The sequence below is a fragment of the Paenibacillus sp. Y5S-9 genome (genome assembly GCF_036894235.1).
Classification (GTDB): domain Bacteria; phylum Bacillota; class Bacilli; order Paenibacillales; family Paenibacillaceae; genus Paenibacillus.
Window position 1 is genome coordinate 5,882,488 of record NZ_CP145887.1, and the last position, 115,343, is coordinate 5,997,830.

The 115,343-nt window shown below is 47.1% G+C and carries 95 protein-coding genes and 1 riboswitch (2 of these 96 only partly in view); of the genes, 26 read left to right on the top strand and 69 right to left on the bottom strand.

The genetic code is table 11. The annotated features are described in order from the left end of the window. From V6669_RS25990 to V6669_RS26050, 13 genes are all read right to left on the bottom strand, one after another. On the bottom strand, nt 1–90 hold the start of the coding sequence (locus V6669_RS25990; protein ID WP_249913253.1) for an ABC transporter substrate-binding protein. It extends 1,596 nt beyond the left edge of the window; only the first 90 of its 1,686 coding nucleotides appear in the window; the start codon lies at nt 88–90; the stop codon falls past the left edge of the window. Nucleotides 91–423: 333 nt separating this feature from the next. Continuing rightward, nucleotides 424–2,127 (bottom strand): ABC transporter substrate-binding protein, encoded by a 1,704-nt coding sequence (locus V6669_RS25995; protein ID WP_124118142.1) that lies wholly within the window; start codon nt 2,125–2,127, stop codon nt 424–426. A 377-nt stretch (nt 2,128–2,504) separates the two neighbouring features. Next, complete coding sequence (locus V6669_RS26000; protein ID WP_249913195.1) at nt 2,505–4,193, bottom strand: ABC transporter substrate-binding protein; 1,689 nt, start codon at nt 4,191–4,193, stop codon at nt 2,505–2,507. A gap of 187 nt (nt 4,194–4,380) precedes the next feature. Next, nucleotides 4,381–5,283, bottom strand: coding sequence for a carbohydrate ABC transporter permease (locus V6669_RS26005; protein WP_036606894.1), 903 nt, complete (start codon nt 5,281–5,283; stop codon nt 4,381–4,383). A 15-nt stretch (nt 5,284–5,298) separates the two neighbouring features. Next, on the bottom strand, nt 5,299–6,282 hold the full coding sequence (locus V6669_RS26010; protein WP_036606891.1) for a sugar ABC transporter permease: 984 nt from the start codon (nt 6,280–6,282) through the stop codon (nt 5,299–5,301). A gap of 278 nt (nt 6,283–6,560) precedes the next feature. Next, nucleotides 6,561–9,470, bottom strand: a complete 2,910-nt coding sequence (locus V6669_RS26015) for a sugar-binding domain-containing protein (RefSeq protein ID WP_338588568.1) — start codon at nt 9,468–9,470, stop codon at nt 6,561–6,563. 175 nt (nt 9,471–9,645) lie between these two features. Continuing rightward, nucleotides 9,646–11,244, bottom strand: coding sequence for a response regulator transcription factor (locus tag V6669_RS26020; protein WP_338588569.1), 1,599 nt, complete (start codon nt 11,242–11,244; stop codon nt 9,646–9,648). After that, the gene (locus tag V6669_RS26025) at nt 11,237–13,027 is read right to left on the bottom strand and encodes a histidine kinase (RefSeq protein WP_338588570.1); all 1,791 of its coding nucleotides are present in this window, start codon (nt 13,025–13,027) and stop codon (nt 11,237–11,239) included. The genes V6669_RS26020 and V6669_RS26025 overlap by 8 nt, the downstream gene beginning before the upstream one ends. Nucleotides 13,028–13,352: 325 nt before the next feature. Beyond that, nucleotides 13,353–13,775 (bottom strand): OsmC family protein, encoded by a 423-nt coding sequence (locus V6669_RS26030; RefSeq protein WP_017692209.1) that lies wholly within the window; start codon nt 13,773–13,775, stop codon nt 13,353–13,355. Between the two features lie 277 nt (nt 13,776–14,052). After that, nucleotides 14,053–14,799 (bottom strand): amino acid ABC transporter ATP-binding protein, encoded by a 747-nt coding sequence (locus tag V6669_RS26035; protein ID WP_338588571.1) that lies wholly within the window; start codon nt 14,797–14,799, stop codon nt 14,053–14,055. Between the two features lie 16 nt (nt 14,800–14,815). Next, on the bottom strand, nt 14,816–15,460 hold the full coding sequence (locus V6669_RS26040; protein WP_017692207.1) for an amino acid ABC transporter permease: 645 nt from the start codon (nt 15,458–15,460) through the stop codon (nt 14,816–14,818). A 32-nt stretch (nt 15,461–15,492) separates the two neighbouring features. Next, a complete protein-coding gene (locus V6669_RS26045; protein WP_338588572.1) occupies nt 15,493–16,344 on the bottom strand; it encodes a transporter substrate-binding domain-containing protein in 852 nt (283 codons plus the stop codon). Between the two features lie 114 nt (nt 16,345–16,458). Continuing rightward, complete coding sequence (locus tag V6669_RS26050) at nt 16,459–17,091, bottom strand: TetR/AcrR family transcriptional regulator (RefSeq protein WP_338588573.1); 633 nt, start codon at nt 17,089–17,091, stop codon at nt 16,459–16,461. A 214-nt stretch (nt 17,092–17,305) separates the two neighbouring features. Between V6669_RS26050 and bacA the strand changes: the two genes are divergently transcribed. Then, nucleotides 17,306–18,118, top strand: coding sequence for an undecaprenyl-diphosphate phosphatase (gene bacA, locus V6669_RS26055; protein WP_338588574.1), 813 nt, complete (start codon nt 17,306–17,308; stop codon nt 18,116–18,118). A 289-nt stretch (nt 18,119–18,407) separates the two neighbouring features. On the opposite strand, the gene V6669_RS26060 is transcribed toward bacA, so the two are convergent. From V6669_RS26060 to V6669_RS26085, 6 genes are all read right to left on the bottom strand, one after another. Next, on the bottom strand, nt 18,408–18,587 hold the full coding sequence (locus V6669_RS26060) for a hypothetical protein (RefSeq protein WP_133387174.1): 180 nt from the start codon (nt 18,585–18,587) through the stop codon (nt 18,408–18,410). 223 nt (nt 18,588–18,810) lie between these two features. Continuing rightward, complete coding sequence (locus tag V6669_RS26065) at nt 18,811–19,137, bottom strand: thioredoxin family protein (protein ID WP_017692202.1); 327 nt, start codon at nt 19,135–19,137, stop codon at nt 18,811–18,813. Nucleotides 19,138–19,222: 85 nt separating this feature from the next. Continuing rightward, complete coding sequence (locus tag V6669_RS26070) at nt 19,223–20,131, bottom strand: aldo/keto reductase (protein WP_338588575.1); 909 nt, start codon at nt 20,129–20,131, stop codon at nt 19,223–19,225. A 186-nt stretch (nt 20,132–20,317) separates the two neighbouring features. Next, nucleotides 20,318–20,488: a hypothetical protein gene (locus V6669_RS26075; RefSeq protein ID WP_338588576.1), complete on the bottom strand. Its 171-nt coding sequence runs from the start codon at nt 20,486–20,488 to the stop codon at nt 20,318–20,320. A gap of 215 nt (nt 20,489–20,703) precedes the next feature. Beyond that, entirely contained in the window at nt 20,704–21,447 is a 744-nt protein-coding gene (gpmA, locus tag V6669_RS26080; protein ID WP_074096492.1) for a 2,3-diphosphoglycerate-dependent phosphoglycerate mutase, read from the bottom strand. A gap of 73 nt (nt 21,448–21,520) precedes the next feature. Next, nucleotides 21,521–22,093 carry a DUF420 domain-containing protein gene (locus tag V6669_RS26085; RefSeq protein ID WP_017692198.1) on the bottom strand — a complete coding sequence of 191 codons (573 nt, stop codon included), beginning with the start codon at nt 22,091–22,093 and terminating at the stop codon, nt 21,521–21,523. Nucleotides 22,094–22,469: 376 nt separating this feature from the next. On the opposite strand from V6669_RS26085, the gene V6669_RS26090 reads away from it, so the two are divergent. Then, nucleotides 22,470–23,660 (top strand): cation:proton antiporter, encoded by a 1,191-nt coding sequence (locus V6669_RS26090; RefSeq protein WP_338588577.1) that lies wholly within the window; start codon nt 22,470–22,472, stop codon nt 23,658–23,660. 203 nt (nt 23,661–23,863) lie between these two features. Here V6669_RS26090 and V6669_RS26095 read toward each other — a convergent pair whose 3' ends face one another. The 10 genes from V6669_RS26095 to V6669_RS26140 form a co-directional block, all read right to left on the bottom strand. Then, nucleotides 23,864–24,349 (bottom strand): DedA family protein, encoded by a 486-nt coding sequence (locus tag V6669_RS26095; RefSeq protein ID WP_036606861.1) that lies wholly within the window; start codon nt 24,347–24,349, stop codon nt 23,864–23,866. Between the two features lie 13 nt (nt 24,350–24,362). Next, nucleotides 24,363–24,908, bottom strand: coding sequence for a CDP-diacylglycerol--serine O-phosphatidyltransferase (gene pssA / locus V6669_RS26100; protein ID WP_282320197.1), 546 nt, complete (start codon nt 24,906–24,908; stop codon nt 24,363–24,365). Between the two features lie 21 nt (nt 24,909–24,929). Continuing rightward, a complete protein-coding gene (locus V6669_RS26105) occupies nt 24,930–26,678 on the bottom strand; it encodes a HAMP domain-containing sensor histidine kinase (protein WP_253503364.1) in 1,749 nt (582 codons plus the stop codon). Then, entirely contained in the window at nt 26,675–27,355 is a 681-nt protein-coding gene (locus V6669_RS26110) for a response regulator transcription factor (protein ID WP_036606855.1), read from the bottom strand. The genes V6669_RS26105 and V6669_RS26110 overlap by 4 nt, the downstream gene beginning before the upstream one ends. 250 nt (nt 27,356–27,605) lie before the next feature. After that, nucleotides 27,606–28,418, bottom strand: a complete 813-nt coding sequence (thiD, locus tag V6669_RS26115; protein ID WP_017692191.1) for a bifunctional hydroxymethylpyrimidine kinase/phosphomethylpyrimidine kinase — start codon at nt 28,416–28,418, stop codon at nt 27,606–27,608. Between the two features lie 105 nt (nt 28,419–28,523). After that, the gene (locus V6669_RS26120) at nt 28,524–29,222 is read right to left on the bottom strand and encodes an ABC transporter permease (protein ID WP_338588578.1); all 699 of its coding nucleotides are present in this window, start codon (nt 29,220–29,222) and stop codon (nt 28,524–28,526) included. Continuing rightward, on the bottom strand, nt 29,215–30,138 hold the full coding sequence (locus V6669_RS26125; RefSeq protein WP_338588579.1) for an ABC transporter ATP-binding protein: 924 nt from the start codon (nt 30,136–30,138) through the stop codon (nt 29,215–29,217). The genes V6669_RS26120 and V6669_RS26125 overlap by 8 nt, the downstream gene beginning before the upstream one ends. Before the next feature lie 127 nt (nt 30,139–30,265). After that, the gene (locus V6669_RS26130; RefSeq protein WP_338588580.1) at nt 30,266–31,198 is read right to left on the bottom strand and encodes a sensor histidine kinase; all 933 of its coding nucleotides are present in this window, start codon (nt 31,196–31,198) and stop codon (nt 30,266–30,268) included. Further along, nucleotides 31,195–31,911: a response regulator transcription factor gene (locus tag V6669_RS26135; RefSeq protein ID WP_338588581.1), complete on the bottom strand. Its 717-nt coding sequence runs from the start codon at nt 31,909–31,911 to the stop codon at nt 31,195–31,197. The genes V6669_RS26130 and V6669_RS26135 overlap by 4 nt, the downstream gene beginning before the upstream one ends. A gap of 153 nt (nt 31,912–32,064) precedes the next feature. Beyond that, nucleotides 32,065–32,916, bottom strand: a complete 852-nt coding sequence (locus V6669_RS26140; RefSeq protein WP_047841614.1) for a DegV family protein — start codon at nt 32,914–32,916, stop codon at nt 32,065–32,067. Between the two features lie 305 nt (nt 32,917–33,221). Here V6669_RS26140 and V6669_RS26145 point away from each other — a divergent pair, with 305 nt between their 5' ends. From V6669_RS26145 to V6669_RS26160, 4 genes are all read left to right on the top strand, one after another. Continuing rightward, nucleotides 33,222–33,998: an ABC-2 family transporter protein gene (locus V6669_RS26145; RefSeq protein WP_036606839.1), complete on the top strand. Its 777-nt coding sequence runs from the start codon at nt 33,222–33,224 to the stop codon at nt 33,996–33,998. Beyond that, the gene (locus V6669_RS26150) at nt 33,995–34,795 is read left to right on the top strand and encodes an ABC-2 family transporter protein (protein ID WP_124118164.1); all 801 of its coding nucleotides are present in this window, start codon (nt 33,995–33,997) and stop codon (nt 34,793–34,795) included. Before V6669_RS26145 ends, V6669_RS26150 begins: the two co-directional genes overlap by 4 nt. A 22-nt stretch (nt 34,796–34,817) precedes the next feature. After that, nucleotides 34,818–35,786: an ATP-binding cassette domain-containing protein gene (locus V6669_RS26155; RefSeq protein WP_338595052.1), complete on the top strand. Its 969-nt coding sequence runs from the start codon at nt 34,818–34,820 to the stop codon at nt 35,784–35,786. Nucleotides 35,787–35,882: 96 nt separating this feature from the next. Beyond that, nucleotides 35,883–36,560, top strand: coding sequence for a succinylglutamate desuccinylase/aspartoacylase family protein (locus V6669_RS26160; protein WP_338588582.1), 678 nt, complete (start codon nt 35,883–35,885; stop codon nt 36,558–36,560). A gap of 82 nt (nt 36,561–36,642) precedes the next feature. Here V6669_RS26160 and V6669_RS26165 read toward each other — a convergent pair whose 3' ends face one another. The 11 genes from V6669_RS26165 to V6669_RS26215 all read right to left on the bottom strand — a co-directional run bounded on the left by V6669_RS26165 (nt 36,643) and on the right by V6669_RS26215 (nt 48,616). After that, on the bottom strand, nt 36,643–37,698 hold the full coding sequence (locus V6669_RS26165) for a serine hydrolase domain-containing protein (protein WP_338588583.1): 1,056 nt from the start codon (nt 37,696–37,698) through the stop codon (nt 36,643–36,645). Nucleotides 37,699–37,864: 166 nt separating this feature from the next. After that, nucleotides 37,865–38,266 carry a MerR family transcriptional regulator gene (locus tag V6669_RS26170; protein WP_338588584.1) on the bottom strand — a complete coding sequence of 134 codons (402 nt, stop codon included), beginning with the start codon at nt 38,264–38,266 and terminating at the stop codon, nt 37,865–37,867. A 26-nt stretch (nt 38,267–38,292) separates the two neighbouring features. Then, nucleotides 38,293–39,780: a lipase gene (locus V6669_RS26175; protein WP_338588585.1), complete on the bottom strand. Its 1,488-nt coding sequence runs from the start codon at nt 39,778–39,780 to the stop codon at nt 38,293–38,295. 84 nt (nt 39,781–39,864) lie between these two features. Continuing rightward, a complete protein-coding gene (locus V6669_RS26180) occupies nt 39,865–41,427 on the bottom strand; it encodes a glycoside hydrolase family 32 protein (protein WP_338588586.1) in 1,563 nt (520 codons plus the stop codon). Between the two features lie 40 nt (nt 41,428–41,467). Then, nucleotides 41,468–42,295 carry a carbohydrate ABC transporter permease gene (locus tag V6669_RS26185; protein WP_026081462.1) on the bottom strand — a complete coding sequence of 276 codons (828 nt, stop codon included), beginning with the start codon at nt 42,293–42,295 and terminating at the stop codon, nt 41,468–41,470. Continuing rightward, nucleotides 42,295–43,179, bottom strand: coding sequence for a sugar ABC transporter permease (locus V6669_RS26190; protein ID WP_338588587.1), 885 nt, complete (start codon nt 43,177–43,179; stop codon nt 42,295–42,297). The genes V6669_RS26185 and V6669_RS26190 overlap by 1 nt, the downstream gene beginning before the upstream one ends. Before the next feature lie 146 nt (nt 43,180–43,325). Further along, a complete protein-coding gene (locus V6669_RS26195) occupies nt 43,326–44,651 on the bottom strand; it encodes an ABC transporter substrate-binding protein (RefSeq protein WP_338588588.1) in 1,326 nt (441 codons plus the stop codon). 161 nt (nt 44,652–44,812) lie between these two features. Beyond that, complete coding sequence (locus tag V6669_RS26200; protein WP_100529867.1) at nt 44,813–45,793, bottom strand: LacI family DNA-binding transcriptional regulator; 981 nt, start codon at nt 45,791–45,793, stop codon at nt 44,813–44,815. 92 nt (nt 45,794–45,885) lie between these two features. Then, nucleotides 45,886–46,329, bottom strand: coding sequence for a FixH family protein (locus V6669_RS26205; RefSeq protein ID WP_338588589.1), 444 nt, complete (start codon nt 46,327–46,329; stop codon nt 45,886–45,888). 19 nt (nt 46,330–46,348) lie between these two features. Beyond that, complete coding sequence (locus V6669_RS26210; protein ID WP_124118173.1) at nt 46,349–46,798, bottom strand: disulfide oxidoreductase; 450 nt, start codon at nt 46,796–46,798, stop codon at nt 46,349–46,351. Between the two features lie 189 nt (nt 46,799–46,987). Further along, on the bottom strand, nt 46,988–48,616 hold the full coding sequence (locus tag V6669_RS26215) for a copper amine oxidase N-terminal domain-containing protein (protein ID WP_338588590.1): 1,629 nt from the start codon (nt 48,614–48,616) through the stop codon (nt 46,988–46,990). 330 nt (nt 48,617–48,946) lie between these two features. Between V6669_RS26215 and V6669_RS26220 the strand changes: the two genes are divergently transcribed. Next, nucleotides 48,947–49,153, top strand: a complete 207-nt coding sequence (locus tag V6669_RS26220) for a hypothetical protein (RefSeq protein WP_017692174.1) — start codon at nt 48,947–48,949, stop codon at nt 49,151–49,153. Between the two features lie 201 nt (nt 49,154–49,354). Further along, nucleotides 49,355–50,464 carry a hypothetical protein gene (locus V6669_RS26225; RefSeq protein WP_338588591.1) on the top strand — a complete coding sequence of 370 codons (1,110 nt, stop codon included), beginning with the start codon at nt 49,355–49,357 and terminating at the stop codon, nt 50,462–50,464. A gap of 75 nt (nt 50,465–50,539) precedes the next feature. On the opposite strand, the gene V6669_RS26230 is transcribed toward V6669_RS26225, so the two are convergent. The 3 genes from V6669_RS26230 to V6669_RS26240 form a co-directional block, all read right to left on the bottom strand. Beyond that, nucleotides 50,540–52,498 carry a hypothetical protein gene (locus tag V6669_RS26230; protein ID WP_338588592.1) on the bottom strand — a complete coding sequence of 653 codons (1,959 nt, stop codon included), beginning with the start codon at nt 52,496–52,498 and terminating at the stop codon, nt 50,540–50,542. A gap of 222 nt (nt 52,499–52,720) precedes the next feature. Then, a complete protein-coding gene (locus V6669_RS26235) occupies nt 52,721–53,773 on the bottom strand; it encodes a hypothetical protein (protein WP_338588593.1) in 1,053 nt (350 codons plus the stop codon). Nucleotides 53,774–53,863: 90 nt separating this feature from the next. Then, on the bottom strand, nt 53,864–55,579 hold the full coding sequence (locus V6669_RS26240; RefSeq protein WP_338588594.1) for a DUF6138 family protein: 1,716 nt from the start codon (nt 55,577–55,579) through the stop codon (nt 53,864–53,866). A gap of 341 nt (nt 55,580–55,920) precedes the next feature. Between V6669_RS26240 and V6669_RS26245 the strand changes: the two genes are divergently transcribed. Further along, a complete protein-coding gene (locus V6669_RS26245) occupies nt 55,921–56,163 on the top strand; it encodes a hypothetical protein (RefSeq protein WP_017692170.1) in 243 nt (80 codons plus the stop codon). Nucleotides 56,164–56,286: 123 nt separating this feature from the next. On the opposite strand, the gene V6669_RS26250 is transcribed toward V6669_RS26245, so the two are convergent. The 3 genes from V6669_RS26250 to V6669_RS26260 form a co-directional block, all read right to left on the bottom strand. After that, nucleotides 56,287–57,939, bottom strand: coding sequence for an extracellular solute-binding protein (locus V6669_RS26250; RefSeq protein ID WP_338588595.1), 1,653 nt, complete (start codon nt 57,937–57,939; stop codon nt 56,287–56,289). Nucleotides 57,940–58,081: 142 nt separating this feature from the next. Beyond that, nucleotides 58,082–59,674: a response regulator gene (locus V6669_RS26255; RefSeq protein WP_338588596.1), complete on the bottom strand. Its 1,593-nt coding sequence runs from the start codon at nt 59,672–59,674 to the stop codon at nt 58,082–58,084. Next, nucleotides 59,649–61,409, bottom strand: a complete 1,761-nt coding sequence (locus V6669_RS26260) for a histidine kinase (protein ID WP_338588597.1) — start codon at nt 61,407–61,409, stop codon at nt 59,649–59,651. Before V6669_RS26260 ends, V6669_RS26255 begins: the two co-directional genes overlap by 26 nt. Nucleotides 61,410–61,571: 162 nt before the next feature. On the opposite strand from V6669_RS26260, the gene V6669_RS26265 reads away from it, so the two are divergent. From V6669_RS26265 to V6669_RS26275, 3 genes are all read left to right on the top strand, one after another. Then, complete coding sequence (locus V6669_RS26265) at nt 61,572–61,850, top strand: hypothetical protein (protein ID WP_074096519.1); 279 nt, start codon at nt 61,572–61,574, stop codon at nt 61,848–61,850. A 305-nt stretch (nt 61,851–62,155) separates the two neighbouring features. After that, nucleotides 62,156–63,076: an ABC transporter permease subunit gene (locus V6669_RS26270; protein ID WP_036668173.1), complete on the top strand. Its 921-nt coding sequence runs from the start codon at nt 62,156–62,158 to the stop codon at nt 63,074–63,076. Between the two features lie 132 nt (nt 63,077–63,208). After that, nucleotides 63,209–64,087 carry a carbohydrate ABC transporter permease gene (locus V6669_RS26275; RefSeq protein ID WP_017692164.1) on the top strand — a complete coding sequence of 293 codons (879 nt, stop codon included), beginning with the start codon at nt 63,209–63,211 and terminating at the stop codon, nt 64,085–64,087. 64 nt (nt 64,088–64,151) lie between these two features. On the opposite strand, the gene V6669_RS26280 is transcribed toward V6669_RS26275, so the two are convergent. Beyond that, nucleotides 64,152–64,340 carry an aspartyl-phosphate phosphatase Spo0E family protein gene (locus tag V6669_RS26280; RefSeq protein ID WP_074096520.1) on the bottom strand — a complete coding sequence of 63 codons (189 nt, stop codon included), beginning with the start codon at nt 64,338–64,340 and terminating at the stop codon, nt 64,152–64,154. 280 nt (nt 64,341–64,620) lie between these two features. After that, nucleotides 64,621–65,331, bottom strand: a complete 711-nt coding sequence (locus V6669_RS26285) for a MarR family transcriptional regulator (RefSeq protein WP_338588598.1) — start codon at nt 65,329–65,331, stop codon at nt 64,621–64,623. Nucleotides 65,332–65,553: 222 nt separating this feature from the next. Here V6669_RS26285 and V6669_RS26290 point away from each other — a divergent pair, with 222 nt between their 5' ends. Beyond that, nucleotides 65,554–67,128 carry an FAD-dependent monooxygenase gene (locus V6669_RS26290; RefSeq protein ID WP_338588599.1) on the top strand — a complete coding sequence of 525 codons (1,575 nt, stop codon included), beginning with the start codon at nt 65,554–65,556 and terminating at the stop codon, nt 67,126–67,128. An 81-nt stretch (nt 67,129–67,209) separates the two neighbouring features. Here V6669_RS26290 and V6669_RS26295 read toward each other — a convergent pair whose 3' ends face one another. The 5 genes from V6669_RS26295 to V6669_RS26315 form a co-directional block, all read right to left on the bottom strand. Next, complete coding sequence (locus V6669_RS26295) at nt 67,210–68,229, bottom strand: hypothetical protein (RefSeq protein WP_338588600.1); 1,020 nt, start codon at nt 68,227–68,229, stop codon at nt 67,210–67,212. A 27-nt stretch (nt 68,230–68,256) separates the two neighbouring features. Continuing rightward, nucleotides 68,257–69,255: a hypothetical protein gene (locus tag V6669_RS26300; protein ID WP_338588601.1), complete on the bottom strand. Its 999-nt coding sequence runs from the start codon at nt 69,253–69,255 to the stop codon at nt 68,257–68,259. Between the two features lie 28 nt (nt 69,256–69,283). Beyond that, complete coding sequence (locus V6669_RS26305) at nt 69,284–70,204, bottom strand: WYL domain-containing protein (protein ID WP_338588602.1); 921 nt, start codon at nt 70,202–70,204, stop codon at nt 69,284–69,286. A gap of 84 nt (nt 70,205–70,288) precedes the next feature. After that, nucleotides 70,289–70,477, bottom strand: a complete 189-nt coding sequence (locus tag V6669_RS26310) for a hypothetical protein (protein WP_338588603.1) — start codon at nt 70,475–70,477, stop codon at nt 70,289–70,291. Between the two features lie 148 nt (nt 70,478–70,625). Beyond that, on the bottom strand, nt 70,626–70,949 hold the full coding sequence (locus V6669_RS26315) for a helix-turn-helix transcriptional regulator (protein WP_338588604.1): 324 nt from the start codon (nt 70,947–70,949) through the stop codon (nt 70,626–70,628). Nucleotides 70,950–71,154: 205 nt separating this feature from the next. On the opposite strand from V6669_RS26315, the gene V6669_RS26320 reads away from it, so the two are divergent. Next, entirely contained in the window at nt 71,155–72,534 is a 1,380-nt protein-coding gene (locus tag V6669_RS26320) for an MFS transporter (protein ID WP_338588605.1), read from the top strand. A gap of 198 nt (nt 72,535–72,732) precedes the next feature. Here V6669_RS26320 and V6669_RS26325 read toward each other — a convergent pair whose 3' ends face one another. From V6669_RS26325 to V6669_RS26335, 3 genes are all read right to left on the bottom strand, one after another. Beyond that, nucleotides 72,733–73,182, bottom strand: coding sequence for a nuclear transport factor 2 family protein (locus V6669_RS26325; protein WP_338588606.1), 450 nt, complete (start codon nt 73,180–73,182; stop codon nt 72,733–72,735). Between the two features lie 165 nt (nt 73,183–73,347). Further along, a complete protein-coding gene (locus V6669_RS26330; RefSeq protein WP_338588607.1) occupies nt 73,348–73,755 on the bottom strand; it encodes an Rrf2 family transcriptional regulator in 408 nt (135 codons plus the stop codon). Nucleotides 73,756–73,861: 106 nt separating this feature from the next. Beyond that, a complete protein-coding gene (locus tag V6669_RS26335) occupies nt 73,862–74,701 on the bottom strand; it encodes a helix-turn-helix transcriptional regulator (RefSeq protein ID WP_338588608.1) in 840 nt (279 codons plus the stop codon). 118 nt (nt 74,702–74,819) lie between these two features. Between V6669_RS26335 and V6669_RS26340 the strand changes: the two genes are divergently transcribed. Both V6669_RS26340 and V6669_RS26345 read left to right on the top strand, forming a co-directional pair. Further along, nucleotides 74,820–75,824, top strand: a complete 1,005-nt coding sequence (locus V6669_RS26340) for a Gfo/Idh/MocA family oxidoreductase (protein WP_338588609.1) — start codon at nt 74,820–74,822, stop codon at nt 75,822–75,824. A gap of 20 nt (nt 75,825–75,844) precedes the next feature. Then, nucleotides 75,845–76,792: an aldo/keto reductase gene (locus V6669_RS26345; protein ID WP_091038430.1), complete on the top strand. Its 948-nt coding sequence runs from the start codon at nt 75,845–75,847 to the stop codon at nt 76,790–76,792. Between the two features lie 271 nt (nt 76,793–77,063). On the opposite strand, the gene V6669_RS26350 is transcribed toward V6669_RS26345, so the two are convergent. Beyond that, complete coding sequence (locus V6669_RS26350) at nt 77,064–78,083, bottom strand: Gfo/Idh/MocA family oxidoreductase (RefSeq protein ID WP_091038428.1); 1,020 nt, start codon at nt 78,081–78,083, stop codon at nt 77,064–77,066. A gap of 55 nt (nt 78,084–78,138) precedes the next feature. Beyond that, entirely contained in the window at nt 78,139–78,915 is a 777-nt protein-coding gene (locus V6669_RS26355) for a sugar phosphate isomerase/epimerase (protein ID WP_036606781.1), read from the bottom strand. Between the two features lie 198 nt (nt 78,916–79,113). Here V6669_RS26355 and V6669_RS26360 point away from each other — a divergent pair, with 198 nt between their 5' ends. From V6669_RS26360 to V6669_RS26385, 6 genes are all read left to right on the top strand, one after another. After that, nucleotides 79,114–79,944, top strand: a complete 831-nt coding sequence (locus V6669_RS26360) for an AraC family transcriptional regulator (protein WP_315939870.1) — start codon at nt 79,114–79,116, stop codon at nt 79,942–79,944. Nucleotides 79,945–80,185: 241 nt separating this feature from the next. Beyond that, the gene (locus tag V6669_RS26365) at nt 80,186–80,887 is read left to right on the top strand and encodes a response regulator transcription factor (RefSeq protein WP_338588610.1); all 702 of its coding nucleotides are present in this window, start codon (nt 80,186–80,188) and stop codon (nt 80,885–80,887) included. Between the two features lie 20 nt (nt 80,888–80,907). Then, entirely contained in the window at nt 80,908–82,356 is a 1,449-nt protein-coding gene (locus V6669_RS26370) for an ATP-binding protein (RefSeq protein ID WP_338588611.1), read from the top strand. Between the two features lie 103 nt (nt 82,357–82,459). Then, nucleotides 82,460–83,218 carry an ABC transporter ATP-binding protein gene (locus tag V6669_RS26375; protein WP_338588612.1) on the top strand — a complete coding sequence of 253 codons (759 nt, stop codon included), beginning with the start codon at nt 82,460–82,462 and terminating at the stop codon, nt 83,216–83,218. 2 nt (nt 83,219–83,220) lie between these two features. Further along, complete coding sequence (locus V6669_RS26380) at nt 83,221–85,050, top strand: ABC transporter permease (RefSeq protein WP_338588613.1); 1,830 nt, start codon at nt 83,221–83,223, stop codon at nt 85,048–85,050. Beyond that, the gene (locus tag V6669_RS26385) at nt 85,014–85,622 is read left to right on the top strand and encodes an FtsX-like permease family protein (protein ID WP_338588614.1); all 609 of its coding nucleotides are present in this window, start codon (nt 85,014–85,016) and stop codon (nt 85,620–85,622) included. The genes V6669_RS26380 and V6669_RS26385 overlap by 37 nt, the downstream gene beginning before the upstream one ends. An 83-nt stretch (nt 85,623–85,705) precedes the next feature. On the opposite strand, the gene mmuM is transcribed toward V6669_RS26385, so the two are convergent. From mmuM to V6669_RS26425, 8 genes are all read right to left on the bottom strand, one after another. Beyond that, nucleotides 85,706–86,773, bottom strand: coding sequence for a homocysteine S-methyltransferase (mmuM, locus tag V6669_RS26390; protein WP_338588615.1), 1,068 nt, complete (start codon nt 86,771–86,773; stop codon nt 85,706–85,708). Beyond that, complete coding sequence (mmuP, locus tag V6669_RS26395) at nt 86,751–88,163, bottom strand: S-methylmethionine permease (protein WP_338588616.1); 1,413 nt, start codon at nt 88,161–88,163, stop codon at nt 86,751–86,753. Before mmuP ends, mmuM begins: the two co-directional genes overlap by 23 nt. 92 nt (nt 88,164–88,255) lie before the next feature. Beyond that, nucleotides 88,256–88,357: riboswitch (SAM riboswitch) on the bottom strand. Between the two features lie 70 nt (nt 88,358–88,427). After that, nucleotides 88,428–89,630 carry a Ger(x)C family spore germination protein gene (locus V6669_RS26400; RefSeq protein ID WP_338588617.1) on the bottom strand — a complete coding sequence of 401 codons (1,203 nt, stop codon included), beginning with the start codon at nt 89,628–89,630 and terminating at the stop codon, nt 88,428–88,430. Next, the gene (locus V6669_RS26405; protein ID WP_338588618.1) at nt 89,627–90,727 is read right to left on the bottom strand and encodes a spore germination protein; all 1,101 of its coding nucleotides are present in this window, start codon (nt 90,725–90,727) and stop codon (nt 89,627–89,629) included. The genes V6669_RS26400 and V6669_RS26405 overlap by 4 nt, the downstream gene beginning before the upstream one ends. 32 nt (nt 90,728–90,759) lie before the next feature. Continuing rightward, the gene (locus tag V6669_RS26410) at nt 90,760–92,472 is read right to left on the bottom strand and encodes a spore germination protein (protein ID WP_338588619.1); all 1,713 of its coding nucleotides are present in this window, start codon (nt 92,470–92,472) and stop codon (nt 90,760–90,762) included. A gap of 147 nt (nt 92,473–92,619) precedes the next feature. Further along, on the bottom strand, nt 92,620–93,540 hold the full coding sequence (locus V6669_RS26415) for a methyl-accepting chemotaxis protein (RefSeq protein ID WP_338588620.1): 921 nt from the start codon (nt 93,538–93,540) through the stop codon (nt 92,620–92,622). Nucleotides 93,541–94,077: 537 nt separating this feature from the next. Then, entirely contained in the window at nt 94,078–94,602 is a 525-nt protein-coding gene (locus V6669_RS26420; RefSeq protein ID WP_338588621.1) for a VOC family protein, read from the bottom strand. A gap of 228 nt (nt 94,603–94,830) precedes the next feature. Beyond that, nucleotides 94,831–95,274 (bottom strand): VOC family protein, encoded by a 444-nt coding sequence (locus tag V6669_RS26425; RefSeq protein ID WP_338588622.1) that lies wholly within the window; start codon nt 95,272–95,274, stop codon nt 94,831–94,833. 87 nt (nt 95,275–95,361) lie between these two features. Between V6669_RS26425 and V6669_RS26430 the strand changes: the two genes are divergently transcribed. Continuing rightward, complete coding sequence (locus V6669_RS26430) at nt 95,362–96,330, top strand: YafY family protein (protein WP_338588623.1); 969 nt, start codon at nt 95,362–95,364, stop codon at nt 96,328–96,330. 28 nt (nt 96,331–96,358) lie between these two features. Here V6669_RS26430 and V6669_RS26435 read toward each other — a convergent pair whose 3' ends face one another. Then, nucleotides 96,359–97,555 (bottom strand): MFS transporter, encoded by a 1,197-nt coding sequence (locus V6669_RS26435; protein ID WP_338588624.1) that lies wholly within the window; start codon nt 97,553–97,555, stop codon nt 96,359–96,361. Nucleotides 97,556–97,723: 168 nt separating this feature from the next. Between V6669_RS26435 and V6669_RS26440 the strand changes: the two genes are divergently transcribed. Together V6669_RS26440 and V6669_RS26445 are read left to right on the top strand one after the other, a co-directional pair. Next, the gene (locus V6669_RS26440; RefSeq protein WP_338588625.1) at nt 97,724–98,605 is read left to right on the top strand and encodes a LysR family transcriptional regulator; all 882 of its coding nucleotides are present in this window, start codon (nt 97,724–97,726) and stop codon (nt 98,603–98,605) included. 21 nt (nt 98,606–98,626) lie between these two features. Next, nucleotides 98,627–99,301: a hypothetical protein gene (locus V6669_RS26445; protein ID WP_338588626.1), complete on the top strand. Its 675-nt coding sequence runs from the start codon at nt 98,627–98,629 to the stop codon at nt 99,299–99,301. 43 nt (nt 99,302–99,344) lie between these two features. On the opposite strand, the gene V6669_RS26450 is transcribed toward V6669_RS26445, so the two are convergent. Then, on the bottom strand, nt 99,345–99,710 hold the full coding sequence (locus V6669_RS26450) for a MerR family transcriptional regulator (RefSeq protein ID WP_338588627.1): 366 nt from the start codon (nt 99,708–99,710) through the stop codon (nt 99,345–99,347). A gap of 129 nt (nt 99,711–99,839) precedes the next feature. Between V6669_RS26450 and V6669_RS26455 the strand changes: the two genes are divergently transcribed. Continuing rightward, the gene (locus V6669_RS26455) at nt 99,840–100,490 is read left to right on the top strand and encodes a nitroreductase family protein (protein ID WP_338588628.1); all 651 of its coding nucleotides are present in this window, start codon (nt 99,840–99,842) and stop codon (nt 100,488–100,490) included. A gap of 365 nt (nt 100,491–100,855) precedes the next feature. Here the strand turns inward: V6669_RS26455 and V6669_RS26460 are convergent, their stop codons facing one another. Beyond that, a protein-coding gene (locus V6669_RS26460; protein WP_338588629.1) for a non-ribosomal peptide synthase/polyketide synthase crosses the window boundary here: on the bottom strand, nt 100,856–115,343 show its 3' portion. The gene runs 4,511 nt beyond the window's last position; only the last 14,488 of its 18,999 coding nucleotides appear in the window; its start codon lies beyond the right edge, outside the window; it ends in the stop codon at nt 100,856–100,858.

Here is a 115,343-nt window from a genome sequence, read left to right on the forward strand (position 1 = left end):
CTTCGTTCCCGAATTCCCGCAGCCAGCTGTGACCAACATTGCACTTGCGAGCATCAACATTGCAAACGTCTTGGGTGTATTGCCTTTCATTTTGCCTCTCATTGTCTAGTTCCCCCTATTATTTATGAAGGTTTTATCTGTATAACAGGCTTTATGCCTGAGGATACCACTTTTTTTGAATGCGCTTTCGGTATCGTTCATTCTAACGTGTTTACTAAAGCTGATGTTTCGATTCTGCAAAAAGAAAGATTCTTCTTCTAACATACGTAAAACGTTTTCGTAAATGGAATAAACCGCTTACTGAAAGTGCTTACATGATAGATTATAGGCTATCCATCACCTCACGTCAACAATAAAAAAAGCCCTTTCTCAAGGGCTTTTTTCGCTATGAAAATCCTTAACTTTAATGCTTGGTTTTCAAGCTTATTTCACATCTTTTCCAGTCCAGAGAGCTACACGTTCCTTGATCCAAACCGTGTATTGTTTCTCCATCTCCACTGCACCCGCTTTATCAAGTTCAGCCAGAAGACCATCGTATACGCTGTCGAAGTTCTCAGGTTTGGCAAGGATCGCCTCTGGAATACGTTTACGTACGATATCCTGTGTTTTCTGGAACGTTACGTTGTAATCCGTGTCAGATGGTACAGGCATGTTGTATGCTGCGCCCCAATCTTTCAGCTTCAGATCATCTTCGGAAGGATAGAAATCTTTCCATGTTGTAATACCATAGGCTTTCAACGTTTCCTTCTCAGCTGCAGTGTAACCTGCTTGAATCTGTTCAGGGAAATTCGTTGTGTAATAGTTATCTGTGGCATCTTTCACACCATCACCGTATCTGGCGCTAAATACGTTATACATGCCTACGCCTGATTCTTTGGTAAAAGCGGAGTTATCATTGGTTTTGCGATCTTGTACGTCAGCCGGAATGATGCGTTTCCCATTCTCGACTTGGTAATGTTGGCCTTCAACGCCCCAGTTTCTCAGGACCTGACCTTCATCGGAAGCAAGCCAATCCATGAATTTGATAATACGTACCGGATCTTTGGCCGAAGTTGTGATTCCGATACCATAACCGTCAAATCCTGTCGGTTGGAACGTATGATCCACAATATCCTTGTTCAGGGATACGGAGAAGTGGGCATATGTTTTGTCGCCACCGTTAGATGATTTCAAAGCATTCTCCGCCTCACCATAGTTCCACTCCTGGTCAATTAGACCAAGTACACGGCCACTGGCAATTTTGGATTTGTATTGGTCATCCTTTTGAACAAATGTATCTTTATCAAGCAGACCCTCATTGTACATTTTGTTCAACCAACGGAAATATTCTTTTTCTTCAGGACGTTTGTAGTGTAGAACGGCTTCATACGTCTCAGGGTTGATATAATACTCACCGTCATCCGGTCCACCCGTAGCTTGGAATGCAGGGTTCGTTACCGTAATCATAATTTTCCAGTCATCTGCATTCAATGTTAACGGAATAGTCGGTTGACCATCAATCGTTGGATGTTTTTCATAATACGTTCTCAGTACGTTCTCGTAGTCCTCAAGCGTTTTTACTTCAGGGTAGCCAAGCTCTTTCAATACTCTTTGTTGAATTTCGAATCCGCCCGTAGCATCAAACGCAACGTTATCTACACCCATATTAGTCGGGATCGTGTAAATGGCTTGATCTTCAAGACTGTATTTTAGACGGTTCATCTGATCACCATAGATTTTTTTCAAATTGGGAGCATGCTCCTCAATCAGATCGGTCAGGTCCAGCATCGCGCCTGCATCCACAAGCTTAGACAAGTTGCCTTTAGGATAGATAATATCAGGGTAATCACCACTGGCAGCCATCAAAGGAATCTTTTGGTCACCACCATTATTCACATCATACTCAGCTTCAATTGTAACTCCCGTTGCCTTCGTAATCTCTTGACCGACAGCATCCTTCATGTTATTCCAGTTCGGACTCGCGTCTGCACCAAAGAATGTAAAGGTCACTGGACTGGTTGTATCTCCGGAATCAACCGGTTTCTCTGAAGCGTTAGTTCCTCCTCCACTGCCGCTGCATCCTGCTGTAATTGCAAGTGCACTGGCTAAAAGAAGCATTGCGAATGTTTTTGGTGTTTTGCCCTTCATGTGTAATCCCCCTTATGGATATTAATGAAGCTGTATATTTGTATAACAGGCTGACCTGCACATACCATGACCAGATGAAACGAATGTAATTTTCTTGTTTTTATAACATTAGAAGCGTTTTCTTAAAAATAAAAAAATGTTCTTTTCTTACCCTTTTCCTCTTCATTCCTGTAAGTGTTAACTTTGAGATTCAGGTATATTCCACGTGGTGTACAAGCGAATGTAAGTGCTTTCATACTTGAATAATAATCGCTCCTATATCCCTTGTCAATAGTGAATTTGTAAAATTGAAAACGTTTTTTAGAAAACGTTTTAGATAAAAAAAGAACCCAGATATTCTGGGTTCTTTTTCGTTTTAGATTTGAATTGCTAAACGTTTATTTAGCCTCTTCACCGCTCCACAATTGAACACGGTTTTGAACGAGTTCTGTATATTGTTTCTCCATATCCTCTGCTCCTGCTTGGTTCACTTCTGCAATCATGCCATCATAGATTGCATCAAACTGTTCAGGAGTACTCAGAATGGCTTCCGGGATACGTTTCCGTATGATATCCTGTGTTTTCTTGAAGATGACGTTGTAGTTGGAGTCACCTGGTGTTGGCAGATTGTATGCTGCTCCCCATGGTTTGATTGGGAACTCGTCTTCACTCGGGAACAGATCTTTCCACGTCGTAGCACCGTAAGCTTTGAGTGTTTCTTTCTCTGCATCGGAATATGCTGCCACGATCTGTTCAGGGAAATTCGTAGTGTAGTAGTTATCCGTTGAATCCTTCACACCGTCTCCATAGTGACCGGACATATTGGTGTACAGTCCAATACCCGTTTCTTTCTGGAATACGGCTGCATTATTGGTTTTCTGATCCAGAATGTCGGCAGGAATGACACGTTTGCCATCCTTCACTTCGTACTGTTTGCCCTCAATTCCCCAGTTCATCAGCACTTGCCCTTCTTCAGAAGCCAGGTAATCGAAGAATTTGATCGTACGAACCGGGTCGGGATTCGATGTTGTAATCCCTACACCCCAACCGGATACAAAACCAGGGTCTTGGTAGGCATGATCCTTGATATCTTCGGACAGGGTTACCGGGAAGTGTGAATACGTTGCTTCATCCTTGCCCGCAGATTTCAGTGCATTTTCTGCATCGGAATAACCCCAATCCTGGTCAATGACACCCAGAACACGTCCACTTGCAATTTTGGATTTGTATTGGTCTGTTTTCTGGATGAAGCTGTCCTGATCAAGCAGTCCCTCATTGTACATATGGTTCAACCAGCGGAAGTACTCTTTTTCCTCTGGACGTTTGTAATGCAGACTTGCTTCATACGTCTCTGGATCGATGTAGTATTCACCATCATCCGGAGCTCCTGTTGCCTGGAAGGCAGGGTTCGTTACGGTAATCATGATTCTCCAATCATCCGCGTCCAGTGTTAACGGGATCGTTGGCTGACCATCAATTGTTGGGTGTTTCTCTTTGTACGCCTTCAGTACATTCTCGTAATCCTCAAGTGTACGCACTTCCGGGTATCCGAGTTCTTTCAGTACACGATGCTGAATCCCAAATCCACCACCTGCATCAAAGTACTTCTGGTCTACCGCATAATACGTCGGCAGCACATAAATAGCCTGATCCTCATTACTGTATTTCAACCGGTCCATGTAATTACCATACAGCTTCTTCAGATTGGGAGCATATTGGTCGATCAGATCTGTCAGATCGAGCATTGCTCCGGCATCCACCAGTTTGCTGAGTTCTCCTTTGGGGGAGACGATATCCGGATAGTCTCCGCTCGCCGCCATTAAGGATATCTTATCTTGACCACCACTAACGGCAAACTCACCGTTAAGGGTTATCCCTGTTTTTTCCGTAAGGACTTTACCTACTTCATCCTTCATGCCATTCCAGTTCGGACTGGGGTCAACGCTAAAGAAGTCAAAAGTAAGTGGAGTTGTCTCTGCGCTTGTATCCTTGAACGACGTATCACCGCCGCTTCCTCCACCGCAACCTGCGAGTAAAGACATTGCAAGCACTGGTGCCAGTGCAATCTTCATTTTGGAACTTGCCATAATGGTAATCCTCCCTGTTTCATATGTCTGTCTTATCCGGGACTTTTTTGTCCCTGTCTATAGCTTCATGAATACCACACCGCAGCCCTATACGGTGAAGCGCAGACCAAATGGCTGCGCTTCGGGTATCCTGATGCTTCATTTGTAGATGTACGGCCGCTCTATGTGGCAGCCTGTACCCACTTGTTTAACCTTTTACTGCGCCCAGTGTCATACCGCCAACAAAGTACTTCTGAAGGAACGGATATACAATGAGGATTGGAACCGTTACAACGATCGTAATCGCCATTTTGATCGATTCCGGTGAAATCTGTGTCATTTGCTGCGCCATATCATTGGCATTTCGTCCAGCACCTGAGCCTTGCTGTGTACTTTGCAATACTTTCATCAGCTCATATTGGAGCGTGGTCAAATGTGCCTTTGAACCATTATACAGGTACGTATCAAACCACGCATTCCATTGACCTACAGCCAGGAACAATGCGATGGTAGCAAGCACTGGTTTACACAGTGGCAAGATGATTCTGTAATAGATCGTAAAGTCATTCGCTCCGTCCAGCTTCGCGGATTCCTGCAATGAGTACGGCAGGCCATCAATGAATGAACGGATGATGAACACGTTAAATGCACTGATCATGCCAGGCAATACATATACCCAGAATGTACCGATCAGGTTCAAGTCACGCATCAGAATGTACACCGGAATCAGACCACCGGAGAAATACATCGTGAGCGCGAGTGTTGTGGAAACAAATTTTCTAAGTCCAAAATCAGGTCTGCTCAGTGTAAAGGCAATCATGGATGAACTGATCAATCCGAGCACGGTACCCACAAGTGTACGCAAAATGGAGATCTGCAAACCTTGTAACAATCCATCATATTGGAAAATCGTTTTGTAGTTCTGTAATGTGAATTCGCGAGGCCACAAGTAAATTCCGCCACGTACTGTATCTGTCGAGTTATTGAGTGAGATAGCTAGTACGTTAAGGAATGGATAAAGTGTTACAACCAGCACCATGGTCATCGCGAGGATGTTGAATATATCGAACAGTTTATCGCCCCGAGTAGCATTGAATGCTTTGTTCGCCATAATGTCGTCCCCTCCCTACATGATGCTTTCTTTAGTGAATTTTTTGAACAAGCCGTTCGCAGTAAACAGAAGGATGATACTGACAACGGAGTTGAATATACCTATGGCTGTACCATATGAGAATCGTCCCATATTCAAACCATAATTGAGCGCATATAGATCAAGTACTTCCGAGTAGTCTGTGACCAGACTGTTGCCAAGCAAGAACTGCTTCTCGAAACCGATACTGATCAGATGCCCAATTGACATGATGAAAAGTACAGAAATTGTGGTCCGTATGCCAGGCAGCGTAATATGCCACATCTGTCTCCAGCGGTTGGCACCATCTACACGGGAAGCTTCATACAACTCATTGTCGATACCTGTAATCGCCGCCAGATAGATGATGGCATTCCAACCGGTTTCCTTCCACATATCTGAAGCGGTTACAATGTACCAGAACAAGTTCCCCTTGGCCATGAATTGGATCGGCTGATCAATAATGTTCAGGCCTACCAAAAGATCATTGATAATCCCTCCATCGGTGGAGAGCATCTTCGTAATGATCCCGGCTACAACAACCCAGGATACAAAGTGAGGCAGATATGATACCGTTTGCACGGCACGCTTGAAGAACATGCCTCTCATTTCATTCAGGAGAATAGCGAAGAATATCGGCACGATAAAACCAACAACCAGTCCCATCAAGCTCATTGCAAGTGTATTTCGAAGTACCAGATAGAAACGATCATCACTGAACAGTTCTACAAAGTGTTTAAAGCCAACCCACTCTTGATCACCAAACGATCTGGCAGGTTTATAATTTTGGAAAGCCATCGTCCATCCCCATAGTGGCAGATAGTTAAATACGAAAACCCAAGCTACGAATGGCAATGACATGAGATAGAGATATTTCTGCTGTTTCATTCTGTCCCAAATTCCGTTCCGCCGATTCTTTAAAGGCGGTTTGGGGTCACTGCTTCTGTTCGCGGAAGCGGATTTTTTTGTTAGCGTTTCCATCTCCGTTCCCCCTCCTCTGTTTTATAAAATAATCATACTCGATAGAGCGTTTTCAAAATACCATCTGGATTTTAGAGAAAATCATATAAAAATTAGATATAGACATATATAATCAGACATTAATTAGTTAAAATCAGTGATAAATTCTACTTTTAAATGATATAAAAGTAATTATAAGGAAAAACACTATTCAAAGTGGTAAATATCGAAAACGTTTTATAGTAATCGTTTACTTCAATTACATGGCATACAAAAAGGACCCTTTCGGGTCCCTCTGATTACAATGTAAATTGAATGGTTTGCAGTTTAACGATGCCGAGTAATTGCGCTACGGATATGGAGGTTGCTGGACGGAATTGATCTCCATTCAGATACGCAAGCATCTCCTGAAATAAGTAGGCGGCTTCCGGACGCTTCATTACAGCCAGATTGGCAAACGGAAGTGAGGATATCAATATCTTGCCCTTCCCTACTTTTGCCTCAAAGGCATAAGCGAGTCGTTTGGCCCGATGGAAATGGTCCACCACTTCGATCAGCGGCTCAACCCCGGGCAACGTATCCAAACATATCGCTGGTGTACCGTTCACCAAGTGATACCAATGCCAGTCCGAAGCCCCATCATGCGGGAAGGAGCCTAGTAGTGCTGGCCGATCTCTCAGATACATGCCCATCGTTGCACCAGGCTGTGTAGCAAACATCAGGTAATTCCAGAATACAGGCAGATACTTGGTCTCCACTGAATCATACAACCCTTCTGCGGTTGACTGTAGCCAAACACTTCCCCCGTTGACCACATAATCAACGACATTGGGTGTTAACGACTGAACGATAACCAAGTCAATCTCCCGATTTTTCAACAACTGAAATCCATCGATACGATCTACGCAATCATCATGCGCTTCACCTAGGAATGGCTTCAACTCTGCCACGGTATTCCAGAACCGATTCGAACCCGGATGAGACTGATAAAAAGGAAACGACCAGCCCTGCCATACATTCGCTACAACTCTTTCCAAATCGCCTGATATCAGCTCCGCTTCGATCCGAAAAGCTGCTGCCCCTTCATGAGGAGCGGTAGCGACGATGCTTCCCAGTGACATGACAGACCCACATTGGATATCTCCGGTCTTCCATTCCCCTTCAGTAAGTATCACATCATCGCTTATTAACCTCCAATGAATAGTTGCGTCCTCAAGCGGATCTTTACCATAGTGAGAGATGCGCACATCGACATGAATAGGTTCTCCGGCGTAAAATGTACGCTCTTTACAACTTAACAACAGTACCATATCCGCATTGAACCGCATGAATTCTTCAGGTGTTGTAATGCCTTTGTCGTCCCAAAATACATCCAGAATGCCCGTCGTAGCATGTCCCTGCCCTGGAAAATCGCGAATGTCCAGAAGCTGTAAACCCGCAGCGTCCGGTGTTCGCCGAATTCGCTCCATCGCTTCTTTTAAGGAACGTACCAGATGGGTACCACTGACCTGTTGAAAATGCTCCAGGTCCTCGATCATGCCTTTGTTTGTTAACGATTCTTCAATCGGCCCTAACCAGCTAGGACGCAATACGCCAGTATACTTGGCTCGCTCTTGGGGCCGCACATACATGGTGTACTGTGCATGTTCGTGCCCAATGATGGGATGCTCCGCAAGCCGGGTGACTGCATGATAGTCCAGCGTGGTATCCGGCACAGCAGAATATGCGGATTCCAACGGGGGATGCCAGTTCAACGACTGAATATAATAATCACCTTCCCGCCCTTGCGCTGGAAGCTGTCCAAAACCTGTATTGTCCGTATATAAGCGAGTCGGGTCTGATTCCCTTGCCCTCGATACCCATGCATTGAGTTCAGGATGGCCATTCGGACCAATAAGCTCATTCCCCATGGAGAACATGACGAATGAAGGATGTCTATGCAGCGACTGAAGCAACCCGTCCAGTTCTTGTGTCAGATAGGACAATACTTCAGCTGGCGCAGACTGATCCGATTGCTCAAAGAAACGAGACCAATGGGGAAGTTCTGCCTGTACCAGCATGCCCGCTTCATCAGCCGCCTCCCAGAAAGGCTCCGGCGCGCTCCACCCATGCAGTCGGACATGATTGAAGCCATACGATCTGGCGACCCTAAATTGCTGAAGATAATGCTCCTTGTCCCAGACGGGATAACCTGTCAGTGGAAAGATACAGCAATCGACGTACCCACGCAGATATACTGGTGTCCCATTCAATTCAAGCTGCTTCCCATTTGTTGCAAAGGATCGTACACCAAATGATTGCTCCAGCCGATCCAGTTCCTGTTCACCGTCATGCAGACGGATCACTGCCTTGTATAATTCAGGGGATTCGTCCGACCATCTTGCGATAGACTTCTCTGTTCCAAGTTCCAATCGCCACTGTTCTATTAAAGCGTTACTTTCAATTAACTCTGCTGAGCTTATATCCACATGTGATGGATCACTCAGATTCACATTACAACTATATCGATCAAGCCATGTGCCGTCCGGATGCTGAATATCCACATGTAATTGCATCGATCTAGCGGAATCATTTGCGGGAGCGCTTACAGTACAATCAACCAGAATGGTTCCGTTCTCAGCATCTGGTTGAATACGTAACGTCTGTAATCGGCATGGGGGCAGACTGTCCAGATAAACACCACCCGTGATTCCACCCCAGGCTGTGGCCGTATGCGATGAATGAATATGGCTACCCGCCAGCGGAAGTTTCATCGTATTATCCACGCGGATCTCCACACGATTCAATTCTCCCTGCTTCACCAGAGAGGTAACATCCCACTTCTGTTGATTCACCAGACTATCCTGCTGCCCGGCATACTGTCCATTGATCCAGAGATTTGTTGTCCATCGGACACCTTCCAATCTGAATACATATTGACATCCAGGATCGTCTGATGGAACATGCACATCCTGAGCATACCAGGCTGAGCCTTCATACTCGCGAACCTTGGTCCAAGTATCGAGCCTTTCATATTCAGGCTCATCTCCGTATCCTTGCTCTTCCCATGAACCGGGAATCTGAATGGTCTCCCATGATGTATTTTCACACTGTGATGGCGGTAATATCTCTTGTTCAACGAGTTCATCGGACTCCCGATTCAAACGAAACTGCCATGTTCCATTTAAGTTCAATGTATGACGTACAGCACTTGTATCAGACAAATTCATATCGTACAACCATCCCTTCATCTGGATTCTTGTAAATCCAGTCTAAGATGTGAAGCATCCCGTGACCATTGCTTATCATGGGAAGTGCATGGACAATATGATGAATCTGGAAATTTCTCAGAAATACCGAAAACGTTTTACACAATAGGCAAGGACAATGCCCAGCGCTCCGTACTTATTCCTCGTTTGTATCCGTAGCCGTTCCTTTCAACGATGATTGGGTTCTGGCCTGTTTGTAAGCGGAAGGGGATTCCCCTACATATTTCTTGAACTTACCGTGGAAGTAGTCCACATTTGCATACCCCACTCTAGCCGCGACCTGATGGACCTTCAGTCCTTCATCCAGCAATTCCTTGGCTTTTTCCATACGAACCTTGTCCAGAAATGCATTGAAATACTCTCCAGTATGATTCTTGAACAACTTGCCCAAGTAACTGCTGTTATAGTTAAACACTTCAGCAAGTACTTCGAGCTTGAGATTTTCGCCAGGGTTACGCTGGATAAATTCAATCATCTGTTTCAATACAGTATCCTTGCTTCCCCCACCCATACGTTGAATAAGTCGATTCAAATGTTCCGATGCCATGACTTTGAGATCAGACATCGTAAATTGATGATAGACTTCATTAATCAGAACCGAATGTTCCTGCATAATGGAGTGCATCTGTTGATTCGTCGCTGCAAGCTTGTTGAACGCCAGGGAAAATACCTGTGAGAACGCCGTCTTGATCGCTTGCTCTGTTCGGTGATATGGAACGAGGCGCTCTTCCATCTCACCCAGTACCCGCATAACGGACTCACTACTGCGGATGTCTAACGCATAATACAGCTTGTCCGCGAGTTCGTCCTCAACTGGCTCATGTGCTCCGTCCACAGCTTGAACTTCTGGCTTAACAACGCTTTCGCCTTCGCTGCCTTCAGTCCACAGCATGATACGTTTCTCCGTGAACAAAAAGCGTTCACCGAGTATACGATTCGCCTGCGTGTATGACCGCACAATTTCAGAAGTGGAATGTACGGGTTCTCCTGCAGCACCATACATGTGAACCTCCCATTCTCCCAGCAGTCCTTCCAGCTCATCATACAGATTTCTTGCAGATGACTCGGATGTGATTGTTTCCTTGCTTAACAAGCCCAGACCGGAATGGAACGAAAATACAATGCCTCGGTCTTTCTGGTCAAATGCTTCAATCAGTTTGCGTTTCATTACACTTCCCCGCTGCAGGTCGGGGGCTACATGCATCTCAAGCAGCACAATTTGATAGTGAGGCCAGTGAAGCCCCAGGCTATCTTCTTCCATGCTACCCGCACCCTCCAGACTGTCAAAGAGCAAAGCCTCGATCTGATGCTCCCGATAGACGGTATCTTCACCAGCATGACGTGCCATTGTCTCCCGTTCACGGGTCAGGATTGTAGCAATACGCTCCAGTTCACCAATAATCTCTTCTTCATCAACCGGTTTGAGCAGATAACCATCCACACCAAAACTGATGGCTTTCTTGGCATAGTCAAAATCCGCGTAACCACTTAATATCAAAAAGTGCGAATCCGGATGATTCCGGCGCACTTCTTCAATCACATCCAGCCCGGTCATACCGGGCATGCGAATATCAATAATCGTCAGATCAGGCTCCAATTCCTCAAACCGGGAGATGGCCTCACGCCCGCTGGCAGCTGTAGCAATGACCTGGAATCCGTATTTTTCCCACTCGATAATGGTTGTCAGTCCCTCACGTATGCTCGGTTCGTCATCCACCAAAAACACTTTATACATGTTGGTCCCCTCCTGCTGGCAAAGTGAAAGAAACCTCTGTTCCTTCCCCATATACACTCTTAATCTGCAATCCATATGGCTCCCCGTACGTCAAGGTTAAGCGTTGATGTACATTACGCATGCCGATCCGGCTCTTCTCCTGTTCCTCTGGTCCACAGATGAACTGCATTACCTCAGCCAGTCGTTCTGGCGTTATGCCTGCACCATTGTCATCCACACGGATCTGCACAATGTTCTCTACTAAACGAATACTTATATGAACATGGACTGTACCCTCTTTGTTCTCCAGACCATGGACAATCGCATTCTCAACCAAAGGTTGAATAATCAAAGGCGGAATGTACATCTTCTCCACCTCGGGATCGATATGGATCTGGAATGCAAGGCGGTCGCCGTAACGAAATTTCTGAATTTCCAAATAGGAACGTACCATTTCAAGTTCAGCCCGGAAGGTTGTTTTTCCACTGCCAATCTCCAGACTCTTGCGCATCAGCTTGCCCAACAGCCGAACGATGTTAGCAATCTCTGCTTCTCCCTTAATATGCGCTTTCATCCGAATGGACTCCAGTGCATTAAACAAGAAATGTGGATTGATCTGGCTCGCCATCATTTTCAGTTTAATCTCTTTTTGGGCGATTTCCAATTGATTGTTCTGTTCGGTCGCTTCTACCACCTGCGTCATGAGTTCATTGATACTTTTCACCATATAGTTGAACTGTCGTGACAGTTGCCCAATCTCATCGTTTCCATCAATCCGCGAAGTCACGTTCAGGTCTCCTAATGCCAGCTTGTTGAGGTGTTTACTCAGCCGGAGCAATCGGTTCGAAGTGAGGAACGAGATGATATATACGAATAATAGGGCGATAACCAGCACAAGGATAATGAAAATCATGCCAATCATGCTGACAGTGTTGGCGTCTTTGACGATATTTTTGGTGGCAAAAACCGAAATCACCTTCAGGCTGTTCATACTCGATCCAGGGCCCAGCTCATCAATAACAATATTAGATGGTTCGCCCCGGAAATCACCCTCTATGGTGCCTTTCGCCTGATTCTGCAGATCAACGCCAAAATCAAGCTCATCCAGCGTTTTACCCACCAGCTCGGTATTCTTGGCTGCAACCACATAACCCTGCTCGTCCGTAATCATCGTCTCGAACTGTTCCTGACGCAACAATCCATTCAGCTCATCCTGATTGATCACAATCATCAACACGCCCTCTGTCCGATACTCGGCAAAAGGTACTTTGCGCACCAGGCTGAGCTTGTGTACAGGATTATCTTCCTTGTCCGGAATGTAGAACCAACCGATGCTGGTTGTTTTCAGTGCCTGTTGGTACCAGTAACTCTCTTCCGTCTGCTTGTCTACCGGGATGAATTCGAGGTTGTTGATCAATGTTGGGTTGGTTGAGTAAAAACGAATGCCCGCTATCTCACGATACAAACGCCTGTACTCCTGAAAGTCTTTGTATGCAAGATACGCTGAGGTAAGCTCCACAACGCTCTTGTACCGCTTATTCACGATCTCCTTGAGATCCGCATTAAACATTAATAGATTGGATATATCGGTTGGTACACGCAGCATGGTTGCCGTCTGGCTCTTGATTTTGTCCACATTGATGATCGTCTGTCCTATCGCATTGTCTAGGGCTTGCTGGCGAAAATAACTGGTCACAGCAAGACCAACAATCAGGACCGGAATCATGACAACCAGTACATAGGAAATGAGCAATTTATGCTTTAATTTGAGATTATTAGTGGTTCGTATCAGCCTTTTAAACATGTCTGCACCTTCCGTCATCTGTATAAGCGCTTACATATAAACAGCAGGATCAGGATGTTCTGTCCTCAGAATTAATCATACCACATAACCGTCAGAATTCGGATTGTCATTGCAATGGGTAATATATTGCCGGGCAACAAGCCAGCCTACCTCTAGTAGAAGAGGTCGCCATTAACATGGCGACCGGGCTTACCGAATTATTTTCTACTGACAGAAGTTTAGTGACTCCTAGATGGGCGAATCCCTGTTGAAGTGTTGGAAAAGCCAAAAAAGGCACTCCCACGATTGGAAGTGCCTTCTCAGTATAGAATCTGTTCGTGTGTTATTAAGGACGAGGTGTACTTACCCCATTGAGGATCAGTTTAGGATGAATATCGGCGTTCAGCGAAGCGGAAACTGCACAATATTTTTCCTCAGCCATCTGGATGGCTTTCCAAATGCGATAATCCGGGATATCCCCATCGACTTTGAAGATCAGATCAATGGATGTGAACCCTTTAGGCATCTCTTCACTGCGTGTGCCTTGTGCTTCAATCTCAATCGACTCAATTTTGTCCAGGAAAGCATCCAGAATCATCGTAATATCGATTCCCATACAGCCGCCGAGACCAGCTAGTAACAATTCCATCGGGGTCGCACCCTTGCTGTCGCCACCATAAGCAGCAGTGGCATCCATGCCAACCGCGTAGCCAGAGGGTCCTTCGGAAGTAAACGCACGTTTGCCTTTCCATACGGTTGTTACATTCATGATGTTATCCTTCTTTCTTACAATAGTTTAAGTTCAAGCGAAAAAGATTTGCACTTGCCACTCCGATGACAGAATAACCTTCCGATCGCTGTTATCCCCAGATTTTTTTGATTCCCTTCTTCAAGGGGAAAATCAGGGGATAAAGGCGCACGCTCCGCTTCTTCAGGTTTCTTCTGTCCTCTCCGTTCTTGTGTAAAAAGTTTAGTTGAACTGATATCGTCACGACCTTAAATACCCGCTCCGGGTACGTTCGTTCTTCCGAACGCTGTTATCTTTATCAAAATTCAGTAATCTGTTGCAAGAAACGACGCGTGCGCTCTTGCTTTGGATGTTCAAAGAAGGCCTGTGGGCTCGCTTCTTCCACAATCGACCCATCTGCCATAAAGACAATTTTGTTCGCCACATTACGGGCAAACTTCAATTCATGCGTCACGACCAGCATGGTCATGCCTTCCTCTGCCAGCTCCTTCATGACGGAAAGCACCTCTCCGACCAATTCAGGATCAAGAGCAGAAGTCGGCTCATCAAACAGCATCACTTCCGGCTCCATTGCAAGTGCACGTGCAATGGCGACCCGCTGCTGTTGTCCACCGGATAATCGGGATGGATACGCATCCTGCTTGTCCGACAAGCCGACCCGATCCAGAAGAATCAGGCCGCGTTCAGCCGCTTCGTCACGCTTGATTTTTTTCACCGTCACGAGACCTTCCATCACATTGCCCAGCACTGTCTTGTGCGGATACAGATTAAACTGCTGGAATACCATGCCGGTCTGGCGACGAATCTCCAGTACCCGGGCACGCTGGACTCGCAACGGATCTGCGCTGTTAACCACAACACCGTTCACTTCAATCTGTCCTCCAGACAACTCTTCCAGTCCATTCAGGCAGCGTAGCAAGGTACTCTTGCCGGAACCACTTGGGCCAAGCAAAACAACAATATCTTTGGCATCGACATGCAGATCGATGTTCGTAAGTACTTCATTTTTCTGAAAACGTTTGGTAAGTCCAGTTGTGGTAATCATCGGTTCTCTCCTCCCATCAGTAAGCCCGGGCCAACCGGCGCTCCACTTGTTCCAGAATGGCCGAGAAGCCGATACTCATAATCCAGTAGATCACACCGATGGCCAGATAAAACGGCATATTCAATGCATATTGTGATACCAGCAGTTGCGCTGACCGTAATAACTCGGTAACACCGATCGCCGCCACAAGTGATGTTTCCTTCAACATGCCAATAAAGGTGTTCCCCATCGGCGGGATGGCAATCCGCACAGCCTGCGGGAAGATAATGCGTCTCATCGCCTGAGCCGGGGTCATTCCCGTTGCATATGCAGCTTCTGTCTGCCCTTTTGGTACAGCCTGAATGGCTCCACGGAACGTCTCCGACAGAAATGCACCTGCATTCAGACTCAGTCCCAGACATGCAGCCGTGAGTGATCCCAAGGTCACTCCATAATCGACCAATCCGTAATAAATAACGAATAATTGCACCAGCAGCGGGGTTCCCCGCATGATGGATACATAAAACCTTGCGATCAACCTAAGCCACATCGGTCCCTTTAGACGAGCAATCGCAACAAGCACCCCGATGATGAATGCAAAAAACATGGAGATCACAGTTACATACAGCGTATAGTAAGCCCCCTTCAGAAAGAAGGGGATATTCTCAAATACCAGTTCCATGGGTCAAATCTTCCCTTCGCCTTGCAGGTTCATTATTGCGCAGGCTCTTCACCAAACCATTTTTTGAAAATGGTATTGTACGTGCCATCATCTTTCATGCCTTTGAGCGCTTCATTCAGTGCTGCTACGAGCTCCGGATTATCTTTGCGAACAGCAATACCTGCCTGGTCACTCTTAATTGCTTCGCCTACAGCTTTGATCTTTAATCCATTGGCATCAACAATCGGTTTCAATGCGTACATGTTGTTGATTGTGGCGTCAATCCGTCCAGCATTCAGGTCTTTCAGTGAAGAGATGACATCGTCATAAGTTTTGATCGTGAAGTCTCCCACTTTTGGCAACACTTCATTACGCAGATATGATTCATCATTTGTACCCAGACCTACGCCAATCGTTTTACCTTTGAAATCTTCCAGCTTGGTAATATCGTTATTGTCTTCTTTTACAATGATTTTAACTTGGTTCGTAATATACGGATCACTGAAATCGAGTACTTTCTTACGATCATCGGTGATCGTCATCTGGCTGATGATTGCGTCCAGCTTTTTGGCTTGCAGACTCGGTGTCAGACCGGAGAACTCCTGGGATACAAATTCAACTTCAACCCCAAGACGCTTCGCAACTTCACGTGCGATATCAGCATCATAGCCGTCCATTTCTTTCTTATCGTTCAGGAAGTTGTATGGTGCGTATGTGCCCATCATGCCTACTTTGATCACGCCAGCAGACTTGATCTGCTCCAGTTCATTACTCGCCTGTGCACCATTCGTGCTTCCATTGTCTGTTGCTTTACTTCCACAAGCACTAAGTACCAGCACGGTCATCAGCAGAATCGCTGTCAGAGACCAGCCTTTACGAGTTTTCGATCCATATGTTTTGTTCATTACGTTAACTTCCTCTCATTCGTGTATTAATCTGGATGTACATTTGGTTACTTTATTGAGACTAAACCGCAGTTGTACCCATTATTCCCTGCTACTTGTTTAATCATGTGAATCTTATGTGCCTAGCAGTCCGTAAAACTCAAAGCTTGCTGCCTCAGCAGCCAGCGAAGAAGCTGTCATGGCTGAGAACTTGCTGTGCAACTCATCGGAGCCGAACAACCAGCGCGATATCATGCCTTCAATCATGCTTACCAACAGCGCTGCTCGAAGCGGTACATCCATGCCCTTAGGCAACATGCCGAGTTCGATGGCACGTTCCATATTGTGACGGAACGCTGTCTCGACAGCATTACGTGTCTCCTCAACCAGGCGTTGTACGGATTCTTCCGTCACGATACCTTTTAGCAACAGCTCCATAAAATAACGATTCTGCGCAGCAAATGAGAACAAGTCAGTGAACAGCCTTTCCGATGCTTTCACCATATCTTCTATCGATCCGGCATCCTTGCGGTACCCTTGTCCGATCGACTCAAGCAACTTCTCCTTGCCCGTTAAGACTATCTCTGAAGCAATAGCTTCTTTACTCTTGAAGTGCCAGTAGAATGTCCCTTGCGCCACACCAGCCTCGCGGACGATATCGGAAATTTTCGTCTGATGGTAACCCTGGGTTGCAAAACGCTCCATCGCTATGCGTATTATTTGGTCCCGGCGTTCCTCACCGGGTTCCAAACCGTTAATTTTGGTCATTCATATAACCCTCCCGATTGATCAGTCAGTCAGTTAAGTTATATCCTATGGGATAACTAGGTTTTTGTCAATATAGTTTTAAACAAATGATTACGAGCATAAGTTGAAGTTGAGTGCATTTGTGATCATAATAGGTGATAGCCTTGTTCAAATGAACAGGCATGGTCAAGCAGGACAGCCTGTGCTGTCACCTGCATTTCAAGGAGGAAGAGAATTGGACATTATATCATCCATTATTATGGGCATCATCGAAGGTTTGACTGAGTTTTTGCCCGTGTCCTCTACTGGACACATGATTCTGACTGCCCACTTGCTGGGTTTATCGGAGGACAACGAGTCAGTCAAAACGTTTGAGGTGGTTGTTCAACTCGGAGCTGTACTTGCTGTTGTTGTACTGTACTGGAACAAATTCATCGATATGTTCCGCTTCACCGGAGGCAGCAGACCGTACTCCCGCCGCCTCAATCTGGGACATATCTTCCTGGCGATGGTTCCTGCCGTAGTCATCGGACTTGTGTTCCGCGACTGGATCAAAGCACATTTGTTTGGTCCGGAAACAGTGCTGTACAGCCTCGTTATAGGTGGTATATTGATGATCGTGGCCGAACGCTGGAGCCGTAAGAGTGACCGAATTACTACCCATGATGTCGATGACATTACCTACAAACAGGCACTCGCGGTAGGTCTATTTCAGATCTTGGCATTATGGCCAGGCTTCTCTCGTTCCGGGTCAACGATCTCAGGCGGTCTCTTTGCAGGGGTAAGCCGTGTAGCCGCTGCCGAGTTCACATTCCTCGTGTCTGTGCCGATTATGATTGGTGCTACGGGATATGACCTGTACAAAAGTATCGATCACCTGAACGGCAGTGATTTTCCAATCTTCGCGATTGGATTCATCGCTGCGTTCATCGTCGCCATGCTTGCGATCAAGACGTTCCTGTCCATTTTGAAAAAATTGAGCCTGACCGTCTTCGCTGTGTATCGCTTCGTCTTGGCAGCCGTGTTCTTTATTATCTTGATGATGTAATCATTACAATTCAAGTAATTAGACAGGCAAAATCAATGGCGGCCTCACGTTCCCTTGGGAAGTGAGGCCGCCATATTTTATATTTTTTGCTATACTTCCGTTACTTCATGATTCTGTTGGTTTATGATTCTTTTTCTGCTCCAGAGACAGGAAAATCCGTAATTAGAAGAAGTCTGATTCTTCATTACTTCCTTCTTTAGTGGGTTGGATCATTGGTGATGCCGACTAGGTTTACTATGTATCATGGACAACCATATTCATGTTCACTTCTAGAAAGCGGTCTGGCTTATTACCACTCTTTCACTTGAATACTCCGGTGTTTCTTACGATATTTTAATCTCTCACGCAGATTATATCTATTCTCCTTTTGTTCCTGCAGCAATTGCTTCACCCCGATCATCAACAATCGGTATCTTCGGTCATCATTGTGACTTAATTGGTGCATTTCTTCAAAAATTTCATTCTTCATACGGATCTTGTTCACTCCAAATATTCAGTTTGTTCTCACAGTATACATGGGAGCACTGAACAAATTCTAAACAAGCGTTGTTTCTCAACTTCAGTTATTCGAATGCATATATGAATGCACATCATGCGTGATGGAATGAAGCAGAAAAACCCCTTCCTGTCGCAAGACAAGAAGAGGCCTCCTTAGCTAAGTTAATTAAGCAAACTGCTGAGCCTTCGTACGCTTAAACTTTGGATTCAAGCGTCTCCAGGTACTCGGAGATTTGAGCAGGTGTTTTAGCCCATTTGCTATGCAGATGTGCGATTTTCTTGCCGTTCTGGAACACGAGCAGGCTTGGAATGCCGCGTACTCCATTCTCTTCGGCAAACGGCTGGAACTTTTCTGCATCCAGGGCATAGAAGGTTTTGTCCGTATGTTGGTCGATAACATCCCCGATAAAACGATCCAGGTTTTTGCAATCCGGACACCAGGTTGTATCAAATTTAATGACGGTAAAACCATCAGAGTTGATTGTATCCAAATATTGCTGTTCACTTTGAATTCTTTCCATATGTCTTCTCTCCCTTATATGTTCCTTTTTTGGCTGATCTTCATTGTACCTTGTATAGTTACAATTGAAAATAGGCTTAATGGAGTTAACGATGCTGCTTGTACAGATTAGCGGGACTGAGTTCTCGTATTTCCTGAATTTCAGCAGCGGTGAGTACAGGCGAATTCGAAGCTGCAATATTGTGCAGCAACTGTTCTCTTGAACTGGCACCAGGGACAACAGCTGCTACGGCAGGATGGGATAACGCGTAGCGAATAGCCGTCTGAGCCATACTGCGTTGGTCTGTAACAAGACGACTTAGCCCTTGCCGGATGGTATATAGTTGCTCTGGCGTGTAGTCCAGATAACCTTTGTCTGCCTTGGCAGATCCGGAATCGGCAAGCACACCGCTAGCTACGGGCCCACGGGCAATTACGCTGATCCCCTTTTGTTCCAATAAAGGTAGCACCTCTTCTTCCGCTCTGCGGTCAGCAATGCTGTACTGGTTCATCACACTGACGATGGATGCCCTCTTTACATACTCACGAATCACATTGGGGCGAATGGAGGAAATACCGTAATATCGGATAAGTCCTTCCTTCTTCAATTCCTCAAACGCTTCGATCGTCTCTTCGATGGGGTCGTCCAAGGTCCCGCCATGCAGCTGATACAGATCGATGTAATCGGTCTGCAACCGCTTCAGACTTTCATGTACAGCCTGCTTAATGTAGGCTTTGGACGGGTCCCAAGACCAGCCCTCCTTGCCTGCAATACGACGATTACCTACTTTGGTCGCCACAACGACTTGGTCACGACGTCCCTTAATAGCTTGTCCTACTATCTCTTCATTACGCCCTTCGTCATACAGATCGGCTGTATCCAGCAGATTGACGCCATGTTCCAGAGCCTCATGAATCAGGCCTATAGCTGGCTCCATTTCAGTTCCAAGTGACATACATCCCAGCCCAATCTCAGACACCATCAGTTCGGATGTACCCAGACGATTTTTCTTCATATGTGCATCTCCCTCCATACGTTCTGCAAGTATCCATTGTATCATTCTTGCTGGCAAAAATCGCATTACACACAAAAGCAAGGGATTGCTTTCGATTTTCGATTGCACAAAAAAACCTGGAACGACTTCATCTCCAGGTTTCTCATAATCATCATTTAATTCAATCGTTAGGTGAACTATCGCAATCTATTTCACTTCCACGCGTGGTCTGGTTTTGCTTGTTCCATTGGACGAACTGGAGCTTTTCATCATACCCGAGACAGTGCTAAACAGCTTATCTCTTGCTTGTTTGTTCCTCATCAGATAAGTCACACCTGCGCCGATAGCCGTCATGAGTATTCCTCTTCTTTTAGACATGTGCTTCTCCTCCTTCAGGATAAATGTACATCGTGTCTTGTTTGACAATTACCCTGTGAGAGCAAAACGAAACGAAGTACAGGCTTGATCGCAGAAAAAAAGATGACCTCCGAATTCAATTCAGCGGTCATCTTTCAATCGTCCTGTTGAAACATCAACCGAACGAGATAAATCATACAAGCTTTCGTACAATCAAGACAAACGTCCATGTCCAATTAATCAGATGGCGTTGCCACATGGGTCATTTCTTCATGTTTGTAGGTCGAACCATCCGCGGTCAGATAAAAGTGTCCGATGGGATGCAGATCTTCATCCAATTCGTAGACAAGCGGAATACCTGTCGGGATATTAAGTGCCATCACGTCTGCTTCGGACAATTGGTCCAGATGCATGACGAGTGAACGGAGCGTGTTCCCATGCGCAGAGATCAGCACTCTTTTGCCAGCCGACACCATCGGTTTAATCTCCGCATTCCAGTACTCCAGTACACGCTTCGAGGTATCCATCAGGTTCTCCGTAAAAGGGATGGTACATCCGAGCCGCTTGTACTTGTCCAGATCCTGCACATATCGGTCATCGGTTTGGTCCAGTGCCGGGGGAGATACGTTCACGGATCGTCTCCATTCCTTTACTTGGTCTTCCCCATACTTCAGAGCAGTCTGCTGTTTGTTCAGTCCTTGCAGCGCACCATAATGACGTTCATTCAGCTTCCAGGTCTTCGTAATGGGAATCCACATGAGGTCCATTTCATCCAGCGCAATATCGAGTGTTCGGATAGAACGTTTCAGCACGGACGCATAGGCGTAATCAAAATCAAATCCCTGTTCCTTCATGATCTTCCCTGCTTTACGAGCTTCTGCATATCCATCCGTCGTCAGATCCACATCTGTCCATCCGGTAAAACGGTTCTCTACATTCCACATACTCTGTCCATGGCGAATCAAAACAACTCTGTACATAAACGCGAACCCTCCTTCCATGGAAACATTACCCGCAACTCAAACTAATTAGCACAGTGAAACGTTCATAACATTAATAATATGGTGCCATCATGAGATATACTACAACACCTGTAGAGCTGACATATAACCAGATTGGCATAGTCCAACGAGCAATTTTGCGGTGTTTCTTCAATTGATTCGTCCAACCCCATACAAGTGTGAACAATGCCAATGGAACAATCAGAGCTGCCAGTATACTATGGGTAATCAGAATGAAGAAATAGATCGAACGAATGATGCCCTCGCCGCCGTATTTGGACGTCTCTGGTGAGAGGTAATGAAACGTCAGATAAGTCACGAGGAATAACAGTGTCGTTGAGAATGCAGCAAGAATAAATCGTTTGTGCAGCTTCACATTCCGCTTGATAATCGCAATAAGCGCTGCGAGCAGGAAGATGAAGGTAAAGCTGTTAAACACGGCATTAAACCGCGGCAACACCGTAATATCAAAGGTTACATCACCTTTGTAACCAATCGACGGTGCGAAGAACAATAATAAAATAATGACATTAGCGAGAATGGAAATCGTGATAATGATGCCTGCGAAATTTTTATTACTCGTCGGGGATGGAATGTTCGGTTCCCCTTTGTTATTTTTGCCCAATGCAAAATCCTCCTCATATCCTAACTTCTATGTTCTATATCATTATATCTCGGCAATTCCGGGCTGTTAAGTGACAACACTCTGAACAAAAACCGCTGCACTCCCCTATAAAATGCCCCTTTACGGCCATTTTCAATCAAATCCAAACCGGCTCCCATTTACCCGAGTCCATATTTGTGGTATAATTAATGCAATTAATCACATACGCGTTGAAAACTGGAGGAGCCTGTCACCAAGGGCCCCTCTTTGTCTTTTTCAGGCACAGAACGGCACTTTCCTAATGCCTTTCTGTGCCTTTTTGTCTTTTTGAAGCTGAGAATGGATAGCCCTTGGGCTGGTTAACCTATAGACGCTACTACTGGAGGGGAGCACACCTATGGAATTTATTTTGGTTCTTGCACTTATTTTAATCTTTACCAAACTTGCTGGTGATCTATCCGTAAGATTGGGTCAACCATCGGTTCTGGGGAAACTGATTGTGGGTGTCATCCTCGGGCCTGCAATTCTTGGTTGGGTTCAGCAAAGTGATTTCGTTCATTATATGGCCGAGATCGGAGTACTACTGTTAATGTTCATTGCCGGACTGGAAACCGATCTGGAGCAGTTGAAGAAAAACTGGAAAGCGGCCTTTGCCGTAGCGGTCGGCGGTATCATATTACCCTTCATTGGAGGTTATGGTTCTGCCATTGCTTTCGGTATGTCGACAACGCATGCTCTGTTCTTTGGACTTTTATTCTGTGCCACTTCCGTCAGTATTTCGGTTCAGACACTGAAAGATATGGATCAACTCAGCTCTCGTGAGGGTACAACAATCCTTGGCGCAGCTGTTGTCGATGATGTCCTGGTCGTTGTCATTCTTGCCGTTATGATGAGCTTGCTGGGTACAGGTGGAGGAGACACTTCAATTTCTCTTCTGATTGGCAAGAAGCTGTTATTCTTTGTTATCATTATCGCTGCCAGCTGGTTCCTTGTTCCACGCATCATGAAGTGGATGGCACCACTGAAGGTAACGGAGACCGTTATTACTGCGGGACTGATTATTTGTTTTGGATTTTCCTACTTTGCAGAGTGGATGGGAGTTGCTGGAATCATTGGAGCATTTGCCGCTGGTATCGCCATCTCTCAGACCAACTTCAAACATGAAGTCGAAACCAAACTGGAACCGATCGCCTACGGAATTTTTGTACCAGTGTTCTTTGTAAGTATTGGCTTAAATGTCACCTTTGATGGTGTGGGTTCACAAATTTGGTTTATTGTTGTTATCAGTCTTATCGCCATTGTTACCAAACTTCTTGGCGGCGGAGCCGGTGCACGTCTTACCGGATTTGATCGTATATCGTCTCTTGCCATTGGCTCAGGAATGATTTCAAGAGGTGAGGTTGCACTCATTATCGCTTCAACTGGACTCGCCTCTGGATTACTTGATCCGGAATACTTTACAAGCGTCGTGATCATGGTCATTGTGACTACACTGGTCACTCCACCACTCCTCAAAATCACCTTTGCACGTAAAAAAGGGGAAAAGCGAGTCGAACGAGGAATTGAAGAATCTCATTTAAGTGGGTAAGGTCAGTTGTGAAGTAAACGCCGCTTTGATCCATTTTTACCTTCAACGCGAAGGTTGGAATGGTCGGAGCGGCTTTTTGTATTTTATAAAGTAATCCTCATTCGTTACTCATTTGATTTCGCTATATAGAAAAACAAAAAAAGACCACCTTACACTCAAGAGGTCTTCCATCCTTGCCTGTTGTTACAAAAGGCTGTCCCATTTTAAGTTAACACGCCAACATAAAAACCAATCGAGATAAAGACAACACACCAGACGAATGCACCAATGCCCGACACAACTACGTACCTGCCAATTGCCATCTTGCTAATCCCGGAGAAACAACACATCAGATGACGAATGCCTGGAATGAAGTAACCCAGGATGATGGACCAATACCCATATTTGAGGAACCACGACTCCACCCTGCTGAATCGTTTGGCATTAACGCCGACCCACTTGCCGTATTTTTCAACCAGCGGCCTGCCCGCTTTTTTGCCAATCATGTAGCTAAGCAGCCCTCCGGTAAATGCGCCACCGAAACTGACGGCGATGGATACGGAGTAATTCAATACCGAGATGGAGGCGAGATAACCGACAAAAGTCATCATCACCTCATCCGGAATCGGCATGCCAATAACGCCAAGAGCCAGTAGTCCGTATATTGCGAAATAACCATATTGACCAATAAATTCTTTTGCAAATTCCATACTGACTCGCTCCTTATTTCGGTTCCACAATATCCTTCTCATGTGAGGCTAACACTTGTTTTAGAGACGGGAATCGGATTTGGCTCACCATGAGACCGGATAATACAATAATGACAAGATAGGCTACACCATGTGTGAAATAAGGACTCCAGAGTGCGAAAAAGGACATCAGACCTCCGGCAAATGTAATCGGCATCCCGACAAAACCACTGCTTGCTGTCTTCTGACAGTTATAACGGGCCAGACGCAAAGCCCCGCAAATCGGAAACAATGCAGTCAGTGCCATCCCCAGCACACTCACTTCAATCATGGAATTCAGGTACAGAATCAGCACGGGCGCTGTTCCGAATGAAACTACATCCGCAAGCGAGTCCAAGGACTTGCCGAATTCACCCTCACAATGCAATTTACGAGCCGCATACCCGTCAAACAGATCAAAGAACATCGCTACCCATATCATCATCACAGCCAGGGCAAATTCACCATGAATAGCCATAATGATTGCCAGTATGCCTGAACTCAGATTCCCCAAGGTTAAAATCGATGGTAAAGACTTCATAATATTTGACTCCCTTTCGTACTAGGCTTTAGGAAAAATAATATAAAAACGGACTCCATCCGGTGTATTCTCCACTCCATAACTGCACCCATGCAGATCAAGAATCTGCTTCGCAATGGCCAGACCAAGCCCGGTCCCCCCCATTTTACGATTACGTGAGCGCTCTACCCGATAGAACCTCTCCCATATATACTGCCGCTCAGCTTCAGCAATGTGCTCACCCTTGTTTTCAATGGAAATATGGACAAAACCTTCACGCCTGCTAATCTCAATAGTTATATCGGTATGTGGTATCGCATGACGTATAGCATTCATCATGATATTGAAAATAACTTGCTCCAGCTTGCTTCGGTCACCCTCAACCGTCTGTTCTGTTGTGGATACAAGCACTACATCCAATCCTTTGTCCTTCAGTTGCGGACCCAGACGGCCAGCGATATCTTCAATCATGTCAGCCAGTGCAACAGCATCCGTATTCAATTGAACCGCTGAGGATTCCAGTCGCACCAGATCCAGCATCTCTTCAACCATCGTTTCCATTTTGATCGTCTCATCGGCAATGATCTCAATGTAACGCTCCCGTTTGCTCTCACTGACGCCATCCTTCAGCCCTTCAGAATATCCCTTAATAATGCTGATTGGAGTCTTAAGTTCATGTGATGCATCGGCAAAAAACTTGCGCTGTCGCTGTTCAATCTCCTGCTTCATTTCCATATCTGTACGCATCTGCGTGTTGGCCTGCCTCAGCTCTTCCAGTGTCTGACCCAAGGTTCCCGATAAGGCATTAAGGCTGTTAGACAGACTGCCGATCTCATCATTACGCCGGATGGGTGATTTCACCGTGAAATCCAGCGTAGACATTTTCTTGGCGACATGGTTCAAGGCCAAGAGCGGCTTCGTTACAATTCGGGACAGGAGTAACGCCAGCAACAGAATCAATATAAATGCCCCTATGCCGAAATACGCATAGAACAAACGTGTTGCCTCATTCGCTTCCCTCATCTCCTGTAGAGAGGTGAGCGAGAAAATCAGTTGCTGCTCGGGTCCGGAACGATGCACTGGAGCAATGGTGATGACATTGCGAACACCGCTCCAGCTATCCATCCATTCTTCATTAAGCATTTTGCCATTCGCCAAGGCCAGTTGGTCTTCGGTGGACAACGGGAACCGACTATCCAGGGCTTGCACCAGCAGTCCCTGCCTCTGACTCCACGTTGCCAGATTGGGAAGAACGACCTCGGTCAATACGCCTGACCATTCCTTTACCGGTTCAATTGATTCCTGAAAGCTTTCTGTTCCCCATGCGGCAGAAGTGGCATCTTGGATTTTGAATGGATAGACCATGGATTCGCTGGCCGGACCTTTCACCGTCAGTTCTTGCCCATATTTCAGATGGGATGTAATCCAGCCAGCATTCTCACTATTGATAAACAAGGACAAGGACACTTTCACGTGACTTCCATCCTCTTGAAGCAACGTAATGTGGAACGGGTCATTAACCAGTCTTCCTTTATTCGTCAGAATGACCAGATGTGACTGATTCTGACGCATGAATTTCCCGGTCTCCTTGGCTAGCTGTAAATCACTCCAATGTCCATTGGAATATTGCTGTTCGAACTTGGACAGCTTTTTCTTCATACTGCTAACCTTTTGATGCTGATAGAAGTCGGGGAACCAGACCAACTGGGCAAAAACCGTCGTCCCATATAGAAGTACCAGACATCCTGCCATAACCAGAAAAAGCTTCATCGTTACGCCATTTCTTCTCATGCTTCTGCCTCGAAACGGTATCCAGTGCCAATCACCGTCCGGATACACTTGGCTTCATCACCCAGTTTGCTGCGCAACTTCTTGATGTGGGTATCCACAACACGTGAGTCCCCTTCAAAATCAAATCCCCAGATCCGATTCAAAATGGCATCCCGGGACAACACAATGCCTGCATTACGTACCAAATAAAGCAACAGATCATATTCCTTTGGTGCAAGTTCCACTTCAATTCCGTCCTTCTCCAGACGTCTGGCCCATGGATCAAGGGTTACCTGTCCGAAGCGAATCACACCCTGCTCTCGTCCAAATGCACCTTCAACACGCTTCATTAATGTCTCTGCACGTGCAACCAGCACACGTGGACTAAACGGCTTGGTAACGTAATCGTCTACGCCCAGCTGAAATCCATGAATTTTATCGTCATCCTCGGACCGTGCAGTCAGCATGATAATAGGTACGGTGGATTGGGATCGAATATGCCCACATAACGTCCATCCATCCATTTCAGGCATCAAAACATCCAGAATAACCAAATCCACCTCATGCAGAGCCAACAGTTCCAGTGCCTGTACTCCATGTTCTGCTTCTATGACGTTCCATTGTTCTTTTATGAAATAATCGGCCACAATCTCACGAATGCGGCTTTCATCTTCCACCAGAAGCACTGTTCTGATCATGGCCGACTCTCCTTTTAGATTTCTGATGATAACATACCTATTCCATGTGTCGTTCATGTGTCCACACATGTTTTGGAATGCTCCCATGATATATACGATTAATATAAGCCAAAAGTTACTAATTTTTATAAAAATTCGCATAAAAAAGAAGCCGTCAACGAGCAAGCTCCAGCTCATTGACAGCTACTTGAATGAAATCGAAGTGTGTTATCCAGAATTGATGCGCTACTGCGCGCTCCCTGGCAACACTTTAACGTTGTTGCTCCAGACGGTGTGCCACATGCAGTGTAGGGCCAACAAAACGGTTTAGCGGGAATCCGCCGGCAATCGCTTTGGTCACGAAGGCTTTACCTTCACGAACAGCCTCTTTCACTGAAAGACCACGAGCCAATCCTGCGGTAATCGCCGCAGACGTTGTGCAGCCCGCACCATGAGTATATCCGGAGCCGACAACATCGGCTTCAAACCATTCGTAGTTGGTTCCATCATAGAGTAGATCCATTGCTTTACCCGGGCTAATGACACCTCTGTCCTTGATCAGAACATGTTTCGAGCCATGGGCATGAATTGCTGCTGCCGCTGCTTCCATTTGTTCCTTGGAGCGAATAGGTCCGCTCTTCGCCAGTTGGGATGCTTCGAACAGATTAGGTGTAACCAGATCAGCACCTGGCAACAGGAATTCGATCATCGCTTCCGTATTTTCCGGTTGCAGTACTTCGTCTGTACCTTTGCAGACCATTACCGGATCGATAACGATCTGTGGCAGACCGCTGCGGCGAATATGTTTTGCTACCAGTTCAATAATATCTACAGAACCGAGCATACCTGTCTTCATTGCATCAAAACCGATGCCGTCCAGAACAGTGCGAAGCTGCGCTTCAACTACATTTAATTCAACAGGAAAGACCTGGTGATCCCATGTTTCGGGCTCCATTGCCACAACCGTAGTCAGTACGGTCATGCCATACACACCCAGCTCCTGAAAAGTTTTCAAATCAGCTTGAATACCTGCACCGCCGCTCGTGTCCGAACCAGCTATTGTTAATGTTTTTGGAATCGTCATGGTAGTTGCATTCTCCTTCGTGTCTCAGTTGACATTATCCTATCCCTTGTACGAGCGGATGTCAATGGCATCTGAAGCCATACAGAGCATGGTTTTCCGAATGATTCAGTTCACATCTTTTGTCTCCAGACGAACCATGGACATCGAAGCAATCCATATCCCTATTGCTCCAAGGGTCAGAGGGATAATAATAAGCGAATGAATGGAAACTTCCGACCCGTTGAATCCGGAGCAGACAATCAAAACCAGCAAAATGGACGAGACCATTGTAGTTGTGACAGAATGCTTACGCATACCGAAGAATAGGGGAATGAGTGCCATACACGCAGCCGATAAAGAACTCATACTGTACTTCACCAGAAGTCCCAATATATCCTGATTTGTCAATGATCCAGGGATGAAGGAGTGGAAATGATTAACAATCAACAGCAGTGAACCCATCAACAGATCGGTAACCATAATCATCACAAATGTAAAACCAAACACGATAATCAATTTGGCAGCAATGATTTTATGACGCTGGATGGGATAGGTGAACATGACGTTCATCGTTTTATTTCTATACTCACTGATCACCAGCTTGGATAATAAAGCCCCTGCAAATATGATAAAGGTCGCTCTCGCAAACGTATCGATAATCATAAAGGCCGTCTGGTAATCGGCATAGGCATAATCTTCTGCCCCCACATCCACGAATCCAATCATGATCAGGAAAAGAAGAATGGCTATACTGGCAATACCTGCTCCTGCAAAATTACGTGCAAAACGGTGCTTCCGCATCTCAAGTCTGATTAGTTTAAGCAACGTCTTCATCCCCTTTCACAAGCTTCATGAAGTGTTCTTCCAGGGAATGAGCCCGTTTGGATATCGATTCGATCTCAATGCCATGCTGAATCAGCTTGGTGTTCAGTTCCGATGGAATGATTCCCGGATCATAGATGCGTAACGTTTGGTCATCAACCAGTTTATAATTACTCAAACCAAGCTGGTGTTCAATGACATAGGTCGCTTTGCGGATATCCACCGCCTGTAACTCGATGTACTCATTTTGACTTCCACGAATGCTCTCCATCGATACTTCCTCCACCAAGCAACCGCCGCGAATGACACCAACTGTGTCAGCAATCTGCTCTATCTCGCCAAGAATGTGACTGGAGACCAGCAGGGTAATGCGATACTCATTGCTAAGGCGCTTGAACAAATCTCGCATTTCCCGGATCCCTACAGGATCCAATCCGTTGATCGGTTCATCCAGAATGAGCAGTTCAGGTGTGGTTATAAGTGCACGAGCCAGTCCCAGCCTCTGCTTCATGCCCAAGGAGAAGTCCTTGACCGGTTTCTTGCCTGTATCCTTCAGCCCTACCATTTCCATCGTATTGTTGATGATTTTTTTGTTGTGAAACCCCATGTATTCACAGTGAAGTTCCAGATTTTCACCAGCAGACAGCCTATCGTAGAAAAAAGGATATTCAATAATGCTGCCCATTCGCTTCAGCACTTCATAGGAGGTCGGCGTTAGCTTCTCCCCAAACAGTTCTATCTCCCCTGTGGTTGGTTTGACGAGATTGGTGAGCATCTTCATGATGGTTGTTTTACCAGCACCATTCGGACCGAGGAATCCATAGATCTCACCTTGCTTGATATTCATATTGACGTTGGATACAACCTCCACCCCTTCATATACTTTGGTCACATCTATTGTTCGTGCGATATAATTCATCGTCCTTGTTCTCCTTTACGTCCCCTGTCCGGGTTCCTATATCTATATTGTAAAGAGAAAAGTCTTCTTTTTTATTAATCAAATCTTACAAAAACCTTAAGTCTGACCGGACACGCCAACGCAGGGTCTACCAAGCCTTTAAGGTAACCGAGAATACAGTCCGTTGATGTGGCACACTATGCAAGTGAATACTTCCACCCATCCGCTCAACTAGGCGTTTCGTAATGGTCAGACCCAGGCCACTGCCTTGATAGAGTCGATTGCGGGAATCCTCCAGTGTATACATGCGTTCAAACACACGGCTATGCTCGCTCTCAGGAATCCCTTTTCCCTGGTCCCAGATCTGTAGCGTCACAGGTGCGCCTATCGCATGATCAAGTGAAAGCCCCAGTACCTTACCCTCTGCTCCATATTTCATTCCATTGGTAATGAGATTATCCAGCACACGGTCCAATGCTTCTTCATTCGCTTGCACGAAGATATCACCCGCAGGTATCTCCAGCTCCACATGCAATCCCAGATTCGTCAACATTTCATAAAAGGAAAGCATCTTCAACCGGCATAATTCGCTTATATTCACTCGACTAAGCACTAGCTCCGTGTCTCCAGATTCCAGCTTCGCCAGATCAAAAAAGGAATGGATCAAACGCAGCACTTCCTGCGCCTTATCTTGTATTTTCTCCGTCATAATATTCCGTTCCTGATCGGTCAATGATGGGCTGTGCAGCAAGGTCTCGCTATAACCCAGCACAACGGTGAGTGGCGTTTTCAGATCATGCGAAATGTTGGAGAGCATATTACGCATCTCCTTCTCCTGGTTTGCATACCCTGCTTTGGCGCGGTGCGCATGATCCAGCAGCTGGTTCATGTCTTTCAGAAGCTGACTGACTTGGTCATCACTATTGAATACAAGCAAACGCTCAAAGGTGCCTTGATCCAAAATATCGGATATTTTCTGATGAATATAGGACAGGTGTTGGGTGCGTTTCCGGAATTTCAACCACAATACAATGAAGGCAATGGCCAAAATAGCTGTTGTACTGGCAAAAATCAGTGTCATCCCTGCTCCGCCTCCAGCTTATACCCGATGCCCCAGAGTGTCTTGATATACTGGGGAGCCGAAGGATCTGCCTCCAGCTTCTCACGCAGACGACGCATATGTACGTTAATGATATTTTCGTCTCCATAATAGTGATCGTTCCAGACGGAAGCGTAGATCTGCGCCTTGGTGAACACTTTGCCAGGATGGGTAACCAATAGCTTCAGAATGCCAAATTCCTTGGATGTCAGTTTGACGGGTGTACCTTCACGCTCCACCTCGTACGTCTCCATGTCAACTACGAGTCCTCCAATGTGAATACGCTGATCTTTAGCCACTTCAGCCACAGGCGGAGTGGTATAATTGGCGCGGCGAATCGCAGCTTTGATGCGGGCAGTCAGTTCGATTAACGAGAAAGGTTTGCTCAAGTAATCATCTGCACCGAACCCCAGACCTAACGCTTTGTCCACCTCCCCATCCTTCGCAGACAGAATGAGCACAGGTACCAGACTGACTGCCCGAATGGTTTGCAGCACATCCATCCCACTTTTGCGGGGCAGCATCAGATCCAGAATAACCAGATCATACCCGGGTTGTGACTGGCTGAACTGATGTTCTGCCTCTAAGCCGTCATATGCATAAGTGACGTCGTAGCCCTCTTTTTCCAAGTATGGCCCGACCATCTCACTAATTGAACGATCATCTTCAACAAGCAACAAGCGGTGACTTAACACATGTTTCCCTCCAACATGAACAGTTTTCTTTATTACCTCACAGTTTGTTTGAATTGGCAATGACATACGAAAAAACCTGACAGGAGCAACACTTTGACATCAAGTGTGTTTCCTGCCAGGTCTATGAGCGTTTATAGATGAGTGCTTATAAGTCTAGTCTCTATATCCGTTCTCGCTGTGTATCCAGCACAGTCCAATGGTTCCTGCACCTGCATGAATACTCACCACAGGGATAAACGGCATGATTTCGGTCTTTAATTTAGGGAGCAGATTGGCAATCTGCTTCTTGATCGTGACGGCTTCTTCCTGATTGTTCGCATGCATAATGCACACATGCTTTACTTTCTCCATATCCAGCTTGAGCATATCCAGCATGCGCTCTTTTGTCCGCTTGAACGTGCGAATCTTCTCATTCACAACTACTTTGCCCTCTTCAAATCGAAGCAGCAGATGGATCTTGAGCAGTTGACTGATGATCAGCTGTGTGCCCGACACTCGTCCACTGCGATGAAGATGTTGAAGACTGGCCGGTATGAGGTAAAAGGACATGTTATCAATCATTTGTTCAATGTTTACTTTGATCTCGGCAGCTGAACATCCCTGCTTCTGCCATTCCAGTCCTTGCATAATCATCTCACGGTGAGGATAGGCACCTGCCTTCGAATCAATTGCGGTCACCGTCACTCCTGCAATCTCTGCAGCCTGCATGGACGTATGCAGCGTTCCGCTAAGCTCTGTAGAGCAATGAATCGTAATAATCTCATCGTACTTGTCTTTGAGCGACTCATACAGTTCAATGAATTCGCCAATGGGTGGCTGCGAACTGCTCGCACGTGAAGCCTCCGCAAGTTTCTCATAGAACATTTCAGATGTAATGTCATCGGTTTCCCGGTAACATTCCTCTCCAAATACGATGCGCAGCGGTACGATGTAGATATGATTTTGCTCCGCAAAAACGGGATCCAGTGTACTGGTACTATCGGTGACCCATGCAATTTTCTTCATGACATCCTTCTCTCTTGCCGGATTGTTCGTTCTGTATCTTCAATCGTCAAGCACAAGCCCGGCGGTTTATTTAAAATTTGAATATTTCACATTGTAAACGTTTGCGATACTACCTCTCAATTATAAATGAACGGACAGACCGTTGTCTTGTGGCGCAATCATGAACACCCCTGTTAATACCATTATTAGCTAAAAAAATGTCTTGCCTGTGAAGGAATAAATTGGTATGCTGTTGTCCTTCTCTCTTTTTCGCCTTGACTGAAGTGAACGGAAACGCCGTTCAATCCACTTATCGGAGGTGTCACATGCTTTATTTCACTCTGGCTTCCAAAGCCTACTCCCGGAATCTGCAATACCGCGGGGCACACATGGTACATAACTTGGCAAGCGCCATGTTTGGTTACATGTATGCCTGCCTCTGGATCGGCATCGGGGCCGACCATACTCTCGGAGAATACGGGACACAGGGGATGATCAGTTACATTGCGTTCACGCAATCCTCTCTCTGGATCTCGGGTTTTCTCACGAACGGATTGGGTATTCCCTTATCCGTCAGGACAGGGCAGATCGCACTGGATCTGATGAGGCCTGTTCATCTGTTCACCCACCTGATGGCACGCGAATGGGGGCAGATTGCCTACCAGTTCGTGTACAAAAGTATTCCGATCTACCTGCTCTTCTCCATTGTCTTTTCCCTACATTGGCCCTCAGACGTTTCAACACTATTCTATGCCGCACTTGGTCTTGCTGGCGCCGCATACTTGTCCATCTGCATGAACTACATCATTGGTGCCACGTCGATGTGGACCACGGAGTCCTCCTGGCTTCACTGGGGCAATCACGCGATGATGAATCTGCTGGCTGGTTTTTTCATTCCGCTGGAGTGGCTACCAAACTGGCTTGAACAACTTGCCTGGATATCACCCTACCCTTTCCTGCTCTATGTACCTACCCGAATCTATCTTGGTTTCGAAGATGGCTCCTTGTTATGGGGAACCTTGCTTTGGTGTGTCTTCATGACGTTGATCTGTCTTGCAATCACTCAAGTGTTACGTCGTAAAGTGGAGGTGCAGGGCGGATGAAACGGACTTCCTGGTTCAATTTATATAAAATGCTCATTCGAACAAGCATCCGCAGTCGGATGCAATACAAGTTCAATTTCATCATGGCGTCCGTACTGGCCGCTTTAATTCAGATCTCCGAGTTTCTGATGGTTGCTCTCGTGCTGCACAAATTCGGAGCAATTAAAGGCTGGTCCCTCCATGAGATCGGTTATCTCTTTGCCATCATGACGTTATCCAAAACACTGTATCGCACATTTGGCAATGAGGTTCACCATCTGGAAAAATACCTGGTTAATGGTGAGCTTGATCAACTGTTAACTCGTCCCATGCCCGTATTGCTGGCACTGCTGCCGCAAAACTTCCGCATCATGGCTGGGGAAGTCCTGCAAGGCGGGTTCATTCTCTGCTGGTCATTGGCAGGCATGATGCATAGCGGACAGATTGGCTGGATAGCCATTCCCTTCTCCCTGTTCATTATCCTGACCGGTGCAGTCATTCTCTTTTCCATCGGACTTGCTACCGCCACATTGGGATTCTGGACCACACGTATCGAGGAATTACAGACGATCACTGAAGATGCCGCTCGAACGGCTGCCCAATATCCGCTAACGTTATATCCCAAATGGATGTCTGGCATTCTGTTAACGGTGATTCCGGTGGGATTCGTCAACTACATTCCGTCACTGTACCTGCTACGGGGTGAAGGAGGAGCGTGGATTCTTGTTGCTGTTGCGGCGGTTGCCGTACTGAGTTTGGCTGCAAGTCTGCGTTTCTGGCAATTCGGCATGACCAAATATCAAAGTACAGGTAGCTAAGGAGGCGTAACGAATCATGAACATGATCACAGCACGGCATCTGCAAAAGGAATTCAAAACTCCTGTTATTCGCGAAGGACGTTTCTCCGGTCTACGTACGTTATTTTCACGTGAGTATGTGTCCAAGGAAGCGGTACGCGATATCAGTTTTGATATCGGCCCAGGGGAATTTGTGGGTTACATCGGTCCGAACGGGGCTGGCAAGTCTACCACGATTAAAATGCTGACAGGTATTCTGCACCCAACCTCGGGTGAGGTAAGGCTTGACGGTATGAACCCGCATCAGGACAGGCGCAGGACCGTTGGTCGACTGGGCGTTGTGTTTGGACAGCGCAGTCAGCTCTGGTGGGATCTGCCCGTGAAAGATTCATATGATATTCTGGCCGAGATGTACGGTGTCCGTGCCGAGGATAAAAAGAAACGGCTGTCCCAGTTCGCCGAGCTGCTGGACCTTGAATCGTTCTGGGCCACGCCTGTCCGCAAGCTCTCGCTTGGACAGCGCATGCGTGCGGATCTCGCAGCTTCCATGCTGCATGATCCCGAACTGCTTTTTCTCGATGAACCAACGATTGGACTGGATGTGAACGCAAAGCGGAACATTCGTCAATTTCTACGTACACTAAATGAAACGTTTGGCAAAACGATTCTGTTGACCACACATGATATGGACGACATTGAGCAGTTATGCAGCCGGGTCATGGTGATTAACCATGGTCAACTGACATATGACGGCACGATCTCGTCGCTTCGGGAAACCATCGGACTGCCTACGCTGATTCGGGTAACGTTCCGAGGAGAGTTCCACATCCCGGATGTTGTGTCGTCCGCGATACATATTACTGGACTGGAAGGACAGATTGTCACCGTCGAAGTGAACCGGAAGGAATGGAGCACAATGGACATTCTGAAACAGTTGGAGCACTGGGGTGAGATTGAAGATGTAGAGATGAAAGAACCCGATTTTGAAGATATCATTCATCGGGTGTATTAGTCGGCCCATTTTGTGAGGAAATAGGATGAAGACCTGTTCTTACGCCGTTACATGAAAGAGGGACATGGCGTACTGTAATAACGGAGGTGAAGCGTCATGCTTGTGACCAAACATGTCCTTCTAGCATCCACCGTACACGCTACTCCCTACTTCATTGTACGTGGCATGATGCCGGGACCCGTGATGTTCATTACATCCGGGGTTCACGGGAATGAAACGGCGAGTATGGCCACTGCTCAAAAACTCGCAGATGATATTGCGACAGGTCGTCACGCCATTCAGCGAGGGCTGTTAATTATCGTGCCACGTGTGAACCAGCAAGCCTACGCAAAGAAAATCAGAGGCAAGCCAGATCTGAATCGTACGTTTCCACGCCGTATGTCAGGCAAGGCCAAGCATCCGCTCGCTGCGGCAGTTTTTCAGCTGGCGCGTGAACATTGGGCCGACTGGTGGCTCGATCTGCATGAAGCCAACGGCCTGTCACAGCTTAGTTCACGGGTGCTTGGACAGACGTTGATCACCAATCCCGGCAGTGGGACGATTCCAGCTTGCAGAAGAGTTATCGAACGGATGAATCGGTCGATTGCCATTCGTGATCGTCATTTTAACCTCAAGCAGCATGAATTGCCGGGATCTGCCCGTACAGCGGCTTCAAGACTATTACAAGCCCGTTCCGTCACAGTGGAGACCTGTTGGAGTCTGAAACGCTCGACCCGTATCAAGTATCAGACGGAGATTGTACACCATTTTCTGCGTGAAGCAGGTATGTCATGACCAAGATCATTAAGATAGAAATAAAAGAAACCTCCAACAGAGAGCGCCCGAAGTACATCCTCAGGTGCTCTCGTTTGTGCATTTACCTCTGCATCATGGCTTCCAGTATTTTATTACCCACAGGGTCTAGCGGCATGAGTGGATAAAGGTCTTTTTTAGTTATGTACTTGAATATCGCATCCAGATACTCATCCACAATGGAGACTGATCCAAAACAATAATTGGACAATAATACAACACCCATACTCTGTTCCTTATGAATAGCCAAATAACTGCTAAAACCAAATGTGCCACCGTTATGCCAGAGAATATTCTGATCTGAGATGTTATCACTAAACCAGGCGTAATGATGGGTTGAATCTCCAATCATCACAGGCATGTGACTTTGTTGTATTGCAGAGGCTGGCGGATGATCTTCATTCAGGTTGGCCTGTACAAATAAACACATATCGTGAAGAGATGACTTGATCGCCCCCGCGCCTTCATGTACACCCGTATCCCAGTGAGGCATCTTTTTCCCCGTTGACGTATGTCCGTCCACAAATCTGCCATTCTGTTCTGCATTCAGCATAGCTGCTGTCTCCGTCATGTTTAATGGACCTGTGATATATTTTTTCAGCAAATCATCATATGTACTGCCTGATACTTTACATAGGATATAACCCAGTAAGCCCACGCCGGTATTGGAATACTCGAATGAACCCATCTGATCCACAAAGTCAGCATCCGATAAAAAAGCAAGTAAATCATCCTCCGTATAATTTGAATACGGATTGTATCGATTTTTCTTCGAGGACAGGTTTGTGGCAACTCCGGGTAATCCAGACGTATGCGTCGCAAGACTTTTTAAGGTAACCTTATTCAAATAATCGTTTTTACCGTTGGATATGTACTTGCCAACCGTGTCATCCGTGGAAAGCTGCTGTTGACGCTCCAATTCTAATAGGAGGATAGATGTAAAAAGTTTGGTTACAGAGCCGATTTCGAACAACCTGTGTTCAGGAGCAGCCACACTCTTCTTTTTGGGATTGCCCAATGAATGATATTCGATATCTCCCTTTGTAATGATGCCAATCTCAAGATGCAGATGTCTCTTTCCTTTGATGTAATCGGATACAAAACCTTGTAAATCCCTCATAGAAAATGTTACTCCTTTTGTGGTGTGAATTTCATTATTGAAATTATTGAAATCACGTTAACCACCATTATGTATTGGCAAACTACACTATGTATTCTTTCTAAATCTCCGATTCCCTGCTCAATAGTCCACGCCTGTTTTCTCCTAAACAGGAAAAGAGCCGCGATTACGGCTCTTTCTTCTGCACCCTGAACGATTGAATATAATTATCGATATCGTCCTCCGGTGTATGCAACAGTCGTGCCAGATGAATCTGCATCTGTTCCAGATGGTCAATATGTTTCTGAATGTCAGCGATGCGTTCGCGTACAAGGGTTTTTAACGTATCCTTTTCCATGTCTTCCTGGCTGAGTAGTTGCAGAGTCTCTTGTATCTCCTTTAAGGAGTAACCCAGCAACTGGGCATCCTTAATGAACTTAATTTTGACCAGATAATCTTCGGTATACACCCGATATCCGTTGGAGGAACGACGGGGAGCAGGCAGAATTCCACTATCTTCGTAATAACGGAGGGTTGCCATACTTACACCGGTACGCTTGGCCAATATTCCTCTTGTCATGGTTTCCATGCCTACGCCTCCATCCTTCTGCGGATTTATTGTGTTTGTTCGTTGCGCATCTTGGTATATGTGGCATCATAGGTGGCCTCGGGAAATTGCACTGAAGATTCTTGCAGCAATGGCTGCTCTTCCCCTTTCAGATAACGGTCAAAGAATGCCAGCGCATAGGATCTTGTTATATCCACATTATGTTCTGGCGTCATGCCTCTGGCAAACATTTTTGGTGAAATTAACGAAATATCCGTAAAGCTTTGATGGAAGAAATTATCCACCGTCAGATAATAGGTATCATTCAGACTACTTGTCATCACTCGATCCAGATCAGGCTTAAACTCTGGATAGGCTACTTTTTCCGTTTCGGTGGCATCCGGTTCCAGACTTTTGGCGGTTCCACCCGACATGATATACATAAACGGCTGTTTCAGGGCTGTCGTGGATACTTTTCCCCAGAATCCTCCCTCCAGGCTAAGTCCTGCCTGGAATCTTCCATCCTGCGCCAGTGCTTCCGCTGTTGTTGCCCCACCATACGAATGTCCCATGATGCCGACGTGATCCAGATCAAGTTTGCCTTGGAGCAGTTGATTCGGATCATGTGAATTCCACTGGGTAAGCATATCGAGAACAAAGCTTGCATCATCTGCACGTATGCCTATACCTTCTACATTATATTGATATAATTCCGCTGACGTTGCAAATTCAGGGTCAGCCTGATAGGAAACTTCACGTCCATCGGGAAATGTCACTTGTGCTGACGTATACGGGTGATCTATCCCCACGACAATGTAACCATGGCTAACCAGTTCCTCAATCATCGTCATGCTCTGAAAACGGGCTGAGCGGACACCCGGCGAGAATAGCAGAACCGGATACTTGCTTTGGACGGTGGACATCTCAGCTCCTTGCACCACATGTGTTGGAATGGTATCCAGATAACTGAACACCTGAGACGGAATGCCAAACACCAGACTGATCGCTTCTCCCAGTTCACTAGGGTAATGCGCCAGCGGCAGCCCTTGGGCGGCCTCCTGATCCACCGGGTACCATACATTAATCATAAGTTCACGCTTGTCCCCCGCGTCGGGTGTTTTGGTCTCTTCACGAGATTCATCCACCAGGTGCTCAGAGAACGTGCCAATGGCATATGTGCCGGTTGGTTCAGGCATTGTAAAAGCAGGTAACAGCCAGGTCAGTATGATTGAGCCTGCACTGAAAGCCAGAACCAGAATCGATACCAGCGTCATCTTAATCCATGAACGACGGTTGGATTTCTGCGCGCTCTGAACATAACGGCCACTACGGTATGATTTCATGAGTTGAATGATTAACGTAATGAATAATACAAGACTAACAAGATAGGTTGGTATCATCTGCACGCGAAATGAATTGATTAAGCCATGCAGAAGCACTGCCAGAATCAGAGCTGTGAGTGTTCCCACTGTCATTGCTGAGCGCTTCGGAAACACCAGCATGAGTACCGTAGCAGCTACGGTTACCAATACCAAAATCCATTCTAAAATTCTCATTATTCAGCCTCCAATATTTCTTGATGAATCAAGAATAAACCTTGAAGTATACTTCAAGGTCAAGGCTGTATTATAGAAAACATTTTATCGAGGAATTCGTATATCCCATTTGCAAAGTTCGGTCAACGTACACGTTCCGGACGAGAAAGCCTTAATACCTGTTGAGTTCGGCCCAGGATATATTCGCCCTGTCATTACCTGCTCTCCCTGCTGAATGAACACCTCAACGGAGCTGACATCCATAAAAATATGAAGTTCCAGTTTCCCGTCAAGCAGTTCCACTGTCGCAGCTCGTTCTCCGCCCTGCCCTTGTCCGGCGTGCTCGCGATTTAAACATAAACGACGCTGCTCTACATCATAGGAAATCACGGTTTCTTCATCCTCACCCGTGCGCAGCTTCAACCCGAAGTGTCGTGCCTGTTCCGCTTCAAATACAGCATACAGTTCGTAACAGTCTCCACTGATTCCAAGATCAAGATCATGTCCGTCACCACTTAAATGTATACCATACTGCTCGGTGCCTTCCGACCTGTACTGTATAAGTTCGGGAAGCGGCTGGAATATCAATTGTTCTCCCCTGCGAATTAGTTGTCTCGGCAACGTCATCGCTCCAGCCCAGGCATGAGACTGTTGTGTCGGGATTTCCGTTTCCCACGTATCCATCCAGGCCACCATGATTCGTCGTCCCTGTGCATCCTCCATCGTCTGGGGCGCGTAAAAGTCGAAGCCACAATCCAGCGGAACGTACTGCTCGTACTTCAGCACACCTTGGTCTTCATCCAACGTTCCCATCATATAAACGGTCGAATGCAAGTTGCGATAGTTATCTCCCTGAGCAGGCATGCGCTGTGGAGACATGATCAGCACATCTCGGCCATCCAGTGTGAACAGATCTGGACATTCCCAATTGTCACCAAGCGTCCCGTCACTCTGGGCCATGATGTTAACATAACTCCAATCCAGCAAGTCCGTTGAACGGTATAACAGAATGACACCTTTGCCCGCAGCATCATTTGAGCCAAGGACGCAATAGTACACACCGTTTCGTTCAAACACTTTTGGATCACGGAAGTCCTTGGGACTGGTATGCGCTGGGATTTGATCCAGCCGAATAACCGGATTCATCGCGCTTTTGACAAAATCAATTCCATTGTCCGAGACAGCGATATTCTGTGTCTGCAAGTAATCGTTATCCTTGTCGGGTCCAGTCACGACATGTCCCGTGTACATCAGCACCAATTTGCCATCCTGCACGATTGCACTTCCGGAGAAACAACCTCCACTGTCGTAGCTCTGATCGGGCGCCAGTGCAACAGGCAGGTAAGACCACGTAACCAAATCACGGCTCACCGCATGGCCCCAGTGCATCGGCCCCCATACCGGTTCGTATGGATAATGCTGATAAAACATATGATACATCCCACCGAAGTATATGAAGCCGTTGGGGTCATTCATCCAGCCTACCTCCGGCATCAAATGATAGGCCATTCGATAGGTTGGATCAACTTGATGTCGATGCTCCTTGATATATGCATTGGCCCGGGCGAGTGTATAACTCTCCTTCGTTTGAGCCGAAGAACTCGTCAGTCCAAGGTCTGTCTCTTGCCTTGTGTCTATTTCCTGCTGCTCGTATCGTTCCTGGTTCATATGCTTCACTCCTGTCTCTCTCTATATCACCCAGCTGAACTTATTTGATAGCCCCTTGCATAACCCCCTGAATAATGTACTTCTGCGCAAACAGATAAACGATCAGTACAGGCAGCAGGGTCAACACCAGACCAGCCATCAATGGGCCGTAATCCACGGTATATGTTCCATAAAAATAAAACGTGGACAGCGGCAGCGTACGCTGCTCGGATGAAGTCAGCACCAGGGAAGGCAGCAGAAAATCATTCCATATCCACAATACATTCAGCACGCTAATGGTTACGGTTGTTGGCAGTAACACCGGCAGTACGATGCGAAAAAAGGTCTGCACTCTTCCACAGCCATCCATTAGAGCCGCTTCTTCAAGCTCCAGGGGAATACTTTTGATAAAGCCATGGTAGATAAATACGGCAAGCGGACTGCCAAAGCCAATATACATGTAGATCAGCGACCACTTGTTATCCAGCAGGCTGAGCGAGCCGTATATTTTAACCAGCGGAATCATAATGGCCTGGAACGGAATAATCATCGCAGCTACCATCAGGAAAAAGAGATACTGATTCAGCTTGCTTTTGTGACGAACAAAGTAATGTGCTGTCATCGCCGCAAAAAGAGCAATCAGTAATACACCTGCAATGGTAATGAGCAACGAATTGCTGAAGGCGGATACATATCCCATTTTGTCAAACGCATTGACGTAATTATCGAATTGAAAGGAGCTTGGCAAGCCCAGCGGATCGGAGGTAATTGCCTGGTTAGCCTTGAACGAATTGACGATTAGAAGCACAAAAGGAAATACAAACAAAATCATCACAATGATTAATGCAATAAACTTCATCCAGTTGAGAATGCGCGATTGTCCAGCCATCATGCCTCGACCTCCAGTTTTTTGCTGAAATAGACCTGGAGCAATGTAATGGCGGCTACAAGGATAAACAGAACAAAGGCTTCTGCCTGACCCAATCCGTAGTCACGAGCAAGAAAGGCCTGCTCATAAACATGCATGGATACCATCTCTGTGCTCTTGAAGGGCCCGCCACTGGTCAGGGAGACGTTCAGATCATACACCATGAATCCCCGTTGCAGTGACAAAAAGATGCAAACAATAAACGAAGGAACCATCAGTGGCAATACAATGCGCGCCAACATTTTGCGATTACTTGCCCCATCAATGCTGGCTGCTTCCATAACATCCTTCGGCACATTCATCAGTCCTGCAATGTAGATAACCATCATATAGCCGGCATACTGCCAAACGGTCACCACAATGAGTGCCCAGAACGCTTTATCAGGGTCAGCCAGCCAGGAGGTGGAAAACAGAGTAAGGTTCATTTTTTGTCCTGCAAAAACGAGTACCTGATTAAAAATAAACTGCCAGATGAAACCAAGCACGATTCCGCCCACCAGATTCGGCAGGAAAAATCCGGCCCGAAACCAGCCCTGTGCCTTCATTCCCCGAGTTACAGCGTAAGCGAGCAGGAAAGCAACCGCATTGGTCAGCACAACGGTAATAAATACGTACTCCAGCGTCATCCCGAATGATTTCCAGAACACCGTGTCCTTGAACACACCGATGTAATTATCCCAGCCAACAAAGTTTTGATCGACTGCAATACCATCCCAGTTCGTAAACGTCAAATAAATACCATACAAAAATGGAATAATCATCACCGTAGCAAACGCAAATAATGTCGGGCCAGTAAAGATCAGGCGAGTGCGCAGACGTGTCCATAATCCTTTTTCGGTCAGCATTGTCATCCTCCACTCTATCCAAATGATTAGCCTGGCGGTTATACCGGAAACAAGTTGAACGGACCTCATGTGGAAGCTGTACATTCATCATCTCCGGCTACCGCAAGTCTCTCTCTATGTGCTGCACAGGGCTATGATTAATTCCTTTATTTCACGTTGCTCCAGTATGCCTGAATTTCACTGGCAAGTCCGGCACGGTCAATGACGTCAGCCAAATATTTCTGCATGGATGCACCCAGTTTGGACCAGTGATCCGCGGGAAGTGTGCTCATTGATTCCTCGATTTTGCCTGCCTTGATGTATTCACTAATGGATTTGCCAAGTGGATCTGTTGGCTCTAGTGTAATGTTGCTGAATGCCGGAATAATACTGGCTTGATTCACCAGGAAATCCTGACCTTTTTCGTTATAAACGATCCATTCCAAAAATTTCTTCGCTGCTTCCTGCTGCGCTGGTGTGCTCTTCTCCTTATCCAGCAATATTCGTTTGGATACGGCAGCAGAGATTTGTGTATTACCGAAATCATCCGGATTATTGCTCACAGGTACCGGGAGGAAGCCATATTTTCCATCTGCTGTATCAAAGCTTGAAATTTGTGGCCATGCCCAGTTGCCCTGGAACCAGATGCCTACCTCACCCTTGCCAAGGACCTCAGGTCCACGCTCATAGGTTCCGGACAGTGGAGAAGCCTTGTCGATATTGTAGGTTTTCATCAGGTCAAATGTATCTAACAAGCCATTAAACACGGCGTTGGAAGCAAGGTCCACTTGACCTGCCTTCAGATCCGTAATGAATTGATCCACCTTCGCACGGTCCGCCGACTGGCCACCATATGCAAGCCCCAGATAGTGCGCACCAAGCGACCAATCCATCGGAGATACAATCAAAGGTGATTTTCCAGTAGCAGCGATCTTTTGGAACAGCTCATCGAGCTGTGCAGTGGTCTGTACAGACTTCGGATCGAATGTCCCACCTACTGCCTGATCCAAAACATTCTGGTTATAAATGAATCCATATCCTTCAATAGAGAACGGGAAGGCATAGTTTTTGCCATCAAACGTTGTAGCCGCTGTGCTGTTCTCCACGGCATCCTTCATCCAAGACTCGGATGTGAGATCCAGAACACGATCCTTGAATTTCTCTACATCCCCTGTATCCAGCATCATCATCGTTGTAGGGCTGCCGGAGGCATACAAAGCAGACGCTTTTTCAAACGGAGACTGTCCACTGCCTACAGGTACAATTTCGAGTGTGATATTTGGATTTTCGGCATGGAAGTCTTTAGCCGCTTGCTCCAGCTGACTGTTAATTTCCGATTTGGAATTGAGCATGGTGATTTTGACACTCTCACTGCTGCTACCCTCTGAGGAGGAGTTGGACTCCGTCGTTGCTTCACCTCCACATGCTGACAATACAAGCATTATAATCAATGACAATACCGATAATTTCATCCATTTCCGTTCTCTTTTCATCTTGTCATGCCCCCTGATCAATAGTATAAAAGGAAACGCTTACAAGACGAATTATAATGTCAAAGGTTTAACATGTCAATCGTTTGACATACTATTTTAAAAAAAATAACGTGCCTTGATTTTTCTGTTGCAAAAGGACGAATAGAAAAAAACGACCTTTATCAGGTCGTCTCTCTCTCCACGATGGTAACCGGCAAAATATGCTCCATTTCGATCTTCTCTTCCGCAAGTTGGCGCCGAATCAGATCAATTGCCAGCTTAGCCATAGCCTCCACCGGCTGCCTGATCGTTGTTATGCCAGGCACCGTATACGCTGCCGCACGACTGTCATCATAACCTATAATAGCGATATCGTCGGGTACCTTGCGCCCACCTAACACGATCTGCTTCAGCGCATGCACCGCCATCAGATCACTCGTTACAAAGAGCCCGTCCACCTCGGGGTGTTGTGCAAGCAGCTTATCCACTAATTCCGTATACTGATGCTGATCAAACACATTCAGATCGGTTTCATGAATCATGACCGGTTTGACTCCATGAGCCTGCAAGGTATCAACGAAACCTGTCGTCCGGCGATTGGACAGCATTTGCAATTCCAAATTACCGCAGATATGTGCCAAATGCCGTCTGTTCTTCGAGAGCAACAATTCAGCAGCCATAACCCCTCCCTGATAGTTATCAGATGAGATAAACGGGATGTCTTCACCGATCTTACGATCAAAGGTCACGATTGGGGAATGCAGATTCATGTACTCATCAACTTCCAGTGTGTGGCTTCCCATAATAATGCCATCCACGCGATTACCCTTGAGCATTTCCACATATTCACGCTCTTTGGAAGGGTCCATGTGGGAATTGCATAACATAATTTTAAATCCATTCTGGTAAGCATGATACTCAACATAGCTAGCCAGTTCTCCAAAAAACGGATGGGATACATCAGGAATAATCAAGCCTATCACATTGGATTGCTTACGCAGAAGAGAACGGGCAATTTCATTGGGTCGATAATTAAGTTCGTCCATGGTTTGATACACTTTGTCCCGAGTCTTCTGACTGATATATCCCCGGTTGTTTAATACACGCGAGACGGTAGTTACAGAAACTCCTGCCCTGAGTGCAACATCATGAATAGTTGCCATAACACCCTCTTTTCCTACAACATTCTTCATACCTTTAACATTATAAACCCATTGCTAACCCTGAACCAAACCCTTGGTACCCGCCCATTGCTTCATTCCGCTACAATTCTCGCTCTCGGCATGCTATGCATAGCTCCGTGCGTAACATGGACCTGTACCACATACGTACCTGGTTCTTCAAAGGTATGCTGGATTTCATACAGCCCTTCCTCTGACTCAGTGGCAGTAATAGCCCCCTGATTCTCCAGTTCGTCCGCTGTCATCATACCTTGTTCCGGAGATACAGAAGGCGGATCATCAAGCTCATTCCAGATCTGGAATTGCACATGATCAGCCTGACTTAACGGTGCATCTCCCTGTGTAAGCTTCACCTGCAACCTTGTTGGTTTATGAAGAGAAGCCTTCTCTGGAACGTCAAGTTTCACTTTAATCATCTCTGGCATCTCGCCTGATTGTGACTGTTCTTCATAAGAGCATCCCACCGTCAGGAGGAGCAGAATAATGAAGGGCATGAACCAACGAGCTTGTCCGCTCATCACCATCTATCCTTTCTTATTAAGAAGATTTTGGTGTTTTGCCGATACCCCACAGCATCACGATGATGATAATAAAGGCGATCAGTGCCAGTAATGGAATCGTGATGAAACCAAACCAGTTCAAATAGTCGGTATAACATGGAACCTTACCGCACGCCACGGCATTACCTGTAGCCGAAAAAATACGCTGGATTGTTACATGATATAACGAAATGCCGCCACCGACGAAACTAAGTGGGAGTACGTATTTGGTGATGCCCACGTCATCCTTAAAGTAGGCAATGCCCAACAAGATGGTTAGTGGATACATGAATATACGCTGGTACCAGCATAGATCACATGGAAGATATCCCTTGATCTCACTGAAATAGAGACTCCCCCCTGTTGCAATAACGGAAACGGCCCAAGCAACAAATAACCGGGTATCCACATTTCTCGCTGGACGCTCCGATTTTGATGATGTACTCATTCCTCTGTCCCCCTCTTCATTTTGCTTATACCAAATTATCATACCTCATTCTGGACTCCATCGGCTATTCAAGCTGTTATGTAGGTCATTACTCGATGATTATACCAAATATTTGGAACTTTTGGGTGAATACAAAAAAGCTGCCGTATGGGGCAGCTCTTTTTGTTTTAATCTTGTTTCACTCTACTATTACATCGATTTCGTCAGCGTAATGGAACCATCTTTTTGTGCCCATTTCACGTCCCAGTTCAGAAGTTCAGCAATGAAGCGCAGAGGTACTTGCGTACGTCCATCTTTGTTTACAAATACCGTTGCACCCACGTTTTTCTTCACGCCGTTCACTTCCATAACGTTGTTGTTCACCCAGAATTCAAGCGTATCATCGCCAGCCATTACCGTTACTTGTTGTGCCTTTTTGTCCCATTTCACCGTTGCACCAATACCTTCACTCAAGAAACGCAGTGGAATGTATGTTGTGTTTTTCCAAAGCACTGGTGTGGTGTCCATGTTGGTTGTTTTGTCGTTAATTTTCAGCATTTTGCTGTTCAGTTGCATCCACACCGTTGTCATTTCTGGCGCTGGTGCAGGTGTTGCTGGCTCTTGGAATTTGTCATTGAATTGAGTCACGATGGCATTACCAAGGGCTTGACCTACACCAAACATCACTTTGAAGCCTTCACGATTTGTTGTGTAAGAAGCATCATAGTTACCTGCTGCATATTGATTCAATACATTTTGTACTTGATTTTCATGCGTTGTCAGCGCTTGTTGTCCTGCTGCTTTTGGCAGATTGCCAGCTGTTGCTGAATCCAGAAATGTAGCGAACTCTGTTGTAAATCCATCAATACGTTTCTCTACTGCCGCACGAGCCGCAGCATCGTTGTTTTTAACAGCTTTTACATAGTCGCTTTGTGCATTAACGTGGTTCGTTACCCAAATTTTCTCGAAAGCATTGGCACCATCGTTACCGTAAACGGAAGCAATCGCTGCTTTGAAGTCAGCTGTGTTTCCAGATTCAGCTGTAATCAGTGCGTTGGAAGCGGCTGTACGTCCATCAAATTCCTCTTGCATTTGCAGAGCCGAAAGCGCAAAGTGTTCGGAAGCCAAGTGGTTGAGTGCAGATCTCAGATCGGCTGCTTTTGTATCCGCTTTGGTATTTTCGAATTTCTCAGGCATTTGTGTAGTAATGGCTGTGGAGAGTGCCTTACTTACGTCGAACATTTCTTTGAAACCTTCACGGTAAGCCTTGTATGCATCAGCGTAATCTCCAGCTACATACTCATCGAATACTTTTTGCACGAGATCTTCATGTACTTTCAGCGCCTGTTTGGCTGCTGCTTTTGGCAGCTTGCCTTCGGTAGCTGTGCTCAGGAATGTGGAGAAATCATCCACGAAACCGTTGATGTTTGCTTGTGCTTGTTTGATTCCAGCCTGGTTGCCCATTTTGGTTGCTTTCACCAGATCATCTGTGTATTTGTTATGAGCACGGAAGATGCGTTCGAATTCTTTGGCACCTGCCTCACCGTATAGGGAAGCGATGGCTGGTTGCATATCCAGTGCATTCTGGTCGAGTGCTTTGTAGGCTGCATCTGCATCTTTTGCTCCGTCATATGCTTTGGCCATTGCTGTTACTGCGAGTGCAAAGTGCTCGGACAGCAGGTGGTCCAGGTTCGCTCTCAGGTCAGCCGCAGGTGTGTTCACGGATGCTTTCATCATTGTCATTGGTGTCTGTGGTGCAGAAGCTGCTCCAGCGATCCCCGGCATCAACAGTGTCAAGCTAAGTACAGGTGCGATAAACTTCTTCATTTTCATTTTCATTACGTGTTCACTCCTCGATTATGTTTTGTGTATAATTTCTTTCCTCGTCGTCGTCTTCATAGGGTGTAACGCAGGGTTCTCTATTCTGGATCACTCTGTGGACAAAAAAAATTCGCAACCTTCAGTGAAGAAAGCTGCGAATGCCTGTTGTATCAAGGTTTTTTAATATTAAAAAATAATAAAATTGTAGTGATCCTTCCTATCCAAGACTACATACATACTGTAAGACAGATACTTCATTTCCCTTATTTTCTCAAATTAATCTTACATCAAAGGTTAACTTGAAGTACAATAAAGACATATCATATTATTCGCGAAGGAGGTCCATTCATGACCTGGTTGCCTTATGTTTTAATTGTGGGTATCGCCCTATTTGGAGGTATTGCTACCATGATCATCGGAAATTCCAAAGCCAATCAAACCAGCAACCCCGAATATGACCGCCGCACAAAGCAAAACCTAAGCAAACTTTCCTATGTATATGTTGGTGCGATTGTACTTGGTTTTGGCGGACTAATCCTCTATCTTTTTAACTAAAATGTTTCGATTCGACAAAGAATACGTTCAAACACACCAAGCAGCTTCAGTTTTCGTTCTACATTCTCCGTAATAGATACACATGTTTACAAGTTGGAGATAATTCAGAATTATTCTGGATATGTTCGGGGTTTAATATAAAGCCATAAGGGACAGCGAGCCCATTAAACAAAACTAAACCCCAACTTGAAGGAGAGATATATGATGAAAAAAAACATGAAGAAATCCGTAGCAACGATGATGGTACTGGGCATGACTTTAACAGGAGCAACGGGCGTATTCGCCGGAACGCAGCTGGAGAAAATCTCTGCATACCTTAATCATGGAATCAGCTTTAATGTTGATGGGGCGGCTTACTCACCAACGGATAGCAATGGCAACAAACTTGCTCCAATTACCTATAACAACTCCACTTATCTGCCTGTACGTGCGCTGGCCGATGCGTTGCATGTACCCGTATCCTATGACGGCAAAAAAGGGCAGGTTATTATCGGCCAAGCTACGAGCAATCCATCAGCTCTGACAAATGTAACGTATAGTGCAGCACAAAAAGAGGCCATTCAAAAGGCTTTTGCACAATTCGATGGGTTTGAGACCGCTTATGCACCTCAGCAGATGATCGCAGGTGACACGTTCAAAAGTGTAGGTGCGGGTGGCGACGGCGTAAGCTTTATTTTTAGCCATATGAAAGTGGATGTATCTCCAAGAGATTATTCGGACGGCTATACGAGCAAAGACGTGAAACTATCCAATGGGGTTACCGCCAAATGGTACACACCCGATCAAACGGGCATGCTCACATTCCAACTGGATGATCGTTACGTTACCCTTAGCTCGCCGGATCATAAGCTGAGTCAAGCTCAGCTGCAACAAGTCGCTGTATCTGTTCAGAAGGCAACTGGCAACAACGATCAAGGGATCACTGCATTTGCAGATGTGAACTATAGCAAGCAACAATTGGATAACATTCGCAAAGCATTTGCGAAGTTAGACGGGTTCACAACAGCCTATGCCCCACAACATATGGTTGCTGGAGATACGTTCAAAAGCGTAGGTGCAGGCGGTGATGGTGTAAACTTTGTTTTCAATCGTATGAATGTCACGGTATCCCCTAAAGACTACTCGTTCAGCTATGATGGCAAAACGGTAAAACTGCCTAATGGCGTATCAGCCAAATGGTACACACCAGACCAAACGGATATGCTCACGTTCAAGCTGGATGATCGTTATGTAACACTCAGCTCGCCAAATAACCAATTGACTCACACTCAACTCGAGCAAATGGCGGTATCCGTACAAAAAGTGAAATAAACAAAAATAAACACACATCATTTTGGTCCCGCTCTATGAGTTGGGGCTGATTTGATGTGTGTTTTTTTTGAATCTTTAGAATTTATTTTTATCAAATGGTTCTGGAAGCTTTAAGGAGTACACCATCGTTGATTTTCCTTCTTTCACGGGAAAAATCATATTAAGCACACCATCTTGTAACATGTTTTCTGGAATCTTGGCTGTGCTAAATCCCCACTTCCTCTCAGGTATGTCCGTTAAAGATACTTTCCCGATCACCGAAGTGTAGTCTGGATTGGTGAACAGCAACTCTGTAATTGAATCTTTAGAGGAAGAAATGGTCAATGTTCGATCAAAATTCAGCACTACACCATCAATTCGGTCTGGCACAGCTGATTCCATCGGCCTAGTATTTACCGGATCTAATTGGTAACTGTCCCCTACCCGATCCATCCATCGTGCACTTGCCTGAAAAGGGAGAATTTTGGGCTCCATGGCTAGATCAGTTCCCTTTTCTTCATCGCTCATGCTTAATTGTTTGTTGTAACCAGTTGCTTTTGTTTCCGACACTTTGAGCCCCAAGTCCTTACTCCACTGACCTAAAGGAATAAAGGTCTGATTGTATAGCGTCAACAATTGTTTTGAAGGTTGATTCACACTGGAAGAACGCTGTCCACGAGTAAAGGTGATCCGATCCTTGCCGAGATTATATTGAATATGAAATGCTTTAGTGAATTCTTCTAAAGGAACATAATGCTGCCCTTCCATATAGAAGGTGGGCTGCCCTTTATACTCCAATACACCCTGATCAGACTTAATAGCTACAGGTTCCATCGGGAAAAAGACATTAGAGAACTGAAAAGAATTCCAGTATTTTTTCCAGTCACTGTACGTACCATAATTCAATTTAAGATGTTTATTTTCTGAAATAACATATAAGGATGGCGGGTAAGAGCCTGGATTGGAAAAATACTGTTCAATAATATACTCATCCTCAGTAATCCACTGGATACTTTCGGTACGAGCACGATAAGGAGAATCATAGGAACGAATCCGCTTAAGGGTCTTCAAATCATAGACTTGTACCTTGGACGACTCCATCTTACTATCCAAGCCATTCTCCGTGACCAAAACCAATGTTTTTCTTTCGGGAGAGATAAATGAATGCACATAGCCCACTCGCTCTTTAATCAGTGTGGTTTTTTTACCATTCTTGGTTACAACCACGGTCCAGTCTGATTTCCGATCCCTCGTGTTACCTTGAGAAACATTTAAATGAACATCTGCACTTACCTGAAAAGCTTTAGTAGACAACCCTGTCTTCTGGTCAGGCTTCATCCACAAGTCGCTTACTTTAGCCTTTTTCCCCTTTATACCGCCATATTCAAGATAGTGGCAATCTAAAGTATCTGTGCAATATACCCCAAAGTTACGGGTTTGTGGAATCGGTGATACCACATATTTGGTATCTGTCAAATCCCTTTCTAGCAAAATATTTCCGCGAGTGTATATTTTTTTTCCTGTGACCATGGAATAGTAGTTGGATTTATGTACGTTTTTCTCGTAAATCGTATAATACATTCCGATTTGAGGTTCCAAGTAGATACGGTTTTCGTCCTCATGGACTTTGCGAAGAGTGTTCGAGCTATAGTCATACTCATACAAAACGTAATAATACTCCTTATCATCCGTGGCATAATAAGTTATGTATCCTTTTAATCCTGCTGGTGTGTCACTAACGATAGGATCATACTGATGGGAAGTTGTCGTCAGACCGGTATGTATCCTAGGAAGGATTGCTGGATCAGTAAAATGGTACTCATTTTCTTTGATTTCCCCAGTATCAAAACTTGTTCGAAGCGTAGTCACGGCCACCTCCGTGCCTCTGACTGCAAAACGAATGTTGTGTTGCACCCGATCTTTGGATGAAATGGATCGCTCTGCGTTCTGTGCGGTTTGAACTATTGAAGTGGACGCTGAGACTGTGAATTCCGACATGCTAAGTATAAAAATTGAAACTAAAATAACGATGAGCCATTTGGATACTCTGGACATACTTAACTCCTTCTCTGTGTAATGGATTTGATTGAGACTCGTTAAGTATAGAACTTTTGATCTAAATATTCATTACTTTTTCTTCCACCTTCTGGTCATAATGGAACACTCCAAAGGACAGAGACGGATGTATTCATTTATCTGTCAACTGCCCTTTAGAATCCACTAAATCTCTTTCTACGTATGGGATGCTACCGCTCACTAGCTGCTTTGATTAATCCATCAAACCTTTAGATCAGCCAAACGAACAACCCTGCGATAGACCATCGCATCCATCAGATCCTCCCAGTCGAGTTCACTGGCATTAATGTCTCGATAATATACCGCAGCAGCAGGCAAGAAACCAACCAGCGGCCCTGTACCACCGCAAATCAGACTTCCGCCGTCTCCGCCTTTGGGCATCACATCCCCAGCCGAATCCAGTGTAAGCTCATACTTGTAGGGATCACCGGCAAATTGCACTCCGAAGAAATTCGGCAGTTCTAGATCATAAGGACGATCATCCTTTTCTTCAACCCGTGAAGAGGCCGTCTCTGCCGATCCATCCACAATCTCATCCACGCCTTCCAGACTTCCAAAATGTTTCAATCTCATCGTATAGTCGAAGCTGTCACCCCAGGGAAATAACGTGCGACAACCGCCGCCATAGATATACTCCCATTCGTCTTCGGTCAGCAAACCAAAACCCGCTGCAGCTTCCTCCCTCACAACGTCTTCCAACTCTATTCCTTCGTTGAACCACAGGATTCGGACTTCATCCTCACTTTGGCGAATCAGACGGAATTGTTGATGCAATTCATATTCACGTATTTCCGATTGCTTAAACTGCTCCAGTGCTGACGGGAAATCAGGATCTTCCTGTGCAAATGCTTCCTCCTCGGACACTTCAATCCAGCCAAGCGAGATCAGTTCGCATTCCACGAGCATCGGCGCAATGTTGACCGTTCTTACAGGTGACATTTGACTCGCCAGAAACGAATCTACGTCCTCAACACCATACTCACTGACCGTTTCATGCAGGTCGGCTGATGTCTCTTCGTTCATACCATGCTGCCAACGATCCCAGCCGAGTGTTACTTGATCTCCAGGCACAAACACAAATCTCAGCCCATCCTCCCTAAATACACCTGTTTCCATCCGCTGACCGAATCGTTCAAATGTCTCGAGACCCTCATATACCATACCGTCTGGTAACTGACGAACGAGCTTACGCATCCAAGCCTCTTTGTCCTGAGCATTCAACCCCTGCCACATGTCTCGTCTCAATGCCTCCATGACTCTCCCCACCTTTCCTTATACACTTTCACTTCTCTAAAATGCTCTACTGACTCGCACATCACAAGCTTATTTGTCTTGTGTACATCTTCATTTCCCTGCGGCTTGCAACAGTTCCAGCAATAATTCCTTCCGTCTTCCCTCCGCTTTGCGAGCGAGCGCTGTGAGCTTCTCCACCTTGCCAAAGATCGGATAGAGTACACGTTCCGCTTCATAATGCTCAAGTTCTTGAATCTGCCTAACCAACTGTTCGAGTATTTCATCATTCTCCAGCACGGACTGAATCTTCAGCTTCAGACTATCGGTCGAACGACGCAAACCGGCGACTAACGCAGGTAGGGATTGAGCCGTTACACCCTGTTGTTCTACAAATGCCGCAATAAACTTGTCCTGAATTAACTGATGCTCATCATCCACTTCACCCATGTAATATTCAACCAGCGGGAAATACCGCTCATCCACGAGCCCCAGTCCAAAGGTTGCATAACTGCCTGGCATACAGCTTTTCTCTCCCTCGGTATCCTCGTAGAACTCAAACTCCTGGATAGCCTCACGCGCATACTCTTCCAGGAGTGGATGCAACTCCGGGTATTCCAGTGCATTCGCAAAGAATCGGTGGGTATCCGACTTCGCGAGTCCCTTGATCGGCAAATACTGCTTTACGGCAGATTTCAGCTTGATCTTATAACCTTTTGGAAATCCCTGTTTCAATAAATGAATGATAAAGGTAAGTGCCTGTTGATAGGCACCCGCCTCCTCCTTACGAATGTGAATGGTCATCAGAGCAAATACATCATTTGCTTTGCATTCTACTTCTTCCGTTTTCACATGAATATCGTCCTTCGCATACGTACCGCTACCTTCTGTCATCATACGTGCCGCACGTTTGCTACCGAGTTGTTTCGCAAGTTCCAAGAAAGTCACACCTTTGGGTTTGCTATAACTCGGCTCAAAACGTAGAATCATGACCGCCGCATATAACAGCAGATCTATTGGTTGAGTCCCAGATGTTTGCGCCTTCCCATGCTTGTCCAAATGTTGGCCTGCCTGTGTTTCAATGTTGGATTGAAGCGTTGCTCCGGGCTTAATCGAATATTCATTGGTACGATAAGCCGAAGACTGTACATCATAATACTGTGGCAAAAACTGATTCTCCGCCCATGCCGTCACCGCACGAGTAATCTCACCCCGATGTTCCGCAAGTGCCTCCGGACGACCCTGATTCAACTCTAGAATCCGGTCATACTGCCTGATGGTCCATGTTACATCCAACTCCGAGAACAGCTTTGGATCGAGCAGATGACTCGTCAAAAAGAAGGATTCCAATGGCTTTGTTGGATATGTACTGTTCTCCAGATTCTTGTCTACATAGGTATGAATACGCTCAAGGAGCAGCTTTCTTTTCTCTTCGTTTATCCATTCCAATAAATTCAGTTGCAGCTTGCCTTCGGTTGTTGGGAATTTCCCACGCAAGGTGAAGCGGTAGTCAATCAACGGAGTATCTGCCAGCTTGTCCAATCTAGCTTGGACAACCTCTACAAGCTTAGGCCCGATCTCATTCCGTACCTGCTCCTCGGTAAAGGCTACTGCCTGCTTTGATTTCACATCATCATCCAAACCCAGATCCAGGCTGTCTACCGTGGTCCGTCCAGGTTTGTAATCCAGCACAATATCATTAACAATACCCATTTGCAGCGTGGTTCGCTTCACAACACTTTCCAAGTCATCCCGCTTTTCCTGTTCATCAAACCATTCATGAATCGTCGTTATCATCTCTTCCATCGCCTGATCATAAAGTGTACTCATCTAATCTCCTGCCTTCCCATGCATCTTATGATGTTCATCAACCACACTTGAACCTCTATGAATCCCGGATCAATCCGGGGCATCTATGTTATAAATACGTATTGATGTTCGTATACTACCTATTATTTTACTCTCTCCAGCACACCCGGAACAATAAGGCAGCAGGGGGAGAAAAGGTGGTGAAAGATGCCCATAAGTGGTATTTAAGACATGCCCTAGTCAAAGAGATCTACGGATACGGATTCCTTTTTTTCATATCTATGTACACTCTCGGCTTGCCCTCGCTATCATCATCCCTACGTTGTATAATTATTGTATTCCTTTTCAGGAGGTTCGAATAAATGAGCTACAGCAAATACTTCCCCTTGGAAAACTATTTGAATCAGGTTTCAATCACCCTTACATATGCAGAGCTTGAGGAAATTCTCGGATTTACGTTACCCCCTACAGCGTATAATCGCGAACAATGGTGGGTGAATAATTCCATGAATCATACACAAGCATTATCCTGGTTAAATGCCGGATGGAAGGTGGATAATGTGGTTTTAGGGAAAAACGTTACTTTTGTCCGCTGTGAGTCATAGCCGATCTGTCCGATATAGATTGGTAGCTATAACTCCTAAGACTCTATTTTTCCATAAATGTTATTCGAGACAAAAAAAGCAGGGTAGACTGATGAATTCATCCGTTCTACCCTGCTTTGATTGTTAATTGACTGTCTTATACCACTCGTTCACTTCGGCGGTAATATCATCCCCGCCCATGGATTTCCACTTCGTCACAAACGCATCAAATTCCTCAATGCCCACCTGACCATAGATGATCTTGCTGAACGTATCCTTCTCCAGCTTGTCGATCGCGTCCTTTTTCATTTTCATCGTCTCGGTTGGTGCCCCGGTGAACTTGTTCTTGATCGCGTTATCTTTATTCGCAACGACCACCTCAGCGGCTACAAACACTTCCGGTTTGTTGGCAATCTTCGTATTTTTCTCAAAAGGAGTCTCCGGTTCCTTGCCCTTCGCAAGTTCCGCCAGCGTATCCATCATGAGATTCGGAATTCGAGCACCATCATACGTAATTGTATATTTGAGTGGTGATACGCCGTCCTTCACTTCGGCTTCACCAACAACTTTGCCATCCACGATGTCATAGTCATATCCTTGTGCAAAGCCATGTTCGAACTCGCTGCCCACTTCCGGGTTGGCAAAGTTGTCGAACAGATAATTTTGATACGTGAAGAAAATCTCCGGGTTCGCCATGTCCTTGTTAATCAGCACCACCCCGTTGCTTGCCCCTGAACCATGTTGGTGGCTCTCGCCTGATGGTCCTGTAGGTAAGGCAATGGCCTTATACGTGGCACCGTCCACATTTTTCTTCACATCATCAATCGGCCAGTTTGGCATCCAGTGTGGCCCCACAATAATGCCTGCTTTACCTGCGGTGAACAATTCTGCTGCCTTGATCTCGTCATAGACACCCGCTTCTTTGGGCAAATAACCTTTGGACAACCAATCTTTCATCGTTGCAAGACCTTCCTTCACGCCTGGCTGAATGGAGCCATATTGCAGTGTTCCGTCTCCGGCATCATTCCACTGTCCAGGCATCGTGTTGTACATGCCGAAGATCCAGCCGGATTCCGTCATCCACGTATTAAGCGCATTTTTCATGCCCACGGTCAGACCATACGTATCTTTCTTACCGTTTCCATCGGGGTCCTGATTCGTAAAAGCATCCATGACCGTAACCAGCTCATCCATGGTTTTTGGTTCTTCCAGTCCCAGCTTCTTCAGCCAGTCTTCCCGGATAAACATGACCGAATCGCCGTTGTAGGCATAATCGAAGATTGGAATGCCATAACGCTCGCCCTCATACATGTACGGATACCATTCCTCCGGCGCCGATTCAGATGCCTGTTTCCATGTGTCCGAAGCATACTTGTCAAACAGCTCGCCTGCATTCGCAAACTTGCCGGACTCAATTAATTCCCGTACCAGATTGTAGTCTCCCCGAATGGATACGATATCCGGCAGTTCTTCGTTAGCGGACAGGGACAAGCGCAATTTCGTGTAAAATGCATCATTGGTCACCGATACAGCCCATGGTGTGGTCAGATCGATGCCAAGTCGTTCCTTGGCCCATTTGGTATGCACATTGTTCTGTGCCGTTTCCCCATTCTTGAATTTCGTATCATCATTCCAGGCCCGCAAATAACTCATCTGTACCGCCGGTTCATATTTCCCGTCTTGCAGAGCAAGTGGTGCAGCGGCTTCCTTGGCCGGTTCTTCCTTGGCCCCCGAACTGCATGCCGTTACAGCAACCATCGTTATTGCGAGTAATGCCGTCATCATTTTTCTATACATGAACTAACCCCTCCTCAGGTAACTTGGATACCCTTATATGCCAAATGCACCTCTGCATGTGGCATTATGCACCTTACATGAAAAGGATAGTGCAGCCGGGGAGGCAAACATATATCACAATTTCAATGTTCATATTGATTTGTTAACCGTTCCGAAAATCCTGCGGGGTCAGTCCATAATGTTTGCGGAACACCTGAATGAAATAAGGCGTGTTGTTGTATCCCACTTCCTGACCAACTTCATAGATCTTCATTGCCGTATGCTTCAGTAAATGAACCGCACGTTCCATTCTGGAACGGATAATATAATCACTAATGCCCTCACCTGTGGATTGTTTGTACATTTTCGACAGATATACCGGGTGCAGATGCACCTCTCCGGCAATGACCTGCAACGATAGATCCTCACCCAGATGATGGTCAATCCATTGCTGCACCTGCCGAATCAGCGTTGATCCGGCATCCTGTCCCGCATCGCTCGTGCTCTCTTCCCACTGCTGCATCACACTTCTGGTCCACGTTTCCAGACTACGCAGCGAGATGCCATAACCATCCTTGAGCAGCTGCTGGTACTGCTCGCCAAGCACTTCGGCTAACTGTCTTCCTTCCCGATGAGCCATATAGGAGAATGCTGCCGCCAAATAATGAAAAGCCACATACACATGCTCCGGGAACACACTGTTCGACAGTTCGGCAAAGATCTGATCAATCTTACGGTGTGCATCCTCCATGCGCCCGGCTTCCAGCAACGCCGTTAGACCCGGCGGTTCATACAGTGCTGCAAGTGACTTCAACGTGGTCCCATTGGTTCCCGCAGCCGCATTCAGATGTAATCCTTTGCCCGCCTCGGCCTGCTTGCGAAGTGCACTCACAGCTTGATGATATAGCTGCGGCACCTGATCTGGGAAACGCCCCATACGACTAACGGACAAGGAAATGGTCGCGTTCAGGTACTGCCTCACACTGTGGATCAAACGCTCTCCAAGCCGACCCATTAGCATTTCAGGTTCAGCCTGAGTTTGTTTGGGACTGGCCATGAAGACTAGGTCATCGTAAGCATCATCCGTATGACAGAGATGATAGGTACTGCCGTAGATCTCCTCCACTACATTCGAGATGGCGTACTTCATCAATCGAAACGCTTTATGTGTCGGTTGATGGTCATCATACCGGATGAGCAGCAGTTGCATTTTATCCTGCGGACGGAACCCGATCTCCAGTTGCTCCAGCTTGCCTTCGAGTTCAGCATCCGCAAATTTATGTCCTAACAGTACATCCTTCATCAGCTCTGCCCGCTTCTCGGGCAGATGTTCCCTTACCGAATACATCGCCCGCTGATGCAGCATTTGTTTCTCACCCTCCAGGCGAATCTGCACGGCAGCCTGCTGCACGGATTCGATCAATTCCTCATCCCGGACCGGTTTGAGCAGATAACTGACCGTCCCATGTTTAAGCGCCTGCTTCGCATAATCGAAGGAAGCATGCCCCGACAAAATAATACATTTCGTCTGCTCCCACTTTTGCCGGATATGACTGACCAGATCCAGACCGGACAGACCCGGCATGCGAATATCCGTGATAATAATATGGACCTGTTGTGTTGCCATATGTTCCAAGGCTTCTTTGACAGAATAGGCTTTGAACACCTGACCAATCCCGTGTTCTCTCCATGGTATGGAGACAGCGATCGACTCTACTGCGGAATGTTCATCATCCACAACCATCAGATTCATCATGCGTTTGTTCCTCCTCAAACCATCGAATTTCTACACTAAGTCCCCCATAGGGAATCGCTCCAAAATGAAGACCAGACGACAGCCCATATCGCGTAACGAGACGCTGGTGCACATTCCACGTCCCTGTTCCAATCTCCTCACCCATCGGCTCATTGATCTCCCGTTCCAATTCCGCAATCTCTTCCGTTGTCAGTGTGACACCGTCATTGTCTACAAACAGGCTGTATCTTGTATATTTTCGTCCCTCAATATGTTCGGGTACCGCCATTCCCGTTACGACGACATGCCCACTGCCTTCCATCGGCTCGATGCCGTGGATCACCGCATTCTCAACGATCGGCTGAATGAGAAGCCGTGGAATGTGGAGCTGCATCAGTTGCTGCGGTACGGCGATCTCATAGGTCAGTCGGTTGGTCCGCATCTGTTGAATGGACAGATAATGGTCCAGCAGCCGAATCTCTTCTTCCACTGTGGTCATGTCATTCTCGCCCCGCGTAATGTAGCGATAGTAGTCTCCCAGACTTAGCGACATGGCAATAACCGCTTCACGGTTGCCAAGCTGGGTCATATTTTTGATATAAAACAGGCAGTTGTACAGAAAATGCGGATTGATCTGTGATTGCAGATGTTTCAGTGTGGCTTCCCGTGAGCGGATACGTTCCTCGTATACCTTCTCAATTAGTTCCTGAATCTGCTCTGCCATATGGTTAAAGCTCTGGGTCAGGTACGCGAATTCATCACGGGAGTGATCAACTGGAATCCGAGTGGACAACTGCCCTTTGCGAATCTGTTGCAGCCCTCTCATCAAACGATGGATCGGCACCTGGACTTTTCGATACAAAAGTAGTGCAGCCCCGATACTCAGCACGAGCAGTAACAGAATGGAGGTAATGAACATATTCCGGCTCTTGTCCATTGGGGTTAGTAAATCATCCAATACCACCGGGTTCACGTATACCGCTTGCAGTTGTTTCGAGTGTACGTAACTGACCAGATACTGTTTGTCACCTACCTCCAGCTGATGATTACCTTCCCGCTCCGGTCCGTCAAAGGGGATATCTCGCATAATCGCTTCGACCAGTTCGGGGTCCGCCGTACGGTTCAGCAACGGATCTTTACCTGGTACGAGCAAGAAAGGATCTCCTCCCTGCGTTTCTTTGAAATCATCCAACATGGCAACCACGTTCATCGGGTCAAAATTAATCTCCATCACCGTTCGCACGCCTGTGTTCACCGGTTTTTCATTCCACTCATAGTTATCCGTGAAAAAGTAGGTGAAACTCCCCTGCTCCAGCTGCCATTGGCCCGGTTGCGGAAACGTCAACATCTTCTCATCGTAGACCGTCCGGCTGGACATGGTGGACAACACAAGTTCCGCTTGTGGCAGCACAATGGTAATATCATTCTTCCAGCGGCTGGTGGACTGGTACAATGATAATTTGTCGAGGATATCCAGATAGATACTGTTTTTCTCATATTGGCTGGTGGAGTCCGTCATGTAACGATAGTGCAGGATACTGGGATCTCGCAGCAATGTCAGGCCATACAGCGAAAGCTGCTCGATATTTTTATCCACCTGGGAACTGAAATAATTGAACTGGTTCAGACTCGACTGTTGTTTCTCTTCAACGACCATGTCCACATTTGCCTGGTTCGCGTATGTATACAGCAGCAGAATGGGTACCAGCAGGCAGATTAAGAGAATGACCGTCTTCGCAAATACTGTGAATTTCATCGTTTCACCCTGTCCCTGAATTTTGAAGTCTTTCTATACCGAAGTCCTATTTTATATTGAAAGCCCTTACAATTCTATATGATTTTTTGTTCTCCCGCTTTCCTGTGACTGGAAATCCTCTTATACTGGGAATGAATCAACATTTCGTGAGGGGGCTCTGTGATGCAACTGACAGAACAAGGCATTTTGCACATTGAAGAAGACGATATCTCCAGCTTGTATTGTTACCGGGATCAGGATGGCATGGGTTTTGAAGCTTCCTTCCTGTTTGAATTGCAGCTTCAGGGCTTAACGTTGACACAAGGCAGCGTTCGGGCAATTCAGTTTGGTTTTGAGGAAGAGGAAGCCCCCCTCTATGAAGAACGGGAACGTCTGGTGGCCGAGGTACAGTCAGCGGTTCGTACCGTTGATGCGCAGTATGATGGCTCCATTGTGAAATGATATAGGTGCGTTCAGCATGAAGGGCATATCGGAAGCAAATAACATATGGCCGGAGCACAACCTGAAGACAGGGCATTGGACTTTACAGTCGGATGCTCCTTTTTGTCGTTTCCATCAACAAGTTAATATTTCAACATCCGCATTGAAATGTTGTTCTATAGTCCGCCCTTTTCCATTGCTATAATTCAGTTGCTCCACTCTGTGCAGAGGCTTGCTCGCCTCATGTTGCCCGGGTTGGACGAGATAAAGGAGGGACCCTGATGGCTATCGAACAACCGTTAACAACCAATACGCCGGTGCGAAAAATGACGCCTCATCCACGCAAACGTACCCGCTGGAATTTCAAACGCACATGGCCGCTGCATCTGATGCTGCTGCCTGCTGTACTGCTCACTTTGCTGTTCGCCTATGTGCCCATGGGCGGCATTATTATTGCTTTTCAAGACTTCAAACCGTGGCTGGGATTCACTGGCTCCAAATGGGTGGGCTGGGACAACTTCCGGTTCATGTTCGAATATCCCGACAGCGTTCAGGTCATCTGGAACACGGTACTGATCGCTTCGATGAAAATTGTAGCCGGACTTGTGGCCCCCGTGGTGTTCGCCATTTTGCTAAACGAGGTTCGGAACTCTACGTTCAAACGTTTCTCACAGACCTTGGTATATCTGCCCCATTTCCTGTCCTGGGTTGTCCTGGGCGGCATTCTGCTCGATATGTTATCACCGGAAGGTGGGCTGGTAAACCAGGTGTTAGCGGCGGCTGGCGTTGAACCGATCTTCTTTCTGGGAGATGGAGACTGGTTCCGTGTAACGGTAGTTGTCAGTGATGTGTGGAAGGAGTTTGGATTCGGGACGATTGTATTTCTGGCAGCACTTGCGGGTATTAATCCCGCATTGTATGAGGCTTCCGAGGTGGATGGGGCAACACGACTTAGACAGACATTACATATTACCCTGCCTGCACTCGTGCCGATGATTATCGTGGTAGGTACGTTATCGCTGGGCAATATCCTGAATGCAGGCTTTGACCAGATCTTCAACCTGTACAATCCGCTGGTATATGAGAAAGGTGATATTATCGATACCTTTGTCTACCGAATGGGAATTCTGAATGGCAAAATGAGCTTTGCGACCGCCGTTGGGTTATTCAAATCATTTGTCGCGATGTTCCTGGTCATCTCTGCGTACCGGATGGCATACAAAATCGCCAATTACCGTATTTTTTAAGGGGCATTTTGCATACATCCAGACAGCGACTTTCAATCAGCAAGATATAGATCGAAATGGTTTAGTTCGTCTATATCTTGTACACGCGAGCGATTCAAATCGAATTATGCAAAATGCAAAGGAGGAATTAAGGTGTATCACAAAACAACCGGGTACCGTATATTTAATGGCTTCAACCTGATATTCATCGCGGCCGTCTCGATCCTGTGCATCCTGCCGCTGGTCCATATTCTGGCGGTTTCCTTCAGTGGTAAAGCGGCAGCATCCGCCAATCTGGTGACACTTTGGCCGATTGATTTTACGGTGGACGCCTACACCAAAACATTTGGTAACAGTAACTTTCTAAGTGCACTCTGGATTTCAGTCCAACGTACGGTTCTGGGTACACTGCTCAGTATGACACTTGTCTTCCTGACGGCTTATCCGCTATCCAAGGAGAGTCTGCACTTCAAGGGGCGCTCGTTATACGCGTGGTTTTTCATCTTCACAATGCTGTTCAGCGGGGGATTAATTCCATCTTATATCTTGATCCAGAAGCTTGGACTGATTAATACGATGTGGGCTCTGATTTTGCCAGGAGCGGTGGCTGTCTGGAACCTGATTCTGATGATGAACTTTTTCCGTAACGTGCCAAAAGAGCTGGAAGAAGCCGCATTCATTGATGGAGCCAACCATATCACGACCCTGTTCAAAATCTATCTGCCTGTATCCATGCCCGCCATTGCCACGATCTCCTTGTTCACCATGGTAGGTCAATGGAATTCCTGGTTCGACGGGCTGATCTATATGAATGATGCTTCCAAATATCCACTCGCCACGTTAATGCAGACCATTATCGTACAGCAGGATTTTTCCAACATGAACGTGGATGCAACGCAGCTCCAGAACATGTCCCAGCGTACGGTTAACGCGGCTCAGATCTTTATTGGCGCTCTGCCGATTCTGCTCGTATATCCGTTCTTGCAGCGTTTCTTCGTAAAGGGAATTGTGCTCGGGGCGGTAAAAGAGTAAGGCAAACACACGGAATCCCTTCATGGGATTCTTCTTCATTTTATAAGTGCATTCTATACGTTCATTATTTCAGTTGATTCGAATTCGTTCTTCCGCGAGTTGCGTTGTTATATTCATTAATTAACTCATCCAGCACCATGGATTGGCGAATAACCTCCGGATGCCACAGTTCCGCATATTGAGCTGCAATCTGGTAGAGCCTTTGCCGTGCATGTTCGATACATTCCTGAATGGTTTCCGGATTATGTACCATACTCCCGCCCCCTGTTGTCCTTGAATATCATCATCCAAAAAAGACCATCTAATATAATATTCGGAACAATAGGGGGTTTGGATTACCCCAAAATTAAAATTTTGGTTATTTTTTCTTGTAAAAGTTATGATTAGCGTGGATCACATAACCTGATGTGCATATATGTTGAATGCAAATAAACCGGATCGGCTGCAGCCTGTCCGGTTTTATAGCGTTTATTTTTTGCAGAACAACTTCGTATGCCGAGATGAATATGAGCATGCTCAACAGCTTACTTACGCTAATCCTCATATTTCGTAAAGAAAACATCCTCAAGAACGGCCTTGGCCTTCTTCAGATCACGGGTATTCAGCGTATGAAGCATCCCCATAATTTCATTCATTTCCTCGTTAACGGTTAACTCTCCTGTGGTCTCATTAAGTTCTGAGTCATCTTCAGGATAAGCCCCCCCATCACCAGAAACGATGGATGGCCCATCTTTTTCCGAATTGAACCAGGACGCCTGTGCCGTATCACGGAGAGCATGCGCTAAGAACTGCAATTCATCTTCGGTATATCGCTGCAAAAAACGATTTGCGCCAAGATCAATTTGTTGATGCATGGCTTGATGTAAACGATAGATGTCTTGACCCCGTTCTGTCATGCGAAACAATACTTCTTTTTTATTATCCGGCAGGTATTCAGGCAAAATGATATTTTTCTGTACCAGCCTCTTGGTGATTTTGGAAACCGTGCCTTTGGAAAAGCCAAATTGTTTTGAAATGGTTATCCCATTTACAGGTTCAAGTGTTCCGATAGCATCCAACACATGTAACATCGTAACCGTCATTTCTTCGATTAACTCTTGAACTTCCGGATCAGGGCTGTGCTTAAGCAACCATTCCTTCTCTTCGTCATCTTCCGCTTGGAATTTAATCTGTATATCTTTCACAGCTTCCAGCACTTCATCAATCAGGTGCTCTTTATTGTGATAGTTTGATGGCTTGATCATCCTTTTTCCTCCAACACTAATGAACTTCATCCCAGTATATCAAGGACAGGTTCACAATTAAAGTTTCCAGGAAACAATATTGACAAAAGAATAGAATTTATACTAATATTGTTGCACGGAAACTTATTGTTTCTAAGAAACAATAAGTTGTAATTTTCATAGTCCGTTAGTTATTAGAAACAGAACTTTATTTCAGATCCAATTTAGAGAGGAACATTACAAATGACAGCTATACGATTCAAGCCATCGCAAGAGAAGCAACAACCGGATGTGAGTCCATCGAGGGAAGATTACGATATCGACGTATTGGTTGCAGGTGCTGGCCCGACCGGATCTACATTAGCAGCAGATCTGTTGCGCCGCGGTCTTCGTGTCCGGCTGGTCGATAAGGCTCCCCATGCCTTTAAGGGTTCTCGTGCCAAGGGGGTACAGCCGCGAACCCAGGAGGTTTTTGAAGATCTAGGCGTGCTGAGTGATGCTCACACAGAGGGAAGTTCTTACCCGCTCGCAGGTATCCATCTAGGTCCGATCACTGTGCCGTGGCGCATGCAGCAGCGAAATAAACCTACACCAGATCTGCCCTATCCGAATATTCTTCTGCTGGCTCAACACCGCACGGATGCCATCCTGCACCGCCTACTCGAACGTCAGGGGCTGAATATTGAATTTAACAACGCGGTAGATACTTTTGAACAGGATGCCGCTGGGGTGACGGTGACGCTCTCTTCAGGGGAAAAGATTCGCAGCAGATATCTGGTGGGGGCAGACGGGGGTTCCAGCACCGTTCGTAAAGGTACAGGTATTCGATTTGTTGGAGAGACCAACGAATCAGATCGTATGCTCATCATTGATGGCATAATCGATGGCTTGTCTCGCAATCGTTGGCATATGTGGCCCCGCACAAAAGGTAAATTTGTAGGAGCATGCCCATTGCCACACTCCGACCAGTTCCAGGTCATGATCAGGTTGGGAGCAGACGAGAACCCAGATCTGGACGAGGCTGTACTTGCCGCTCAGTTCTACAAGCTCACTGGTTTACGACTCTACGACATTACCTGGAGTTCCGTATTCCGTCCCAACGTGCGACTTGCTGAGCATTATCGGTCGGGCCGTGTCTTCCTTGCAGGCGACGCAGCCCACGTCCATACCCCAGCCGGTGCGCAAGGGCTCAATACCGGTGTACAGGACGCTTACAACCTCGGCTGGAAGATAGGTCAGGTCATTGCTGGCGCACCCGATCGCCTGCTTGACACCTATGAAGCTGAACGTCAACCTGTTGCCGCACGCGTTCTTGGGAAATCCAGCGAGTTGTACGCCAAGCTCGATAATAAACGTCTCGCCAGTCTCAAACGCGGTGATGAAGAACGACAGCTCTCACTATCGTATCATGGTGGTCCACTTAGCTCTGAGCATGCATCAGCGACCAAGTCACTTCAGGTCGGAGATCGAGCACCTGATGCTCCATGCATCGGCCCAGGCGGTGTAAGACGACTGTTTGAGATCCTTCGTGGACCACAATTCACATTACTTGCTTTTGGAGCCATTGCCGCTCATATCCTCCCTGACCTGATCTGGCCGGATAGTGGTGCCGAATTGCACAGATACATCGTCAGTACTGGTAATGAAGCCGAACAGAATGTTATCAACGACACCACCCAAAAACTGACTGACATCTACGGCATTAACAGCGACACGCTGATACTTATTCGACCCGATGGTTACATCGGCAACATCATCAAGAGCGACTGGCAGACGGAATTTGAGAATGTAGTCAGTATAGTTACCCCGCCACGTTAAGTGAGAAATATTTAAACTGCGCTTCTAGCATCAAATGGAACTTCGGCCTGCGGTATCACATCAGAGAACTACTTATTATATTTATCTTAATCCAACATCCTTAAAACGATTGCCTATCGTCTCTGGAAAGGCACGTTTAATGGCATCAATGGCACGTTGTTCCGTAGCCCCTGCCTTCCGGATAAGCTCAATCACGCTTTGCACACAATCTGGTTCCTTCGTATTCCAAGAGATGGAGTTGTCGATTTTCTCAAAGATCATTGTATACAGGCTTGCGAGTAGCTCATACTCGTTTATGACCTGGTCCATTTGAATGGACAGATGCTTAAGTCCTGCAACATAAGAGGCAATATCCAATCTTGATTTGGCATAATAGCGAAGTACAGTTGCCGCTTGTTCAGCGTCATATGTTCCTGACTGCAAAGCAGCAGCAATAGCGGCATACGCAGCCGCCCCACAGGCATAATCTTGGGGCGGCAGCATATAGTCATGAGTTTCCCATTTGTACACGGCCTGGATTAACGATTCCTTGCAGACTTCCCATCGATCTATGGGTGCACAAGCTTCCAGCACCTGATAGTACCAGTAGGGTGTACTGTTCCTTCCAAACGAATCATAAGGCAGACGAATGACTTCATTGCCTTTACTTTCACAGATGAATAACACCCGTTTCACATCATCATATCCAGTAACAATGACAAATTGATCGTGCCAGAGAATCGCACCTACGCCCCGGTCAATTGAAGCTTTAATGTCCAGCAGAGCCTGTTTCTGATACAGGGGAAAGGTCGGTTCGAACGAAAAGCCAGCTGCCTGGCTCGCCGTCACACCAATGAAGTCTGCTGCGACAAAGTTCTCTGCCATCCAGTTGTATGCGGAGATTGACTCTGCCGTCAGACACCGATCCACCACTAGTCTGAATGCACTTGCAGTCATACCTGAAATCATGTGGTGTGGGAAATCCATCCACTGTTTATGTAATAAAATGCGATACAACGCATCTGTATACGCGCTCACACCGCTCAATGATCTATATTCATCAGCAAAATTCACAGCTTGCGGGGATTGAATCCAGTCCTGCAATACTACTTTTGTCGCCATCACCCTTCACTCCCTTCCTCTCTCATCCTATCGCGCGGAATGTGCTCCCCACCGTGGTATAGTGGACCTTTTACGGTCAGGATACTTCCTGGATATCACTCGAAAATAATCAATAGCCTGCTCTTCCAATGCTTTTGCCTTCACTAATACCTGTGCTAGATCTTCTGTCGTATCTGATCGCAAGACACGTCTATTTTCCTGCTGAACTATATATCCTTTCATTTGGTCAATTAACGTCCCAAGCTGTTCATAATATGCATAAGCCTGGTCCAGTTCGTTCCATACCCCTCGAACATCCTGCAAATACATCCTTATTTCAGTTCGAGCATGGCAGTAGGATTCCAAAATATAAGCCGCACCTGATTCATCAAAATCCCCACTCCGCAGGGCCTCCACCCACACATCATATGCCTTTCTACCTGAAGCAATATTCCGATCGGGTAACAGACGATAGGGAATATCCCAATCCTCAATCGCCAGTCGCAGGGATTCCAGCAGCATCTGTTCTTCAGGGATGCGGACCTGATTACCAAACACCTGACAATACCAAAATCCGGTAAAATTTAAGCCGAAATTGTCATACAACAAAATCTGCGGTTCCTTGCTCCATCCATCTTGCACATAAAAGATGCGGTCACTGTCATCATATCCATGAATAACACCGAACTCAGGAATCCAGTAAATCACACCAGTGCCTTCATCAATACTCCGTCTCACCCAATTCACTGCATCCTGCTGGTAATAACCAAACGTGGAATGACGTGTACGTCCCCCATCCCAGATCGTGAATATCCCCAGGTTATCGACTCCAGGACGATGTGCTTCCCCCCATTGTCCATACGCTGTAACCGACATGGGAAGTAGTCTGCGATGTACCGACAGCTTGAAAGCCATGCCCGTATATCCAGCAAGTACAACCTTGGAACCTTGAAACTGGCCCGTATGGGTGAGTATCGCATGCAGACTATCCACGTATGATTTGGACTCCCGCTTCATGATGAGGTGATCTAAAATATTCTCAGCCAAGGACGGATCTTCTCCTCTCTACACTGGTTTATTCCACGTTTTGCTTACGTTGTATCGCGAGCCTGTCAATTAATCCTTCTGCGCTTTGCTGAAGCTTGCGTCTAAGCCACCCAGGAGACACTAGTTCCTCCCATTCGCTAATAAACAAATGCTGCAAGAAAGCGTCCGTGTCATAAAATTCAATTGAATAAATCTGATCTTTCCTAGCCTGGATACGATATCCTTGCCATAGGTCCATGTGCTGCAATTCCTTCAAGCGAATCTCAGCTACAAACGGTTTACGCACAGGCAGTGGTTCTTCCCCTCCACCTAAAAGAGCATCTGACCTGTACTCAAATCTCTCATCCAAGATCGATACATGAACAATGCCCTCCAAGCGAATGGCCACTTGCTGTACAGGGTCTGCTTCATACCCCACCACGTAATCGGCGTTAAACTGGGATATCATCTTTAATGGACACAAGGAAAACTGCCGTTCTCCATCATGATCCCTGTAATGAATATGTACTCTGCGCAAGTCAGTTATGGCATGGGACAATAATTCAAAGAATTGCAGTTGCTTCGGTTGCGCTGAAAATACCGGAAGCTCGCTACTTCCCATCTGTTGTTCCTCCAACGTAAAACGCTCCAGCAAATGCGCTACACGTTTCACCGCATCCGATTGATCATAATCGTAATGTCGATATCGATGCGCCAGATATTTCAGCACACGTTGCTCTTCTTCGGTCATATACAAATGGGGCAATCGAAAAGTCTGATCCTCATAACAATAGCCCCGATATTTTGCCATATACACCAAAGGGGCTCGCAGGGAACTTGCCATATATTCAATATCACGCTGAGCTTGACGACGGGAGATTTCAAACTCACGGGCAAGCCAGCTGCTATTCGGAAAACGTCCACCTCGAATCTGTTCGTCAAACCAGTGAATCCGATGCATGTTACTCATCTTCCCGCCCCCATCTCATTCCATTCCTAATATATTCGATTATATCAAAAGACATGGCCCATTCCGCAGAACAGGCCAGTTATGTTATACGTGTGCATTATCCACTCTGGATTGCACGGCTTTGAAGCATTTCTTGCATACTTTCAGACTTGTACCGTCTGTTTTTGTTTGCGTATACAACAATTTAATTCGGGTACTGCTGCACACCGGGCATGTTCCCCGGCCCCTGGAAGGAAGACTCCACAAGACGCGTCCTCTTTTAGTTTTTGCCAATGGTTGTGAACCTCTTTTCGATATGGTTTGTGTGTTCACCGTTATTATATAGGGCCTGGTACGACACAGAATGTCGCATCAGTATTAGAGGTTTTTTAGTATCAGAAAATAAAAATGTCCCCTCTTCGACCTGAAGAAAGGACAAAATTTAGGAAGGATCTGTGCTTGACTGAGCTGCGGCCTGCAATAACGGTTGCAAGAGACCTGGAAAGCGCGTTTCCAAATCTTCGGATCGCAGGGTGAGAAAATGCTGTGTGCCCTGCACTCTGACCCGAATAACTCCGGCTTCCCGCAGAGTGCGAATGTGGTGCGACATCGTTGACTTCACAACAGGTGCATGAAAATGACTGCACGGTTGCTCCCCGCTTCTGGCTGCTTCCGCAACAATCCCAAGACGGGTTGGGTCGCTTAACGCATACAATACGGAGGAAAGTTCAATATCTGACACCTGTGGATGATGTAAAATTTTCATACTGTAGTCTCCTTTTATCAGACTATCCATTGTATTTTAACACAGATCCATGATATATTTCTAATGTTCGACACCAATCGAACTTTAATGATTTCGTTATGTAACCCCTGCTGTTAGGCACGGGATTGACATCATACTACATTTTGCAAATGTTACACACCGTTTCTGAAATGTTGCGAAATACATATCACTTTAGGAGGTTTTTATGAACAACACTGCAACCGCATCATCAGGGGAACGGACCGGAATACAGGAAGGATTAATTGTAAGCTTGCTTGGTTTCACCGTTGTACTCGTTGTTATGAATACAATGATGTTTAATCTGGCTCTTCCCAAAATTGCAGCCGAATTTATGCTTACATCCGTCGCTTCCTCATGGATTGTTACAGGGTATTCCATTGTATTTGCCATTTCCTCGATTACGTTCTCACGTCTATCGGATTTCATACCTATTCGTACATTATTCACGACCGGGCTTACGTTACTTGGTGCGGCATCCGTTCTCGGGTTTTTCAGTAATCACTTCATCATTTTGCTCATTGCACGTCTGATCCAGGCTGCGGGTGCTGCATCGGTTCCGGGGCTTGCCATTGTGCTGATTACCCGGTACATTCCACATGATCGCCGGGGTAAATCGATGGCTGTCATCATGTCCGCGAGTTCACTGGGGCTTGGACTTGGTCCCGTCATCGGCGGAAGTATTACTCAGTTTCTGGGATGGCATGATCTGTTTATCGTTACGGGCTTAACGTTATTCTTGATTCCTGTATTCTTCAAACTGCTTCCTCGGGAAACACCGCAAAAAGGTTCATTTGACCTGCTGGGTGCCGTGCTTCTTGCCATTGGTACTACGGGTGTGCTGTTATTTCTGACTTCCCGTCAGTGGTACACACTTGTTATCGGTGCTGCGGCACTGCTTCTGTTCTGGCTCCGAATTCGGCGCGCGGCAGATCCATTTGTTCAACCTGCTTTGTTCAAAGATAAAAAATATATGATGCTCAGCTCGCTGGGGATTGTATCGTACATCAATAACTTCTCAACGCTGTTCCTGCTGCCGCAAATTTTGGCGCATCTGTATGGACTGACCCCTGCTCAATCTGGACTCGTCATCTTCCCGGGTGCAGTCGTGTCCATGCTGCTGTCCAATCGGATCGGCCGCATGATTGACCGACACGGCAATACGTTGCTACTGAAGTTTGCACCATGGTTGCTACTGGCTGCTGCCGGGTTGTTTGCCTTATTTGCAGACAATAACATCTACGCCATTATGGCGGTCTATGTGCTGCTCAGCGTTGGCTTCTCATCCCTGACCACTAGCGTGTCCAATGAATTGTCTGGTAATCTGACCATGGATCAGGTGGGCGCAGGTATGGGACTGTTCCAACTCAGTCAGTTCTTCAGCGGAGCTTTCAGCGTTGCTGTTACTGGCGTAGCATTAACGGCGATGCAGAACTTGCCACTCTCCTCGGCGTACACCAATATTTTCTGGGGTATGACCGTGGTCGCACTGGCATCCGTTATTTTCTCTCAGGTGTATCTAAGAATGCAGTCTCGGAAAGTCACGGAAACAAGTAGCCGGATCTAACATCATATTTAAGCAAAAGAAGTCAGGAAGGGACCCTCGCGTTCTGAACCTGGCTTTTTTGTTATCCCATTTTTCTGTGTAGGTGTCAGCTGTTCTGCTCCACTAACACCAAACAGCCCCAAGGACGCATTCATTGCGCTACTCGGGGCTATTATTTTAATGGTTGATCAACTTATCTATTCTGCTACACGGATTATACTATTCAAACAGGTCCAGACGAAGACGTTTCAGACTTGTATGTTTGATGTACCACTGGCCGTCGATTTTGACAAACGTTTCGTGGTAGTGCCCAAATCCGTGGAAGGATTTGTTTTCATTGCCCTCCGGGAACGTGACCCAATCTTCCATTGGGGAGATGACCTTTGCTTCGTTCTCAGATACAAATTCAACTTCGGCGCTATGAACATGATGTACGGTTACGGCAACATCCACCAGATCACGGAATACTTGTACGATCGTATCACGGCCTGTTAATACCGGAATTGGATTACCCTCTGTGCTGAAATCGGCCACTGCATCCGGAGCAAACACATCACCCAAGGTATCCCACTGCTTCGTATCAATATAGCGGCAATAACGCGCCTTGGTGTTCCGAATGTTTTCCAGCGCGAGCAATTGTTCCAGTCCTGTGATCATTGATTGGCTCATGTGTTGTCCCTCCAGAGATGTAAAATATGATGTGAAATTTGGATCATGTATGTATGCATACTATACCTTCCTTATTGTACCATTCGGCTTCTATTAGGTACAACGATACAAAAAAATCTTTCCTTACCTCTCGCGAGGTTGGGGAAAGATCACTTGTAGTGCAAGTTACAGGGAGTGTGCACCCTTCATCTTTGAAGCCAGTTCTGACATTTTTTTATTGTTCAAGAAACTTTCCATCTCTTCTTCCGCCTGCACCATCACCTGTTGGATCAAACAGCCTGCGTTATGATTCTGGGAACATTCGAACAGAGAGGCCTGACCTTCGATCGCATGAATGATCTCCAAGAAGGAAGGATCGGGATTTTTACGACTAAGCCGGTAGCCACCATTAGCACCAGAAGTTGATTCGATCATGCCCGCCTTAACCAATTTGGTCAATATCTTGGACAGATAGGTTGGTGATACCTTCTGCAATTCTGCAAGTTGGTGTACACTAACCAGCTGTTCGGGGGCAGTGCTTACAAGATGAAGCATCGTATGCAAAGCATAATTTGTCGCTTTTGAATATTTCATGAGGGCACCTCATTATACACGGATTTAATTTATCCATAATAGACTTGATTAAGCTCTCTGTCAAACTATTACTCTTTAAGCGCTGGCAACTTCGAAAATATACGGGTTAATTGTGATACAATCCGCGGTAATCCGTAGGTGTCATCCCCTCGTGGGCCATGAACTGGCGGTTAAAATAACTGGCATTGGGATACCCCGCTTCCTCCGCGATTTGTCCAATGTTGGCCGTAGGCCGTTCGAGTAACCACTGCTTTGCCATCTGTAGTCGTGAACGAGTGATAAACTCCATAGGCGTCATCTCCACAGCACTCTTGAACATTTTGCAAAAGTAATACGAACTCACACCTGCGAGATCCGCCCAGTCCTGTAACAGGAAAGGTTGACAGGCCTCTTGCTGCATCTGTGGAAGAAGTGCAAGAACCCGACTCTCCGCCTTACTTGTGGTACGAGTGCTCTTTAAAGGTACTGCATGCTGCACGAACTCGGCGAGTACGGCATAGGTCAGTGTGGATAGCTGAGCAGGACGCAGCATCGTGTTCTGTTCCGCTTCAGTGAGCAAGGCCAGATGCGCCTCTTCCCAAGAGCTGCGTTGCCGAAGTGTCCACAGCAGATTGCGATGCAACCCCCGCTCGATCATATAATCATGCAGACGTTCACCGTAAAAATGAACCCATCTCACATCCCACGGGTCATCTTCACTACTATAATAATGCTGCCGCTGCTGCGGGAAATAGAGAACCGCCTGACCTGCGCGAAGCTCATGCATCACCCCGTCCACTTCCACGTACCCTTTGCCCGCAGCGACATAGTGAATATTAAAGTTGTTCAGTGCTCCTGCCTCCCGCAACACGGAATGCTGGACGTGGTCCATATAATGTCCAACGGACTCGGGATAACAAAAATATGGAATATCCTGCAGGGTAAGCAATACGGTTTGTCTCATCATAGCCGGTTCTCCTTGATCAACAATATTGTGTTAACTAACTTCAATATATTATCATTTTAATTCATTGGTCTATTCTTTATAATCACAATATACATTTATACACAGGAGGATACAACACATGAATTCAGTTCAAAAATTGCGTTGGGGCATTCTTGGTAGCGCTAGCATTGCTGTGGAATCCGTCATTCCAGGCCTGCAGCAATCCGAGTTGAATGAAGTAACCGCGATTGCCAGTCGAGACGAAGATAAAGCCAAACAGACGGCCGAACAACTTGGGATCAACAAGGCTTATGGCAGTTATGAAGCTTTGCTCGCTGATGATTCCATTGATGCCGTATATATCCCACTGCCGAATCATCTGCATCGGGAATGGACGATCCGTGCTGCTGAAGCAGGCAAACATATTTTGTGTGAAAAACCACTGGCTCTGACAGAGCAGGAAGCTCAGGAGATGGTTCAAGCTTGTGCAGATGCAGGTGTGCATCTCGCGGAAGCATTCATGTACCGCCATCATCCAAGATATGAGCAGATCAGCGATATCATTGCCAGTGGTGAGATCGGTGAGATCCGTGGTATTCACAGCACATTTTCATTTAATAACTCCAATGCATCCGGCAATGTCCGCTTTCGGAAAGAGTGGGGTGGCGGTGCACTGTATGATATCGGATGTTATTCCATCAGCGTAGCACGTCTGCTGCTTGGTCAAGAACCAAGCGCAGTTACTGTTATTGGCATGTTCTCTCCACAGCATGATCAAGTCGATATGATGGCTTCCGGACTGCTGGAATTCGATAATCACGTTGGCGTGACGTTTGACAGCAGCATGTGGGCAGCCTTCCGCAACACGCTGGAGGTATTGGGATCCGACGGGATTATAGAAGTCCCTTCCGCATTTATCAGCGGACAGGACCGCAGTTCCAACTTCTATGTAACGGCTGGTGGTGAACGCAGAGAGATTGAAGTCCCGCAAGTGAACCACTACTCATTGCAGGGAGATGATATGGCACGTGCTGTACTTCAGGGCAAGGATCTGCGCTTCGCCCCTTCCGATGCAGTAGCTAATATGAAAGTACTGGAAGCTTGCCTTCGTTCAGCGGAAGAACGTACACGAATTACACTATAATTGAGAGGATGAACTGACTTATGGAATATATCGAAATTGCTGGTGCAGGTAAACGTGTCTCCAGATTGATTAAAGGAACCGATTATTTCGTGCATAATGCCTACGATAAAGCAGCTACGAACATGGATGCTTTTCTGTCGATTGGCGGTAACACCGTAGATACAGCACATATCTATTGTGGTGGACAGAGTGAAGAAGTCCTTGGTCGTTACATGAAAGAACGTGGTAACCGCGACCAGATCGTCATTCTCACCAAAGGCGCGCATCATGACCAGAATGGACCACGTGTGAACGCTGATGCCATCCGCAGTGACTTGATGGAAAGTCTGGAGCGTCTTCAGACAGATCACGTAGAGATGTATGCCCTGCACCGGGATGATCCCAATACCCCTGTCAGTGTCATTCTTGAAGCATTAAACGAACATATTGAATCCGGTAAAATCGGCGCAATTGGCGCCTCCAACTGGACTTGGCAGCGACTCGAGGAAGCCAATGCGTACGCTGCGGCAAACGGCTTGAAGGGCTTCACATTCAGCAGTCCAAATCTCAGTCTCGCCAAAGCAAACGAACCTTTCTGGGAAGGTTGTGTGTCAGCAGATGCAGAGACGCTGGCATGGCATGACCAAACCAAGCTGCCCTTGCTATCCTGGTCCTCTCAAGCGCGTGGTTTCTTCACTGGACGATTCACACCTGAAGTTCGGGATAACGAAGACCTGGTGCGTGTATTCTACAGTGATGGCAACTGGGAACGGTTGCGCCGGGCTGAACAATTGGCTAATTCGAAGAAAACATCACCTATTCAGATTGCACTCGCTTATGTATTGAATCAAACGTTCCCAACCTGTGCCCTGATCGGTGCCCAGAATCAGGCGGAGCTGCTGTCCTGTGACGAAGGTTCCCGCATCACGCTGACTCCTGCTGAAATAACATGGCTGGATCTGGGCAGTGATGTACCGGCTGGCATCTAAAGAAAGTTAATCATTATATCATTAATTTTAATGACTCTAAGGGGCTGATATTACGCGGTAGCGCATAATATCAGCCTTTTCTGTTATGCAAAAGCGATCCACTATTGTAAACCCTATTGCACAATTACCGTATCCCTGTTCACGTTCCCCCCCACTTGCCCGGGAACAAATAAAGAAGGACTTACCCCAGAACACTTCTCTGAAGATAAGTCCCTTATATCATAGATTAAGCCATATAGAATGTTAGAAATTGCACTGTCATTCGTATGGATTACAGTTTAACGATCTGACCTGTTTTCTCGGATTCGAATGCTGCCAAGATCACTTGCAGGGAACGCAACCCCTCTTCTCCGGAAATCGCTGGAGGGGTTTGAGTTACAATTGACTCTACAAATGCGTCAATTACACCACTCGGCACTTGTTTCTCGTTGGTAGCCATGGCACCAACTTTGTACGTCTCAACTGTGCCATTGGTCAGTTCAACGATAACTTCATCGCCTTCAACTGTTCCGATCTTCATGACACCATTCTCGCACCACAGAACAGTACTGTTGTCTCCAGCTCTGTATTGTGTCCAGCTCGCTACCAGCGTTCCGATCGCTCCGCTCTTCATGCGCAGCAAACAAGTTGCGTTATCGTCAACCTGAGTACCTTCCTTGTGCAGTGTGCTGATAAAACCAGCCACTTCAGATACTTCATCATTCAGCAAGTAACGGATAAAGTCTGATTTGTGCACGCCCAGGTCACCCATAGCGCCCATAATAGCTTCTTCTTTACGGAAGAACCAACTTTCAGCTCCGTCCACACTCCATCCTTCCGGACCTGGGTGACCAAATGATGTACGGAAATTCAGAACTTTTCCAAGTCTGCCGGAGTCGAGAATTTCTTTTGCTTTTACGTGAGGAGGCATCAAGCGCTGGTTGTGTCCAACCATCAGATACACGCCATTTTTCTTGGCAGCTTCGATCATTTGCTCGCCTTCTTCAGTGGATACTGCCATTGGTTTCTCAACCAATACATGCTTGCCTGCATTTGCAGCAGCAATCGCCATTGGGGCATGCAGATAGTTCGGTGTACACACACTAACGGCATCCACCGTTTCGTTTGCAAGCAATTCCTCGTAATTGGAATACGCTTTACCGCCGTAAGTCTCGGCCATCTTCTCCGCACGCTCCACAATCGGATCGGCAAAAGCGACAAGTTCTACGTTCTCATTGGCAGCGTACTCTGGAATATGTCTGCGCTCGGCAATGGCTCCACAGCCGAATACAGCAACTTTAATTTTACTCATGTACATAAGTCTCCTTTGACAAATAGATTAGCATTTTTCATGGTTCGATGGCCCATTAGAATTGGTTCAGGTAGTTTTCTTTCAACCAGTTGTAGCTGTTGGATACGCTCTCAAGCGGAGGGTTCTGACATACGTCTTGTTCCACGATCAGCCATTCTACACCTGCATTCGTAGCGCCTTCAATAACAGCTGGCAGGTCAACCGAACCTTGTCCCAATTCCAGTGTTTTCATCTGGCCCTGTTCGTCTTTGCTGAAGTCCTTCAGATGAAGCAGCGGCAAGCGACCCGCATATTTATTAATATACTCGATCGGATTTTGTCCCGCAAATTGTACCCAACATACGTCCATTTCCACTTTTACCGCTTCCGGTGATGTTTGAGCGAACATGGCATCAAAGGCATTGGCATCGCCAACCTGGCCGTGGAATTCAAAGTCATGGTTATGGTATCCGAAGATCAATCCTTGTTTCGCTGCTTCAGCTCCATATTGTTGTAACTCAGCGAATAGCTTGGTCCAACCTTCTGCATTCTCAGGACGATCTTCTGGCATCAGGTAAGGACAAATGATATATTGTGCACCAATTGTTTTCAGGTAATCGATTTGTTTTTGCAAGTCTTCGCGCATCGCATGTAGTGAAACGTGGCTGCTGAATCCTTTCAGTCCAAGTTCATCTAGTAGCGCTTTCATTTCCTCAGCTGGAATATCACCATATCCGGCAAACTCCACACCTTCATATCCAAGGGCCGCTACCTTACGCAACGTACCACGAAAATCTGCTGCAGTTTCATCACGGAGTGTAAACAATTGCAAACCAATATTAAGTTTTTTCATGTAGGATACACCTCTGTTCTCAAATTTGCTTTCATTGCTCTATCTGGTATCATCCTAACGCAAAACAGGCTAGAATGAACATATACAATATAGTCAGAACATGAACTATCTGATCAAATTTTATTTCCATCATTTTGCATCAATTGAATGTAGCCCATTTGAATGCATGCAGGATGTACATATTGGGGGATTTTATCTTTGGATACGTTAGAGACATCTGTACTGATCTGTGACTACTCATACCACTATAAAGCGTTCACACATAATATGAAGGGCGAGTTGCAAACCTATCTGTTCCGTCTGCAGACCGAAGGCTCGTGCAAAGTGTATGTACAGGATAAAGAATTCAGGATGACTAGCGGGGATTTGTTGCTACTCAAGCCTGGCGACGACTATCATCTCGTTGTAGATGAACCACATAAAGAAGGACGTTTGTCCAGCGGAGATTATTATCTGTTCTGCGAGGGCAGCTGGATCGAGAACTGGTGGAAACGGCAGCATCGATCTACCGTGAGCCGGATTGGACTTGATGATAAACTCATCAGCCTGTGGAGAAATATGTTACTTGAGAAACGTCGCGGGCCTCTAGAAGAAAATGCGGAGCTAAAGGATGCGTTACTGCGCGGATTATGTCTGTATATTGACCGGGCAATTAAAGAGAATATTCAGACCGATCGGGCAGTTTCCTCTGCGCTGAAGTTAAAACGATTTATTGAGGAGCATGCCACGGTTACGTTCAAGCTTGAGGAAGCGGCACGTTATGCAGGGCTCAGCTTGTCACGTGCAGTCCGTTTATTTAAGGAGCACTACAATCAGACCATGATTCAATACGCGATTGAGATCCGTCTGAATGCGGCGCTGGAACGAATGAAATACAGTGAAATGACACTGGAGCATATTGCGGAATCCTGCGGTTTTGCAAGTTACTCCTATTTCCACCGGGTATTCCGGGCGCACTTCGGTGTGTCTCCGGCGGAGTATCTCAAATCCAGACAGCATGAGCCTATCGATGATCTGGAGCATGTGTGACGAGCAGTATCAGATCAGAAACCCATGACCTTAAAGAGGTTCATGGGTTATTTTTGATACGGTAAACTGTAATCAGCTTTTAGTGCGAATAGAAGTCAGACCATTTTTATAAGAATGAAGTTCAATTCAATATTTTTTTATGTGACTCCCACAGAACAAGACTGTACAATTATAGAGACAGTCATTTTACAAATTCATACATATATATTCGATTAACATCTATCATACTGGAGCGATACATATGTTAAACCACCAGCGCAAAGTCCTCATCATCGAGGATGAATCAGATATTTCGCGCATTCTGCGAGATTATTTAACCAAAAATCAATATGAAACCGCCGTGGCAGCCACTGGCCAAGATGGACTTCAGATTATGGAGCTTATTCAACCAGACTTCATCATTCTGGACATTATGCTTCCGGACATGGACGGGATTGAGGTCTGTCGAGAGATCAGAAGGCGCAACAATATCCCCATCCTCATTCTAAGTGCCAGAGGCAGTGATACCGATAAGGTACTTGGTCTTGGCTTTGGAGCAGACGATTATATGACCAAGCCCTTCTCGCTGAGCGAACTGTTAGCACGAATTAATGCCCACTTCAGGCGTTACGACAGCATGACATACGTTGGAGACAGAACAGATCTACTGCATCTTGGAAACCTTATGATTGATAAAAAAGCCTATAAAGTTACATTAAACGGATCGGAAGTTTCTCTGTCTGCCAAGGAATTCGAATTACTTCATTACCTGGCAAGCCATAAAAATCAGGTGTTCTCCAAAGCCCAGTTGCTCGACGCCATCTGGGGATATGCAACCTACGGCGATGAAAATACCGTAACCGTATACATTCGCAGACTACGTGAAAAAATCGAGGCAGATGCCTCGCATCCGACCGTTCTGAAGACGGTATGGGGTGTCGGTTACAAATTCAATTACGAATAAGTGAGATTGGAGGCTCCCACATGTCATTGAACAGCTGGTCCAAACGCTGGTTGTTAACAACACTTGGGCTTCTCATTATTATAGTCTTATGTATCCTCGCGCTATCGATGATGCTGTTACAAGATCAAAATTCAGACGAATCCAATCTGTCCCTGAATCAGGTTCGCCTCAAGGTCAATCCGATCTTACTCGCGTTGGAGCAAAATCATCAACATCTGGGTGAACAAAATATTCGTGAAGATATACGTTCCATCGCCAGAGAAAGCGGAGTTCTGCTTACCTATGTGAATTTGGATGGAACGGTAATCCTGTCCTCTGTCCCTACCTCCGAAGAAACCCAAGTTAATCTGCGTTCATCGCTTCATTATGATCTGCATCATGCCACGCAGGCCTCGGACGGTAACGATACGCTTGATATTGCGTTTCCCGTGATGGACGGACCGATGGGAAGTCAGATCGGCAATGCCATCTTTTCCATCCCCCAAGCCATGGTTACGGTTCAGCAATCGATGACTTTTCTGGTTATATTGATGATCGCACTTTTACTCCTGTCACTGATTCTGAGCTTATTTCTATTCTGGATGAAACGGAAACTGGATAAACACCTGCTCTCTCCCATCCATCAATTGAAGCAACATGCGGAATCCATGCTTAAAGGCAATTATGAGGAAAAAATCCAGTACAACCGCAATGATGAATTGCTCGAAGTATATGCCATGTTTGATCTCATGCGTACGGAGATTAAACATATGAGCGAGCAGCGTATTCAGCAGGAACAAGCACAAAAGGAACTCATCACCAATATATCTCATGATATTAAAACACCAATTACCACAATAAAAGCATACATAGAAGCTATTGAGGAAGGACTATGCAACGATCAGGAGACGCTGATGGAATATATGGGAGTCATGCGGACCCATACGGATAAAACGGCACGCCTTGTGGAGGATCTGCTGGTTCATGCACTTCAGGAATTGGGGCAAATTTCGGTGGAAACCCGTGAAATGTACAGTGGGCCTATACTGGAGACGATGTTGAAACCTATTGAACATGTTGTCCTCACAAGAGGTCTGTTCTATGACGGGCCCGAGTCCAACCACATTCCCAATGTGTTAATCGCAATCGACCCTACCCGAATTGAACAAGTGATTTCCAATCTTGTCGTCAACGCCCTCAAGCATACAGCTCCGGGAGACACGATACGTATAGATATGGAACTGGAATCCGGGCATTTGAATGTGACGATTGCCGATTCGGGTCAGGGAATACGTGTACAGGACATGCCGTTTGTATTCCAACGTTACTTCAGAGGCCAAGCGAGTCAGGCAGACCAACATGTTCAGGAAGGTACAGGGCTGGGTCTTTCCATCTGCCAAAGCATTATTGAAGCACACGGAGGCCGTATTTCTTTTACTAGTAAAGAAGGAGAAGGTACGACCTTCCGATTCTATCTGCCGATCTGCTGAGCCCACACTCCACAGCTGTAATACTTTATTCATAATTTGATAAGGCTTCCTCAACATCCCTCCTCTAGAATGAATCCTATACTGCACTTGGGAGTGATTTGACTTGTCTAAAAAGGTGATTATCCGTGCACAGAATCTGTGCAAAACGTACAACAGCGGAAGTGAGCAACATCATGCCATCCGTAATGTTGATCTCGATATCTATGAAGGGGAATTCACGGTCATCATGGGTAACTCTGGCTCTGGCAAATCAACCCTCTTATATCTGCTAAGCGGACTGGATCAGATTACAGCAGGTGAGGTCTATTTTCGTGATCAGCGGATTGACGCTTATAGTGAACGGGAAATGTCCAACTTCCGCACCCGCCGAATCGGTTATATCTATCAGAGCATCAATCTGGTCCCAGACCTTTCCATTAAAGAAAACATTGCTTTACCGGGATACATTGCAGGAAACAAAAAGAAGGACATCCAATACCGTGCTGCTGAGCTGATGAGTGCGATGGATATTGATGGACAGCGTAACCGTCTTCCCTCCCAAACTTCCGGAGGACAGCAGCAGCGAGCTGCCATTGCACGGGCTTTGATCAATTCGCCGGATATCATTTTTGCGGATGAACCGACCGGAAGCCTGAATATGGAGCACGGCACAGCTGTTCTTGATATCCTTACGGCTATCCATCGGAAAGGACAGTCTGTTGTCATGGTGACGCATGATATCAAGGCCGCCTGTCGGGCAGATCGCCTGATCTACATTTTGGACGGCAAGATTGGCGGAATCCTTGAGTTTGACACCTATGACGAACATCAAATTCAAGATCGTGAAGCGATCATCTTCGCTTTGGTTACGGGGAAGGAATAACGATGGCGGTCATGTTTAAACTTAGCTTGTCGTATCTGAGTAGGAACAAAATACAAAATGCGTTGATTGCGCTGCTCCTGCTACTCTCGACACTTCTTGTATCTACAGCTATTGTCATTCTGGCGAACACAGGCAATCAGTTTTATGAAATGCATACCCGGACCCATGGATCTCATCAGATCCTGACGTTTGAAAAAGGGCTCAATGACCCTGACGCTGTGCACAACTGGTGGGCTTCTCAAGATGGAACTCAGGTGTCCCCTTTGCTAACGTATCGTACATTGTCAGGCATCATTTTGAATGAAAATCACATCCCTAACATCTACCTGTACATGTTTAATACGCCTCCGCCGCCTTGGGGTGTGGATGAACTAATTTTCTCAGGCGGGACGCCCGACACAGTCCCCGAACAAGGCTCCGTCTGGATTCCAACGTCCATGGCGAATGCTTATCATATTTCCGTAGGTGATACCATTGGCTTCAAAACTGGCTCAAGCACACTCGAATTGAATGTATCGGGCGTTGTCATCGATGTACCATATGGGGCACCCTTCTCCAATACAGCACGGGTCTGGATGAATCCTACCGATTATCAACATGATCTCGCTACACTTGCTGGCAACGAGAATCGTATGATGGGCATCCATTTTAACGATTACAGCATGAATTCGGTGTATTGGGAACGCTACAATCGTGAGACAGGTATTCCGTTTCTGGAATCCAAAATGGAGTTCGAGGCCATTGCCTCTTTTTATCTGATCATCAATCAGGTTATTGGATTCATCATGATATTCATGGGTGTTGTCATGCTCTCCATCGCCCTGATGACCATCGGGTTTACGATTTCGGATGCCATCCTGGCCAATTATAGAACGATAGGAATCCTCAAATCACTAGGTCTGACTTCCCAAAAAACGATAGGCACCTATGTTATTCAATATGCATTGTTATCCATCGTAGCCATTATCCCAGGACTTGCACTCAGTATATGGATATCCAAATGGATCATTAATATTTCTGTATCTTCTCTTCGAGTGGGGAATCAGAACATTCCAGTCCAAGGATGGGATGCGGCTATACTGGCCGGCGTACTTCTCTTTGCTCTAGTGATTCTGTTCACTGTGTTATATGCCAAAAAGGCACGCAGCATACAGCCCGTGCAGGGTATTCGTTATGGTATGTCGGAGACAGATCACAGCCGGATGGCTGGCAGAATGAATTCGCCATGGGCGCACTGGATCGGATTCACACGACTGCCTGTGACCGCTGTGCTTGGATTCCGACATGTGTTCAAAAACACCAAAAGCTCTGTTCTAACACTCCTGCTAACCACCATGGCTTCCTCCGTACTTGTTCTGGGTTATGTTCTGCTGACCAGTATAACCGGAATTGAACAGACCGCAGCTAAATGGGGGTATGACAATGCCAATATCGCAGCAGTAGTCGTGAACAAAGGTAACTTTCCAACGACTGAATTGAAACAGACGTTAGAAGAGGATACACGAATTAGTAATGCAGGCTGGCAAGGGAACACAACGGGTGTAATTAACCCGGAGTCTTCGGCAACAGTAGAGGGCCAATCCATCAGTCTCAACTTGAGTGTACTGGACGGGAGTTATCAGGAACTTGGATTCGAAACGTTAAAAGGGGTTAACCCACAACATGCGAATGAAATTGCCATTGGTGTAAGTGTAGCCAGAACATCAGATAAAGATCTCGGTGATCTTATCGATATCTATATTGAAGGAGAAAGCGTACATTCCTCATCACGGGCATCTATCAAGCGATCGCCAACATGTCTGTTTCAGGCAGAATCACCATTGATGCCATGAGAAGTGTGAACCCTGGTTATAGTGCATTTGATGATATCTTCATTAATGTAAACGATATGGCACAAGCGGGTAAGGTTGCCTCGGAATTAAATGAGCAATTTAAAGATTTTGCTTCGGTAGTCACTCAGAAGACATTGCTTGATTCGGTTTACGCGGAAGCCGCGAACATCCTGATCTATCCGATGAGCCTGATTGGATTGCTGTTTATCACTGTGACGTTCATCATTATTTTCAGTACTTGTAGAATCAATATTCGTAAAGAAAGCAGAACGTACGGAATATACAAATCGCTGGGAATGACATCTCGCCAAATCCGGTTGTCGCTCACCATGGGAATGTTCATACTGTCCTCCGTGGGAGCCATACTGGGTATTTTCGTCGGCGTATATCTGCTGCCTCTTCTACTCGAAATGGTCCTTTCCAGTTATGGTATCGTACAACTTCCACTGATCCTGCATTGGGGTGGAATGGTACTGTTCACCTGTCTAAGCATCACTGCAGCCAGTCTTGGCTCATGGTTCTCTTCCCACATCATTCAGGAAGCATCGCCACGTATGCTGGTTATCGAATAATGTAATCAGGATGCCTTAACACAATAAAACAAGCCCTTCCACACCTCTATAGGATGTGGAAGGGCTTGTTATCATGATATGAACTATTTCCGCCATTTCTTCGCAAGTGTACCAATCTGATGTGGCGTGGTGCGGCAACAGCCGCCAATAATCTGCGCGCCCGCAGCAACCCACTGCTCCGAAACATCACTCATACTGCCACATGTACCCTGTCCACTCCACGTCTTCGTTGCTGCATCGTATACTTCTCCCGAGTTCGGATACACAATAACAGGTTTGTCGCTGGCACGGCTGAGAATACCTACGGCTTCCGTCACCACTTCCATCGGAGCACAGTTCAGGCCAATCGCCGCAATCTGCGGCTCGGAGCCAAACGTCTGCGCACACACCTCAAGCGGTGTGCCCTCGCTGATGCTTGTCCCGTCTTTTAAAGAGAAAGATAGCCAGGCATACGCATGAGGAAACTCCTTCAGTACATCAACCAGCACCTGTGCTTCCTGCAAGGAAGGAATCGTCTCAAACGCCAAAATGTCAGCCCCCGCTTCAATCAGCGCCGCCATACGCGGACGGTGAAATGCAGCAAGTGTCTCATCCGACACGCCGTAATGTCCCACATACTCTGAACCATCCGCCAGATAGGCGCCGTACGGTCCAACGGACCCGGCAATAATTGGACGTGGACGAAGACTGTCTTCTTCGCGATCCCCTGTACGATCTGTTATATGCGCCTCATTCTCCAGAGTCTCTGCACGTACCGAAGGAGCTTCTACAAACTGATCTGTCGAGCTTTCTATCCCTACTAAACCACTCTGCACTTCTGCCCACACGTCATCTCTCGCCTGTGCAGCCAGCTGCACCGTCTTGCGAATCAGGTCCAACGCTTCTTGCTCTCCGATTCCTCTCTTGCGGAAGCCATCCACCGTCGCCTGATAACTGGATGTAATTGCACAGTCGGCTCCTGCGCGGAAATAATCCGCATGGACCTGAACGATAACATCTGGATTCTCGAGCAATACACGGGCCGACCACAGTGGATCATCCAGATCACAGCCATACTGTTCGAGTTCCGTGGCCAGCGCTCCATCCAGAATCATGACCGGATGTTTACGCAGGATCTGTTCTATGGGATTAGTCTGTTGTGCTTGAGTCATGTACTTGTCCTCTTTTCTTATTCACACGTTCTGTCAGATAATAAGCAGCGTAACATACTGCAATAAATGGAACCCCACAATACAGCGCAATCCGCTGTGTCGGGTCAAAGGCAATACCTATGCATGAAGCCAGGCATAAAATAAATGAAACAATCGGTACCACCGGATACAGCGGTGTGCGATAAACCAGATCTTTGACCGCATGTCCTTCCCGGATATATTGTCTGCGGAACATGTATTGGGAGGCACTGATGCTCATCCATACCGCAACGACAGCCAGACCTGAAATGGAAACCAGTGTAATATACACGGTACCTGGCGCAATGATGCTGGACAGCAAGGCCAGCGCACCACCGACCATACTGATCAGAAGTGCATTCAGCGGTACCCCGCTTTTGGTCAATTTGGCAAACCACGGAGAGATCGTTTTTTTGTCAGCCAAAGACCAGAGCATCCGTGAAGATGCATATAGGCCTGAATTGGCAGCAGAGAGAATCGCCGTCAGAATAACAAAGTTCATAATGTCTGCTGCATAGGGTACACCCACCCGCTCCATTACCGCTACAAACGGACTTTCCAGTACACTGGCATCCGACATGGGCAGCAAGGCCGACAAGATAATAATCGTTCCGATGAAGAAAATAACCAAACGCCACAGCGTTGTATGAATAGCTTTTGGTATCGTCTTTTCCGGATTCTCCGTCTCACCGGCGGCAATGCCGATTAACTCGGTGCCTGAGAAGGCAAAGTTTACAGCAAGCATGGTCATCAATATCGCTGTAGCCCCATGAGGGAACCACCCGGATGCGGTAATATTTGATAGAAATGGAGCCGGTTCAGAATCCGCCATGGGAATGATACCAAACATGGCTGCGCCACCGATAATAATGAAGATTACAATAGTAACTACCTTCACAGATGAGAACCAGAACTCGGATTCCGCAAATAATTTCACCGTTAAAGCATTGAACAAAAAGATCATCACTGCAAAGAGCGCGCTCCATATCCATACGTTTACCGATGGGAACCAGCGCTGCATCAGCAATCCGGCGGCTGTGAATTCGGAGCCAAGCGCAACAGTCCAGGTTAACCAGTATAACCAAGCCACCGTGTAACCTGTTGCCGGTCCGATATATTTGGCTGCATAACTATGAAATGCTCCCGTCTCTGGCATATGAACAGACAGTTCACCAAGACAGAGCATCACCAGATATACAACGATGGCTCCGATCAGATAGGACAGAATGGTTCCCAGTGGTCCCGCCTGCTGAATGGTGTAACCTGAGCTGAGGAATAATCCCGTTCCAATGACTCCTCCGAGAGAGAGCATGACCACATGCCGTGCCTGCATTTTTCGCTGAAAATGCCCTTTGTCGTTGTTGTTCTCCATACCTGCTGCTCCCCTACTTCTTCATCCAGAAAAAACAAAAAAGACCCACTCTTCCTAAAGAGTGCGCCGTTACTGACAAATAAAAACAAACGCTCCTATCTATCAGGCTTTCACCCGCTGGAATTAGCACAGTATCCTTCAGATCTGTTGCTGAGGTTTCTAAGGGCCAGTCCCTCCACCTCTCTGGATAAGAAAATGATTTTTTATAAATATAGCGATTGATCATGAATGTGTCAACATTTAAATAATAAATGGCACACCTCGCTATTCCGTAGAAGACCCCGGATTGATGATGGAGGTCTTTACCTCATACGTAATGGGTATAGTAGCAAAGATTTCATCCCAGTTCCCTTTAACCTTCTTCCACGTTTTTGGATATTTAATACGAATGCTATCGCGGAAACCAGCAACATCGACTTTGTAGGTATGTTGGAGCTTGTATAGTAACTGTTTGATCTGTTGCTCGACCAGTTCAGCAAAATCGTTTTCCATTTCTTTCAGATATGCACCCTTTTCCTCTTCTTCCGGTGCCCGCCAATCCTCCATTAGCCATCCTTCAGACTCTGCCTTCACATGGAACGAGATATCATCGCCATTAACCTTCGGAATGATTTTGATTTTCTTCTTCTTGATTTCATAGAGTATCGTGAAACCCTCCTTACTATATGTTTTTATGACACCACCTTGTTTTTTAGGCATAAGCCAGGACAGAGCTTCCAAATCAGTTTGGCTGAGTTCCCCCAGAAATTTGGTTGTATTTGCAGCAAATATGCTGCCCCCGGAGAACTTGTCCTCTCCATTGGCATTCAGCACATTTTGAAGCAGAAAACTGGACCCGGACTGCATCTGTGCATCCAGTTTTGCCAGCGAAACGGGTTCCAGAATCTTGTTGGAAATGTATGCATTGTTCGTAATGCCTGTAAGGTAAAATGCAGGAATACGGGAAGGATCATCTGAGGTAAGCACATCAACCGCCCGCTGGTGACTAATCAGTACAAGACAGTTCGGTCGAATATCGTTATCCCGGAGTACAAAATCGAGCAATTGAATCAGTCCATACTTTTTGGCAATATCCTTGGAGATCACAATAACCTTCAGATGATGTCCAATGAGTGGACGATCTCGCCGCAAAGCAAACTGACGAAAAATTTGCAGCATGGAATCTCCCGTAAGCTGCTCATTGGAATAAGACTCTTTGCCAGAAGAGGGTGAACCAGATTGCTGACTTTTTTGACTGCTAGAATTCCCAGGGGCAATCTGAACGGTTGCTGTGACATTGTTTTGTTTGGGATAATGCCCACCCTGCGCTGAAATCTTCTTCTCGAAATCGGTCTCTTTTCCAACGTCAATCCCGAGACCTACATACAAGCTTAGATCTTCTATCTCGCGGCTGCTCCAACAACCTGATATTATACACAGGATGAACACAGCACAAGTTACTCTTAAGCACAGGCGGAATGAAATCATGCGTGTTTGCCTCCTTTTTTGCGAATTATGCTGATAAGCAACAATACCAGAGGTAATATAGCGAACAAAACTACAGATACGTTACCTAGCATATCGCCCAGTGCAAAAGTTTCAAACACTGTTTTAGGCATCATTGCCGTCAGATAAATGAATGGAAGCAGGGCATACATAATCCAGCGTATCTTCTTTGCCCGAAACAAGTCCCGGATTCCTACGGAAGCACAGTAATGGGTAATGGCAAATGTCGAGAAAATCTGCATAATCCAGATCACCAGCAATAACGATTCGAAACGTTCAAATATCAGTCCCTGTATCTCAAAACTTCGTACCAGATCCAATGTTGGCCATGTTCTGGTCTTAATTCCATCCAAGGACAAACTGCCTACGACCATTACAACAGTGATCAGATATACCATTGTAGAGATAGTTAACCCCCATGTCATCGCCTTGTTGCTTTTCTTCGGATCTTGCATATATGCAGTGATGACCAGCATAACTTCGTAACCGGTATACGACAGTAGCGATGGTTTCAGCCCTTTGAGTACAGGCATGATGCCCTCACCCAATACGGGTCTGAGGTTACTAATTTCGAAGAGCTGATTACTGAGCAATATCTCCATGACAAATATAATCAAGGTGATCGGCAGGATGATCTCAAACACGCGAATAATGACACCAAGCCCACCGGAGATCATATAGATGCCTATCCACATAAATACCATTACAATAGCCCATGTAGGCGTGCGCTCAAGCAGATACATCCCCGTGACATCGGCCATGACTCTAATTTCGAATGCTGAAATGATCATAAAATACAAAATTGTCACACAACCCAGTATGTAAGCAATCCAGCGCCCGGTGATCTCCCGGGTAAACTGGAACACGGTTTTCTCAGGAAATCTGCGGCACAGGGTAACCAAAATCAGACCAATACCTGTGACAATGAGCCCTGACAGCAGGATGGAAATCCAGACGTCCGGCGTTCCAACGGCTCTGCTAGTTGTTCGAGGTAACGTCAGAATACCCGCTCCAAGCATGTAGTTAACGATAATAACAACGGCCTGTGTGGTGTTAATTTTCACTCGCGAGTCATTCACTTTGTTGTACCTCCAGACCTTCTGTGGATTGTCTACTTCTTGCGATCTGCATCTACCGGATTCGTCATCTCGGGACGTCTTCTCATCATGTTGAGTGGAGCACGAATGACAAAATCTTTCCAATCACTCAAGTGATATGGAACAGCTGGTGCGACATAAGGCACTCCAAAGCTGGAGAGTCGTGCAAGATGTGTACAAACCAGCAAGAAGAACATAACGACACCAAACAGACCTAGTATTGCAGCACTAAACATGGCAGCAAACCGGAGAATCCGTAGCGTTAATCCCGCACTATAGACAGGAATCGTGAAAGAGGATATGGCTGTAACAGCTACAACGATAACAAGAAACTGACTGATGATTCCCGCCTGTACGGCAGCTTGACCAATAATCAAACCGCCAACGATACCCATCGCAGGTCCAATCGGCTTGGGTAAACGTATTCCCGCCTCTCTCAGGATCTCAATGGAGAGCTCCATGATCAGCACTTCTATAATAGAAGGAAACGGTACTCCAGTCCGGGTTTCTATAATCGTCAGTACCAGCTTGGTCGGAATCAACCCCGGATGAAACGATATAAAAGAGACATAGAGCGCTGGAGCAAGAAGGGCCAGCATGGCGGACATAAACCTCAGGACCCGGAGAAATGTACCGGGAATCCAGCGTTCATAGTAATCCTCAGGAGATTGGAGCAACATGCTGAAGGTCACCGGTACCACGAGGACAAATGGCGTTCCATCCAATAAAATAGCCACTCGACCTTCAAGCAAAGCACCGATTACCCGGTCAGGTCTTTCCGTATTCAGAACCTGCTGAAAGGGACTCAGTGTATTATCTTCAATGAGTTGTTCCACATAACCAGATTCCAGCATCGAATCCATATCCATCTCTTCAATTCGCTTGCATACTTCAGCCACGAGATTAGGATCGGCAATATCCTGAATATAGGCTATCGCCAAATCTTTTTTGATCCGTGAACCCACTTCATACTTCTTAATAAACAGGCTCTGATCACTTCCATAACGACGCAAAATGCCTGTATTATCGCTTAATTGCTCTGTAAAACCAATACGTGGCCCACGAAGCAATCCCTCAGACAGGGGTTCATTCATACCTCTTGTTTTGATCTTATGGGCTCCAATTAATAAAGCACCCGGCAGTCCATCGACCAAAAGCGCATTTTTCCCAAAAAGTACACCTACTGCAAGCTCTTGAAGGGACTTCGTCTCCTCAACCAGACTGACAGGAAGTAATTGATCTTGCAGATATGCCGACAATAAGTGGGCGTTGTCCGGATGGAGGAATCCTTCCTGTTTAAGCATGGGAACCCCTTCTAACATCAACGGTGTAATCAAGTGATCATCAATCAAATCTTGATCTACCAAGCCTTCGGTATAGATGACCGCAGCCCGTGTATTCGTTCCCCTAATGGTAAATTCCCGAATATGCACATCTGCATTTTGTCCAAAGCTTTCTTTTACGCTAATCAGATTGGTATTGTACTTCTCGGTTAATTTAATATTGGCATAATGGCCCGTTTCGGTTCCTTGACCCTGTCCTTTGGCTGCTGGCGAGATATCCTCCGAGGATACAGCAGGTTGCTTCGAACGCGAGAAGCTTCCACGCTTTATGGCGGCATTGATCCAGCGCATGGTCATGGTAATCCCAATCGGAATAATCAAGACCAAGAATGCCTGAATCCATATGGACGAATCTGGCACGTAGGATAGAATTGTTGACCACATGTTCCCACCCCACCATTTCTCTGCATGTGAAGCTGCAGGTATTCCCAAGTATTGTGTCCCCGTTTGATCACAAAAATTCCCGTTTTTTTGTGTACTGAACGACAAAAAAACGGTTCCTGTGCACGGAACCGTTATTACTATATATTTTTATACGATTCTGGTCACATGCTCCGCTTTGGCATCCAGCAAGTGAGCCGAAGCAGCAATTGCTGTAAAATCATTCAAAGCGATCTCAATCTGCTTCTGGCTCCGCTCAACGTATTCCTCTACTTTTTTGGTGCCGCCTGTGATATTACCAATTTCCTTGGTTATTCCAGTCACGCTATCACGAATCTCGTTAATCGAACTCTCCACCATTGCGGATAGTTTCTTAACTTCCTTGGCCACGATATCGAATCCTCGTCCGTATTCTCCTGCATGTGCAGCCTCAATGGCAGCATTCAACGCAAGCAGCTGTGTCTGTGATGAGATCTCGCGTATTGTTCGTACCACACCCTGAATCGATCCCGCCTGTTCCTGCAAATGAGTCAACGTTGCACGGTTAGTAACCGACACCTCTGAGATATAGGAGATACTGGACATTAATTCCTGGCTCCGTTCAATACCTACATCTGCCTGCCCATTCAGTTCATGAGACATCGTTTTCAGCTCATTCACTACGACCGAAATGTTGTTCTGACGGTTGGTAATGTTGGTGGCGATTTTGGAGACACCCAGTATCTTCTGATTTGTCTCATCGTAAACCGGCATATATGTCGCCTCAAGCCATACGGAATTCCCCTTTGCATCCTTGCGTTCAACCTTGTCCTGGAAGCTGACCCCATTAAAGATGCTATTCCAAAAAGCATCATATTCCGGAGTATTTGCAAATTGACCGAAGCATAGTTGCTGATGCTTCATGCCGTACATCTCATCTACCGTGTATCCCATCGTCTGGGCAAAGACTTCATTCACGTAGGTTACCCGGCGATCCAGATCGAATCGAATGATAGCAAGACTTTTCTCCATCGCCTTGATGACCATTGCATCGGTGACAACATCTTTCTTTTCCATATCTAATATAGACACTTGATAACCCCCACAGTTCATTCCATAATAGACAGCCTTTAACTAGCAGAAAACGATCATAACAACATATGTATCCATCAGGTTCTAGATGACTCTACTATTGATACCCGATTTGCAGAACTTTGGATCACCTGTTGTCATTTATTTTTTAAAAGAAAATCTGCTCCACCTCATCCGCTGACAATGGCTTGCTGTAGTAGTATCCCTGCACTTTATCGCAACCCTGTCCAATCAAAATATATAGTTGTTCCTTCGTTTCAATGCTTCTTCAATATCCTGGATAAAAGGCATCCGTCAACATACTTTCGGAGCATGTTCATCGTCCAGAAAAGAGACGCTATAGCTTATCTTATCCGTAAAATATCTCTGTATCTACTTGTTCGTATCGTAACATAAGGCAAAGAAGTATACACTTCTGTATTTGTAACGTATTTGTAACATAATTTCTGTTTTTTATTAAACATTTAGCCCCTATATACAATAAAAACAGGACGATTTGTCGTCCATCGTCCTGTTTCTTATCCAGTCTCATCTTTATTATTTTTTTCGTGGTGTCCAGCGCTTCGCTTCACTGTGATTCGGATACTGAATGCCCGCAGGATAGGAGATCAGCTCGATCAGCATCCCCCAAGGTGCCCTTCCGTACACAAACTGATTGCCTTCCCCGCCTTCAATATGACCGGTCAACGCCCCAGGCTCTGTTAGCAACACCCCGCCCGCTTCTTTGAAGTGTCGTGCAGCTTCTTGCATATCGTCCACGTACAACGCCATATGCTGCAATCCGTAATCCGATGCCCTAACTGGCTCTGATTGCGCTGTATTCGCGTACTTAAATAGTTCTATACTTGCACTCTCCCCGAGCGATAACATCCGAATATGAATAACCTTTGCTCCTGAACGCAGTCCTAATTTACGCTCTGCCTCAGGTCCTTCCTGTGGGGGATCATCCGGCGTTATATGATCATAGGCAAGTTGAGCTCCAAACGCCTGTTGTAGAAATAGTGTCGCCTGATCCATATCCGGTACAGTTATTCCAATATGGTCGATTCCTCTCGTAATCATGTTATCCCTTCTTTCCTTTATCCATTGAACTTGCTTGTACACAGCGACATCCGTACCTATATGATTTACACGAAAAGAGGTCCGCTATAACCATCGGTTGCTCGAACAACCTTGTATAGAAACCGAAGAAAGAAGAGCGCATGTTATCCATGGCTCTTCTTTCTTTTATGTTTTTAAGTTAGTTCCAAGTTTACATACCGAGTGCTTAACCGGGGGTCTGAACTCATTTTAAAAATCGTGCACAGTGACACACAGCTGAATGGCAATGCCAAATGGGTCCCGCACAATGCCATAACCTGGGCTGAATTCATTTTGCTCGTAAGGCACCAGTACCTTCACGCCCTCATGTTGCATCAGAGAATGATACAGTTGATCGATTGTATCTTTATCCTTGGATTGAATACATAGTGACGTGCTGTTCCCCAGCTGCCATGCTCTCTCCGTGTCCATTGCTTCTTCCGCAATCATGACTTTGTTAACCCCAATCTCCAGCACCGAATGTGTAATATACTCATCTTGACCGGCAGGGTACTCGAAGCCCGGGTTCATCTCCTTCATCTCTTTATAACTTTTCTTGAATATCACCTTGGCGCCCAGAAACTGCTCATAAAAAGCAATGGCTGCGGCCGCATCCCCGTTCATCGACAAAAATGGTATCACTTCAAAATTCATTATATTGCCTCCTTGTTCCTATTGGATTACACTTATCACTATAACAACGAAAGGTGCCAATCCATGGCACCATTAAGAGGGTTTTATATGAAAAAATCAGAACGTATGAACCAGATGTTACGCTTCATTAATCAAAAACAACAGTTCACCCTGCAAGATCTCATGCAGGAGTTCCAGATATCCAAACGAACCGCGTTAAGAGATATCGCCTCATTGGAAGAGTTAGGTGCGCCCATCTATGTCGAATATGGACGCTACGGCGGATATCGACTGCTGCAACAGATGCAGCTGCCTCCCATTTCGTTTAATACGGGTGAGCTTCATGCCCTTTATGTTGCGATGCAGGCTCTCCGCAGTTTCTCTAGCTTACCCTTTCAAGTCTCTTTCCGTACCATTCATGAGAAATTTATGAGCGCGTTATCCGACAAGCAACGACAGGATATTGAGAACATCCAACACCGGGTTTCCTTCCGACATACGGAGCAGATCCGCGACAGTGCACATTTGGAATTTCTGTTGATGGCTGCTGTGCAGAATATAGTGATTCAGATTACGTACACTAATCAGCGTAGATCCCCTGATCAAAAGCCATCTTCTGCAAACACCAATATCCGCACCATTCAACCCATCACACTCTATGCCAGGAAAGGCTATTGGTATTGCCAAGCCTATGATCTGCATAAACAAGCGTATCGTGTATTCCGCTGCGACCGCATCATTTCAGCCGAAACAACGGAGATTGAACCTTTAACTCATGTAAAGGAACTCTATTCACAGGATGCCCAATCTCTATGGAAACCATCGGAACAAGCAATTCCATTCAAATGCCTGATTGATGAAGCCGGGATGGAGCTATTCCAGCAAGAACATTTCCCATCTATGCAGATCATCGAGCAGATGGGACACATGTGTCTTGTCGGTTCATATGAACCTCACGAGCTTGATTTCATAGTGAGATATCTTGCAGGCTATGGTAAATCGATTAAGATTATTGAGCCCGTCATCTTACAGAAAGCATTAAGGCAGTACTATCTGGACTTGTTGGATCATGTATAAAAGTCCTATTTCTATATCCATTTCACTTTTAAATGCCTTTTAGCTCCTGCTCATGATCAATAACTTTTGAGCTTTTTTTATTACCAATAGCCAATTGAACGATAATCTGCAACACGATGATGATAGCCAAACCATAAAATGCTTGCACAAAGCTGCCTGTTAGATCGCGGAGCCAACCAATCGCCAGCGGCCCAAGTGCTCCAAGAATGTAGCCACCAGATTGAGTCATAGCCGACCAGCTACTGGCTTCCTGAGCATTGTTTGTCTCATCAATCGGCAACATGAGTGCAATCGGGAACAGTCCACCTGCACCGATACCGAGCGGGATCGCCGCGAGCCACGGACTGACAGAGACATTCAGCATCAGGACACCAATTAACTCCAACAACGCACATCCAACAAGCCAGAAGACACGTCTTTGGTACCGATGTACAAGCATGGGAATGAATAACGTTGAGGGCAGTGATATCAATGTAAATAACGTTTGGATGTTGCCAGCAGTCTCTTGGCTATATCCATGGCTCTGAATGGCTGGCGCAAGCCAGGCGGTTAATGAATAGAAGATCGCTGCCATCAGCCCGAAGAACAATGTCAGCACCCATGCACGCCTGTTCTTCACCGGAAGTGGTGCATGGACTACAGCCGAAGTTTGTCCGGATTGCCGCTCTGTACGCGCAGACCAAGCTAATTTCAACCAGATCGGCAATGCAATGGCTGCGAGTAATGCCCATGTAGCCAAAGAACCTCTCCAAGATCCACCCAACGTCTGCTGAAGCGGAACCGATAATCCCACACTAATGCTGGCCCCCATCACCATAGCTGTAGAGTATATGCCGACCATGGCTGCCACTCGGTTAGGAAAATACTGCTTAATGAAGCTTGACAACAGCGGCCCTGCCAATGCAATCCCTACACCTGACAGAAAAGAAGTGAACATCATCAACGGAGTTGCGCCTACGAACAATCGTAATCCCGTGCCTATCCCAATAAGGATTAAAGCCAGCACAATGGCTCCTTCGTTCCCCCACCTTCTACTTAATCTTACAGAGAATGGAGCGAATATGCCCATACATAATACCGGGAGTGTAGTTAACAGACTGGCGGTCATGCCACTCAAACCCAGATCATTCTGTATGGTACTCATCAGAGGAGAAATGGAAGTAATCGGTGGTCTTAAGTTCAGTGAAGCCAGAATAAGCGCCAATACAATATAAAAAAGTTTCATTATGGATCACCTCATGGTAGTAGTATCGTTGCCTTCACCAAAGATCCCAATTGTTAATGAAAAGATCTTCGGGTGGTGCACGATTAAGTATAGGATCATTAGAATGATTGAACAATACTATTGTTTCTATTAAAATGATTACTAAAACCAATGATTAGAGGTGAATTTATGGAGATTCGTCAAATGGAAAACTTTATTACAGTGTGTGAGGAGCTTCATTTTACACGGGCAGCTGAGAAACTTGGCATATCTCAACCTACGTTGAGTCAACAAATACGTGGGTTGGAGGATGAACTTGGTGTTCCTTTGTTTGACCGTGTCGGCAAAAAAATTGTGATGACCCAGGCAGGTACTCTGTTTCTGGAGCACTGTGTACAGATGATCCGGCATTTACAGAATACCCAAGATGCGCTAGCTGAATTCCGGAATGATCAGCGGGGACGATTGGTTATTGGTGTTCTTCCATCCGATTTGGATTACCGTATCACTCCGCTGCTCGTTGATTTTCATGCTCGATTCCCCAAGGTGCAATTGAAGGTGATCTCTTCGATCTATGTCGTAAATCAAGTGTTGGAAAATGAAGTCGACATCGGCATCGAGATCACGTCTGCCCCTGATAGGCGGCTTGTGCGCATTCCCTTGTGCAGTGAAGAATATGTACTCGTCGTTTCCGAGAATCATGATTGGGCTGAACGAAGCACAATTGAAATTCAGGAGTTACGTGATATCCAAACGGTGATGTTCCCCGAAGGATTTACGGGCAGAGAATTGGTCGATGGCTATTGCCGTAAATATGGATTCACCCTAAATACCATCATGGAGACCAGTTCGGCAACCTCAATCATTAGCTTGGTCAAAGCCAACGTTGGAGGAACACTGCTGCCTCATCCTCTGATCAAAGCCATGAATGAGCCCACGCTACGTTGCATCCGAATTACTGACGATCCGCCATACCGACACTTTGAGATTATCCATCGCTCCGACCGTTACCTGACGCAATCGGCCAAGGCATTTATTGAGAAAACAATCGAGTATTTCAATCAAAGGTGAGATTAAAAGGAGAATTTTGAAATGAAAATAAAAGAAGTTGGTTTGTTGACACATCAGGTCGAGGCCATAAAAGAGTTTTACGGTACACTACTGGAACTGGATCTTTTGGAGGATAATGCAACATGCGTTTCATTCCGTGCGGGGAACTCGGTACTATCTTTCAAGAAGGCGGCAGAACAAGAGAAGCCCTACTATCATGTAGCATTTACGATTCCAACGAATAAACTTGCTGATGCAAAAAGGTGGGCTCAAGACCGTAACATTCCATTGCTATCCAAAGATGGACAGGATGAATTTTATTTCCCCTACTGGGATGCAACAGCCATCTATTTCTATGATCCAAGCGGCAACTTGATGGAATTTATCGCTCACCATTCATTCGATAATGCAGTTGATGAAGCTTTCGAAGCGAAGCATCTGTTATGTATTAGTGAAATCGGTCTGCCTGTCGATGATGTTCCTGAGACAATGAACACATTGAATGAGCATTATCAACTTGAACCATTTGCCGGAGACGGAAAACAATTCTCCCCCACCGGTGATGCAGAAGGCATGTTTATTGTCATTGATAAACAGATGCCCTGGTTCCCAGACGGGCGCATGCCTGGTGTATTTGCTACAGAGGTGAAGGTGGAAACTGGGCAGCCCGGTAATCTGCGTATACAGGACGATATGTACTCGATTGAATCGATATGATGTAAGAACGTACTGAATGAAAACCTCAAGAGGGACTTCCGGCTTAATACTTACCAAAACCTTCCTCACACGTGATATCCGATTTAAGAATTTCGTACAGATTTTGTTTGGAATTCTCTAATTTATGTTGTGTTTCTTCAATTTCTGATATTTTCGCTTGGATAATGCTTGCTTGATCATTACTTGAAAACCCATGTTTAGAGATCATAGATTGGATCTCATGGATCGTAAAACCAACAGCTAAACATTGTTTGACCACGTCCAGATGCTGAATAATGCTCTGCGCATATATTCGATAGTTATTATGATCTCTCAGCATATGTTCATCCGGGATAATACCTATTTTCTCGTAGTAACGAATCGTGGATATCGGAAGGTTTACATGGTTCGCTACTTCACTAATCTTCATATGGATTTCCCCCGTTTCTTCTTCTTGCTATAAAGTATACTTCATAGTTTACAATCCTCATAGTGAGACAGATGGAGATATAATTTATACCCTACTCTCACCAATATAGATATGAGGAGAGAAATCGATATGAATACAATTACCGGCCAATTCAACAAAACAAATGATTTTGATGCCATCGTCTTGGAGCGCCATTCCGTTAAAGCCTACGACTCTGAAGTGAAAATCAGTCGCGAGGAGATGACCGAAATACTGACGAAAGCTTCACGTGCCCCTTCGGCCATTAACATGCAACCTTGGCGTTTTCTTGTTATCGACAGTGCTGAAGGCAAAGAGAAACTTGCACCACTGGCCTCATTTAACCAGACACAGGCACTAACGTCTTCCGCTGTCATTGCCGTATTTTACGATGCCAACAACGTTGAATACATGGAAGAGATCTTCAGCAAATCAGTGGAACTTGGGTACATGCCCCAAGACATCATGGATATGCAGATGCAGCAGGTACAACCTTATTATGCGAACATAAACGCATCCGAACTGCGTGACATGAACCTCATTGACTCAGGCCTCATATCCATGCAACTCATGCTCGTTGCCCGTGCTCATGGCTATGATACGAACCCTATGGCTGGTTATGACAAAGGTCAGATCGCCGAAGCGTTCGGCCTGGATAAAGAACGGTTCCAGCCCGTGATGTTGATTTCCATAGGTAAAGCAGCCAAAGATGGCTATCCTTCCTATCGTCTCCCGGTTGAAACGATTACAACTTGGGCATAATCAACAGCTACTCTCAAGACTAAAATCACTATGGATGATGCTATAGTAAATACTAAGTCTGAAAAATAGATGAAAATCACGGTGCATCCCATAATACCAGAGTACTCATCCTATATCAGTTAAAGACTTTCATTATAATAGCCTCATACTGATTTGGACATAGTAACATTAATTATACGTTCATAAACAAAGGGTCCTGATGACAACTGTCATCCAGGACCCTTTGTTACATAACTTAAATACTTTTGTCAGGTGATACAAAAGTCGTGAAACTACCACAATTTTTCATTACCACTTCCTCAATATACCGAATCTCGCATATAACGTGCTTAAATGATCCATTTCCACCCAAGCCGGGTAAGGGATTAGAAAATAATATCAATAGCCTCTAGCTCATCTTGCTCCTGTTCGGATTGACCGTTCAGGGAAATATCCTTTAACAGCACCGAAGGCTGTTCGCCAATTTGGTTGATGATCACGAGCAGGTCCTGAGCAAAATTGTCGATCAGATTGCGCGTAAACAACTTGGTCGCATATTCAAACTGCCCGTTCATTCCCTCATCCAGCAACGAAATGACCAAGGTAAGGTCAAATTGGGAAACCGCATGCGTTTCCGGATAAGATTCGATCTGGATATCCCCGAAGTTTTGAACGTTATCTTCCTTCGTTTCCAGCGCAAACATGACATCGAATACAGGATTGCGGCTTTGATCGCGCGGCACCTGCAGCTTTTTCACGAGTTCTTCAAACGGATAATCCTGATGGTCGTAGGCCCCCAGCATCATTTCTTTGACTTCGTTCAAGTAAGCGAGAAACGTCTTCTCCCCGGATGGATAATGTCGAATCGCCAAAGTGTTGACAAACATTCCGATGAGCGGCTCCAAGTCGGCATGTGTGCGGCCCGAAACCGGTGTGCCTACAATGAAGTCTTCTTGTCCAGAGTACTTGCTGAGCAGGATTGAATAGGCCGCCGATAACACCATATATAGGGTAGCACCGTTCTCATCGGCAATGCGCTGCAAGCTGTCGGTCATCTTCTTGTCGATACTGAAAGGCAGCACATCTCCCTCAAAGCTGCGAGCGGCAGGTCTGACAAAGTCCGTAGGCAACTCAAGCGTTGGCAGTTCACCTTCCAACATGTCCAGCCAGTAGGCTTCCTGGCGTTTCAGCCGTTCTTTTACAGGTTCGGACTGCTGCCAAGCGGCGAATTCCTTGTATTGAATCCGAAGCGGTTCCAGTGTCTCACCGTTATACAGGCGCAGCAGCTCTTCGATGAAGATACCCATAGACATGCCATCCGTGACGATATGATGAATGTCCAGCATAAGCAGATGACGTTCCGCTTCCCATTCAACTAAGCCCACACGCAGCAGCGGCGGCCGCTCCAAATCAAAGACACGTACAAAGGCATCCGCAATGCTTTTTGTTTCACTTTCCGTCGCTTTTTTATACTCGACGGCAAACTCTAAGTCCGAATAAACCCGTTGTACCGGTTCACCGTCGACCATTTCGAAGCCGGTTCGCAAAACTTCGTGACGAGCGATTAATCCTTTGAGCGCCGCCTCGAATTGATTCCGCTCCAAGCGCCCGACGAGAACCGTCATGCCGGACATGTTGTAACTAAGCTCGGCCCCTTCCATCTGCTGCTGGATGTACAGCCGCTTTTGCACAGAGGAAAGCGGATAATACTCCCTTTTATCCAGAACCGGAATGGAAAGGAACTCCTGCTGCTCCAATCGGCTAATCACTTCAGCCATCGCTTCAATAGTCGAGTACCGGAATACATCGCGCAGTGGCAGGTCCACGTGCAGCTCCTTGTGCACCTTGCTGACCAGCGTCGTCGCCCGCAGCGAGTGACCGCCGAGGTCGAAGAAGTTGTCCGTCACACCAATCTTAACTGACCCAAGCACGTCCTGCCAGATGGAGACCAATTTCGTCTCCAGATCGTTGCGCGGCGCCACGTATTCGCGCCCTGCACTTGCTCCCTCTTCCGGCGCCGGCAGCGCTTTCCGGTCGATTTTCCCGTTTGGTGTCAGAGGTAAATGCTCCAGCTCTACAAAGTACGACGGAATCATGTAACCGGGCAGCTCGCTGGAGATCGCTCGTTTCAGGTCGGCCGCCGTCAGTTCGATATCCGTTGTGTAGTACGCGCACAGCGCCTTTTGCCCGTTCGCATCACTTCGAACCAGCACAACCGCTTCGCGTATACCTACCACCCGCAGCAGCTGCGATTCGATCTCACCCGTCTCGATCCGGTAGCCCCGGATTTTCGCTTGATTGTCGATCCGACCGATGAAATCCACGTTTCCGTCCTCCATCCACCGCGCCAAATCTCCCGTGCGATAAAGTCGCTCACCTACGACAAACGGACTATCTACAAACTTCTCTTCCGTCAGCTCTGGACGGTTCAAGTACCCGCGTGCCACACCGACTCCGCCGATAACCAATTCGCCCAGCACGCCGACTGGAACAGGATTCAGATGTGCATCCACGATGTAAAACTTCGCATTTAACCACGCTTTGCCAATCGGCACATGGCCTGTCTGCGGCAGTTTCGCCAACTCCTCGTCATAGAAACTGGAGTCGATTGCTGCTTCCGTCACGCCGTAGGCGTTAATGATGCGGAATGACGGGCCGAACCGTTCCTGCAAGGTACGGTAATCTGCCACACTGCAGCTGTCCGAGCTTGTGATCAATAGCTCCATATCGCTTAATTCCAACCCCTGCTCATGCACGTACTCCATGAACGGCACGATCAGTGCCGGTGTTGATTCAAAAATCGTCACTTGCTCCCGCTCTATCCAGTAGTGCAGACGAGACGGATCGATCCTGTCGTCCTTCGGTACAATGACCATAGTACCGCCGTTGTATAACGTCCGCGCAATGTCACCCACGAACACGTCAAACGAGAAGCTGGCGAGCTGCAACAGCCTTACCGGAAACTGATCCAACCGATATTCCCGTCGGTAACCCGCTGCCGTGTTCACCAGGCTACGGTGCTCAATCATCACGCCCTTCGGCTTGCCTGTCGTTCCGGACGTATAGATGACGTACGCCAGATCCTCCGGACGGGCTTCATGGAAGCCGTCCATACCGACAACATCAACATCATTTGGATGACTCTCGCCACCACCGTTCACAGCCCCCGTTAGCTTGCCTTTGACTGGATTGGGAGCACTGTTGGAGCCTTGGCCAAAGTCCATTGGCACATTGCTCCGTTCCTCGCTGTATGACGTTTCGTCGTCGAGATACAACACCTTCGCCAGTGCCAGTTCCTCTTCACCGAGCAAGGCTTCGGCACGCTCTCGCAGCGGCGTTTGCGTAAGCAGTACCTTCGCTCCGCTGTCTTCGAGCATAAACCGCACGCGGTCCGCCGGATAATCCGGATCAAGCGGTACATACGCCCCTCCCGCTTTCCAGACGGCCATCACAGCCACCAGCAAATCTACCGAACGCTCGGCGAGAATACCAACAATCTCCTCACGGCCAATGCCGCTTCCGCGCAGCGTAGCCGCCAAGCGATTCGCCCGCTCGTTCAGCTCCGCATACGTCAGCCGATCGTTCTCGTATACGACGGCTTCCGCTTCCGGCGTGTGTTCCGCCTGTTCCTCGAACAGTCGATGGAACGCTGCCATAGGAGCCTCTTCCGGTTGCGCCGGGTTAAACGCGCCGACAATCTGCTCTTTTTCCTCTGCCGTTAACAAGTTCAGCTCGGCAATCGTCGCCGACGGGTTGCGGAGAATGGATTCAAGCAGCTGCATGTAGTGAACAGCCAACTTCTCCACCGTTTCGGTTTTGTATAGAGCCGTGGCGTATTCAAACAGATATTCCAAGCCGTCCTCAATCTCGGTGACGTCCAAGCTGAGATCGAATTTGGAAACAATTTCTTCGCTGGCATACGTCGACAGATGCAGTCCCGGAAGCTGGATTTCCACATTTTCTGTATTCTGCAAAGCAAACATCGTATCAAACAGTGGATGACGGCGTAAATCACGAGCCACGTTTACCTTATCCACCAGTTCCTCAAACGGATAATTCTGATGTTCAAAAGCACCCAGCGTTGTCTCCTTGATCTCCTTCAAGTAGTCAAGGAACGTTTTACCGGCAGCCGGGTAACTGCGGATGGCCAATGTATTAACAAACATCCCGATCAGCGGTTGAACGTCGCTGTGATTTCTGCCCGCAATCGGCGTACCAACCACCACATCTTCCTGACCTGAATATTTATGCAGAAGCACGTTATATGCCGCAAGCAGAACCATGTAAAGCGTTGCGCCGTTCTCAGCTGCAAGCCGTTTCAGACCTTCGCTTTTCTCAATACTCATAAACAATTGCAGCGTGCGGCCCTCATAGCTCTGCATAGCCGGGCGCGGATAGTCCGTTGGCATTTCCAGAACTGGCAGTTCTCCGCGGAACATGTCAATCCAGTAGGCTTCCTGCTTGGCAAGCTGCGTTTTCTGCTCATCCGATTGCTGCCATACTGCATAATCTTTGTACTGAATGCGGAGTGGCTTGAGCGGCTCCCCGCTGTACAAGTGCACAAACTCTTCGATCAGTACGTCCATTGAAACGCCGTCCGATACGATATGATGTGTATCGAACATCAGGATGTGCCGGTCCGGCGCGAGTTCGGCAATGCCCACCCGCAGAAGTGGCGGCTTCGCTAGATCAAACGCACGAACGAATTGGCGCACCGTTTCTTCCGCCTGCTCCCCGCTGATCTGCACATATTCCACCTGGAAGGTGACATCTTCGTAGATCCGCTGAACCGCTTCGCCTTCAACCATCTCAAAGCCCGTACGCAGCGTTTCATGACGAGCTACAAGCCCGCGGAATGCTTCTTCAAACCGCTGCCGGTTGAGCTGCCCTTCGAGCAGCATGGCTCCCGGTATGTTGTAGCTCAGCTCGCCTCCTTCCAGCTGGTTCAAGATATAGAGACGTTTCTGCGCGGAAGAGAGCGGATAATACTCGCTAGGTTCCGCAGCCGGAATAGCCGTAAACGAGCCAACCTCTAACCGCTCCATAGCCACAGCCATTTCCTCAACTGTCGAGTAGCGGAATACGTCGCGAAGCGGGAATTGGGCGCCCAGCTCCTTATGCATTTTGCTGACAAGTGTTGTCGCCCGCAGGGAGTGTCCTCCGAGGTCGAAGAAGTTGTCCGTTACGCCTACCGCCTTCTCCCGAACAAGCACTTCCTGCCAAATGGCGGCCAATTTTGCCTCCAGTTCGGTGCGCGGCGCCACGTATTCGCGGCCTCCGCCTGCTCCCCCTTCCGGCGCTGGCAGCGCCTTCCGGTCAATTTTCCCATTCGGCGTTAGAGGCAATTGCTCCAGTTCGACGAAATACGACGGAATCATATATCCCGGTAGCTCGCTGGAGATCGCCCGTTTCAAATCTGCCGCCGTCAAGCCTTTTTCCACTGTATAATAAGCGCACAACGCTTTCTGCCCTTCTTGATCTTCCCTGACAACAACGACCGCTTCCTTCACGCCACCTACACTCAGCAGCTTTGCTTCGACTTCGCCCGTCTCGATCCGGTAGCCCCGAATTTTTGCCTGGTTATCGATCCGGCCGATGAAGTCCACGTTGCCGTCCTCCATCCACCGCGCCAAGTCTCCAGTGCGGTACAGTCGCTCACCTACGATAAACGGACTATCTACAAACTTCTCTTCCGTCAGCTCTGGACGGTTCAAATACCCGCGCGCTACCCCGACTCCGCCGATAACCAGCTCGCCCAACACACCGACGGGTACGGGATTCAGATGTGCATCCACGATGTAAAACTTCGCATTCAACCACGCTTTGCCAATTGGCACATGGCCTGTCTGCGGCAGTTTCGCCAACTCCTCGTCATAGAAACTGGAGTCAATTGCCGCTTCCGTCACACCGTAGGCGTTAATAATGCGGAACGACGAGCCGAACTGTTCCTGTAAGGTACGGTAATCTGCCACACTGCAACTGTCCGAGCTTGTAATCAACAGCTCCATCCCGCTCAACTTCAGCCCTTGCTCGTGCACGTATTCCATAAACGGTACGATCAGTGCCGGCGTTGATTCAAAGATCGACACTTGCTCCCGCTCTATCCAGTAGTGCAGACGAGACGGATCGATCCGGTCGTCCTTCGGTACAATCACCATGGTACCGCCGTTGTATAACGTCCGCGCAATGTCGCCCACGAACACATCAAACGAAAAGCTGGCGAGCTGTAAAAGCCTTACCGGAAACTGATCCAACCGGTATTCCCGTCGGTAACCCGCTGCCGTGTTCACCAGGCTGCGGTGCTCGATCATCACACCCTTGGGCTTACCCGTTGTTCCCGACGTGTAGATGACGTACGCCAGATCCTCCGGACGGGCTTCATGGAAGCTGCCCATACCGACAACATCAACATCATTTGGGTGACTCTCATTACGGTCGTTCACAGCACCCGTCAGCTCGCCAGAGACCAGACCTGAAACCATGCTGGAGCCAAGCGGTGTATTCGCTCGATCTTCGCTGTATGACGTTTCGTCATCGAGATACAGCACCGTCTCCAGTGCTAGCTCCTCTTCGCCGAGCCAGGATTCGGCACGCTCTCGCAGCAGCGTTTGTGTCAGCAGTACCTTCGCTCCACTGTCTTCAAGCATGAACCGCACCCGGTCTGCCGGATAATCCGGGTCGAGCGGTACATACGCCCCGCCCGCTTTCCAGACGGCCAGCACGGCCACCAGCAGGTCCACCGAACGCTCGGCGAGAATACCAACAATCTCCTCCCGGCCGATGCCGCTTGCACGCAACGTTGCCGACAGGCGGTTCGCCCGCTCGTTCAGCTCCGCATACGTCAGCCGATCGTTCTCGTACACGACGGCTTCCTCTTCTGGTGTGCGCTCCGCCTGTTGCTCGAACAGCCGGTGGAACGCTGCCACAGGAGCCATTTCCGGCTGCACCGGATTAAACACCCCGACAATTTCTTCTTTTTCCGCAGCCGTCAAAAGCTCTAACTCATGTACACGAACATTCGGATTAGCCGCAACCTGCTCCAATGCACGGGCAAAATGACCGTGGATCTGCCTGATGTCTTGCTCTCTGAATGTCAGTGCATTGTACGTAAACCGCAGCAAAATATGTTCTTCCGGAATGACGGTAATGTCCAGGTCGTAGTTCGTTTGTTCCGGCGATTGGATATTAGCGATTTTCAGCGCTTCTTGGCCTCCGCCGACAACCTGCTCAATCTGTTCTTCCATCGGATAATTTTCAAAGACCATAATATGGTTGATCAAGTCGCGCTTTTGCTCGCTCAGCGACTGAATTTCGAACAGTGGGAAAGTCTCATATGCTCCCGATGTCAGCGCTTGATCCTGGGTTTTTCTCAAAATATCGGCTACCGTCTCCTCGGCTTTACCTTGAATACGGACCGGGATCGTATTAATAAACAGGCCAATCATACTTTCGATGCCTGGAATTTCCGCCGGACGCCCGGATACAACGGAGCCGAACACGACATCCTCGCTGTTGTTGTATATCTGTAGGACCAGCCCCCATACAGTCTGCATAAACGTGTTGAGTGTCACCTGTTGCTGGCGCGCCACACGCTCAATTTGTCCAGTCAGTCCTTTGCTGAGTTCCACATCAATTTCAGCCATTTCAAAAGCATGCTGTTTCAGCTGCGTTCTCTCCTGCGGCAGCTTAGTCTGCTGATCGTATCCCGCCAAATACTCAGACCAGTAACCCGAAGCTTTCGCTACATCTTGAGCTTCCAGCCATTCGATATATCGGGAGTACGAGGTAACCGGAGGAAGCTCCAGCGTCCGCTGCTCTTGGAACGCAAAGTAAGTGTCGAACACTTCCTTGATCATGAAGGACATACACCAGCCATCCATCAAAATGTGATGATGACTCCAGATCACATGGTAGGACTCGTCGCCTGTGCGCAAAACGGTCACACGCATAAGAGAGTCTTGGGCCAAATCAAACTTGTTCGCTTTATCCGCGTTCACAAAATCGGCTATTGTCTTCTCCGGATGTTCATCTCTTGCCGAGCGAATATCTTCAAAATACACTTCACACTTCCGCTCGCGGAATACCACTTGAATCGGCTCGTCTCTCCAGCCGGTAATAAAATTGGTCCGGAGCGCCTCATTTCGCTGTACCAACGTATCCAATCCGCGGGTGAAGGCTTCCACATTCAGGCTTCCATACAGATCAAAGGTCACCTGTTCGAAGTAAGCTTCCGAATCGGCATCCAGCAAGCTGTGGAACAACATCCCTTTTTGCAATGGAGTCAGGGTGTATACATTCTCCAGTTCGCCGAGTGCCGCCGTATGTTCGGACAGCCGCTCCAGTTCCTCCACCGTCACATCTTGAAGCAGCACATCACTAGGCGTAAGCTCCGGCCGCTCTTTTGATACGCAATGGCTGATGACTTCACGCAAACTCGATTCAAGCAAGGTGCCCAGGCGTTCAACCGTCTCCCGTTGATACTGGGTTTCCCCATAACGGATCGTAAGTTCCAACACACCTTCCGACACCATACCGTTGATATCGAGGACATAATCCATCACAGCATTTGGGCTTGAATCGGAGCCCGGACTGAACGGAGACGGCTGCGAGCCACTACTTTCGTAATCCTGGTCGAATTGACCCAAATAGTTAAAACTGATCTCCGGCTCCAAAGCAAAACGCTCGCCGTCATGCGGCGCCGACAAATAACGCAGGATGCCGTAGCCGATTCCTTTGTTCGGAATGTGGCGCAAGTTTTCTTTCACCTGTTTCACCTGATGACCGAGCGCCTGGACGTGACCCGGCTCCAGAACAACGGGGAATTGGCTTGTAAACCAGCCTACCGTACGCGTAATGTCCACATCCGGCAAAAGTTCTTCCCGACCGTGGCCTTCGAGATTCACCAGCACGCGTTCCCGACCGCTCCAAGCTTGTACCGCGAGGCCAAGCGCGGCAAGAAGCAAATCGTTCATTTCCGTATGGTAAGCACGGTGTGCCTGCTTCAGCAGCTGTTCGGTTTCCTCCGCCGTCCAGCGGACGGTCACGAGCCCGCTGTCCTTCAGCTTGGCTGTGCCTTGTTCAAAATCTTTCGGAAGCGGCTCATAGGTCAATTGCTCGATATGCTGCCAATACGCTCTCTCGCTTTCCATCGCCGGACCGTTCGCATAATCAGCGAGCTGTTTCGCCCACGTTTGGAATGAATCCGTTTTGAGCGGCAGACGGATCGGCTGCCCTTGCAGCGCCTGCTCATAGGCGGCAGCAAAATCCTCAAGCAGAATCCGCCAGGATACGCCGTCTACGACCAAGTGATGGATTGCGATGAGCAGGTGGTCTCCGTCGTCACAGCGGAACAAACCCAGCTTCACCAGCGGACCGTTTTCCAGATCAATGCTTGCTTGAATGTCATTTGCCTTAGCCTCTACCGCTTCTTTCACGTCGAGGGTTCCCTTGAAATCGACAACCTCCAGATCGAACAGCACTTCGTTCTCCCCGGCGCCTCGGTTCCAGGCGGTATAACCATTCTCGGTTTGACGATAAACCGTACGAAGAGCATCGTGATGCACGATAAGCTGACACACCACTTGGCGTAAAGCTTTTTCATCAAACCCTTGCTTGGAGAACTGCATGATCGCCTGGTTGCTGTGATGAACGTCGGCCGGATTTTGTTCAAAGAACCAGCGCTGAATCGGGGTCAGGATCACCTCTCCCGTCACTTCGGATTGGCTTGCCGTTCTCTCCGCTGTTTGCAGCCGCAAACTAAGGGCGGAAATCGTCGGGTAATGGAACAAATCTTTCATGACCAGCTTGTATCCCGTTTGCAAAAGACGAGAAGATACCTGTAAAGCTTTAATTGAATCCCCACCAAGCGCAAAGAAATTATCCATGGTGCCAACCTGATCCACGCCTAACACTGACTGCCAGACCAACGCGAGTGCTTTCTCGGCAGGAGTACGCGGCGCCGTGTATGCAGCCTCGGCACGAATGCTTCCTTCCGGCACAGGCAACGCTTTACGGTCGATCTTGCCGTTCGGTGTAAGCGGTAGTTGATCCAGACGCATGATGCGCGAAGGTACCATATGAGAAGGCAGTACGGCGTCCAGATGGGCCACAAGCCCTTCCAGATCAAAGCTGGAATCCACAACGACATACCCGCACAAATATTTCTGCCCCCGCTCGTCCGTCCGGTCGATGACAAGCGCTTGACGCACCTCGGCAACATTTTTCATGGCCGCTTCGATCTCACCAAGCTCGATCCGGTAACCGCGAATTTTCACCTGATTGTCGATTCGGCCGATGAAATCTACGTTGCCGTCAGGCATCCAGCGTGCCAGATCACCCGTCCGGTACAACCGCTCCCCAGCGGTGAATGGGCTATCTACGAATTTCTCCGCCGTCAAATCCGGGCGGTTCAAGTAACCGCGGGCCACACCCGCTCCACCGATAACCAGCTCGCCGAGCACCCCGATCGGCACCGGCTTCAGATTTGCATCCACGATGTAGAACTTGGCGTTCAGCCACGCTTTCCCGATCGGCACGCTGCCCGTGTTCGGCAACTTCTCCAGCGGCTCGTCATAGAAGCTAGAGTCAATCGCTGCTTCCGTTACGCCGTAGCTGTTAATAATACGGAACTGCGAGCCAAAGCGCTCCTGCAAGGTGCGGTAATCTGCTACACTGCACGCATCCGAGCTTGTGATCAGCAACTGCATCGAGCTGAGGTCCAGACCATCGGTATACACATGCTCCATGAACGGCACAACCAGCGCAGGAGTTGATTCGAACACTGTCACGGCGTAGTCGCGAATCCAGCCATAGAGGCGGGTTGGATCAATTCGGTCTTCCTTCGGCACGATGACCATAGTTCCACCGTTGTACAGCGTCCGTGCAATGTCACCAACGAACACGTCAAACGAGAAACTGGCAAGTTGCAGCAGTCGGATCGGGAACTGATCCAGACGGTAGTCCCGCCGGTAGCCCGCCGCCGTGTTCACCAAGCTGCCGTGTTCCACTGCCACGCCCTTCGGACGGCCCGTCGTACCGGAGGTGTAGATGACGTAAGCCAGATCACCTGGCTTGTTAACATTTGCCGGATTTGATGCGAGATCCGCCACTTGTACGTTCTGCTCAGCTTCTGCCGTGGCAGAAGTTTCGACAGCAGCCGTTGCCACTTGCGCCAAAGCCTCCGCCTCTGCGCCCGCTTCGCCCAAAGCTTGTACGCCTACAGCTGTTTCCGCCGCGCCGAGGCTGTATGTCGTGGCGTCATCAAGTGCAAGCACCGTTTGCAGCGTTAAATCTCCGTTGCTGCGCCAAGCTTCCGCCTGCTCCAGCAGGCAGGTCTGCGTAAGCAGGACCGATGCCCCGCTGTCCGCGAGCATATATTCGATCCGCTCCGCTGGATAGTCGGGGTCAAGCGGTACATAAGCACCGCCAGCTTTCCATACGGCGAGTACCCCGATCAACAGCTCCGCTGAACGGCCGGCCAGAATGCCGACCACCTGTTCCGGCTTCACCCCGCGTGCCCGCAGTACATACGCCAAACGATTCGCTTTGGCATTCAGCTCCGCATACGTCAGCTTGCTGTCTTCGTAGACAACCGCCAGCGCTCCCGGAGTGCGCTCCACCTGCTCCTCGAATCGCTCGTGGAACGTTCTCTCTCTCCACGACTCATCCGCTTCCAGACCTGCCCCCTCTGTGGCGGATTGCTTTACAAGAGCCGAAGACGACACGTCAAACCCGACCAATAAATTATCCTTTTCGCTGTCCGTCAATATATCCAAATCCGAAATCCGCGCACCCGGCTGAGCCAGGATCGACGCCAAAATCTGCTCGTAATGACCCGCCAGCCGTACCATCGTGTCCTGTCTAAACAACGAGGTAGCGTACTCGATCTTGCAAACCAACTCGTTACCCTCTTCCACGATGTCCAAGCTAAGATCAAACTTTGCCGTCTTTTCCTCGATGTCAAACAGTGACCATTGCAAGCCTTCAAGAGTTAAATCCAGGCTTTCGTGCTTTTGCAAAGAAAACATGGTGTCAAACAGCGGATTTCGGCTTAAATCCCGGCTCACCTGAAGAGCTTCTACCAGTTCCTCAAACGGATAGTCCTGGTGCTCGTAGGCTCCAAGTGTCGTTTCCTTCACTTCCTGCAAGTAATCCATAAACGTCCGCTCTGCCGTCGGACCCAAGCGAAGGGCCAGCGTATTGACAAACATGCCGATTATCGGCTGCACGTCGGCGTGAGAACGAGCGGCAATCGGAGTGCCGACTACGATATCTTCCTGTCCCGCGTATTTATGAAGCAATATGGAGTACGCAGCCAGCAGAAGCATGTACAACGTTGCCCCCGAATCGCTGGCAAGCTGTTTGAGAGCTTCGCCTTTCTCCGCATCTAGCCTAAACGTGAGCGTTTGACCGTCAAACTGCTGAACGGCTGGACGGGAGTAGTCAAGAGGCAGCTCAAGAACCGGAAGCTCGTAGCTGAATACCCCGCGCCAGTATTCTTCCTGTCGTTTGATGCGTTGACGCTGTTCCTCGGATTGCTGCCAAACGGCGTAATCCTTGTATTGAATCCGCAGCTCCGGCAATGCTTCCCCATTGTACAGCCGCACAAATTCGCGTAGCAGCACATCCATGGAAAGGCCGTCGGAAGCAATGTGATGCATATCCAGCGCGAGCAGGAATTTTTCTTTCTCCAATCCAATCAACAGGGCGCGCAGCAAAGGCGGCTGGGTCAAGTCAAAAGGCTGAATGAAGCCTTCTAGAATAGCTGCAACCTGATCTTCGCTTGCTTGAATCTTCTCGACCTTGAAAGCGACGAGCGGATGAATACGCTGAACCGGCTCCCCATTCATGATTTCAAAACCGGTGCGAAGCATATCGTGCCGGGCCATCAAAGTAGTCAGCACATCTTCTACTTTGGCCTCGTTCAAAGCCCCTTCCAATTGTAAGGCGCTTGGAAGGTTATAATTCAGCTCCAAGCTATCCAGCTGATGCAGGACATACAGCCTTTTTTGTGCAGAGGAAACCGGATAGTACGCTTTCTCTTCCGCTTTTGGAATCGAGCTGTGCTGCGATTCTTCCAAGCTGGCAATAGCCCTTGCCATCGATTCTACCGTCATATAACGGAACACATCGCGAAGCGGAAATTCCACGTTCATTTCCTTCCGAATCTTGCTGACAAGGTTTGTCGCCCGCAAGGAATGCCCTCCGAGCTCGAAGAAATTGTCCAGGACCCCAATGCCGGAGTTGCCCAGAACTTCCTCCCATATCTTCACAAGCTGGGACTCCGTAAGGTTACGAGGGGCTACGTATTCAACGCCCGTTTGCAGGCTACCTTGCGGCTCCGGCAGTGCTTTGCGGTCCACTTTGCCGTTGGAAGTCAGCGGCATGCGTTCCAGCTGCACGAAGTACGACGGGATCATATATCCCGGCATTCCCTGGGCCAGCGAGGTTCTCATTTCGCTAACCGTCAGCGTCCGGTCCGCCACAAAGTAGGCAACAAGCGCCTTTTCGCCCCCGTTGTCCTGACGGGCGAGCACCACCGCTTCTTCCACGCCCTCCACGTTCAGCAGTTGGGTCTCAATTTCGTCCAACTCGATTCGGTACCCGCGGATTTTGACTTGATGGTCGATTCGGCCGAGGTATTCAATGTTGCCGTCCGGCAGCCAGACCGCCAAGTCACCCGAACGGTACAGTTTCTCCCCCTCCGCAAACGGAGAATCAACGAACTTTTCCGCCGTCAGATCCGGGCGATTCAGGTATCCTCTCGCCAGGCCTTCCCCGGCCACGTACATTTCGCCTGCTACGCCGATCGGAACAGGACGACGGTTTCCATCCAGAACGTACACGCTCAGCGTCGGGATCGGCTTGCCGATATTACTCTTCGCCGCCTCCATCTCGATCCATGTAATTTCCTTATACGTTACGTGAACCGTCGTTTCGGTAATACCGTACATATTGATCAGCTTTGTCTCTGGGTACTTCGTCTTAAAACCCTTGAGCAACAGCGGGCTGAGCGCTTCGCCACCGAAGATGACGTTGCGAATCCTCAGATCGTACGCATGGTCCGCTAAAACCTCACGCAGCAGTTGGTAGAAATATGTTGGCGTCTGGTTCAAGATCGTGACCCGTTCGCGGCTCAGCAGTGCCAGGAATTCGGCCGGATTTTTCGCCGTAAGCGGCGGTACGATAACCAGCTTTCCTCCATTCAGCAGCGCTCCATACATCTCCCAGACGGAGAAATCGAAGCAGAATGAGTGGAATAACGTCCACGTGTCAGACGGCCCAAAGTCGAACAGGTTCTTGTCGTTGAACAAAAGGCGCACAACGTTTTTATGCTCGATCAACGTGCCTTTGGGTTTGCCGGTCGTTCCCGATGTGTAGATGACATAAGCCAAGTTACCCGGGCCAGAAATTGGCTCCAGATTCGAAGCGTCCAACTCACCAGCGGATTCCGCCCCTTTGTCGTCCCAAACGAAATCGTCCAATTCAAGGCGCGTTCCTGCGAAGTCGGTCTTCTCATGCAAATGCTTTTGAATCAGCAATAACGGTGCGCCCGAATCCTCAATCATGAAGCGAATGCGTTCCTCCGGGTAGTCGGGATCGACAGGCACGTAGGCTCCGCCCGCTTTGAGAATCGCCAGAATGCCGACGACCATATCAAGCGAACGTTCGGCCAGAATCGCTACCAACTGATCCGTTTCAACTCCTGTCTCCCGTAGTTTACGCGCAAGGCGGTTGGATCGCTCGTTCAGTTCGTGGTAGCTCAACTGCCGCTCATTCATGACGGCGGCCACGTTATCCGGGTAAAGCTTCGCCTGCTCTTCGAACAAGCCATGAATCGTCTGCTGACGCGGGTAGTCTGCCTCCGAATCGTTG

What these genes read in the sequence shown, in the direction of transcription:
- V6669_RS26420 (WP_338588621.1), bottom strand. Translation starts at nt 94,602, where the DNA reads ATGATTACGAGAGGAATCGACCATATTGGAATAACTGTACCGGATATG.
- V6669_RS26180 (WP_338588586.1), bottom strand. Translation starts at nt 41,427, where the DNA reads ATGAACCAGGAACGATACGAGCAGCAGGAAATAGACACAAGGCAAGAG.
- V6669_RS25995 (WP_124118142.1), bottom strand. Translation starts at nt 2,127, where the DNA reads ATGAAGGGCAAAACACCAAAAACATTCGCAATGCTTCTTTTAGCCAGT.
- V6669_RS26095 (WP_036606861.1), bottom strand. Translation starts at nt 24,349, where the DNA reads ATGGAATTTGCAAAAGAATTTATTGGTCAATATGGTTATTTCGCAATA.
- V6669_RS26170 (WP_338588584.1), bottom strand. Translation starts at nt 38,266, where the DNA reads ATGGAAACCATGACAAGAGGAATATTGGCCAAGCGTACCGGTGTAAGT.
- V6669_RS26105 (WP_253503364.1), bottom strand. Translation starts at nt 26,678, where the DNA reads ATGAGAAGAAATGGCGTAACGATGAAGCTTTTTCTGGTTATGGCAGGA.
- V6669_RS26020 (WP_338588569.1), bottom strand. Translation starts at nt 11,244, where the DNA reads ATGTATAAAGTGTTTTTGGTGGATGACGAACCGAGCATACGTGAGGGA.
- V6669_RS26025 (WP_338588570.1), bottom strand. Translation starts at nt 13,027, where the DNA reads ATGTTTAAAAGGCTGATACGAACCACTAATAATCTCAAATTAAAGCAT.
- V6669_RS26365 (WP_338588610.1), top strand. Translation starts at nt 80,186, where the DNA reads ATGTTAAACCACCAGCGCAAAGTCCTCATCATCGAGGATGAATCAGAT.
- V6669_RS26175 (WP_338588585.1), bottom strand. Translation starts at nt 39,780, where the DNA reads ATGAGAATTTTAGAATGGATTTTGGTATTGGTAACCGTAGCTGCTACG.
- V6669_RS26280 (WP_074096520.1), bottom strand. Translation starts at nt 64,340, where the DNA reads ATGGTACATAATCCGGAAACCATTCAGGAATGTATCGAACATGCACGG.
- pssA (WP_282320197.1), bottom strand. Translation starts at nt 24,908, where the DNA reads ATGAAGTCTTTACCATCGATTTTAACCTTGGGGAATCTGAGTTCAGGC.
- V6669_RS26220 (WP_017692174.1), top strand. Translation starts at nt 48,947, where the DNA reads ATGACCTGGTTGCCTTATGTTTTAATTGTGGGTATCGCCCTATTTGGA.
- V6669_RS26070 (WP_338588575.1), bottom strand. Translation starts at nt 20,131, where the DNA reads ATGAAGAAAAATCGTCTGGGTACATCCGAACTGATGGTGTCTGAGATT.
- V6669_RS26155 (WP_338595052.1), top strand. Translation starts at nt 34,818, where the DNA reads ATGATCACAGCACGGCATCTGCAAAAGGAATTCAAAACTCCTGTTATT.
- V6669_RS26335 (WP_338588608.1), bottom strand. Translation starts at nt 74,701, where the DNA reads ATGATGAGACAAACCGTATTGCTTACCCTGCAGGATATTCCATATTTT.
- V6669_RS26075 (WP_338588576.1), bottom strand. Translation starts at nt 20,488, where the DNA reads ATGTCTAAAAGAAGAGGAATACTCATGACGGCTATCGGCGCAGGTGTG.
- V6669_RS26160 (WP_338588582.1), top strand. Translation starts at nt 35,883, where the DNA reads ATGCTTGTGACCAAACATGTCCTTCTAGCATCCACCGTACACGCTACT.
- V6669_RS26425 (WP_338588622.1), bottom strand. Translation starts at nt 95,274, where the DNA reads ATGAATTTTGAAGTGATACCATTTTTGTCGATGAACGGGGATGCGGCC.
- V6669_RS26150 (WP_124118164.1), top strand. Translation starts at nt 33,995, where the DNA reads ATGAAACGGACTTCCTGGTTCAATTTATATAAAATGCTCATTCGAACA.
- V6669_RS26190 (WP_338588587.1), bottom strand. Translation starts at nt 43,179, where the DNA reads ATGCTGACCGAAAAAGGATTATGGACACGTCTGCGCACTCGCCTGATC.
- V6669_RS26210 (WP_124118173.1), bottom strand. Translation starts at nt 46,798, where the DNA reads ATGAGTACATCATCAAAATCGGAGCGTCCAGCGAGAAATGTGGATACC.
- V6669_RS26285 (WP_338588598.1), bottom strand. Translation starts at nt 65,331, where the DNA reads ATGATCAAGCCATCAAACTATCACAATAAAGAGCACCTGATTGATGAA.
- V6669_RS26290 (WP_338588599.1), top strand. Translation starts at nt 65,554, where the DNA reads ATGACAGCTATACGATTCAAGCCATCGCAAGAGAAGCAACAACCGGAT.
- V6669_RS26125 (WP_338588579.1), bottom strand. Translation starts at nt 30,138, where the DNA reads ATGAATTATATCGCACGAACAATAGATGTGACCAAAGTATATGAAGGG.
- V6669_RS26040 (WP_017692207.1), bottom strand. Translation starts at nt 15,460, where the DNA reads ATGGAACTGGTATTTGAGAATATCCCCTTCTTTCTGAAGGGGGCTTAC.
- V6669_RS26385 (WP_338588614.1), top strand. Translation starts at nt 85,014, where the DNA reads ATGTCTGTTTCAGGCAGAATCACCATTGATGCCATGAGAAGTGTGAAC.
- V6669_RS26260 (WP_338588597.1), bottom strand. Translation starts at nt 61,409, where the DNA reads ATGAAATTCACAGTATTTGCGAAGACGGTCATTCTCTTAATCTGCCTG.
- thiD (WP_017692191.1), bottom strand. Translation starts at nt 28,418, where the DNA reads ATGACGATTCCAAAAACATTAACAATAGCTGGTTCGGACACGAGCGGC.
- V6669_RS26090 (WP_338588577.1), top strand. Translation starts at nt 22,470, where the DNA reads ATGGAATTTATTTTGGTTCTTGCACTTATTTTAATCTTTACCAAACTT.
- V6669_RS26130 (WP_338588580.1), bottom strand. Translation starts at nt 31,198, where the DNA reads ATGACACTGATTTTTGCCAGTACAACAGCTATTTTGGCCATTGCCTTC.
- V6669_RS26000 (WP_249913195.1), bottom strand. Translation starts at nt 4,193, where the DNA reads ATGGCAAGTTCCAAAATGAAGATTGCACTGGCACCAGTGCTTGCAATG.
- V6669_RS26110 (WP_036606855.1), bottom strand. Translation starts at nt 27,355, where the DNA reads ATGATCAGAACAGTGCTTCTGGTGGAAGATGAAAGCCGCATTCGTGAG.
- V6669_RS26010 (WP_036606891.1), bottom strand. Translation starts at nt 6,282, where the DNA reads ATGGAAACGCTAACAAAAAAATCCGCTTCCGCGAACAGAAGCAGTGAC.
- V6669_RS26355 (WP_036606781.1), bottom strand. Translation starts at nt 78,915, where the DNA reads ATGAAAAAACTTAATATTGGTTTGCAATTGTTTACACTCCGTGATGAA.
- V6669_RS26240 (WP_338588594.1), bottom strand. Translation starts at nt 55,579, where the DNA reads ATGAGTACACTTTATGATCAGGCGATGGAAGAGATGATAACGACGATT.
- V6669_RS26455 (WP_338588628.1), top strand. Translation starts at nt 99,840, where the DNA reads ATGAATACAATTACCGGCCAATTCAACAAAACAAATGATTTTGATGCC.
- V6669_RS26235 (WP_338588593.1), bottom strand. Translation starts at nt 53,773, where the DNA reads ATGGAGGCATTGAGACGAGACATGTGGCAGGGGTTGAATGCTCAGGAC.
- V6669_RS26270 (WP_036668173.1), top strand. Translation starts at nt 62,156, where the DNA reads ATGACGCCTCATCCACGCAAACGTACCCGCTGGAATTTCAAACGCACA.
- V6669_RS26145 (WP_036606839.1), top strand. Translation starts at nt 33,222, where the DNA reads ATGCTTTATTTCACTCTGGCTTCCAAAGCCTACTCCCGGAATCTGCAA.
- V6669_RS26140 (WP_047841614.1), bottom strand. Translation starts at nt 32,916, where the DNA reads ATGAAGAAAATTGCATGGGTCACCGATAGTACCAGTACACTGGATCCC.
- V6669_RS26345 (WP_091038430.1), top strand. Translation starts at nt 75,845, where the DNA reads ATGGAATATATCGAAATTGCTGGTGCAGGTAAACGTGTCTCCAGATTG.
- V6669_RS26330 (WP_338588607.1), bottom strand. Translation starts at nt 73,755, where the DNA reads ATGAAATATTCAAAAGCGACAAATTATGCTTTGCATACGATGCTTCAT.
- V6669_RS26445 (WP_338588626.1), top strand. Translation starts at nt 98,627, where the DNA reads ATGAAAATAAAAGAAGTTGGTTTGTTGACACATCAGGTCGAGGCCATA.
- V6669_RS26410 (WP_338588619.1), bottom strand. Translation starts at nt 92,472, where the DNA reads ATGTGGTCAACAATTCTATCCTACGTGCCAGATTCGTCCATATGGATT.
- V6669_RS26200 (WP_100529867.1), bottom strand. Translation starts at nt 45,793, where the DNA reads ATGGCAACTATTCATGATGTTGCACTCAGGGCAGGAGTTTCTGTAACT.
- V6669_RS26225 (WP_338588591.1), top strand. Translation starts at nt 49,355, where the DNA reads ATGATGAAAAAAAACATGAAGAAATCCGTAGCAACGATGATGGTACTG.
- V6669_RS26295 (WP_338588600.1), bottom strand. Translation starts at nt 68,229, where the DNA reads ATGGCGACAAAAGTAGTATTGCAGGACTGGATTCAATCCCCGCAAGCT.
- V6669_RS26400 (WP_338588617.1), bottom strand. Translation starts at nt 89,630, where the DNA reads ATGATTTCATTCCGCCTGTGCTTAAGAGTAACTTGTGCTGTGTTCATC.
- V6669_RS26045 (WP_338588572.1), bottom strand. Translation starts at nt 16,344, where the DNA reads ATGAACAAAACATATGGATCGAAAACTCGTAAAGGCTGGTCTCTGACA.
- V6669_RS26230 (WP_338588592.1), bottom strand. Translation starts at nt 52,498, where the DNA reads ATGTCCAGAGTATCCAAATGGCTCATCGTTATTTTAGTTTCAATTTTT.
- V6669_RS26320 (WP_338588605.1), top strand. Translation starts at nt 71,155, where the DNA reads ATGAACAACACTGCAACCGCATCATCAGGGGAACGGACCGGAATACAG.
- V6669_RS26430 (WP_338588623.1), top strand. Translation starts at nt 95,362, where the DNA reads ATGAAAAAATCAGAACGTATGAACCAGATGTTACGCTTCATTAATCAA.
- V6669_RS26440 (WP_338588625.1), top strand. Translation starts at nt 97,724, where the DNA reads ATGGAGATTCGTCAAATGGAAAACTTTATTACAGTGTGTGAGGAGCTT.
- V6669_RS26195 (WP_338588588.1), bottom strand. Translation starts at nt 44,651, where the DNA reads ATGAAAAGAGAACGGAAATGGATGAAATTATCGGTATTGTCATTGATT.
- V6669_RS26370 (WP_338588611.1), top strand. Translation starts at nt 80,908, where the DNA reads ATGTCATTGAACAGCTGGTCCAAACGCTGGTTGTTAACAACACTTGGG.
- V6669_RS26435 (WP_338588624.1), bottom strand. Translation starts at nt 97,555, where the DNA reads ATGAAACTTTTTTATATTGTATTGGCGCTTATTCTGGCTTCACTGAAC.
- V6669_RS26060 (WP_133387174.1), bottom strand. Translation starts at nt 18,587, where the DNA reads ATGAAGAATGAAATTTTTGAAGAAATGCACCAATTAAGTCACAATGAT.
- V6669_RS26065 (WP_017692202.1), bottom strand. Translation starts at nt 19,137, where the DNA reads ATGGAAAGAATTCAAAGTGAACAGCAATATTTGGATACAATCAACTCT.
- V6669_RS26340 (WP_338588609.1), top strand. Translation starts at nt 74,820, where the DNA reads ATGAATTCAGTTCAAAAATTGCGTTGGGGCATTCTTGGTAGCGCTAGC.
- V6669_RS26245 (WP_017692170.1), top strand. Translation starts at nt 55,921, where the DNA reads ATGAGCTACAGCAAATACTTCCCCTTGGAAAACTATTTGAATCAGGTT.
- V6669_RS26030 (WP_017692209.1), bottom strand. Translation starts at nt 13,775, where the DNA reads ATGAATGTAACAACCGTATGGAAAGGCAAACGTGCGTTTACTTCCGAA.
- mmuM (WP_338588615.1), bottom strand. Translation starts at nt 86,773, where the DNA reads ATGACTCAAGCACAACAGACTAATCCCATAGAACAGATCCTGCGTAAA.
- V6669_RS26015 (WP_338588568.1), bottom strand. Translation starts at nt 9,470, where the DNA reads ATGAATTTGTCTGATACAAGTGCTGTACGTCATACATTGAACTTAAAT.
- V6669_RS26035 (WP_338588571.1), bottom strand. Translation starts at nt 14,799, where the DNA reads ATGATTACCACAACTGGACTTACCAAACGTTTTCAGAAAAATGAAGTA.
- V6669_RS26250 (WP_338588595.1), bottom strand. Translation starts at nt 57,939, where the DNA reads ATGTATAGAAAAATGATGACGGCATTACTCGCAATAACGATGGTTGCT.
- mmuP (WP_338588616.1), bottom strand. Translation starts at nt 88,163, where the DNA reads ATGGAGAACAACAACGACAAAGGGCATTTTCAGCGAAAAATGCAGGCA.
- V6669_RS26205 (WP_338588589.1), bottom strand. Translation starts at nt 46,329, where the DNA reads ATGAGCGGACAAGCTCGTTGGTTCATGCCCTTCATTATTCTGCTCCTC.
- V6669_RS26305 (WP_338588602.1), bottom strand. Translation starts at nt 70,204, where the DNA reads ATGAGTAACATGCATCGGATTCACTGGTTTGACGAACAGATTCGAGGT.
- V6669_RS26450 (WP_338588627.1), bottom strand. Translation starts at nt 99,710, where the DNA reads ATGAAGATTAGTGAAGTAGCGAACCATGTAAACCTTCCGATATCCACG.
- V6669_RS26380 (WP_338588613.1), top strand. Translation starts at nt 83,221, where the DNA reads ATGGCGGTCATGTTTAAACTTAGCTTGTCGTATCTGAGTAGGAACAAA.
- V6669_RS26315 (WP_338588604.1), bottom strand. Translation starts at nt 70,949, where the DNA reads ATGAAAATTTTACATCATCCACAGGTGTCAGATATTGAACTTTCCTCC.
- gpmA (WP_074096492.1), bottom strand. Translation starts at nt 21,447, where the DNA reads ATGTACAGAGTTGTTTTGATTCGCCATGGACAGAGTATGTGGAATGTA.
- V6669_RS26005 (WP_036606894.1), bottom strand. Translation starts at nt 5,283, where the DNA reads ATGGCGAACAAAGCATTCAATGCTACTCGGGGCGATAAACTGTTCGAT.
- V6669_RS26050 (WP_338588573.1), bottom strand. Translation starts at nt 17,091, where the DNA reads ATGACCAAAATTAACGGTTTGGAACCCGGTGAGGAACGCCGGGACCAA.
- V6669_RS26325 (WP_338588606.1), bottom strand. Translation starts at nt 73,182, where the DNA reads ATGAGCCAATCAATGATCACAGGACTGGAACAATTGCTCGCGCTGGAA.
- V6669_RS26265 (WP_074096519.1), top strand. Translation starts at nt 61,572, where the DNA reads ATGCAACTGACAGAACAAGGCATTTTGCACATTGAAGAAGACGATATC.
- V6669_RS26185 (WP_026081462.1), bottom strand. Translation starts at nt 42,295, where the DNA reads ATGGCTGGACAATCGCGCATTCTCAACTGGATGAAGTTTATTGCATTA.
- V6669_RS26350 (WP_091038428.1), bottom strand. Translation starts at nt 78,083, where the DNA reads ATGAGTAAAATTAAAGTTGCTGTATTCGGCTGTGGAGCCATTGCCGAG.
- V6669_RS26165 (WP_338588583.1), bottom strand. Translation starts at nt 37,698, where the DNA reads ATGAGGGATTTACAAGGTTTTGTATCCGATTACATCAAAGGAAAGAGA.
- V6669_RS26255 (WP_338588596.1), bottom strand. Translation starts at nt 59,674, where the DNA reads ATGATGAATCTGATGGTTGTGGATGATGAACATTCCGCAGTAGAGTCG.
- V6669_RS26215 (WP_338588590.1), bottom strand. Translation starts at nt 48,616, where the DNA reads ATGAAAATGAAAATGAAGAAGTTTATCGCACCTGTACTTAGCTTGACA.